93 protein-coding genes and 6 pseudogenes (2 of these 99 cut by a window edge) are annotated in these 115343 nt (G+C 39.3%); 26 read left to right on the forward strand and 73 right to left on the reverse strand.

What is annotated here, in order from left to right; genetic code table 11:
- From RZO55_RS25005 to RZO55_RS25030, 6 genes are all read right to left on the reverse strand, one after another.
- A protein-coding gene (locus tag RZO55_RS25005) for an ABC transporter ATP-binding protein (RefSeq protein WP_318066968.1) crosses the window boundary here: on the reverse strand, positions 1-1517 show its 5' portion. Its footprint begins 265 nt before the window's first position; the window shows 1517 of its 1782 coding nt (coding positions 1-1517); it begins with the start codon at positions 1515-1517; the stop codon falls past the left edge of the window.
- Positions 1518-1674: 157 nt separating this feature from the next.
- The gene (locus RZO55_RS25010; RefSeq protein ID WP_318066969.1) at positions 1675-2286 is read right to left on the reverse strand and encodes an HD domain-containing protein; all 612 of its coding nucleotides are present in this window, start codon (positions 2284-2286) and stop codon (positions 1675-1677) included.
- 16 nt (positions 2287-2302) lie between these two features.
- On the reverse strand, positions 2303-3073 hold the full coding sequence (locus RZO55_RS25015) for an EFR1 family ferrodoxin (protein WP_318066970.1): 771 nt from the start codon (positions 3071-3073) through the stop codon (positions 2303-2305).
- A gap of 2 nt (positions 3074-3075) precedes the next feature.
- Complete coding sequence (locus RZO55_RS25020; protein ID WP_318066971.1) at positions 3076-3462, reverse strand: DUF8051 family protein; 387 nt, start codon at positions 3460-3462, stop codon at positions 3076-3078.
- Positions 3463-3547: 85 nt separating this feature from the next.
- The gene (locus RZO55_RS25025; RefSeq protein WP_318066972.1) at positions 3548-4357 is read right to left on the reverse strand and encodes a DUF6597 domain-containing transcriptional factor; all 810 of its coding nucleotides are present in this window, start codon (positions 4355-4357) and stop codon (positions 3548-3550) included.
- A complete protein-coding gene (locus RZO55_RS25030) occupies positions 4348-5388 on the reverse strand; it encodes a LacI family DNA-binding transcriptional regulator (RefSeq protein ID WP_318066973.1) in 1041 nt (346 codons plus the stop codon). Before RZO55_RS25030 ends, RZO55_RS25025 begins: the two co-directional genes overlap by 10 nt.
- A 126-nt stretch (positions 5389-5514) precedes the next feature.
- Between RZO55_RS25030 and RZO55_RS25035 the strand changes: the two genes are divergently transcribed.
- Positions 5515-5754 carry a DUF2614 family zinc ribbon-containing protein gene (locus RZO55_RS25035; RefSeq protein WP_318066975.1) on the forward strand — a complete coding sequence of 80 codons (240 nt, stop codon included), beginning with the start codon at positions 5515-5517 and terminating at the stop codon, positions 5752-5754.
- A gap of 67 nt (positions 5755-5821) precedes the next feature.
- Here RZO55_RS25035 and RZO55_RS25040 read toward each other — a convergent pair whose 3' ends face one another.
- The 5 genes and pseudogenes from RZO55_RS25040 to RZO55_RS25060 form a co-directional block, all read right to left on the reverse strand.
- Positions 5822-8215: a glycoside hydrolase family 94 protein gene (locus RZO55_RS25040; RefSeq protein ID WP_318066976.1), complete on the reverse strand. Its 2394-nt coding sequence runs from the start codon at positions 8213-8215 to the stop codon at positions 5822-5824.
- Positions 8216-8220: 5 nt separating this feature from the next.
- Positions 8221-14337, reverse strand: a complete 6117-nt coding sequence (locus RZO55_RS25045) for a glucoamylase family protein (RefSeq protein ID WP_318066977.1) — start codon at positions 14335-14337, stop codon at positions 8221-8223.
- Between the two features lie 156 nt (positions 14338-14493).
- A pseudogene (locus RZO55_RS25050) lies at positions 14494-15462 on the reverse strand (penicillin-binding transpeptidase domain-containing protein).
- Positions 15463-15761: 299 nt separating this feature from the next.
- Complete coding sequence (locus RZO55_RS25055; protein WP_318066978.1) at positions 15762-16253, reverse strand: pyridoxamine 5'-phosphate oxidase family protein; 492 nt, start codon at positions 16251-16253, stop codon at positions 15762-15764.
- Positions 16254-16281: 28 nt separating this feature from the next.
- Positions 16282-17187 (reverse strand): AraC family transcriptional regulator, encoded by a 906-nt coding sequence (locus RZO55_RS25060; protein WP_318066979.1) that lies wholly within the window; start codon positions 17185-17187, stop codon positions 16282-16284.
- A 230-nt stretch (positions 17188-17417) separates the two neighbouring features.
- On the opposite strand from RZO55_RS25060, the gene RZO55_RS25065 reads away from it, so the two are divergent.
- Complete coding sequence (locus RZO55_RS25065) at positions 17418-18065, forward strand: Vat family streptogramin A O-acetyltransferase (RefSeq protein WP_318066980.1); 648 nt, start codon at positions 17418-17420, stop codon at positions 18063-18065.
- 180 nt (positions 18066-18245) lie between these two features.
- Here the strand turns inward: RZO55_RS25065 and RZO55_RS25070 are convergent, their stop codons facing one another.
- Together RZO55_RS25070 and RZO55_RS25075 are read right to left on the reverse strand one after the other, a co-directional pair.
- Complete coding sequence (locus tag RZO55_RS25070) at positions 18246-19070, reverse strand: acyltransferase domain-containing protein (RefSeq protein ID WP_318066981.1); 825 nt, start codon at positions 19068-19070, stop codon at positions 18246-18248.
- A gap of 45 nt (positions 19071-19115) precedes the next feature.
- Positions 19116-19694: a TetR/AcrR family transcriptional regulator gene (locus RZO55_RS25075; RefSeq protein WP_318066982.1), complete on the reverse strand. Its 579-nt coding sequence runs from the start codon at positions 19692-19694 to the stop codon at positions 19116-19118.
- A 150-nt stretch (positions 19695-19844) separates the two neighbouring features.
- On the opposite strand from RZO55_RS25075, the gene RZO55_RS25080 reads away from it, so the two are divergent.
- Positions 19845-21002, forward strand: coding sequence for an alpha/beta hydrolase family protein (locus RZO55_RS25080; protein ID WP_318066983.1), 1158 nt, complete (start codon positions 19845-19847; stop codon positions 21000-21002).
- A gap of 82 nt (positions 21003-21084) precedes the next feature.
- On the opposite strand, the gene RZO55_RS25085 is transcribed toward RZO55_RS25080, so the two are convergent.
- From RZO55_RS25085 to RZO55_RS25095, 3 genes are all read right to left on the reverse strand, one after another.
- Positions 21085-21432 carry a cupin domain-containing protein gene (locus RZO55_RS25085; protein WP_318066984.1) on the reverse strand — a complete coding sequence of 116 codons (348 nt, stop codon included), beginning with the start codon at positions 21430-21432 and terminating at the stop codon, positions 21085-21087.
- A 213-nt stretch (positions 21433-21645) separates the two neighbouring features.
- Positions 21646-23355 (reverse strand): ABC transporter ATP-binding protein, encoded by a 1710-nt coding sequence (locus RZO55_RS25090; protein WP_318066985.1) that lies wholly within the window; start codon positions 23353-23355, stop codon positions 21646-21648.
- Between the two features lie 23 nt (positions 23356-23378).
- The gene (locus RZO55_RS25095; protein ID WP_318066986.1) at positions 23379-25118 is read right to left on the reverse strand and encodes an ABC transporter ATP-binding protein; all 1740 of its coding nucleotides are present in this window, start codon (positions 25116-25118) and stop codon (positions 23379-23381) included.
- Between the two features lie 122 nt (positions 25119-25240).
- Here RZO55_RS25095 and RZO55_RS25100 point away from each other — a divergent pair, with 122 nt between their 5' ends.
- Positions 25241-25864 carry a polysaccharide deacetylase family protein gene (locus RZO55_RS25100; RefSeq protein WP_318066987.1) on the forward strand — a complete coding sequence of 208 codons (624 nt, stop codon included), beginning with the start codon at positions 25241-25243 and terminating at the stop codon, positions 25862-25864.
- Between the two features lie 254 nt (positions 25865-26118).
- On the opposite strand, the gene RZO55_RS25105 is transcribed toward RZO55_RS25100, so the two are convergent.
- Positions 26119-26343 (reverse strand): hypothetical protein, encoded by a 225-nt coding sequence (locus tag RZO55_RS25105; protein WP_318066988.1) that lies wholly within the window; start codon positions 26341-26343, stop codon positions 26119-26121.
- Positions 26344-26569: 226 nt separating this feature from the next.
- Here RZO55_RS25105 and RZO55_RS25110 point away from each other — a divergent pair, with 226 nt between their 5' ends.
- Positions 26570-27292: a DUF5131 family protein gene (locus tag RZO55_RS25110; RefSeq protein ID WP_318066989.1), complete on the forward strand. Its 723-nt coding sequence runs from the start codon at positions 26570-26572 to the stop codon at positions 27290-27292.
- 71 nt (positions 27293-27363) lie between these two features.
- Here the strand turns inward: RZO55_RS25110 and RZO55_RS25115 are convergent, their stop codons facing one another.
- The 7 genes from RZO55_RS25115 to RZO55_RS25145 form a co-directional block, all read right to left on the reverse strand.
- Positions 27364-28065: an ABC transporter permease gene (locus tag RZO55_RS25115; RefSeq protein ID WP_318066990.1), complete on the reverse strand. Its 702-nt coding sequence runs from the start codon at positions 28063-28065 to the stop codon at positions 27364-27366.
- Entirely contained in the window at positions 28053-28979 is a 927-nt protein-coding gene (locus RZO55_RS25120; RefSeq protein WP_318066991.1) for an ABC transporter ATP-binding protein, read from the reverse strand. The genes RZO55_RS25115 and RZO55_RS25120 overlap by 13 nt, the downstream gene beginning before the upstream one ends.
- A gap of 108 nt (positions 28980-29087) precedes the next feature.
- On the reverse strand, positions 29088-29957 hold the full coding sequence (locus tag RZO55_RS25125; protein ID WP_318066992.1) for a sensor histidine kinase: 870 nt from the start codon (positions 29955-29957) through the stop codon (positions 29088-29090).
- Positions 29958-29961: 4 nt separating this feature from the next.
- Complete coding sequence (locus tag RZO55_RS25130) at positions 29962-30657, reverse strand: response regulator transcription factor (protein ID WP_318066993.1); 696 nt, start codon at positions 30655-30657, stop codon at positions 29962-29964.
- 193 nt (positions 30658-30850) lie between these two features.
- A complete protein-coding gene (locus RZO55_RS25135) occupies positions 30851-32200 on the reverse strand; it encodes an MFS transporter (protein ID WP_318066994.1) in 1350 nt (449 codons plus the stop codon).
- A 17-nt stretch (positions 32201-32217) separates the two neighbouring features.
- Positions 32218-33744, reverse strand: a complete 1527-nt coding sequence (locus RZO55_RS25140) for an FGGY-family carbohydrate kinase (protein WP_318066995.1) — start codon at positions 33742-33744, stop codon at positions 32218-32220.
- 44 nt (positions 33745-33788) lie between these two features.
- The gene (locus RZO55_RS25145; protein WP_318066996.1) at positions 33789-34565 is read right to left on the reverse strand and encodes an SDR family oxidoreductase; all 777 of its coding nucleotides are present in this window, start codon (positions 34563-34565) and stop codon (positions 33789-33791) included.
- Positions 34566-34879: 314 nt separating this feature from the next.
- Here RZO55_RS25145 and RZO55_RS25150 point away from each other — a divergent pair, with 314 nt between their 5' ends.
- The 3 genes from RZO55_RS25150 to RZO55_RS25160 all read left to right on the forward strand — a co-directional run bounded on the left by RZO55_RS25150 (position 34880) and on the right by RZO55_RS25160 (position 38918).
- A complete protein-coding gene (locus tag RZO55_RS25150) occupies positions 34880-36019 on the forward strand; it encodes an ROK family transcriptional regulator (protein WP_318066997.1) in 1140 nt (379 codons plus the stop codon).
- Between the two features lie 202 nt (positions 36020-36221).
- On the forward strand, positions 36222-38483 hold the full coding sequence (locus RZO55_RS25155; protein WP_318066998.1) for an ATP-binding cassette domain-containing protein: 2262 nt from the start codon (positions 36222-36224) through the stop codon (positions 38481-38483).
- Positions 38484-38495: 12 nt separating this feature from the next.
- Complete coding sequence (locus RZO55_RS25160; RefSeq protein WP_318066999.1) at positions 38496-38918, forward strand: MarR family winged helix-turn-helix transcriptional regulator; 423 nt, start codon at positions 38496-38498, stop codon at positions 38916-38918.
- A gap of 75 nt (positions 38919-38993) precedes the next feature.
- On the opposite strand, the gene abc-f is transcribed toward RZO55_RS25160, so the two are convergent.
- Positions 38994-40955 carry a ribosomal protection-like ABC-F family protein gene (gene abc-f, locus RZO55_RS25165; protein WP_318067000.1) on the reverse strand — a complete coding sequence of 654 codons (1962 nt, stop codon included), beginning with the start codon at positions 40953-40955 and terminating at the stop codon, positions 38994-38996.
- Between the two features lie 506 nt (positions 40956-41461).
- Between abc-f and RZO55_RS25170 the strand changes: the two genes are divergently transcribed.
- Positions 41462-43213, forward strand: coding sequence for a rhamnogalacturonan lyase (locus RZO55_RS25170; protein ID WP_500683319.1), 1752 nt, complete (start codon positions 41462-41464; stop codon positions 43211-43213).
- Here RZO55_RS25170 and RZO55_RS25175 read toward each other — a convergent pair.
- The 4 genes from RZO55_RS25175 to RZO55_RS25190 are packed head-to-tail and all read right to left on the reverse strand — an operon-like array spanning position 43194 to position 48613.
- Entirely contained in the window at positions 43194-44357 is a 1164-nt protein-coding gene (locus RZO55_RS25175; RefSeq protein WP_318067002.1) for an MFS transporter, read from the reverse strand. The two genes, RZO55_RS25170 and RZO55_RS25175, sit on opposite strands and share 20 nt — an antisense overlap.
- Positions 44358-44369: 12 nt before the next feature.
- Positions 44370-45218, reverse strand: coding sequence for a PRD domain-containing protein (locus RZO55_RS25180; protein ID WP_318067003.1), 849 nt, complete (start codon positions 45216-45218; stop codon positions 44370-44372).
- Between the two features lie 22 nt (positions 45219-45240).
- Positions 45241-46659, reverse strand: coding sequence for a glycoside hydrolase family 1 protein (locus RZO55_RS25185; RefSeq protein WP_318067004.1), 1419 nt, complete (start codon positions 46657-46659; stop codon positions 45241-45243).
- Positions 46660-46672: 13 nt separating this feature from the next.
- On the reverse strand, positions 46673-48613 hold the full coding sequence (locus RZO55_RS25190) for a beta-glucoside-specific PTS transporter subunit IIABC (protein ID WP_318067005.1): 1941 nt from the start codon (positions 48611-48613) through the stop codon (positions 46673-46675).
- 411 nt (positions 48614-49024) lie between these two features.
- Between RZO55_RS25190 and RZO55_RS25195 the strand changes: the two genes are divergently transcribed.
- From RZO55_RS25195 to RZO55_RS25205, 3 genes are all read left to right on the forward strand, one after another.
- Positions 49025-49327 carry a DUF2089 family protein gene (locus tag RZO55_RS25195; protein WP_318067006.1) on the forward strand — a complete coding sequence of 101 codons (303 nt, stop codon included), beginning with the start codon at positions 49025-49027 and terminating at the stop codon, positions 49325-49327.
- Positions 49324-49617, forward strand: coding sequence for a hypothetical protein (locus tag RZO55_RS25200; protein ID WP_318067007.1), 294 nt, complete (start codon positions 49324-49326; stop codon positions 49615-49617). The genes RZO55_RS25195 and RZO55_RS25200 overlap by 4 nt, the downstream gene beginning before the upstream one ends.
- Positions 49618-49899: 282 nt before the next feature.
- Positions 49900-50199, forward strand: a complete 300-nt coding sequence (locus RZO55_RS25205) for a hypothetical protein (RefSeq protein ID WP_318067008.1) — start codon at positions 49900-49902, stop codon at positions 50197-50199.
- A 165-nt stretch (positions 50200-50364) separates the two neighbouring features.
- On the opposite strand, the gene RZO55_RS25210 is transcribed toward RZO55_RS25205, so the two are convergent.
- The 6 genes and pseudogenes from RZO55_RS25210 to RZO55_RS25235 form a co-directional block, all read right to left on the reverse strand.
- Positions 50365-51153: a class I SAM-dependent methyltransferase gene (locus tag RZO55_RS25210; protein ID WP_318067009.1), complete on the reverse strand. Its 789-nt coding sequence runs from the start codon at positions 51151-51153 to the stop codon at positions 50365-50367.
- Between the two features lie 306 nt (positions 51154-51459).
- Positions 51460-51873 (reverse strand): annotated as a pseudogene (locus RZO55_RS25215) (ATP-binding cassette domain-containing protein); the annotation flags it as partial.
- A 56-nt stretch (positions 51874-51929) separates the two neighbouring features.
- Positions 51930-54365: a PEP/pyruvate-binding domain-containing protein gene (locus RZO55_RS25220; RefSeq protein WP_318067010.1), complete on the reverse strand. Its 2436-nt coding sequence runs from the start codon at positions 54363-54365 to the stop codon at positions 51930-51932.
- Between the two features lie 30 nt (positions 54366-54395).
- Entirely contained in the window at positions 54396-56120 is a 1725-nt protein-coding gene (locus RZO55_RS25225) for an ABC transporter ATP-binding protein (RefSeq protein WP_318067011.1), read from the reverse strand.
- The gene (locus tag RZO55_RS25230) at positions 56108-57880 is read right to left on the reverse strand and encodes an ABC transporter ATP-binding protein (protein WP_318067012.1); all 1773 of its coding nucleotides are present in this window, start codon (positions 57878-57880) and stop codon (positions 56108-56110) included. Before RZO55_RS25230 ends, RZO55_RS25225 begins: the two co-directional genes overlap by 13 nt.
- Positions 57881-57955: 75 nt before the next feature.
- Complete coding sequence (locus RZO55_RS25235) at positions 57956-58570, reverse strand: TetR/AcrR family transcriptional regulator (protein WP_318067013.1); 615 nt, start codon at positions 58568-58570, stop codon at positions 57956-57958.
- Positions 58571-58759: 189 nt separating this feature from the next.
- Between RZO55_RS25235 and RZO55_RS25240 the strand changes: the two genes are divergently transcribed.
- From RZO55_RS25240 to RZO55_RS25260, 5 genes are all read left to right on the forward strand, one after another.
- Positions 58760-59341, forward strand: a complete 582-nt coding sequence (locus tag RZO55_RS25240) for an MptD family putative ECF transporter S component (protein WP_318067014.1) — start codon at positions 58760-58762, stop codon at positions 59339-59341.
- A gap of 13 nt (positions 59342-59354) precedes the next feature.
- Positions 59355-60080: an energy-coupling factor transporter transmembrane component T gene (locus tag RZO55_RS25245; protein WP_318067015.1), complete on the forward strand. Its 726-nt coding sequence runs from the start codon at positions 59355-59357 to the stop codon at positions 60078-60080.
- A gap of 16 nt (positions 60081-60096) precedes the next feature.
- Positions 60097-61587 (forward strand): ABC transporter ATP-binding protein, encoded by a 1491-nt coding sequence (locus tag RZO55_RS25250; RefSeq protein ID WP_318067016.1) that lies wholly within the window; start codon positions 60097-60099, stop codon positions 61585-61587.
- A gap of 123 nt (positions 61588-61710) precedes the next feature.
- A complete protein-coding gene (locus tag RZO55_RS25255) occupies positions 61711-62295 on the forward strand; it encodes a TetR/AcrR family transcriptional regulator (protein ID WP_318067017.1) in 585 nt (194 codons plus the stop codon).
- A 126-nt stretch (positions 62296-62421) separates the two neighbouring features.
- Positions 62422-64197 (forward strand): oleate hydratase, encoded by a 1776-nt coding sequence (locus RZO55_RS25260; protein ID WP_318067018.1) that lies wholly within the window; start codon positions 62422-62424, stop codon positions 64195-64197.
- 106 nt (positions 64198-64303) lie between these two features.
- On the opposite strand, the gene RZO55_RS25265 is transcribed toward RZO55_RS25260, so the two are convergent.
- From RZO55_RS25265 to RZO55_RS25285, 5 genes are all read right to left on the reverse strand, one after another.
- A complete protein-coding gene (locus RZO55_RS25265) occupies positions 64304-65080 on the reverse strand; it encodes an SDR family NAD(P)-dependent oxidoreductase (protein WP_318067019.1) in 777 nt (258 codons plus the stop codon).
- A 120-nt stretch (positions 65081-65200) separates the two neighbouring features.
- A complete protein-coding gene (locus RZO55_RS25270; protein ID WP_318067020.1) occupies positions 65201-67096 on the reverse strand; it encodes an oxidoreductase in 1896 nt (631 codons plus the stop codon).
- A 98-nt stretch (positions 67097-67194) separates the two neighbouring features.
- Positions 67195-68115 carry a LysR family transcriptional regulator gene (locus RZO55_RS25275; protein ID WP_318067021.1) on the reverse strand — a complete coding sequence of 307 codons (921 nt, stop codon included), beginning with the start codon at positions 68113-68115 and terminating at the stop codon, positions 67195-67197.
- On the reverse strand, positions 68105-68404 hold the full coding sequence (locus RZO55_RS25280; RefSeq protein ID WP_318067022.1) for an MGMT family protein: 300 nt from the start codon (positions 68402-68404) through the stop codon (positions 68105-68107). Before RZO55_RS25280 ends, RZO55_RS25275 begins: the two co-directional genes overlap by 11 nt.
- Positions 68405-68465: 61 nt before the next feature.
- Positions 68466-69020 carry a TetR/AcrR family transcriptional regulator gene (locus tag RZO55_RS25285; protein WP_318067023.1) on the reverse strand — a complete coding sequence of 185 codons (555 nt, stop codon included), beginning with the start codon at positions 69018-69020 and terminating at the stop codon, positions 68466-68468.
- Positions 69021-69178: 158 nt separating this feature from the next.
- On the opposite strand from RZO55_RS25285, the gene RZO55_RS25290 reads away from it, so the two are divergent.
- Entirely contained in the window at positions 69179-70111 is a 933-nt protein-coding gene (locus tag RZO55_RS25290) for a ketopantoate reductase family protein (protein ID WP_318067024.1), read from the forward strand.
- Between the two features lie 71 nt (positions 70112-70182).
- On the opposite strand, the gene RZO55_RS25295 is transcribed toward RZO55_RS25290, so the two are convergent.
- Complete coding sequence (locus RZO55_RS25295) at positions 70183-72156, reverse strand: oxidoreductase (protein ID WP_318067025.1); 1974 nt, start codon at positions 72154-72156, stop codon at positions 70183-70185.
- Positions 72157-72319: 163 nt separating this feature from the next.
- Here RZO55_RS25295 and RZO55_RS25300 point away from each other — a divergent pair, with 163 nt between their 5' ends.
- Positions 72320-72877, forward strand: a complete 558-nt coding sequence (locus tag RZO55_RS25300; RefSeq protein WP_318067026.1) for a TetR/AcrR family transcriptional regulator — start codon at positions 72320-72322, stop codon at positions 72875-72877.
- Between the two features lie 140 nt (positions 72878-73017).
- On the opposite strand, the gene RZO55_RS25305 is transcribed toward RZO55_RS25300, so the two are convergent.
- Complete coding sequence (locus RZO55_RS25305) at positions 73018-73611, reverse strand: TetR/AcrR family transcriptional regulator (protein ID WP_318067027.1); 594 nt, start codon at positions 73609-73611, stop codon at positions 73018-73020.
- Between the two features lie 160 nt (positions 73612-73771).
- Here RZO55_RS25305 and RZO55_RS25310 point away from each other — a divergent pair, with 160 nt between their 5' ends.
- Positions 73772-74758: a carotenoid biosynthesis protein gene (locus RZO55_RS25310; RefSeq protein WP_318067028.1), complete on the forward strand. Its 987-nt coding sequence runs from the start codon at positions 73772-73774 to the stop codon at positions 74756-74758.
- A 102-nt stretch (positions 74759-74860) separates the two neighbouring features.
- Here RZO55_RS25310 and RZO55_RS25315 read toward each other — a convergent pair whose 3' ends face one another.
- The 13 genes from RZO55_RS25315 to RZO55_RS25375 all read right to left on the reverse strand — a co-directional run bounded on the left by RZO55_RS25315 (position 74861) and on the right by RZO55_RS25375 (position 86788).
- Complete coding sequence (locus RZO55_RS25315) at positions 74861-75562, reverse strand: nuclear transport factor 2 family protein (RefSeq protein ID WP_318067029.1); 702 nt, start codon at positions 75560-75562, stop codon at positions 74861-74863.
- An 87-nt stretch (positions 75563-75649) separates the two neighbouring features.
- Complete coding sequence (locus RZO55_RS25320; RefSeq protein WP_318067030.1) at positions 75650-76552, reverse strand: helix-turn-helix transcriptional regulator; 903 nt, start codon at positions 76550-76552, stop codon at positions 75650-75652.
- A 275-nt stretch (positions 76553-76827) separates the two neighbouring features.
- Positions 76828-77433, reverse strand: a complete 606-nt coding sequence (locus RZO55_RS26065) for an SF0329 family protein (RefSeq protein ID WP_500683316.1) — start codon at positions 77431-77433, stop codon at positions 76828-76830.
- Positions 77434-77575: 142 nt separating this feature from the next.
- Positions 77576-77932: a hypothetical protein gene (locus RZO55_RS25330; RefSeq protein ID WP_318067031.1), complete on the reverse strand. Its 357-nt coding sequence runs from the start codon at positions 77930-77932 to the stop codon at positions 77576-77578.
- Between the two features lie 20 nt (positions 77933-77952).
- The gene (locus RZO55_RS25335; protein WP_318067032.1) at positions 77953-78717 is read right to left on the reverse strand and encodes an EFR1 family ferrodoxin; all 765 of its coding nucleotides are present in this window, start codon (positions 78715-78717) and stop codon (positions 77953-77955) included.
- Between the two features lie 454 nt (positions 78718-79171).
- Positions 79172-80020 carry a MurR/RpiR family transcriptional regulator gene (locus tag RZO55_RS25340; RefSeq protein WP_318067033.1) on the reverse strand — a complete coding sequence of 283 codons (849 nt, stop codon included), beginning with the start codon at positions 80018-80020 and terminating at the stop codon, positions 79172-79174.
- A 42-nt stretch (positions 80021-80062) separates the two neighbouring features.
- Positions 80063-80917, reverse strand: a complete 855-nt coding sequence (locus RZO55_RS25345) for a class II fructose-bisphosphate aldolase (protein ID WP_318067034.1) — start codon at positions 80915-80917, stop codon at positions 80063-80065.
- A gap of 30 nt (positions 80918-80947) precedes the next feature.
- Positions 80948-82144: an ADP-dependent glucokinase/phosphofructokinase gene (locus RZO55_RS25350; protein WP_318067035.1), complete on the reverse strand. Its 1197-nt coding sequence runs from the start codon at positions 82142-82144 to the stop codon at positions 80948-80950.
- An 18-nt stretch (positions 82145-82162) separates the two neighbouring features.
- Entirely contained in the window at positions 82163-83023 is an 861-nt protein-coding gene (locus tag RZO55_RS25355; protein ID WP_318067036.1) for a ketose-bisphosphate aldolase, read from the reverse strand.
- Between the two features lie 45 nt (positions 83024-83068).
- A complete protein-coding gene (locus RZO55_RS25360) occupies positions 83069-83905 on the reverse strand; it encodes a carbohydrate ABC transporter permease (protein ID WP_318067037.1) in 837 nt (278 codons plus the stop codon).
- Positions 83906-83908: 3 nt separating this feature from the next.
- On the reverse strand, positions 83909-84790 hold the full coding sequence (locus tag RZO55_RS25365; protein ID WP_318067038.1) for a carbohydrate ABC transporter permease: 882 nt from the start codon (positions 84788-84790) through the stop codon (positions 83909-83911).
- An 88-nt stretch (positions 84791-84878) separates the two neighbouring features.
- Positions 84879-86222: an ABC transporter substrate-binding protein gene (locus RZO55_RS25370; protein ID WP_318067039.1), complete on the reverse strand. Its 1344-nt coding sequence runs from the start codon at positions 86220-86222 to the stop codon at positions 84879-84881.
- Between the two features lie 317 nt (positions 86223-86539).
- Entirely contained in the window at positions 86540-86788 is a 249-nt protein-coding gene (locus RZO55_RS25375; protein ID WP_318067040.1) for a hypothetical protein, read from the reverse strand.
- A 188-nt stretch (positions 86789-86976) separates the two neighbouring features.
- Here RZO55_RS25375 and RZO55_RS25380 point away from each other — a divergent pair.
- The 3 genes and pseudogenes from RZO55_RS25380 (at position 86977) to RZO55_RS25390 (ending at position 88972) form a co-directional block, all read left to right on the forward strand.
- A pseudogene (locus RZO55_RS25380) lies at positions 86977-87229 on the forward strand (MerR family transcriptional regulator).
- Between the two features lie 166 nt (positions 87230-87395).
- Positions 87396-87875, forward strand: coding sequence for an SAM-dependent methyltransferase (locus RZO55_RS25385; RefSeq protein WP_318067041.1), 480 nt, complete (start codon positions 87396-87398; stop codon positions 87873-87875).
- A 257-nt stretch (positions 87876-88132) separates the two neighbouring features.
- Positions 88133-88972 carry an MBL fold metallo-hydrolase gene (locus RZO55_RS25390; protein WP_318067042.1) on the forward strand — a complete coding sequence of 280 codons (840 nt, stop codon included), beginning with the start codon at positions 88133-88135 and terminating at the stop codon, positions 88970-88972.
- A 234-nt stretch (positions 88973-89206) separates the two neighbouring features.
- Here RZO55_RS25390 and RZO55_RS25395 read toward each other — a convergent pair whose 3' ends face one another.
- The 12 genes and pseudogenes from RZO55_RS25395 to RZO55_RS25445 all read right to left on the reverse strand — a co-directional run bounded on the left by RZO55_RS25395 (position 89207) and on the right by RZO55_RS25445 (position 106651).
- Entirely contained in the window at positions 89207-90715 is a 1509-nt protein-coding gene (locus RZO55_RS25395) for a carbohydrate-binding protein (RefSeq protein WP_318067043.1), read from the reverse strand.
- A gap of 141 nt (positions 90716-90856) precedes the next feature.
- Positions 90857-92635 carry a glycoside hydrolase family 43 protein gene (locus tag RZO55_RS25400; RefSeq protein WP_318067044.1) on the reverse strand — a complete coding sequence of 593 codons (1779 nt, stop codon included), beginning with the start codon at positions 92633-92635 and terminating at the stop codon, positions 90857-90859.
- A 13-nt stretch (positions 92636-92648) separates the two neighbouring features.
- Positions 92649-93156: pseudogene (locus RZO55_RS26085) on the reverse strand (carbohydrate-binding protein); the annotation flags it as partial.
- A gap of 129 nt (positions 93157-93285) precedes the next feature.
- A pseudogene (locus RZO55_RS26090) lies at positions 93286-94035 on the reverse strand (alpha/beta hydrolase); the annotation flags it as partial.
- A gap of 70 nt (positions 94036-94105) precedes the next feature.
- Positions 94106-96667, reverse strand: coding sequence for a carbohydrate-binding protein (locus RZO55_RS25410; protein ID WP_318067045.1), 2562 nt, complete (start codon positions 96665-96667; stop codon positions 94106-94108).
- Positions 96668-96731: 64 nt separating this feature from the next.
- On the reverse strand, positions 96732-98828 hold the full coding sequence (locus RZO55_RS25415) for a sialate O-acetylesterase (protein ID WP_439100088.1): 2097 nt from the start codon (positions 98826-98828) through the stop codon (positions 96732-96734).
- Between the two features lie 1206 nt (positions 98829-100034).
- On the reverse strand, positions 100035-100379 hold the full coding sequence (locus RZO55_RS25420; protein WP_318067046.1) for a type IV toxin-antitoxin system AbiEi family antitoxin domain-containing protein: 345 nt from the start codon (positions 100377-100379) through the stop codon (positions 100035-100037).
- Between the two features lie 108 nt (positions 100380-100487).
- Entirely contained in the window at positions 100488-100949 is a 462-nt protein-coding gene (locus RZO55_RS25425) for a VanZ family protein (RefSeq protein WP_318067047.1), read from the reverse strand.
- A 998-nt stretch (positions 100950-101947) separates the two neighbouring features.
- Entirely contained in the window at positions 101948-103594 is a 1647-nt protein-coding gene (locus tag RZO55_RS25430; RefSeq protein ID WP_318067048.1) for an ATP-binding cassette domain-containing protein, read from the reverse strand.
- A gap of 29 nt (positions 103595-103623) precedes the next feature.
- A complete protein-coding gene (locus RZO55_RS25435; RefSeq protein ID WP_318067049.1) occupies positions 103624-104856 on the reverse strand; it encodes a hypothetical protein in 1233 nt (410 codons plus the stop codon).
- A complete protein-coding gene (locus tag RZO55_RS25440; RefSeq protein WP_318067051.1) occupies positions 104853-106307 on the reverse strand; it encodes a radical SAM protein in 1455 nt (484 codons plus the stop codon). Before RZO55_RS25440 ends, RZO55_RS25435 begins: the two co-directional genes overlap by 4 nt.
- A 122-nt stretch (positions 106308-106429) precedes the next feature.
- Entirely contained in the window at positions 106430-106651 is a 222-nt protein-coding gene (locus tag RZO55_RS25445) for a secretion system protein E (protein WP_318067052.1), read from the reverse strand.
- Positions 106652-106937: 286 nt separating this feature from the next.
- Between RZO55_RS25445 and RZO55_RS25450 the strand changes: the two genes are divergently transcribed.
- Positions 106938-107141: a helix-turn-helix transcriptional regulator gene (locus tag RZO55_RS25450; protein ID WP_318067053.1), complete on the forward strand. Its 204-nt coding sequence runs from the start codon at positions 106938-106940 to the stop codon at positions 107139-107141.
- A complete protein-coding gene (locus RZO55_RS25455) occupies positions 107138-107560 on the forward strand; it encodes a hypothetical protein (RefSeq protein ID WP_318067054.1) in 423 nt (140 codons plus the stop codon). Before RZO55_RS25450 ends, RZO55_RS25455 begins: the two co-directional genes overlap by 4 nt.
- A gap of 161 nt (positions 107561-107721) precedes the next feature.
- On the opposite strand, the pseudogene RZO55_RS25460 reads toward RZO55_RS25455, so the two are convergent.
- From RZO55_RS25460 to RZO55_RS25480, 5 genes and pseudogenes are all read right to left on the reverse strand, one after another.
- Positions 107722-108092, reverse strand: a pseudogene (locus tag RZO55_RS25460) (IS3 family transposase); the annotation flags it as partial.
- Between the two features lie 670 nt (positions 108093-108762).
- On the reverse strand, positions 108763-110178 hold the full coding sequence (locus tag RZO55_RS25465) for a glycosyl hydrolase family 18 protein (protein WP_318067055.1): 1416 nt from the start codon (positions 110176-110178) through the stop codon (positions 108763-108765).
- Between the two features lie 61 nt (positions 110179-110239).
- Complete coding sequence (locus RZO55_RS25470; protein ID WP_318067056.1) at positions 110240-111589, reverse strand: glycoside hydrolase family 64 protein; 1350 nt, start codon at positions 111587-111589, stop codon at positions 110240-110242.
- A 699-nt stretch (positions 111590-112288) separates the two neighbouring features.
- Positions 112289-113683 (reverse strand): serpin family protein, encoded by a 1395-nt coding sequence (locus RZO55_RS25475; protein WP_318067057.1) that lies wholly within the window; start codon positions 113681-113683, stop codon positions 112289-112291.
- A 143-nt stretch (positions 113684-113826) separates the two neighbouring features.
- Positions 113827-114759, reverse strand: a complete 933-nt coding sequence (locus RZO55_RS25480; protein ID WP_318067058.1) for an AraC family transcriptional regulator — start codon at positions 114757-114759, stop codon at positions 113827-113829.
- 166 nt (positions 114760-114925) lie between these two features.
- On the opposite strand from RZO55_RS25480, the gene RZO55_RS25485 reads away from it, so the two are divergent.
- Positions 114926-115120, forward strand: coding sequence for an NAD(P)H-binding protein (locus tag RZO55_RS25485; RefSeq protein ID WP_318067059.1), 195 nt, complete (start codon positions 114926-114928; stop codon positions 115118-115120).
- Between the two features lie 144 nt (positions 115121-115264).
- On the opposite strand, the gene RZO55_RS25490 is transcribed toward RZO55_RS25485, so the two are convergent.
- A protein-coding gene (locus tag RZO55_RS25490; protein WP_318067060.1) for an acyl-CoA-like ligand-binding transcription factor crosses the window boundary here: on the reverse strand, positions 115265-115343 show its end. It continues 554 nt past the right edge of the window; the window shows 79 of its 633 coding nt (coding positions 555-633); its start codon lies off the right edge, out of view; the stop codon is at positions 115265-115267.

A 115343-nucleotide genomic window follows, 5' to 3' on the forward strand; every position in this document is an offset into this window, starting at 1 on the left:
CTGTTCAACGACCGTGCGATGGCCACACGCTGCCACTGACCACCGGAAAGATCCTGCCCGCCTGTCATTATCTTACCCAGCGGCGTATCAAGCCCATGGTTCAGACTTCGGATTGTCTCATCTAAACCAGCAAGATGTGCTGCCTGCATCTCATTCCCTTTTTTATGTACATCGCCAAGAGTTATATTGTCTTTCAGCCGTATATAGTATCTGGCAAAATCCTGATATACCACAGAAAACAAAGCCTTGACCGTGCTGGCCGGATATTCCCGAAGTTCCTTTCCGTTTATCAGTATCTCACCCTGGTATTGTGTATACAGTCCTGTTAACAGCTTTGTAATGGTGGTTTTACCAGCACCATTTTTGCCAACAAAGGCATAATGGCGCCCTGCCTCCAGTTTAAAAGACAGTCCGTCCAATACCAGCCGTTCACTGCCTGGGTATCGAAAAATGACATTGCGAAACTCCAATGAATCAAATGCCATGGGGGTTGCATCCGGCTCAGTCAGTGCATCTTTTGTCTGATTCAATGCAGCAAATTCAGTTAAATCCTTCATATACTCTCCCACGCGGGATATGTTTTCAAGGGCTCGTGACATCTGAAAACCTAGTTTCTGGATCATGCCAAATACTGAACTTACGATACCCATAAACCACCCCGCTGTCATCTGACCGGACACCACAGGTCCGATGAGTGTCAATGCCACCAACAAAGAGATCAGAACCATAAGCAGACTGGAGCACTTAATAGTCAGGAACATCCTGGCCGTCACCTTTAACTGTAATTGCCGCCCTGCCTCATACTGATTCTGCCACTTATCATTAATCTCATCGTTATAGCCGAACAGAGTACGCTCGTCCACATTATCGCGTCCGGTCAGTACTTCTCCCAGATAATCTGTGCGCCGGTTGAATCTCTCAGCCTCACGCCCTGCCTGATAAGTCTTTCTGCCGGCACGCACCGACAGCCAGAACATGGGCGCTGAAAAGATTAAGATGATAAATGCAGCCCACCAGACCTGGGTTACAATCAGTATCAGAACAGAAAACAGGGAAATAATAATTTGTATAAACTGTACATATGCATCCATACCTTCCATAACGGAATTAACCGGATCCCGGGATACGCGTGAAATTAATTCCCAGCTGGTATTATTTTCAATATGCCTGTAATCCAATGCAGCATAAATTCTCACCACAGAAGGTATCAGTCTGCGCTGAAGGTTTAACCGGATACGGGAACCGGCCAGCTGGATCAGCGCACCAAGCGTAGTGGTCACTCCAAGCGTCACTAACAATAATACCAATGGCAGATAAATATCATCACGCGGGCGCGTTCCCCTTAATATGTCAGATGCAGTGTCCACAAAACCAGCTGTAGCCAGAGCAAGAGCCGCCGTCTGCATGATGGATAGGGTAACAGACAAAAGTATCTCTGATACCAAACAGACAGGGGACGCTTTAAATGCCAGCCTCACTGCGTCAAAAGAATGATAGTTTTTCTTAATTTCAATCATACCCACTCCCCCAGTTTTGATCAAAAATCATTATTGTTATTATAATTCATATGTTACGCAAAGTCACGAACATACTTAAAATGATTGTATCAAAAAATGCCCCCGGAGTTTCTTATCATATCCGGGGGCCAGCACTTCTTTTAGAGGTTGGGATTCATTACAGCATATTCTTAAACTTCCTGATTACCTTTTGCTCATATTCCGGATCGCTATTGCCCCTGCCAATCCGGTCACAAAGCCCTAACAGCGCAACTTCACTGCTATCGGTTTCCTGTTTCATCTTGCCCGCATTGCCAAAGGGCAGGCCTTCTGTTATATACATCACGTGCATATGATAACGGACCAGTTTTGCGACTGACTGAATCCATAATTCATCACCGGAAAAACAGGACAGAAAATCCACTGCCAGATGTTCTCCCTCAGAATCATGATTATAAGCGGTAATTTTTTCTTTTTTTATTTTGGTCACCACCGGTTTACCAATATCATGAAGCAGCGCTGCCCACATCAGAGTTTTTTCTGACTTACTTTCCTGTTTCCGTTTTGCCGCCTCGTCCACCACCATCATTGTATGCTTCCATACGCTTCCTTCCGGGTGGTAACGTTTTGACTGGGGTGTTTCCTTCATTCTTAACAGCATGGAAAAAGGATAATCAGAAAACCATGGTTCCATGCTGACCTGATTAAGATAATCCGATGGAGATTCATCATGAAGCAGATGATATTCTATTTGTCCAAACTGCTGTTCCATAGTATTTTTATCTGACATGAGCTTTGCCTTTCCTTTACAATTCGTTTACGTTGACGTTCTTTTTCTGAACCAGTTGTTTTCCCCCTACCCTGAATGCATTCTTTGGACAGTAATTGACACACCTCATACAGGAAATGCACTGGTCATGCTGAATTTTCATACCCTCATCAGTAAATTGAATGGCATGAACCGGACAGTGCTTTTCGCAAACACGGCATCTAATGCATAACGGATCGTCTATCCGAATAGTCTTACTGGTTATTCTCCAGATGAAATGTCCTCTGGAAACAAGTCTCATCAGATCGGATAATACTGGTATCCGATTCCACTTCGCGCTTCCGTCTATCAGTGACTGTACATATTTTTCTGCCTGAAGAAAGGCTGCTTCATTTTTCTGTTTTCCAATTTCAGCTTTTTTTTCTGTCATCTGCATGCTTGTGGCCATTTTAAACTCACAGGCACCTATGCATTGATATCCTTTCGCTGTCAGGACCTTTTTCATTGGTCCTATAATCCCACCTGAAAAGCTTTCCATGGTATCTGCAAGAAAAACACTTCTATTGTTTCCTTCCGGTAAATTCTTTACAAAATCCCATACAATTGGGAAGGTAGACTCGATTGCAACCGGAACCACAATTCCTAAATGACAATCATCTTCTAATTCGACTGTTTCAGATGTGGATATTTTTCTTAAAGTAACAGAATATTTCTGCTTTTCAAATACTTCTTTTATTTTTTTAACAAGAAGAAGCGTATTTCCTGTCCCCGAAAAATAATAAATTATAATTGGTTTTCTTATCAGCATAGTTAAACCCCCACTCCAATTGCAGTAACAAATATAAATAGAAGCACAGCAAATGATGTATTTACGATTTCAAGAAGCATTAATGTCTTTGACATCTTATCAGGGGATTTAGGGAAAATTCCTCCTAAATCAATCATATATACAATAAAATAAAGTACAGAAATTATTTTAGCCATAGGTAACGCATAGGCATTTTCCACCAGAATCAAATAACTTGTTAAATAAGAAGCAAGCCCTAATGTAATTAGAAATACGTTAAAGCCCCAAAATACAACACCTTTTAATCTACGAAAGTTTCTGTTTTCAATAGGCCCTCCCGGAACTAATATAGTCAGTAATGTTACATTAATAAACATCAGTATACTTGCCAGTATCTTAATACTCTGCATAACAACCATCCCTTTCTGTTTTAGATATAATAATCTTACCAATCAGGCAGTCCGGTTGTATTGTAAAAAATCGGCGTTACTTTTATTAACTGCAATCATTCACTCCATTGTTATTTAAAATATGCTGCAATGTTAATTCACGATTCACATGCTCTAATTCATTAGCCGTTTTGCCAGAAAACTTCTTTGCATTCTTGATGAGGTGCGATTGATCATAATAATAATTCTGCAAATTTTTTCTACGGTCTTCATTCTCAATATTTTTTCTGAATTTTAAAATGTTTCCGTATGTTTTCGGTGTCAAGCCCACACTCTTTTTAAAAAAACGTTCAAGTGCACTGATTGAGAGGCTAAAGTACTCAGCCATCTCGCCAATATTTAAATCCTCATAATTGGACTCAACATAATCGGTTATTTCACTAATACGCTGGGAATTCTTATTGATAATCATTTTAGCTTTCAGATATTCATAGATTTTATCTGTTTTTTCCTCACTCCCATTTAATTCCTCAATTTGATGATATAATTTATGAAGTGTCACATCAACTTCATTCGCATCTATTATCTTCTCCGCAATAGCAGCTCCCGGGATATGAAAAAATGACATCAATCCTGCTGGTTTTAAGGAAATACCAATTTGATTCACCTTACTCCCGTATCGAACATGCCTTGCACTTTTGATCTGACCTATCATTGCTGCATCTGGAATAAATGTTTCTCTTTCCCGCTCAATCAGCTTATATTCTGATCCATAATTAAATATAAGATTGATGTGACCCAGGGGCATAATAATATCTTCCCGCTCTTCCTCCTTAAGCAAATCCGATTCTACAACCCATATATAATCCACAAAATTCTGCAGTATCCCGGAAGGACCGAATTGTTTTATCTCCATATCCAGTTCTCCTTTATGGACTGGTGCGGACTGGTACAACTCTCACATATTCTAATATAGGGCAGATTTTCAAGAATCACCGCTTCACAAATGGGTTCCAGGTTCTTATGTTCAATCTCCGCTATCAGTTCATCTGCTATTCTTTTAATCCAGAACTCAAATGGCTGGTATACACTTGTTAAACTGGGTTTCATCTGCTGGCCCAGAGGAATTCCGTCATATCCAATGATCGATATCTCTCCGGGTACGGTAATCCCTTTCTGAAATAAAGCGGATATCATCCCAATTGCCAGTTCATCCGATACACAGAACAATGCACTTGGTCTGTCATCTGTGTTACTTATTTCATTAACAATATTCCAGCCATTGTGCATCTTTATATCACTTTTATAAAAATAATTTTTGTTAACCTTGATATTATGGTCTTTCAAAGCCTGTATAAAACCTTCATATCTGGCATCCAGATAACAATTCCTGCCATAATCCTCAAAGAAAACGCAGCCGATTTTTTTGTGTCCTAATGAGATTAAATACTCCCCTGCTTTGTAAGAAGCATCGAAATTAATCTGATTGTAGCTGACCCCTTTCACCAGAGGCTCTGAATGCAGGAAAGGAATTTTAGACAGACTCTGAAGACGCTTAGCGGATAATTCATTTAAAGGAAACAATGCAATGATACCATCAACGTGACGGGCAGTAAGCTCATGAATGGCAGTTTCTTTTTGCTTCATGCTTGTACCAACAATATTGATGAGTGCCTGATATCCTGCCTGAGCAATATGCTGAGTGAAGTTTCGTAAAATTTCAGATTGAAATTGGTTAATATGATCTTCAATCAAGATACTAATTATGAACGTACGCTTAGAAGCAGTAAACCGGTCTGATGACTTTGGATAGTAGTTGTATTTTATAACCGTTTCAAGCACTTTCTCCTCCAGTTTCTTACTTACGGGTTTGGAATGATTCAGTACTCTTGATACCGTGGCAATGGATACACCGGCTTTTTGAGCTATAAATTTAATGTCAACCATGAAACCTCCTTAGCACTTAATACCCATAATTATATCGATTAGTACTTGCAATGTAAACGTTTTCCCGTATTATATTTATAGTGTATCTAATTTTAACAAAATATTAACATATGAGGAGGATTATTCATGTCAGATACCAAAGAAGCTTTTAAGAAAAAGAAAAAACTTCAAATTCTCGTTCCCATTCTCGGCCTGATTGTTGCAATCGCTTTATTTTTGTTATCAATTCGCCCTGCAGCAGTTTTAGTCATTATAGGAATTGTGATTTTTTCAAAGATTAACTGGAGATGCCCGAAATGCAATCACTATCTGGGAAAAGGATCGAATCCGAATATCTGCAGTAATTGCGGCGAAGAATTGCAATAAAATCAATTTGATTGCCCGGTGCCAGGTAAGGAGGGAAAAATCTCCTGATCTGGCAGGGCCGCTTATTTTATACTACAATGTAATGCTTTTCTCCATCATCTGCCAGTAAAATTCTATTTCCATGAACCGTTTTATCATCCACTGTGATTGTTTCCGTTGTCAGCATTCCCTTACTTCTGCTCTCAACCCGAATTTCATAAAGGGAACTTCCATACTTATATTCAATGGAAAAATCACCGAAATCAGCAGGAGTTGCCGGATCAATCACCAGTTCATTTCCCTCTTTTCTAATTCCCAGGTACCAGCTTAATAAACCCTGATACATCCAGCCTGCGGACCCCGTATACCAGCTCCAGCCGCCTCTTCCTGTATAGGGCGGGCTTAAGGATATATCAGCCGTCATGACATAAGGTTCTTTCTCGTATCGGAGAACCTCCTTCTTTTTTTGCGTAATGTAGATGGGATTCAGTATGGTGAAAAGGGTCTGTGCCATGTCATAATCGTGCTGCATGGCTGTTGCAATTGCAAGCCAGACCGCCGCATGGGTATACTGGCCTCCGTTTTCCCGGATTCCGGGGATATAATTCTTAATATATCCCGGATTTTTATTTGTTTTATCAAAGGGCGGCGCCAATAGCAGGGATAGGGCATCCTCTTCCCTCACCAGATAACGCCACGCTGACTTCATTGCTGTTTTTGCACGTTCCTCCTGTGCTCCCTTTGAGATTACGCTCCAGGATTGGCTGATGGAATCAATCATGCATTCATCATTTTCCTTTGAGCCCAGCTTCGATCCATCGTCATAAAATGCCCGGAGGTACCACTCTCCATCCCAGGCGTTTTCTTCAATACTCTGCAGCAGTTTTTCCCGCTTCTGTTCCAGTTCCCGGCCATAAGCGTTGTCGCCTTCCTGATCGCTGAGAGGAATAAAGTCACTTAATACGGTATAAAAAAACCAGGCAAGCCATACACTTTCCCCTTTCCCCAGCATTCCAACTTCATTCATACCGTCATTCCAGTCACCTCCTCCCATAAGAGGAAGTCCATGTTCTCCAAAGGACGTCTTTTCAATGGCTTTTTTACAATGCTCGTAGACACTTTCAACCTTAACGGACACTTCCGGTGTAAACATGATATCATGCTGGTTTTCCTCCAGTACCGGTCCTTTGATATAAGGCACCACTTCCTTTAGAATCGACAGATCCCCTGTACTTCGGATATAAGCCGCCGTGCAATAAGGCAGCCAGAGAAGATCATCGGATATCCTGGTTCTTACACCAACTCCCATAGGCGGATGCCACCAATGCTGCACATCCCCTTCTTCAAACTGTCTGCTGCAGGCAATTAAAATCTGCCCCCGCAGAATACCCGGATCTGTAAAAAGCAGGGAAAGAGTATCCTGAAGCTGATCCCTGAATCCATAGGCACCCCCGCATTGATAAAATCCTGCTCTCGCCTGAATACGGCAGGAAACAGACTGATAGAGCAGCCAGCCATTAACAAGAATATCAATTGCCCGGTCCTTTGTTTTTACCTGTATCGTACCTAATAACCTGTCCCAGTATGCTCTGACTCTTTCAAGCTCTTTTTCTGCCGCAGCCACTTCCCTGTACTTATTTCTGATTTTGTTTATCTCATTCAGACTGCTGCTCTGACCCAGTCCAAATACCACAAGTTTACTTTCCTGAGGCTGAAGCGCAACAGAAACCTGTATTGCTCCGCAGGAATCATAGCACACTCCTGTATTGCAGGTAAGCTTAACCTCCGCTCCCCGCGGTTCCCGGATGCTGCCCTTATGCCCCAGAAATTCCTGCCTGTCTCCGGTATATCCTACAATTGTCTCATTGGAGAATAAGTAGGAAATGTTGTTTTGAAAATTCATGGTGTAAATGTTTTTTGCATAGAGATATTCATATTCATTATCATAGGAGGTAAGAATATAGGGATTCGACTGTTCTCTTTGCGTACCCAGGACCCATTCCACATAGTAGGTCAGGCTTAAATATTTTATTTTGTCCGACTGATTTGTCAGCTTTAAGTTCCATAGCTTTAACGATTCATCCAGGGGGCAGAAAACAGTCAGTTCCTGATCAACCTGTGATTCCTCGTGAAGGAATCTGCTGTATCCAAAGCCATGCCTCACCCGGTATATCCCCCTGTCCGATCTGCCCAGGGACATGGGGGTCATTACCTCTCCGGTTATTTCATCCAGAATATAGACTGCCTCTGAGGCATTGTCACTGACTGGATCATTGGACCAGGGTGTAAGCTTATTTTCCCTGCTGTTAGTGCTCCAGGTAAATCCCGCCCCCGACTCAGATATCTGGAAACCGAAGTTTTTGTTTGAGATAACATTAATCCAGGGTGCCGGCGGCCTGTTATTTCCGTCCAGGAGGATTTCATATTCTCTGCCCTCAGAGACAAATCCTCCGAAACCATTAAAAAACTCGTAATTTTCCATAAGACCTAATACTCCTCCAGCAGCTCCGATTTTTTTTCTTTCCTATTAAAATAAATTCCAGTCTTTTCTGTGAATACCACTCTAGCAACCGTGTATAGCAGATCTAACTCAGCCGGAAGCAGCTCATACGTATGCAGTGTGTAGAAGCTTGGCTTCCCGGTTCCGGAATCATAGATACGCAGTGAACTTGTCAGATCATTGATTAACTGATCCACCTCCTGAAGATACCCATACTTGGAATCGATGAGGATAATTAAATCTACCATAACCAGATTGACTCTCAGGTATTCGTATGCCTTTAATACATCCTTTAGAATTCGTTCCTCATCCATAGACCTTACCATGAAAAGCAGAATTGGGTTGTCTCCCGATATACCGAATTTCCATAAGAAACTCTGATTCTTAAAATTACGTCTGATATTTTCATGAGGTCCCCTGTAAATGCCTGCAGGATAAAAGATGGGGCTGATTATATCCTGAAACGAATTCAACTGTGTTCTGGTTATCTCCAGATACTTTAACTCAAGGTTGCTTTGAAGCCGGAATTTTTCCAGAATATCATCAATCCGGTAGCTTACATTCAGCTCCTCCGCAATTTTTATGGCCTCTTTTTTACTGCTGCATACACCCGTAATAAAAGATATGCAGGCAGATTCACCTGCTCCGATGCACAGTTGTCCCCGCAGACTCATTATCGGATCATTACAAAAACCGGAATCGTTAAAAAAGGCAATGCTGTTAACCACGGAATCGGGATTTTCCAGCGTATTATTCCTGCCTATAAATCGCTTTCTGTCATTTTCAAATTCGATTTTCTTGCATAGTCTGGCATCGGTTCTTGCCATATGCATCACATACGGGTTGCTTTGCTCTTTCCTTTGACGCCTTTTTGCCAGAAAGATATCCTGTTCCTTCAGATATTCCGTTTCGAGAAAAAGCTTGTTAAACGCCGGATGGCTGATTTCTGCCATATGGGTATCATTTACCACTTCCATATAACTGGTCACTTCCAGCTGCCTTTCCTCATTCCCGTTATTGGTTAAAGTGACCTTGCGTACCTCAAAATTGTGATCTGCATCCAGGCTCACAATCATATGCGTTGTGATATCTCCATCCTTTCGTGTAAATTCAGCCTGGTAAGGACTGAATACAACCTGGTAATCCTCCGGCTCTGTACTGGTTGGATGATAGGCTGTGCTCCAGAACTTCCCCTGTTTCATATCCTTAATATAGATATAATGGCCTGTATTTGCATAAATATCTGATCTCCAGCGGTAAAGCATGCGGTCCTCATATTTGCTGAAGCCATCCCCATCTGAAGTAATCATCAGGGAATATTTTCCATTTGATAAATAATTTACAACTGGTGGATTTACACCTGTATGACTGATATACCGGTTGCTGTAACGGTCCTCTGTAAAAAGGGTCTTACCAATTTTAATTGTATATCCCTGTTTCGCAATGGAAATCAGATAAGACTGGCGTTTTTCTTCCAGCAAAACTTCAGTGGCCTTTATCATCATCTCCGCATGAAACCGTTCCCTGAGAATTCCTTCATTCAGGTAATTGTTAATGGCAGCCAGATTCATCCCCTGATGATGTGCCATATAGGATTTTACAATACAATAAGGTGTCAGTTCCACGGAATTGGGCACATTGAAATCAACCGACTCATAAAAGCCGTAATCTCCAAAGGCTCCTAAATCTTTCAGCCTCCTTAAATTACTCATACACTCCTTTTCTGCCGTATCCAGTGCCAATATGGTAGCATAAGGAGTAACCACCAGTGAATTTTTGCGGACCGGCTGAAGTCTTATCTTTGGTACTCCAAATGCTTTATACTGGTAATTTCCATTTAAATCAAAACGGTAATATTGAGATTCTGATATTCCCCAGGGGATACCTGCCTCCTTTGCGTACTTTATCTGCTGGAGTACTGCTGCCCGAAAGGTCTCCTGGTAGACAGAGCCTTCATATTCTTTTAGTACAAGACCTGGCATCAGATATTCAAACATCGTGCCGCTCCAGGATACCAAACATGGAATCCCTTTTACGATGGTCAGCGGCCTTCCCAGTTTGTACCAGTGCTTTAATGGCACTTCTCCCTTTGCTACAGCAAGAAGGCTTGTCAGGGAAGACTCTGAAGCCATAAGGTCATAACATCCCCCGTCCAGTGTATGTGAGGATACGTGATATCCAATATGAAACAGCATTCTCTTCTCATTGAACAGGAACTTAAAATCAACATTTGTTATCATGCTGTCCATTTTACTGCACAGTGTTTTGATCCGGTCAATCATGTTGTTTGCATATTTATTATCCTCTGACGCTATACGGCGTAATGTAGGAAAAGAAGAAAAACTTTCATCCTTCAGCTTAAGAGCCACAGCTTCATTCACAACACTGTCAGCAAGGTTCATCAAATGCCTGGTCAGACGGTAATGAGACAGCGGTATTTGTTCTTTCTCGTTTAGATTTTCCCAAATATCTGCCAGATCTTCTGTCAGTTCCCCTATCTTCTGGTATTTAGTTCTCAGTCCATGCCCGCAGGAACTGCCAGTTTCCCGCTTTATCTCTTCATTGCTGTTTATAATTGCCGCCCTGAGTTCAGACACAAGGCAATCGGGATAGACCGGCTTATCAATCTGTTCCAGAAGGCCGTTCTTAAGGGCAATCATATGTCCCCAGAAATTACCGCTATCCACCGTTGATATATATGCGGGACTTAGCACCTCTAACGTTTGAATATGATACCAGTTATAGAGATGTCCCTTCCATTTATCCATTTTCTGAACTGTCTCCATCAGGTTTTCAGCAGACTCCACCGTAGAGCTTAAGGTCTCAAACCCCATATCCCTGGCTGAAAGAATCGACAGAAACTGAAGCCCGATGTTGGTAGGTGATGTTTTATCACTGACTTTTTCAATCCTTGATACCTTATAATTGTCAGGACAGAGCCAGTTGTTTTCCTTTGTGGAAAGTTCTTTAAAAAACTGCCAGGTTTTGCGTGCAGTATTTAAAAGCAGTTCCTTATCTTCTGCCTTATCACTCTGATGCAGTTTCTTTTCCGGCTGACTGATCTGATAAGCAATTTCAAATGCTAAGAACCAGTCGGCCATGAGGAGTACTGTTAAAATCATTCCTGCCAGAGGCAGACTGCCCATTAATAATGGGAATAAAAGGCAAAGCGCAGGGAGCAGCGAACTCCACATGGTGATGAAATAGCCTTTCTGGGTATTGATAACAGAAGCATCCACTGCTTCAGCCGTATTCCAGCGGAGCAGATTTTTTTTACTGATCAAAATCCGGTACAGGGTTCTGATCATTGCATCCAATGCTACATAAGCACGGTATGGGGTGATTGTAAACTCCAGAAATGCTCTTGTGACCATCACAGCCAGTTCTTTTAAAAATCCTTTATACACAATCGCAAGTTTTGGCCGAAAAAGTTTGCGGGTAATCACAGCACACAGCAGAATAACCAGTTGAAACAGATCATGAAAGAAAACCATTGGGAGCCATAGATAAAACGCTTCTGGCATCCATATAAGATTCAGCAATATGAACAATGTCTTGCTGAGTGGAACCAGGCTTCGTCTGAGGTTATCAAAAATCTTCCATCTTGATAACGGACTTAAGCTTCTTCCATCCGATGTCTTATTCATAAACAGCCATGGCAGAAGCTGCCAGTCTCCGCGCAGCCAGCGGTGCTCCCTTTTTGTAAAGGACAAAACACTGTTGGGGAAATTATCCATAATTTTGGCAGTACTTGAAAATGCCGTTCGTGCATAACAGCTCTCAAACAGATCATGGCTGAGAATCCGGTTTTCCGGTACCTTATTATGAAGCACTGTGCTGAAAGCTTTTCTATCGTAAATTCCTTTCCCAATATAGATTCCTTCGTTAAAAATATCCTGGTAAATATCTGATATTACGGTCCCGTAATGGGCAAGCCCCGATTCTCCTCCAAATATTTTCGTAAATCTGCTGCTATTCCTATCCGGGATATGATTTCGGACAGAAGGCTGAATAATGACGTATCCTTCTTCCACCCTTTGACCAGTGGAATTAAGAACTGGTCTATTAAGCGGGTGATCGATCAGCCCTACCAGTTTGGAAGCATTGTCACGAATCAGATTCGTATCTGCATCCAGTGTTATCACATAACGAAACGTGGTAAGAAGCGCTTCGTCACAATAAATGGCAGAAAAGGTGGTATTTTCTTTTCCGATCCCGTCTAAGAGATTATTAAACTCTTCCAGTTTTCCTCTCTTTCGCTCCCATCCCATATAACAGTTCTCTGCCTTATTCCACTTCCGGCAGCGGAAGAACAGGGAAAAGCGCTGGTGATTTGACGGATAGAGTTCATTTAGTTCTTTCATGCGGGCAGTAAGAGCATTCAGGATTGCTTCATCCTTTGGCATGAACTGCTCCTTTGAGTCTTCATAATCTAGAAGCAGTGCAAAGAAAAGGTTAGGCTGCGGGTTTGCAAGATAATGCTTTTGCAGACGCTCCATGTATTCCAAACCTTGTTCCTTTGAAGAAACAATAACTGGCATGACTACAAAAGTTCTGGCATCATCTGGTATTTCCAGCAGATAATTCAGTGCAGGAATTTTTCTGACTATTATTCTTCTGGTAAATATAAAATTGATAATCTCTATGGAAATACCAATCAACAGTGGTGAGACTGCCAGGATGATAATGACATACCTTCCGACAGCCTGTATACCGGCCAGGGCGCAAAAAGCATACAACAGGCAGGCCCCCAGTCCCAAAAGCATAAGAAACAGGGACAGGAAGTAAACAAATCCTTTTGCATTCCATTTCTTCTTAATCCTGTTGAGAATGGGTTTTCCCAATGCCTTTGCCTTCAGAAGCGGATAACCCTTTCCTAACAGATAGGTTCCCACATGATGAGAACAATGCAGATCATCTCTCCCCTGAACCGCCAGATCCAGACAGTCTTTTGCTATCTTTTCTTCCTTCAACCGGTAACGGAGTGATAATTTAACAATGATTCCACGGTACATTCCTCTGGATTCCAGATCCATTTTTGTGTAGACACCTGCCGGATCCTTAGACAGAATCTGCTCCAGACAGGAATATTTCTCAAAAAACGTTTCTTCATCGACTTCATTGATGTCTCTTAAGCTGACAATCAGTGTCCTGATACTTGTCTCAAGAAATGACTGGATCTTTCCTTCTTCCTGGAACACAGTGGAAGTTTTTACCTGTCTTTCCCTGGAAGCAAAATGATATTCCAGATATCTTTGTATGGAAGCCTCATCAAATGACATATTTCTCATCAGATAGATGACATGAGCATGGAAGGAATAGTGAGACTTAAGATTATCCTCAATTTTGCAAAGCAGTGCAGATAAATCGGCCGGTCCCTGTCTGCGGTCCAGCTTCTCACGGAGAAATATTTCTGCCCTGGACTTCACTTCAATCATATGAAGTATCTCTTTTGCAACTACAATAATTTCTTCAAGTACACAAAATCCCAGCATTTCCGGCAGAACCCAGATCTCCTTATCCGTAAGAGCTATCTTCTGCTGATAGGCTGACAGCATAACAGAAATGTTTTCTTCACTTAAATGACCGCCGGAAAGAGCCACCATCTTCTTAGCTACAACATAGATCCGGGGAAAGTTATGGTATTCCTTTCCCTTCAGGATCGGCAATACAGCGTAGCTTGTGCCGGAAGTACGGACTTTCTTAATTTCCCGGTACATAATCTGAAAGTTATCGTAAAGCCAGCGTGCAGCCGGAATCAGAGAAATAAGACCTGGAGACAAAGCTGAAATCGTGTCTCTGATCTTATTCAGTTCTTTATAAGCAGCCTGATTATAATCATTCAGAACGAAGCTGTTCCCAGTCAGTCTGACCTGACTGTGCCCCTCTGCCAGATCAAGCATCTGCTTCTCCCATTCACTGGGTCCCAGTTTATCTCCATTCCCCTGAAAACAAGCCGGAAAACGCACGTTTTTATTAAAATGGTATAACCGGTAATACAGGATAAACAGTACCAGACAGATTATTATACTTAATATCAATAAAATGACTGGAAGAAATGGTGAGTTTATATTAAAATTAATTCTATCCAGCAGGATCTGCAATGGAAGCCCCTCCTTATGCCTATTTTACCATAAAAAAATATCGCAATATTATATTGTGGCATTTTTCATGATTTTTATTAATATCCTGCCAGATTAATTAAATTCTTTTTGGAGCAGTCACAGGCAGCTGCCTGAAACTGTGGGGTGATTTTCTAATTATGACTCTGGACGAGCGTAATAGTTGTTAATTATATTCAGTGCAATTTCTTTTGCTTTTAGTCCATTTACATTTTTTATTTTATCGTCAGTCAGACGTACTGCAAAATAGTATTTATTATCATTTATTGTTAACATTCCTACAAACCAACCATTACTAACATTCCCTGTTTTATCATTATAACCTGTACCTGTTTTACCATAAACTGAAACATTTTCCTTCTTTCGAGTCAGCATTAGTTCTTTTAGTATTTTGATATTACTATCGGAAAAACCAGTCTCAGCCTCAAAAATCTTTTTTATAATATCTACCTGTTCCTTAGGTGAAATTTCTAATGATGAGTCCAGCCAGAATCCATTCAATGTTGGAAATTTACTCTCTCCATTACCGTTTCATTCACTTATATCATGGTTTCCATAATCTAAATTATCGATCCATTTTTGAACCTCACTTTGTCCAATACGGACTATAACCTTTTTATAGTACCATACACATGATTCTCTAAAGGCCTCCTTTAAGTTTAAGTCTCTGTTCCAGCTTTCATTTGAATAATTCGTTCCATCATATCCCATAGTTGAATCTAAAGAATTTATAACCCCATTTTCTAATCCTATTAATGTAGAAATGATTTTAAAAGTTGAATTCGGCGATGACCGTTTTTCACATAACTCTTCATTATACATATAATATACATTTGTATTGCTGTTTAAAAAAACAGCACACCCTTCAATATTATCGAAGCAATCATTATAGTCAACATTTACTATCTCCGTAGTATTATCCTGGGAAGCTGCTATTGTGGATGGTACTGTAACAATGTTTCCCCCATTGTCATTATTAACTGTCCCCTTACACCCTGAACAACTCAAGCATACTAAAATAACCAGAATATAATAAATATTCCTGGTTGAAATTATACCTTTATGCAAGTACCAATATTCACTTGTATTAATTTTTAATAACCTCATAGTTAAATCCCCCCAAATATAATATTTCAATCAATTATTACATTTGTAATATTTAACTATATGTTACCATATTATATTGTATTTTTCAATCCCTAGCTTCTTTGTTTATAGCTATACGGTTACATCCTGTTTCGTACTGGACACTCATTATAAAATCCAGATCAGTCTGTACATCTGAGATGACATGCCTCTTACTATCCACCACAGCAACCCCAAAGATAAGGGGCGAATCTTCGCCCCTCTTCGGTAAATATATTATTCGCAGGCATATTAAACCCCTTCTCTATACCCTCTGTTTCTTAGAAAATCCCCCCATTTTCCATATCAGTCTTATTTACAAAATCCATGTGGTATAATTTTTCCCAATGGTTAATATTTAATGTTCCCTTTGTGAGATGGATTGCTAAATAGCAGCAATTCTCGTCTTTTTCATTATTGGCCATATCATACCACTCTGCAAAAGCTGTGCGCAGTTTTGTTCTTATTTCAGCATTTTTCGGATCAAGTACCCATCCAAGGTTTTCGGCGACTCCGTTAGCGGTAAACATCTCTAAGCATCCTGCAACCGAAACCTCCTGATTCTCAGCAATTTGCTGCATTTTATTTGATTTAGCATTTGTAACAGCATAGAATGTACAATCTTCATAATAAGCGTCTACACTGCGTACAACAGGGCGGGGTTTCCCGTCATTCCCCGGTTCCCTTGCAATTGTGGCAAGTGATATCACATTGTCCTTTCCATTTCCAAATTGTTCTTCAAGTAATTTCAATCCTTCCTGGTACACACTCATTTTCTTTTCCTCCATTATTCATTATATATCAACCTCGTTTCTTAAACGGAATCCAAAGCTCCGCATAAACGACGTCAGATTTGCTTTTATAATACATTTCAGGAAAAAATCCGTCAGCTGTTAAACCATGCTTTTTCAGCCAAAACCGGGTGTATTTCATTGCTTTCCCCATACCAACTACCATCTGCTGGTTGTTTTCTGATTCAAATCCGCAGACCACATATTCCCGTGCAGGCAGCTGCCAATTAAATAAGTTATGATCTTTCTCATCTTTATCAATTTCAGCACCAACAAAATAACTGGAATAACCTTCTGGCGCATCCCCCTTATAAGACACACCAATCCGCCGCCCTTCCGGGATATACTTGACACATGAAATCTCACTGTAAAACCTGTCCCAAATATCACCAATCGTATCAACACCGGTTTTTTCACCAAGCATTTTGCCGGAACGGAACGGATAATAACCTAATACACCAAGAAAGTTAATTGGTTTTTCCAGATATTTACGGTTCATTTCAAGAACTAATCCATCACTAATCAGAGGTACCCCTTCATTAATCACTATATAACTAAGCAATAAATCAGGTTTTTCAAAATTTTGCAGACTGATATTCCTGTTCCGGTATTCAGATGGTGTAATCCCGTAGGTTTTTGTAAAAGCACGTGTATAAGTTACGTGACTCCCAAACCCGTAATTCAACGCAATGTCAATAATGCGGTTCTCTTTGTAACGCAGCATCTCTGCTGATTTTGCCAAACGGCGCAGCTTAATATAATCACGGACTGAAGTTTTAACCAACCGTGTGAATAATCTCTGATAATAAAACGGTGACAACCCAGCAATTTCTGCCAGTGTATCTATTTCATTTTCTTCACCGAGATTTTCTTCAATATGATTCAAAGTTTTTTGTATGGATTCCCATGCGTGCATATTGATTACCTCACTACAAACAATTTATCACAGACGGAGGAGAAATGCTTAACCGTGTCTGCTCTTTTTTATCCATTTAATGTTTACTTTAATTTATCAAATGGGAGTAAATTTTGCAATCATAATCATTATTATTGCTCCACAAGACTGGTAACTTACAGCAACGTATGATATGCTAAACTTTAAAAGATAGATAAAGTTAAGCTGAGTTAAATATAGGAGGATTTTTTATGCAATACGGACCATACCCCAAAGCCATATATCCAAATGAGGCAATTAAAAGTGTGTGTTATATTAAAAATATCGTGACACGCCCCAATATTATTATTGGAGATTACACATATTATGATGACATAAACGGTGCTGAGAAGTTTGAAGAGCATGTCACACACCACTATGAATTTATTGGAGACAAACTCATCATCGGGAAATTTTGTGCTATAGCAAAGGGCATTGAATTCATAATGAACGGTGCAAATCATAGAATGCACAGCGTTACCACCTATCCCTTTAATATAATGGGGAACGGCTGGGAAAAAGCAACGCCGACATTGGAAGACCTTCCCCTGAAAGGCGATACTGTAATTGGAAATGATGTATGGATCGGACAAAATGTTACCATAATGCCCGGTATTCATATTGGTGACGGAGCAATTATCGCCGCTAATTCTGTTGTAACAAAAGATATTCCTGCTTACCACATTGCAGGCGGTAACCCGTGTAAAACACTGAAAAAGAGGTTTGATGATGACCTTATTGAACATCTTCTCACGATTAAATGGTGGGATTGGCCTGCAAAAAAAATATTTGATAATCTTGATGTCCTGTGCAGCGGAGACCTGAAAAAGATCACGGAGATTAAACCAGTTCACGAATAAGAGTAACTCAGAAATTTAAAGAAGCAGCCCCGATTTCTTTATAAGCCGGGGCTGTTCGTTTATGAAAGCCATTAATTAGCGCTTGTAAGTATTAAGCGCTTCATCCCCAATATACAGAGTTTAATGATATTGTTATTGGGATCAAATTTTATATTCATCTAATTTTACCTCCAAATTGTTTTAACTTTCACAGAATGGATTAGAAACCAGCCTTCCGGTAGTCCATTCAATCTTTCCATTGTTTCGTAAGAAGGGCTTAAGTCTTCGTTGTAAGGAAGTATTTTCCGGCAATTCCTCTAAAGGAATATCTCTGCTCCCATATACCCAATCCATAAATCCCCGACTATCCTCATCCATGGCTTGTATGTCAAACGCTTTCTGAAATTCCAATATTCTGGATTTCTCGGGTAAAACGTTTTTCAATGATGGTGCAAGCAACCAGGAACTGCAGACCATATCAGCTCCGGAAAAATCCGGATAATATTTTTCAAAAAATCCCAAAGCATCCAGGTAGGATTTCCTTAGATTGCTTATTTCCATATCAGCATCTGCCGGAATATGTATATCAATCAAATGTTTATCATTTTCTACTCTCATCTCATATTCAAGCACGCCAATCCGATATTCCACCATTGATATCTGACGTACTGCCCACCATGACCAAACATAACGATAGTTTCCGTTTCTATCTTTATAATCCTGCAAAAATCTGGGAAAAAATTTCATAGTGTCGATAAAGATATTTTTTGATATTCCAAGCTTTAAATATTCATCATAAATATCACACACACAATGCAGCTGGCAGGTTAGAATTTTAAAGCCATCTTCATCAGGAGACAGCATTTTATTTAATTCTTCAAGCCCACTTTCCCAATATTCTTTGTGCTTCATCTGCTCTGTTACCTGTTTTATAGCATTAAAATCGATCTCTTTCTCAACGTCAATTAATTTCTCCTGTACCTCATTTTGTATCTCTATCATGCTGCATAGTTCGATTAATTTCATTTAATCTCCTTTCTTCAATTAAAAAAACGGCTGCCTGTATCCACTTTAAATTCCGATAGACTTAGTTGGTCCTGCCACCAATAATTTAACCAGCTGCTCTGCCATAAAATTTGGTGAGTATTTCATATCATTATTCAGCCACCATTTTATGGCTGACATATACAGCGAAGTGATCATCTCTAAAAATAAATCTTTTGAAATTAAAATATGATCCGGAAAACAAATGTCTAGCTTTTCAATCAATGCATTCTCAAATTTTTCGCTTATTCCTGACATTTCTTTATTATTTAAAATTATTTTATAAAGCGTAGCATCACGCTCAATTATCTTAAGAATGGAGCTTATATTTTGTACAAAGCTGTCATATTCTAGTTTCCCATCGATAATATGCAACTCAGGAGTCACCATCTGCAATATATTTTTCAAAGCTTCCTCCATAGTCTGCTGCAACAGATCATATTTATCGGTATAATGAAGGTAAAAGGTTGATCGGTTAATCATTGCCCTGTCTGCAATATTATTTATTGTTATTCCGTTAAAACCTTTTATTTCCAGCAATTCTACGAACGCTACCCTTATCAGCCTGCGAGTCTTTATAATCCGTAAATCATTTTCATTAGACATTTTTACCCCCACCTTTCTATTATTTCCTACATAATCAACAATTAAAGCAGCTTCGTTGCATAAACCCCGAAATCTATTTTATCCATCATTGAATATAAAATTCGGCTCTATTATACTACTAATTGTTAAAACAAGAAAGGAGTTTTCAATATGACAAAAAAATGGACAACAAGCGATTTTCCGGTAGGACTTTATCATTTGCATCCAGACCCAAGCGTCAATTTTCAAATGAACCGATTTTACAATTGGACTAATGATAAAACAATGCTGACTGAAATGCACAATGCCAGTAATACAATTCATTCATATAGTGACTTAATAAAATCGTTTATTGAGCTTGGTGATATTTCTCTCGAAAAAAATGAAAAATTAAAAGCGGCTTATTATTTCCGTGGTGCTGAGTTTTATATGCCTGATTCTAATCCGGACAAACAAAAGTTACGCAAACGGTTTATATCTCTTACCTGTGATTTTTATGGAATCCAGGAAAACCAGCACTCTATGATTCCTTATCAAAATGGTTATCTCTCAGCTTACCGTATATCACCTGAAAACCCGAAAAGCACCATTGTTTTTTTCGGCGGTTTCGACAGCTATATTGAAGAGTTTTTTCTGATGACTATGAATTTAAAAGATGCCGGATATGATGTTATCTGTTTTGACGGGCCAGGTCAGGGCAGTGCTTTGGAGGATTATAATTTACCAATGACTCATGAATGGGAAAAGCCTGTAAAATCAATTCTTGATTATTACCGGTTGAATGATGTAACATTGATCGGTATATCACTTGGCGGTTATTTATCTTTAAGGGCTGCTGCATATGAAAAAAGAGTGAAAAAAGTGATTGCATATGATATATTAACGGACTTTTTCGATGTATTGACTCATCAAATCGACCCAGTTTTCAGAGATACCTTTAAAGACATGATGGTTCATGAAAAAAAGGAAGAGGTTAACACTGAACTTAAAAAGCTGGCAGAACAGAATTTAATGATGCAATGGGGAATTATGCAGGGAATGCATATAACCGGAAGTAAATCTCCTTATGAGTTTTTCCATAAAACGCTTTCCTATAAAACTAAGACCTTTTCACCTTTCATAACACAGGATGTTCTTCTTCTTGCAGGGCAGAATGATCATTATGTTCCGATAAAGCAGTTTACAGATCAGATTTTAACATTGACAAAAGTACGCTCTCTTACCGCGCGTATGTTTACTCCGGAGGAATCAGCCGATACCCATTGCCAGATAGGGAATCTGGGGCTGGCGGCAGATGTAATGCTTAACTGGATTGATCAGATCAGATGACATTTTAATTTATATAAATCCAGAGGGATCGGGATTATTAATCTCAATGCCTCTGGACTTTTGTATGCCACTTTTAATGACATTAAACATCTGCATCTTTTGCAAAAGATTCGGAACCCATTGGTGAAATTGTGACATAAAGACGCAAGACATTTTCGCCTATGTTTATAACCTGCAGGCTTTCCTTCCCGTCAACCTGCATTAACTCCCCCACATGCAGCAGAGTTTCATTGCCATCCGTTACCACTCTGGCTTCCCCCTCCATGACCTGAAGAAGAAGGGTTGATTCCAGATGTGTGTGTCCTGGCAGTATTTTCCCTTTTGCAATGTTTAGTATAAAAGCAATTACATTATCACTTTTGAAGATCATACGTTTAGCAATCTTTCCCTGGGGCATATGAAAATAATCACTAAAAATAAACTTATTCATAGATAAATTCTCCTTTCATTTATGCTTAACTTTAATATACCCCGATTGTACAAAAATAAATAATACTATTCGATACTCGAACCCTGTCAGCCTCTTCACTAATAGTATAAGCAAATATTTCAGAGATGGTATCAGAGCACCCTCCTGCTATAATGATACTATCATTCTAGAAGGTCCAGCTACTGGAAGGTCAAGAAATAATTTTTGTTTATCTTACATTTCTGTCTGGGCGTGTACAAGGCTGGCATACACGGAACCATTCTGCATGAGCTCCTTATGAGATCCAGCTTCTGCCACCCTTCCATTGTCAAAAACATAGATTTTATCTGCATTCTGAACTGTGGACAGACGATGTGCAATAATAATTGTGGTTTTACCCTGGCGTAATTCATCCATGTTTTTTTGAATCTGACGTTCCGTCTCAAGATCCAGCGCAGACGTCGCCTCATCAAGAATCAGTATTTCAGAATCTGCTGCCAGCGCCCTTGCAAGGGAAAGACGCTGCTTCTGACCGCCTGACAAACTGATCCCCCGTTCTCCTATCACTGCGTCGTATCCAAGATCCAGCTTCATTATATCCTCATGAATCTGTGCCAACCGGCATATTTTTACCATCTTTTCATCAGAAATCCCCATTCTCCCAAACAATATATTATTTCGAATCGTATCGGGAAAGAAATAAGGCTCCTGAAACGCAATATTGTAACAGGAATCGTATTCATCTTCTCTCATTTCATATATGTCTGTTCCATTGAATCGAATCGTTCCATCGGTGGGCTGGAAAAACCGAATAAGCAATCTTGCAATGGTTGATTTTCCACTACCGCTGGCTCCGACAATTGCCACCTTTTTTCCGATTGGTATCGAAAGCGATAATTCATCTAATACCTTTGGAGAATTTCCTGAATATTGAAAGGAAACGTTATCAAAGACTATATTATCAATTTGATCAATCGATTTTTTTCCTGTATCCTTCTGCGCACTTTCTATAACCGATCTGACACGCTCAATGCTGACTTCAAAGGAAGTCCAGCGTACATGGAAATCGTAAACGGCCTGCAATGAAGCTGCCATATTGGAGGAATATTGATATAAAATCAGATAGGTACCAAGAGTCATCTGACTATGCAATACCAGGTAACCCCCATAGATCAATACGATTAGATTGGTTCCCCAGCGCAGAGGAGCCGTTAAAAACAACTGCTCGTTTATAATTCTTACTTCCTCCAATATTTTAATATAATACTTTTTAAATAGCCTGTGATATATCTTTTCTTCCCAGTCCATTCGATTATATGCAATTACTTCTCTTGTGGAAGAAATACCTTCTTCAATGTGAACCAAAAGATTAGTTCTGCTTTCTTTTACCTCTATGGACTTGACCTTCATTCGCTCTTTGTAGCCTTTTCCTATAATAAAATATAAAATTATCATAACTGTCACTATAAGAAGTATTGATGGGCTTAAATATGCCATGATACCAACCAGAACAATTAATTTGAGTAAATCCTGCAGAGTAAGAGGCATGCGGTAAACGTTCTCACCAATTAATTCCAAATCATTTGTAAAATAATCCACGTATCTTGTAATTCTCTCATTTTGAAATTGTGATAACGGCATTCGATACAATGCCTCCATTAATACTTCCCCGACATTCACCCGTACTGCATACCCAATCTTGTGCAGAACCCACTCTGACCAATATGGAGTAACCGCTCCCAGCAGATAGGCAATTGTTATAAGTAAAAGCAGCCTTGGAAGCAGCTGATAATTCCCCTGTGTAAAAACAGAGTCAATTAACCACTTTTGAAGTCCAATTTTAGACGTTGCTGCTATAATTTCCAATATCATAATGATACAGGCGCCCACGAATGCCCACTTGCTTTTCTTAATATATTTCCAGTACCACCGTATATGACTCATAAAACACCACATCCTTCCCCCAATTAACTGACACCTTCTACCAGCTCATAGAATAACCCTTTTCTTTGCATCAGTTCCTCATATGTTCCAATTTCAGCTGCTTTCCCATCGTGAATATAGACGATTTTATCATAGTCCATAATCGTGGTAATGCGATGGGCTATGGCTATTGTTGTTCTCCCTTTACTTAACTGGTCAAGAGCTTTCTTAATATAGGCCTCACTTACATTATCTAAGGCCGAAGTAGCTTCATCAAGCAAGAGAATGGCAGGATTTTTAATAAACATTCTGGCTATGGCAATTCTTTGTTTCTGGCCCCCGGATAATTTAATACCACGCTCTCCCACAAGTGTTTCATATTGCTGCCCGGTTTCCATAATAAACTCATGGGCATAGGCTGCTTTTGCCGCCTGAATCACCTCTTCGTCCGTGGCATCCGGATTTCCAAACCGTATATTTTCTTTAATCGAAGTACCAAACAGGTAAGTTTCCTGAAATACATATCCAATGCTGTTTCTAAGCTGGGATAAGGAAAGCTTCTTTAAAGAAATCCCCTCCAGAGTAACGTCCCCCTGCTGTGGATCATAGAATCGGTCAAGTAATTTCAATACGGTTGATTTCCCATTCCCACTTGCTCCAACAAAGGCTACGCGCTCGCCGGATTTTATATCCAGACTTAGCTCCTTTAATATGTCTTTTCGTTCCTGATAATGAAAAGAAACATTATGTAAGGAGATATTTCCTGATACTTGCGGGAGTATATAAGGCTCCTTAGATTCTAAAATATCCGGTTCCACTTTGATAAAATCATATAATTTCTCTGCCTGTCCCAACAAATGCATCTGCTCTGTGAAAACGTAGGATAGCCCATTGATTTGACGCATAACCATCATAAAATAAAAGATATATGCACTGAATTGACCTACCGTCATTTCACCATGCTTTACCAGATAAGAGCCAAATACAAAAAACCCGATATTTCCTATACTTGTTGTGGCTACGCATAGGGCAGGCCTCAAAAGCCGATAGAAAAGAGAACCGAGCCGGGCGTTTTTATAGTTTCGGAAAGACTCCACAAACCGCCCTACTTCCCATTCTCTTGCATGATATGCCCGAACCTCCTGAATGGCACTGATACTGTCATAAGTCTTTTTATCCAGTGCCGTTTTCGTATCCGTCTGCTTTTTCAGAAATTCCACTACTTTTTTATCCATATAGGGTCCATAAGAAAAAAACAGCAGGTAACTTCCAATGATAATCAGGGTAAAACGATAGTCCTTTATTGATATGACGGCTAATGGAAAAATAATGGACAAAATCATATAAACCGTACCAGGAAAAAAGTCCCTGTAAATTTTTTGTACTGCAAGAACTTCTGTATTCAGTAACGATAATGTCTCACCTACAGGTTTCCGTTCAAAATAAGAAAATCCCAGCCTGCGCAGATGTCGGTATACCGAATACTGCAAATCTCTTGCTGATTTTTCTGGCAGAACCCGCTGCAGTACATTATTCAAAGCGATAAACACTAACATGGTTATGATTGCAATAACTAAATAGATAATCTGCCCTGAAAATGCCTTCATATCTTGCTGCATAACAGCCTTGTCTATAAAAACCTGTATAAAATACGGAATTGACATTTCGCAGAGAATTGTACCTGCTCCTGAAAAGATGAACAAAAGTAAAAGCCCTGTATAAGGCTTAAAAAATGATAATACCCATAGATAAATTGACAATCTCTTTTTATTACGCTGCTTCATATTCCCCTCCCCATTTCTGTTCCGGATTTTTTCTAAACATTTCTTCTCTGCTTAATCTACCCGGTTTTTAATTTCTATATAGTATACCATTAGTTTGATGAGCATACAATTATTATAAATAAGTGGAAGGAAGAAATATGGGGTCCTCAAAAAAATATAGATGTTATCTTAAAAAATTACTTCTAGTCATAACTTACAGCTTGTTATCTATCTCTATCATCAAAAGTATTTATAAAATCAACGCGGTTTCTTCCGTACAAACCGTTGATGGAATTATAGTTCCGATCATTATGTATCATCAGGTAAAAGACAGTGGTTTGGGCAATGATGTCATTAGCCCCTCTGAATTTGAAAGTGATTTAAAGTATTTAAAAGATAATAATTACAATACTATCACGATGGCACAATTAATTGATTATGTTTATAATAAGAAAGATTTACCCCAAAATCCAGTCATTCTGGCCTTTGATGATGGGTATCTTAGTACCTATTTAAATGTTTATCAACTGTTAAAAGAATATAATATGAAAATAGTTCTATCTATCATTGGAAAAAGTGTGGATGAGTTTTCAAAGGTAAAAGATGAAAATATTGAATATTCTCATGTTACATGGGATGAAGTAAAAGAAATGCAGGAATCCGGATTGGTTGAAATGCAAAACCACTCCTATGGTTTGCATAAAATTTCAAAAATACGTTATGGATGCGGTCAAATGGCAAATATAACGATAATCTGGAAAATATAATTAAAAAACTTGGTTTTAAAGCAACTGTAACTTGTAAATTTGGAGTGAATATAATAAATAATAATCCCGATACATTGTTCAGTCTGAAAAGAATACGCAGGGCACATAATCAAAGTATTGGAAAAATGATAAAAGAGGGAATGGCTACCGTGAAAGTCCCTCATAACTAAAAATCCTCCCCCTGTAGCAGAAGGAGGATTTTTATTGTCACATGTTATCTTGTGGTGTTGGAGAACAGAATCCTTTGTCCATGATCAGGAGTCCTGCTCCTCTCTGGTCTGTTCCTCTGATGAAGTTAACACAGATTCCAGAGCTTGCTGGTATTCCTTCATTTTTGACAATTGTTCCTTCAATATCCCCAGTACAAGCTCCTCTGTCTGTTTCTGTTTTTCAGGATCAGCATACATAGCTTCTGCTTGGGCAATCAGGTCTCTTTTTGCCTCAATCTCTTTTCTGATCTTATCAGCTAAATTATCCATACTTGTGACCACCTTTCCTAATATTGTATCAATTGCGCCGGTTTTGATCTCATTCAGGCGTATAACCATTATATGCTGGGGCTTATCCAACGGTGAAATGCAAGCCGTCTCATTGTTTGTACTTGTCAATTATGCTATAATCAAAAACAGATTTATAACTATGTTGAATTAGGTATACTACCAAGAAAATATGAATTTCAAAGAGGGGTAAAAGAGGAGGAAGCTTATGAATTGGGAGCCGTGGACAGGCTGTTATAAAGCAAGTGAGGGTTGTACAAATTGTTATTTTTACGGACCATATGGGAAACGCTATGGTCAAAATACCATACAAAAAACAGATGAATTCGATTGGCCCATAAGAAGAAATGCGAAAGGAGAATATAACATCAAAGGGAATAAAATCCTTGCAACCTGTTTTGCAACTGATTTTTTTCTTCCAGAAGCAGATGAATGGCGTAAAGCTGTTTGGGCTGTCATCAAAGAAAGAACTGATATAGAATTTTTAATTTTGACAAAGCGGATTGACCGTTTCCCTGTATCTCTTCCATCTGATTGGGGCACAGGGTATGACAATGTGAATATCGGTTGTACTGTGGAAAATCAGGAATTAGCTGATTACCGACTACCGTTATTTTTGTCCTATCCGATAAAGCGGCGCTTTATCGCATGTGCTCCGCTTTTAGAACCGATAGATCTAATGCCATATCTTCACGGAGTGGAGCATGTGACCGTTGGTGGTGAATCCGGGCGGGAAGCTCGTGAATGTGACTTTGAGTGGGTTCTTAATATCCGTGAACAATGCGTGAAAGCGAATAAAACATTTTGGTTCAAAAATACTGGCTCACTTTTTAAGCGTGAGGGCATAGTAGAAAAAATAAATCCGTTTAAACAAACGGCGAAATCGAAAGAATTTGGTATTAATATTTTAAATGGTCAAAAATTATTTTAACCACCGCCTGTGTAATATAGCAGATGGCAGCCAGCCAAAAAAACTGGTTGGCTGCTGTGAAACTACTAAACTTAATTTACATCTTCTTTTTCAACGTTGTGCATAGTAAGAAATCCGCAAATCAGGGAAACACCAAATAATAATACTGGAAGAACTGTATTTGCCCTTAAAGTCAGGTCTCCTATGTTCCCATTCATAACTGAAAACAATAAAAATGAAGTGATAATAACTGCTCTCGATGACTTCATTAATTTTCCTATATATAAAGGGATAAATGCCAGAGTCACAGTAAGTACCGTCTTTAAAATGATCTGTAAATAAAAATTCGCGCTTAACAGATCATAGCCCAACGGTATGGAGGTCCCTACCCCCGAGGACAATACCAGAAGCAGACAAATAAACAGTTTTCCCAGGAAAAGAGCCGCCGCACAGAAGATCCATACTGCCATCATCTGAGACAGTATTATTTTTTTTCTTGAGATAGGATAGCAAAACATAAGGCTCTGAGTTTTATTTTTATACGCTTTGATAATAAAAGAAGACAGCATAGAGGAAGTAATAACCAAAAATACGATATTGGTAAGCAAATCAATTTGCACCTGCATATTTTCTACCTCAGGAACAGATTCTGAAATTCCCAGTTCATCATCAATCGGAATATAATAACACATTGCAAAAAAAAGGATTCCAAGAATTGCAATTACAACAGCCTGTTTGATTATATATTTTTTCATATTATTCTTTTTCCATTCCAGCCTGATTAATTTCCACATTCGCTATCACCTCCTGTAACTTTCAGAAAATACTCTTCCAAAGACTCTGTCTGAGAATGAAACCCCTGAATTTCGACCTGATTTTCCGTTAACGCCTTCATAATCTCCCGTGACGCAGCTTGTTTTGTATAGACCCGAATAAGATTGTTATTGAAAATTTTAAAGTTCGAAATATTAAGGCGCTCTGTAAAAACAAAGGATGCTTTCGTTATTTCCGATGTTTTGATTTCCAGATACTCAAGCCCCTTTTCCGTAATTTCTTTCATAGAAATTTCTTTTACCAGTCTCCCTTTATGAATGATTCCTATGGTATGTGCGAGGCTTTCTATTTCAGAGAGCAGATGGCTGGAAATAAGAATGGTCATTCCATACTCTTTGCACAGCATTCTAAACAGATCGCGAAACTGTTTCATACCTGCCGGATCCAGACCATTTGTTGGTTCATCTAACACCAGAAATTCCGGCTTTGTAAGAACAGCTCTTGCAATACCCAGCCGCTGCTTCATTCCCAGTGAAAATTCCTTTACCCTTTTTCCTCTGTTCTCTGACAAAGACAACAGGGACAAAGCTTTTTCTACACTGTCCGGACTATAATACCCCATGTATTCGCAGTGCAGCTTTAAATTCTCTTCTGCCGTCAGTTCTTCGTAAAACACTGGAAACTCAATCATGCTGCCCATACGTTTTAAAAATGAATATGAATCCGGGAGCAGCTTTTCTCCAAATAAAATAATATCTCCTGATGTTGGTTTCCATTGATTGGTGATCATCTTCATCACCGTAGTTTTTCCTGCACCGTTTGGTCCAAGAAAACCATAGATCTCTCCTTTGGCAATATGCATGTTAAAATCGGACACAATGGTCTCTGCACCAATTTGTTTGTTTAAATGATTTGTTGTTAAAATTGTCTGCATTTTGTCACTTCCTTTCATACCCATAATTCTAGCAAGTTATTTCTTCAAAACTCTTGAATAAATCTTACGAATTTCTTTCGCGCCAAAAAAATCAATATGAAAAGGATTTCAATAGTCTAGCTGCCTTAGTTTTAAAGTAAATACGGTTTCCTCATACTGGATACTTTTTAAAGTCAGTGTACCATTGTTTTTTTCTGCAAGATTTTTTGCAATGGTAAGTCCTAATCCATTGCCCTGGATCTCCCGGTTACGGGAATCTTCTAACGTATAGAGACGGTCAAATACACGGGGAATTTCCGAATTCCCAATCCCCTTTCCATGGTCAATAACATCCACAAAGACAAAGTTGTCCTCCCCGTGAATGGTCAGTCTCAAATAATGTCCTGCCTCCCCATAGCGGACTGCATTGCTGATCAGATTATTAAGAATACGACCTAATGCTTCCCTGTCTGCATAAACAAAAAACGGGGAATCAGGAATGTTTATGTTCACTTCGAATTCTTTCTCTGTTAAGATATTATAAAAATCAACAATGATCTCCCGACAGAATTCATTTAGGTCTATTTTTGACATAGTAAGAACTGTATCGCCAGCTTCCAGTTTTGCCAGTGTGAAAAACTGGTCAATCTGCTCCTTTAATTCATTGGCTTTTCGAGACACCTTTTTTATCATGCTCTTTTCAAGTGTATCCTGCATTAAAAGCATTTCCAGATAGCCAATGATAACAGTCAGGGGCGTTTTCAAATCATGTGAAATATTAGAAAGCATCCGTTTGATATTTAGTTCTGATCTGCGATAACCGGCATTTGCATTCTGTCTGTCTTCCAGGGTACGGTTAATCTGTTCCAAAAGATGCTTAATTTCCTTATCTTCTGTAAATAACATCACTTTTTCATCAGTGTCCTCATCTAAGATCCGTTCCAGATCATCACTGATCGTTTGAATTTGTTTTAAAGTCTTTCTATTTAACAGAGACATGGTTTCACTCCTTTGGACTTCCCAGCTTGTATCCAATTCCCCAGACGGTCAGAATATACTGCGGCTTCCGTGGATCATCCTCAATCTTTGTACGAAGGCGGCTGATATGAACATTAACTGCATTTTCATCACCTAAATAATCATCCTTCCATATGAAAGAATAAAGCTGAGCCTTGGTATAAACTTTTTTCGGATTGGAAAGAAGCAGACGAAGGATTTCATATTCCTTTGCCGTCAAGTCCACTGCCAGCCCCTTTTTATGCACCGTATGACTTTCCAGATTCATTTCCAGATCTCCCAAACCAAGACAAACCCCAGTTGATTCCCCTGCGGAAGAATACTGGGTGGTGCGCCGCAGATTTGCCTTCACTCTCGCAAGCACCTCTGTAAGTGAAAATGGTTTTGTGATATAGTCATCTGCTCCCAGGCCCAATCCAAAAATCTTGTCCGATTCGGTATCCTTAGCAGACAGAATTATAATAGGAACCACACTTTCCTTTCTAATCCGTTTCATGACCTCCAGTCCGCTGATTTTAGGCAGCATCAGATCCAATATTACCAGATCATAGGAACCACTGAAAAATGTCTTTACTGCCTGTTCTCCATCAAAAAAGCCATGGACTTCAAAACCTTCCATCTGAAGAAAATCAATTAACATCTCACTGATCTCCCTGTCATCTTCCACCAATAATATCTTCATTTTTCAATATTCCTCTCGTATATCAATTGTTCCACCCCTAGTATACCCTGCGACATCAATTGGTGCAATATATTACAATAGTAGCATCATGTATACATACAAACCCAGGGCGGTACCCCCCCCAATGGCATAAAACCTCATTATATGAAGGACTGATTCCACGCATTGAGTGGAGCAGAAATTGAACGATATACTAAAAGGAGTTCATATTTCTCCGTCTTTCTAATTCAACATCCATGTATTTACGTTCATCATCTAATTTATAAAAACTCATAATAATGACAATCAAAATGCAAAGTCCCATGGGGATCCAGATGAAGCTGGCTTCTATATAATTAAGAGCTTTTGTGGTCTGTGTTTCATTGGCAGCATAACCACCGAAATTTAACAGCCATCCAATCACTGCACTGGCAAGACCCATGCTGGCCTTTACAAAAAATCCCTGAAATGCAGCAATGAGTCCCGAAACACTCATGTTCTTTTTATATTCTGAATAGTCAATCACGTCCGGTTGAATAGAAAATGTGGTTCCGAAGATACCATAGATTCCCAAACCGGTAACAGCTAAACCTGCAACCAGTAAAACAGCTGAATTCTGCCCAAAGTAAATCAGCAAATCTCCTATAGCATAAATTGCAGCACTTAAAAACATAACATATTTCTTTTTAAGCTTTTTTTCTAATATTGGTAATACCAGGAGCATGGGAAGTCCTGACAAAATGCCGAATATTCCCACAAAAGTAAGCCATTCTGTTTTTTGCAGATTATAGGTGAAATAATAAATAACGGTAGTATTACGAACTACATATAATGCAAAATACAGAAAATTTACCAGAAAAAATAGGACACTTTGGCCAGTAAGACCTTTTAAATCCTGTTTCAGTGAAGATTTTTCTCTTTTAACAGATGGCGGAACAACTTCTTTTGTATTCAAAAAAGTAATGAAAAAAATAATCATGGCTGCAAAACCATAAATTGTCATGGTAATCAAATATCCTTTTCCAGCATCACCTCTTCCCCAAAAACTCACCATAGGCGCAGTGATTGTCATAATAATTGCTGTTCCGATCATGGCGCAGATCATACGGCTGGATACCAGGCAGTTTCTTTCATGAATGTCCGAAGTCAGTCTTGGTACAATCGTATTTAAGGGAATATTCACAACTGTATAAGCCGTACAAAGAAGACAGTACGTTACATACGCCCAGACTATTTTTCCGTTAATGGAAAAATCAGGGACAGTAAACGTTAATGTAGTAAATACAGCAAAAGGAATGGCACCAATAACAAAATACGGTCTTCCCTGCCCCCATCTGGTATGGGTCCGATCCACTAAGACCCCCATACCAGTATCCGTCAGCGCGTCAATAAATTTAGTAACAAGCATTAAAGTTCCTGCTACTGCTGCGGAAATCCCAAATACATCTGTATAAAAAATCATCAAATAAGAGGCCATCGTACTAAAAACCAGATTGCAGCCCAAATCTCCTATTCCATAACCTACTCTTTTTTTCCACTTTTCTTTTCCTGAAACCTTCTCCATAAAATTTGCCCTTCCCGCTAAGCTTCCAAATCCGACAACTGTTTCATGTTCTCTTTCAGATTCCGGTACATTGATTTATAAATGTTAAAATACTTATTATATGTTTCATGGCTTTTTGCATCCGGCATGATTTTTTCACCCAGGACGTGCCATTTTTTCACCTCTTCATATGTAAGTGTTCCGGTTCCGATTCCTGCCAGAATCACATCCCCCATATTTGCTTCTGCATCATGAATCGGACAAACCACCGGATAGCCGGTCACATCCGCGAAAATCTGCTTCCAGACAGCTGATTTAGTCACGCCTCCTGCAATCAGAATATACTCCCCTAACTCTTCACCAGCAGCTTCCATGGCATCTCTTAAGGAATAAGCTACGGCCTCTAAAAATGCCCGATACAAATGTCCTTTTGTGTGGGTAAGGGACAGTCCCATGATGGTACCTTTCGCATCAGAATCCCATACAGGACTGCGCTCGCCCATGAAATACGGCAAGACCACCAGCCCCTCACTTCCTGCCGGTATCTTTTCTGCCTGTTCATTTAGAATGTCATAAGCATTCTTTCCGCCAGCTGACTCTATTTCATATTCTCTGTCACCGATGGTATTACGGAACCATTTCACAATGGCACCGGCCGTATTTCCACCGGCAAAATTGTAGGAAAGCTTCTTCGCATGATAAAGATAGGGCCAGACAATCAATCCTTTTCCTTTTACTGGTCTATCTGAAATCAAAGCTGCACACATGGATGTTCCAATGGCTGCCGCAAAAACTCCGGAGTCCAGAATCCCCAACCCAATATTAGCCGCTCCACAGTCAATTCCGCCTGCAATTACCGGCATACCTGGCAGAAGCCCCAGTTTTTCTGCCATATCATCTGTCAATCCTCCCACTATGTCTGTGGACTCCACGATTTTCTCAGGCATCATTTCCATTGGAATACCCATTAGATCCATTAGTTCCCTGGACCATTTTCTCTCATTCATATCAAATATCCCGCCGATATTCCCTGCGGATGAGTAATCAATTACAACTTCCCCTGTAAGTTTATAGATGACATAATCATTTGGCGGCAGAAATAAAGCGGTTTTTTTCCAGTTCTCCGGCTCATGATTTTTTATCCACAGTATTTTGGTATAGCCATAATATGGATCTGCTCCATTCTGGGTAATCTCCAGAAGCTTCTCTTCCCCGACTGTTCTTTTTACCCATTCGCTTTCTTCCTGAGCTCTTCTGTCCATCCAGATGAGACATGGCCTCACTGGCTTCATATTCTTATCTAACGGTATCCCGGAGCCTCCGTAAAGACCGCTGATGGCAATTCCTTTGATATCTTCCTTCTTTACCCCTGATTTTTTTACGGTCTCCTGAATTGACAAAAATACAGCGTCACACCAAACCTGCGGCCATTGCTCTGCCCATAAAGCCTTTGGAGTCAGCACATCATATTCCACAAGATGCTTTGCGATAAGATTTCCCTTTGTATCCATTAATATGGTCTTTGTCCCGGATGTTCCGATATCTGTTCCAAGTAAATATTTCATATTCTCTCCTTTTCTGCCAGACAGATGCGTTGCTTTTTCATTACTTAGAAACACGTAAAAGCTCCATCTATAATAAAGTCAGATCCTGTGGTAAAGCTGCTGGTATCTCCTGCCAGATAAACGGCAATAGACTGCAGTTCCTCAGGTTTTCCCATACGTCCCATTGGAGCCATGGCATTCCATTGCTCAATCAATGGTTTTAAGCTTGGAGAATTCAACGTCAATTCTGTTCCGATATATCCAGGGCTGATGCAGTTTACCCTTACTCCCCGTTTTGCCAATTCAATCGCCATTGATTTGGTCAATTGAATTACTCCAGCTTTTGATGCGTTGTAAGAGCATTGTGGCTGGGGAACGTTGACAATATGTGCGGACATGGAAGCGGTATTGATAATGGAACCGTATCCCTGTTTTACCATCTGCTTTGCTGCTGCCTGTGCCGTAAGAAATACACCGCTTAAATTAATATCAATTACTTTTTTCCATTGCTCGTAAGTCATTTCTTCACAAGGGATATTCATACAAATTCCTGCATTGCAGAACGCTGCATCCAATTTTCCGAAGGTATCCCGGATTTCTTTCATCATTGCCGCCACCTCCTCGGGTTTTGTTACATCCGTTTTAATCGCGATTGTTTTTCTCCCATTCCTCTGTGCGATGTCTGATGCAGTCTTTTGGGCTTCCTCAATATCTACATCCACAATTGCCACATCACTGCCTGCCTCTGCCAAAGCAACAGCAATCTGTTTTCCTATTCCTCTTGCCCCTCCTGTTACAAATGCTGCTTTTCCATCCAGTCTCATTTTTTCAATTATTCCCATCTGATTGTTCTCCTTTCATTTTCATTTAATTAATATATTTTGTAAAATAATTTTGCAAATATATTTTATATAATAGATCATGATTTTATATTCGTCAATCTGTATAATACAACAAATTAATTTAACTTTTTTTGTGCATTTTTCCCAAATGCATTTTCTTTTATTTTATGTTATTCTATATTTATATAAACTTCATTTATAAATTGGATTTGTGTATTGTGTTTGCAGAAACCCTTGAATGGGATTGCAATGTTGAAGTACACAATAATAAAGCATAAAATCAAACAAGATTACAGACGAAATTTGGGGAAATTATGAATAATATTACTTTATCAGATATTAAGAAAAATAATACATCACTGATTTACCATCTCTTATATGAAAAAGAAAAATTATCTAAGCAGGAAATTGCCCATCAGCTTCATCTAAGCCTGCCTACGGTAACACAGAATCTTGTCTTTCTTGAAGAAGAGGGGTTAATCATGAAAGAAGGACTCTTTGAGTCACAAGTAGGCAGAAAAGCGGTTGCTTATACCATCTGCCCCACGGCAAGGATCGGCATCGGCGTGGAGATACAAAAGAAAAAAATCCAGATACTGAGTCTGGATTTGAAAGGGAATATTGGTGAATGGACTGAACATTCACTGAATTATGAGAATACTGATGGCTATTACAAAGAAACTGCATATCTGGTAAAGGATTTTATCCTGGAGCATGGCTTTAGCACCGAGAAGATATTAGGAATCGGTTTCGCCGTACAGGGGCTGACCAGTACCGATGGAACTGAGATCATTTACGGAAAAACTTTAGGCTATACCGGGCTGAACATTGACGTTTTTTCTCAGCATCTGAATTTCCCATGTTCATTTTTCCATGACGCCAAATGTGCTGCCCGGACTGAACTATGGTTTGGTAACACCTTAAACCATGCACTTTATCTTTCCATCGGAAAGCATCTTGGGGGTGCTCTGATTATGGACGGACAGATTGTTATGGGAAAAACCGGTCACTGCGGCGCAGCAGAACATATGCAGTTGATTCCAAAAGGCAGGAAATGCTACTGCGGAAAATCCGGCTGCATGGAGACCTACTGTTCAATGGATGCCCTTTTAAATGATGAGGAAACGCAGGAAATTTTCTTTAAAGCTCTGCGCAATCACTCCAAAGCTGAAGTTCTGCGGTGGCAGGAATATCTGGAAATGCTCTCATCAGCCATTAACAACCTGCATATGTTACTCGACTGTGATATTATTATCGGCGGACAGATTTCGTCGTATCTTACTGCGGAAGACATTCATACATTACAGGCACTATGCAATGAAAAAGCTGCCTTTCCTTACAGTGAACCTTTCCTCTTCCAAAGTAAGTATCCGGAACACACCGTTGCTGTTGGTGCTGTATTACCTTATATCCAGAAATTTTTGGAACAAATCAGGGAGTCTGAATTTTTTTAACAGCATCCTGGGCTTCTTCCCAGGCTGTTCCTCTGTCCGGCCAGCCTGGGCCCTTCTATCTCATCATAAATTTCTTTCACTGCATTATTATAGCAGAAAACTAATTTTATTCTAGTCATTGCAAAGATATATAAAAGATGATAAAATATACTTAACCCACTCATATATTAACCGTATCACATAATGACAGAGAGGTAAAAGTATGTCGGATAATTATATTCAGGTATTCGGTGCAAGGGAACGAAATCTAAAAAACATAAATGTCCTGATACCAAAAAAAGAAATTACGGTTTTCACAGGTGTTTCCGGTTCAGGAAAATCATCTTTAGTATTTGATACAATAGCAGCAGAATCGCAAAGGCAATTAAATGAAACCTACAGCAGTTTTATCCGTAACCGTATGCCGCATTATGGAAAGCCAGATGTAGACAGTATCGAAAATTTGTCCGTAGCCTTTATTATCACTCAAAAACGATTAGGGGGCAATGCCCGTTCAACAGTTGGAACAATTACAGATATTTATTCTGTATTACGTTTATTATTTTCCCGAATTGGAAAACCATTTGTAGGTTATTCAGATGTTTTTTCATTTAACAATCCAGCCGGAATGTGTGAACATTGTGAGGGCTTGGGAAAAATTGAAACTATTGATATTGAAAAGCTGTTAGATAAAAATAAATCCTTAAATGAGGGGGCTATTCGTTTTCCAACTTTTGAACCCGGCGGCTGGCGATTAACCCGCTATATTCATTCAGGCTTTTTTGATAACAATAAAAAATTGAAAGACTATTCTTCGGACGAATTAGAGCTGTTACTTTACCCTGACAGAATTAAGGTTAAAAACCCTGCTCCCGAATGGCATAAAACCTCCTTGTATGAGGGACTAATTCCACGCATTCAGAGGAGTTTTCTAAAAAAAGAAGATGGAGAAAGGGTCAAATATGGAAAGGAAATCGGACGGTTTGTTGTGAAGCAGGATTGCCCCCACTGTCACGGAACACGTTTGAATGATAAAATATTGTCTTGTAAAGTCAACGGTAAAAATATTTCGGAATGTGCAGATATGCAGATAAATGAGCTTTTGGATTTTGTGGGGTCCATTCATGCTCCCGTCGCCGCTACAATTGTTTCGGAACTTGCGAATCGGATTCAGCACATGATATCTATAGGACTGGGTTACTTAAGTTTAAGCAGAGAAACATCTACCCTTTCAGGCGGGGAATCCCAAAGAATTAAAATGGTTAGTCAACTTGGCAGCAGCTTGACCGATCTCACTTACATTTTTGACGAACCGAGTATAGGACTTCACCCCCATGATATAAGCAAAATTAATGATCTTATGAGATTGCTACGTAACAAAGGGAATACGGTTTTGATTGTAGAGCATGATCCAGATATAATAAAAATTGCAGACCATATTATTGATATGGGACCAGGTGCGGGAACCGATGGCGGAAAAGTTGTATACCAAGGAAATTTAGATGGACTAAAAACTACAGGTACTCTCACGGGAAAATACTTATTCTACTGCCCCGAGCTAAAACCTGTTACTCGTGCTTCGAAAGGCTGGCTTTCTATTCAGAATGCAACCATGCACAATTTGAAGAACCTTTCAGTTGATATACCAAAAGGAGTAATGACTGTTGTAACCGGAGTTGCAGGTTCAGGAAAAAGTACACTTGTAAATGGGATATTACCGCGGTTATATCCAGAAACTGTTTTTATTGACCAGAAAGGAATTCAGGCATCAAAACGTTCCAACATTGCAACCTTTACAGGTATCTTTGACACTATTAGAAAATTATTTGCAAAAAGAAACGGTATAAGCACCTCTCTATTCAGTTTCAATTCACAAGGTGCTTGTCCTGCCTGCAAAGGTCTGGGCGTTACTTATACAGATTTGGCGTTTATGGATACCATTGTTACAGTATGTGAAGAATGTCACGGAAAACGTTATACGGACGAAGTGCTTGCTTATCAGCTAAGAGGCAAAAGTATTGCAGATGTTCTTAAAATGACGGTCACAGAAGCCTTAGAATTTTTTCAGGAAAAAGAAATCGTAACGGTACTAAAACGGCTTTCAGACGTTGGTATCACTTATGTTACTTTAGGACAACCATTAAGCACACTTTCAGGTGGTGAATTACAGCGAATTAAACTTGCTTCCGAACTGGAAAACGGTGGTCAGCTTTATGTTTTGGACGAACCGTCAACAGGTTTGCATATGGCTGATATCAAACAGTTGATCCGTGTAATGAATCGTCTTGTAGAACAAAATTCCACTCTTATTGTTATAGAACACAATCTTGATATTATCTGTCAGGCAGATTGGATTATTGACATAGGCCCCTATGCCGGACAGAATGGTGGTAAGATTATGTTTACAGGATTACCCAAAGATTTAATCAACTGTCCAGATTCTTTAACTGGAAAGCACCTTAGAAAGTATATTAATGAAAAATAGGAGGTTGACTAAATGGCTATAAAACAATTAGAAGAAAGTTATATTCCCTTTCAATGCATGATTGTATCAGATTCAAACCGGTTCAATGTTGAGGGTGTTTCAACTGCACAATATTATATACTTGATACTTTGGATAAGCAGGGGGCGAAAACTACGAAAGAACTTGCTGAAATGAAAGGTATCTCACAATCTGGCATATCCAAATTAACAAAGCGTCTGCTGGAAAAAAAGTATATTATTCAGGAAAGGCAGACGAATGACCGCAGATCTTACAATATTGTTCTTACCAAAGAAGGGAAAGCCTTTTTAAATCGTGTTGAGGATTTTGGAAATGAAATTATGAACCTGATTGAAAAAGCCTTAACAAAGGAGGAAGTACATGCGTTTTCAATGATGTGCAAAAGAATAACAACCTTATACGCTAATAAACAATAGATAACAGACTGAAAAAACAAGGCATTCTACAGAATTCAGCATAGAATACCTTGTTTAACTGGTATAATAACTGTATTACTGACAATTCTCCCATTTATCATAAACGCAATTCAGTTCTTTTTCCATAGTTTCTTTTTTCAGGAATAGTTCCTGTAAATATGCAAAATTTGTACTATTACTATTTATCTCTTGTTCCAAATCTTTTAATGCAGTCTCTATGGCTTTAATTTCATTCTCAAGAATATCTGACTTTATCGTATTCAACTTCCTGGATTTGTTATCCGCTGCGCTGTATTGATTCACTTCTCGTTTAATATAAGGTTTCTTCTCGTTTAAATGGTCCTTAGAATTTTCCCTTTTCTTCAGTTCTTCCTGATAATACGCATAATCTCCCGGATAAGTAATAAGACCATTATCTTCAAATGACATGATTTTACCTGCAACTTTATTTATAAAATACCTGTCATGGGATACAAATAACAGGGTTCCCTCAAAAGCGGTTAAAGTTTCTTCCAGCACTTCCCTGGAATCAATATCCAGGTGATTGGTCGGCTCATCCAGAATCATAAAATTCACTTTTTCAAAGGTTAAAGAACATAACCTTAAACGGCTCTTCTCCCCACCGGATAAGAATTTTATTTTCTTATAGACATCGTCTTTAAAGAACAATACTCTTGCCAGCTGGTTTCTGGCAGCTTCATAAGTAATATTGTGAGTACCAGAAAAGTACTCAAGTATGGTCTGGTCTTCATCTTCAAAAACAACCTGTTGGGGCAGATAACCGATTTTAACCTGAGCACCTATTTTTACCGTACCAAAATCTGGTTTTAATTCTCCTAATATCAGCTTAAGCAGGGTAGATTTGCCGCAGCCATTTTTCCCGATAATGCAGGCACTATCCTGATAATAAATCTGCATATAAATATCTTTTAATAATGCCTTATCACCAAAACTTTTACTTAAGTGTTGGGTTTCTAATACCATTTTACCGGAACGGTTAACGCTATCCTGATTAAGACGCGCCTTCCTGCTTTCAAGGACAGGTTTATCCAATACTTCAATCTTTTCCAGACGTTTTTCCAATTCCTTTGCCCGTTTAAACATCGTTTCACTGTCTCTCATATTTCCCCAGATACGGTAACGTTCAATCTGCTTTTCCATCTGTTCGATCTTTTTTTGCTGGTTGATATAATTCCTGTAGTCAATTAAGAACCTTCTCTCTTTTTCCACTACATAATAACTATAATTTCCCATATATATATTAGCCCGGCTAAACTCTAACTCCACGATTTTCATAACAACATTATCCAGAAAATATCTGTCATGGGATATAATCAGAACAGAACCTTTATAATCCTTTAAAAAACCCTCCAGCCATTCAGTAGTTTCTAAGTCCAGATGGTTTGTAGGTTCGTCAAGAAGCAGAATATCTGGCTCCTCAAGAAGTATCTTCGCCAAAATAACTCTGGTTTTTTCTCCCCCGCTTAAACTATTAAATGGCATCTGCTTTAAATAATCATTAATTTTAAGTCCCTCTGTAATCTTGTTAATCCTGGTCTCCAGCTCATATCCTCCGGCTGTCTCATACTCCTGGGTGAGGCGCCCGAAGCTTAACAGTGCTTTATCAAGCTCCTGACCAGAAGAAGTCTGCAATACCCCTTCAAGTTCTGATAACCGTCTCTTCAAATCAAAGACTTTTTGAAAAGCCATACGGATTACATCAATCGTCTTGGTATCCTTACTGTAAACAGGTATCTGATTTAAATACCCTGCCTTAATTCCTTTACGAAGATATACCTCTCCTGCCTGATAATCTTCTGAAATATTTTCACCATACGAAGCTGCCTCGTCCTGTGCCTGCCCTGACTCCTCACAACTCCCTTTGCCCATAATAATCTTCATAACTGTAGTTTTTCCACACCCATTTTTACCAATCAGCCCAATCCTCTCCCCAGTTTTAACATCAAAGCTAATCGTTTCAAATATCTTATTGGCTCCATAAAATTTTGTTAAATTATTAATGCTTAATTCTATCATGGCTTTACCTGACCTTTCTCATTATTAAACTCTGACTTTACTCTTTCCTTAAAAAAGAACGCAAAAAAACCCAAAGCCAATAAGCTTTGGGTTGCAAAATTTAATATCACTGTAATAACAAATGATTTTAATCTGAATACTCCAAAAATCTTATATGGTTAACCTTGAATCTATTAAATTTGGACGCACTTCTAGCCTGAACTTGAAATATTGCGATCATAATAGATTCTAATTTTACCCATTTAAGTATTGAGTTCATATGTGTTATTACCTTTCCCAGTTTTAAAAAACTATATTTCTTTTATAATAAGCCAAATTACATAAACCGTCAAGGTGTTTTTAAAATATCGGTATTCTCGTTTTCTATTAACATTATATTGATTATGTGAATATAATAAACAGGAAAAAACGCTTTTTTTGTATTCCAGGAAAAGTTACTTTTCAATAAAAATAACGAGGTAACGTTTATGTTTAAGAAATTTCCGTATATACTTTTTATATTTACTATGATTTTATTGCTTTTCATTCCACATGAAAAGACTGGCGCAGCACCGGCAAGACAGATGGAGTATTTAGACCGGGGTGTAACAGCCGTTAAAGTAAATAATGGTGTCTTTATCAGCTGGAGGGTTCTGGGGACCGAACAATCAAACGTTTCTTATAACTTATATCGTGGATCAACGAAACTGGCAAACATTACCGGCGCCAGCAATTATTTAGATCCAGCAGGAACCACTGGTTCCGTTTATGAAGTAAGCGCTGTTGTAAATGGTAACGAACAAAACAAATCATCTGCTGTTGGTGTCTGGAATAAAAATTATCTGCAAATACCTCTGCAGATCCCATCAGGAGGTATAACACCGGATGGCGTTTCCTATACCTACAGTGCAAATGACTGCAGTGTGGGGGATTTAGATGGGGATGGACAGTATGAAATTATATTGAAGTGGGATCCCTCTAATTCAAAAGACAATTCTCAAAAAGGATATACAGGCAACGTTTATTTAGATGCCTATAAAATGAACGGAACCCGCCTATGGCGAATCGATTTAGGTAAAAATGTACGGGCAGGTGCCCACTATACTCAGTTTATGGTATATGATTTAGACGGCGACGGAAAAGCCGAGATTGCCTGTAAGACGGCTGATGGAAGCAGAGACGGTCTTGGTTCCGTTATGGGAAATCCCAATGCTGATTACAGAAATTCTACCGGATATATATTATCTGGACCTGAGTATTTAACTGTATTTCAAGGACTTACCGGAAAGGCCCTTTATACAACCAATTATGAACCAGCCAGAGGTAACGTATCCGATTGGGGAGATTCCTACGGAAACCGGGTAGATCGTTTTCTTGCATGCATTGCTTATCTGGACGGTCAGCATCCAAGTCTGGTCATGTGCCGCGGATATTACACAAGAACGGTTCTTACAGCCTATGACTGGGACGGTTCCAGGCTTATAAAACGCTGGACTTTTGACAGCAACAGCTGGGGAAACTCTGGTTATGCCGGACAGGGAAACCACAATCTCAGTGTTGCTGATGTAGATGGAGATGGAATGGATGAAATAGTCTATGGCGCCTGCACCATTGATCACAACGGAAAAGGATTATATACAACTGGCTTACAGCACGGTGACGCCATGCATTTAGGAGACTTAAATCCCAGTCATCCCGGTTTGGAAATCTGGAGCTCTTTTGAGTCCACAAAGACCAACGGCGGAGTTGGAGCAGCTATGCGTGATGCCAAAACAGGCCGTATACTGTTTCAATATAACTCCTCACGGGATGTGGGCAGGGCCTGCTCTGCAGATCTGACAGCCAGCTATCCCGGAGAGGAAGTATGGGCTTCCGGGTCCCCCTTATACAGCAGTACCGGTGAAATCATAGGCACTGCACCTTCTCAGGTTAATTTTGCCATCTGGTGGGATGGTGATGAACTCAGAGAATTGTTAGACGGCACAACCATTACTAAGTATGGCGGCACAACCTTGCTGCGTGCCGACGGCTGTGCCTCTAACAACGGGACCAAAGCAACTCCATGTTTACAGGCCGACCTCTTTGGCGACTGGAGAGAAGAAGTTGTATTCAGAACCTCCGACAGCCGTTACCTGCGTATCTATACAACAACTGATTTCACCACCCTGCGTATTCATACTCTCATGCATGACCCTTTATATCGTATGGGGATTGCCTGGCAAAATGCAGCCTACAATCAACCACCCCACACCAGTTTTTTCATTGGGCATGGAATGTGAATCTGGAACCGATCGCTGCAACCACACAGATTACAGCTAAAAACAAATACGCAGCAGTCATGGAGAATGCACCTGCTATTTTTCCACAGATTATTGGAAAAACTGTCATTCCAAGTGCATATATTGCCTGGAAACAACCCATAGCAGTCGATTTTTTTTCTGCCGGAATACTCTTCATAGCTTCGCAGGTCAAGAAAGAGAATAGAATTCCGGTTGCCATTCCAGGCAGGATCTGAAGAAGACAGATCACTGGAATGCTGGTACTCATCGGTATAAGGATACAGTAAACTGCAGTGGTGCAGAATACAAGAAATATCCAGTTTTTTGATGAGAGTACGCTGCAGAATTTTGTTGAGGCAAATTTTGCCCATACAACAGCGGATAACATGTAAATAATACAGGAAATTCCAAGTATCATCGTATCCGCACCGAGATCTTTAATAATCTGAGTGGTGAATGACATAGTTGTGGACATCTGTACGCCCTGCTGGACAAGAGCCAGAACAGCAAAAAAAAGAAGACGGCGGTTAAAGCATACGCAAAGCATATTCCCCGGTAAAGCAGCAGAGCCAACCGGGTTACTGCTTGTCTGGCATTCAGTCTCCTTTAGTCCACAGGCTGTAAACGCACAGCAAAGTCCTGCCATCACACTAAACATACAGATCACTGGCATCCCCAGTTTTTGGTAAAACAGTGTGCTGGTTACAAAACCTATGAGCATCCCCAGATTATTAGCCAGAACCAGCTGGCTGGTTGCTTTTTGCAGTTTAGAAGGGTAAAAACTCATGTACAAAACCATAAAGGAAATCCACATGGCACTGGCAAAACCAGAGAACAGGTTTGCAATAAAAAAACCGGTTCCGTTCTGCATGATAATACGAAAGATGGAGGCAATCCCTGAGGAAAGACCTCCAATTATAATAAACTTCTTATGTCGGTTCCTGCAGTCTGCGAGAACTCCAACTGGAAGGCGAAACAGCATCTGCGATATACCGTAAGCACCGATAATCATTCCCACCATACCGGCTGAGGTCCCTATCCCCATCAGGTATGGTGTCTGGAATGGTATATAAACATACTGGGCAAACCAGAAAAAGATAACAGCTGCAAATAAAATTTTACTATTTTTCTCATATATATTCATTTTAAATCCTTTTTATCTGTGCGGATTTTCCTCCAGCACTCTGTGAATATGAATAGACAGATACAATTTTTCCTGTTCTGTCAACTGGAATTCAAAGTTCTGCCTGATATAATCGGTTATTTTGCCAGCGCATTCCCATTCAAGCCGGCATTTTTCGATAATACCACTCCCCAGCAGATCATTGATATCTCCTGTAAGCTGTTTCGCCTGAACGACTCTCTGGGCCAGTGCCTGAAGATGAGTCATAAACCGGCTGTAAGCAACTGTATCGGTATCATAAGAAATCCCAAATGTATATTTTACAATTTCTTTTACATCTCTCACGATTTTCATCATAGAGCGATTTTCATTGTTAAAATGAAAGCCCTTCTGTGCATTGATAAAATGAAAGGCAATGTTGCCAATCTCGCTTTCTGGAAGAGAAATCGACAGTTCCCTTTTAATCTGTTTCAATGCAAAGCAGCCCACGTCATATTCATTGGGGTTAAAACGTTTTACTTCCTGAGAATAGAAGCCAGGAAAGATAAGGCTCTCCTGAAATCTTCGTACAGCAAATGCAAGGTGGTCCGTCAGAGCAAGCCAGATGTGATCCATAAGGTTCATCTGGTATGTGTTTTTTGCATAGTCAATGGTATCTTGGGCAACTCCAAATATGACAGCGTCAGTTTCTGCTGCCAGACGAATAATATCTCTGGAAATATTTCTGTTACGAAGAACAAAAATCTTATCCTTTTCATTCATTTGCAGAGTTTCACCAATCGATTTACGGAAACCAATTCCTTTTCCCATCAGGATGACTTCTGCCCCATTGTCATCCAGTGCCAGAACGACCGAAGTATTTAATACTTTCACCACCCGCATTTGTAGTATTCTCCTTTGTTCTCTATATTTCATCCCCGTTTGTTTTAATTACATTTTGATACCAGTAATAGCTGTCTTTCCTGATTCTCTTTAATTCCTTTATGTCATGATCCTGGCGGTCAATATAGATGAAGCCGTAGCGTTTCTTAAAGCCCTGGTGTGAGCTTAAAAGATCCATGACAGACCACGGGCTGTAGCCCATTAAGTCTACACCGTCGCCTATGGCATCGGAACAGGCCTGTAAATGACTGCGGATATAGTTAATACGGTAATCATCATGGATTTTTCCATCTTCTGCCACAACGTCTGCAGTTCCCAGACCATTTTCTGTAATTATAAGCGGTAAATGATAACGCTGGTAATATTCGTTTAATACTATTCTCAGACCCATTGGATCAATCTGTGCACCATAATCACTGGCTTCCAGATTTGTATTTTTTTCATCGCGGCAGTAGCCGTACTGGTCAAAATCGACTTCATTTCCTCGGTAAACACGCTCTCCTGCAGGGTGCTCCCTCGTAGCAGGAAGATAGCTGCTGCAAAGAGTACGATAGTAATTTAATGCAATATAATCATTCTTTGCACTCTTTAAAATTGCTGCATCTTCCGGCATCATAACCGGTACAATGCTGCGTTCTTCCAGATATCTCATATAATAACCCGGATACTCACCATACATATGCATGTCCAGACAGTAGTTTGTCTTCATCCAGTCATTCATCTTAGCAGACCATACATCAGCCGGCTTGTTGGTCAGCGGGTAAGTACAGGTAGAGGATACTGCAGGTCCGATTTTCCCATCTTTTACCAGTTCATGGCAGGCATTAACTGCCATAGCATGTCCGAGGAACATGTGATAGTCCATCTGCGCACGGATCTTATCTGCCTTCCAGAGATCTGTCTCATTGATATTCATACGTTCATTTACACGGATCATCAGATTCTGCTCGTTGATAGCCTGCCAATATTTTACCCGGTCACCAAAGGCTTCAAAACAGATTTTTGCATACCGTTCAAAGGCAAATGCGCAGTCTCTGCATTCCCAGCCATTGTATTTTTTAACTAAAGCATAAGGAAGATCAAAGTGATATAAGGTAACAAATGGCTGGATGCCATTTTCTAGCAGGCAGTTGAGTACATTGTTATAAAAATCAATACCCTTCTGATTTACTTCGCCTTCGCCGTCTGGAATAATTCTTGCCCAGGATAAAGAGAACCGGTAAATCTTCATACCCATTTCCTTCATCAGAGCGATATCTTCTTTCCAGTGATGGTAGAAATCGCTGGCAACCTTACTGTCGGCCTGTTTTTCGGAACGTTTAAAGGAGTTAAAGTCAGCAACAGTCATGCCTTTGCCATCTTCATCCCATCCACCTTCGATCTGAAATGCGGAAGAAGAAGCTCCCCACAAAAAGTTTTTTGGAAATTTTGCAGTTTTCATTTATTTTCTCCTGTTATTTTTCTACTGAGATTACATTACGGTTTACATCAGCATTTCCACTGGAAATGACGTTAACATTTTTATAGGAAGCGCCATTGGACACGATCACACATACAGTAGTGTCATAGCCATTTTCTTTCAGTTTATCAATATCAAAGCTTACCAGCTTCGTTCCCTTCGTAACTTTCTGACCACTTTCAACGAAGCTTTCGAAATACTTTCCATTTAATTCAACGGTATTGATACCAACGTGTATCAGAAGCTCTACATTATCAGCCAGTTGTAATCCAATGGCATGTTTTGTTTCATATACTAAAGCTACGGTACAGTCAGCCGGAGCAACAACTTCACCAGTTTTCGGGATGATACCGATACCTTTGCCCAAAACGCCGGAAGCAAATACTTCGTCATTGATTGTGTTCATTGGAATAACTCTGCCAGCAACTGGAGCACCAATCATAATGTCAGCTGATGGAACTTCCATAAATGTTTCTGTGGTTTCAGAAGAAGGAGCTGCATTACCATCAATCAGTTTAGAAGCTGATTTAGGAAGATCGTCTTCAAAGCCTACGATATAAGTAAGGATAGCAGCACCAAAAAATGCAACTGCGATACCAAGCAGATAAGCGATGAAACGACTGAGGCTTACACCTTCACCCCAGTAAGACATAATGGTAAGGACACCATTGTTCGCAAAACCAGTATTAACAGCACGGCCAATACCCATGACAGCACCACCTGCTGCACCTGCGATAACTGCACAGACCATAGGTTTTTTCAGGCGAAGATTACATCCGTAGATTGCAGGCTCGGTAACGCCTACCAGCCATGCAGAAAGCGAGCTGGAAGCAGCAACCTGTTTTAAATTAGGGCTCTTTGTTTTGAACATAACACCAAGTGCTGCACCTGCCTGGGCAAAGTTTGCAGAACCAGCGAAACACATCAAAGTATTAGTACCCGTCAGTGCAACATCATTTAAACCGATTGGAAGCAATGCTCTGTGAGCACCAAAGATAACACATACACCCCATAAACCGCCGACGATAATACCGCCAAGGATTGGACTGAAGCTGTATAATGCTGTATAAAGCCATTGTACTATATAACCAACATAGATGCCAACAGGTCCTACAACAACAAGCATAACAGGTACCATAACGATCAGTGAAATACCTGGAATCAAGATCAGCTGAAGAATATCAGGAACGATCTTTTTCAGCAGTTTTTCCAGACAGTACAGCACGAGAACACCAAGGAGAATCGGAATTACCGACTCAGTATAAGCAAATACTTTGGTAGATTCACCAACGGTAAATGCCATCTTAACAACAGGAAGACCAAAAATGGTAGATTTAGCAGCAACGTCCTGTACCAAGGCATCAATATTGGGGTGGCATAAAAGTCCTCCCAGCACCATTGCAATAACCTGGCTGCACTTTAATGCCTTTGCTGCAGTATATGCCAGGAAAATCGGCATAAAGAAAAAGATGATATTACTTGCAGTATTCATAATAATATATGTACTGTTAGTCGTATCAAAACCAGGCATCTTACCTGCTGCAGCAAGGAGACCTTTGATTAAACCTGCTGCAGCAATCGCTGGAACAAGTGGAGTGAATATTTCTGATATTTTCTGAAGAACGGTATTTAAAAGACTCTGCTTTTCTTCCGGGATATCAATATCAGAAGCTTCTTCGCCTACAATTTCACCGCCAAGTATCTCAACAGCAGCGTCAAAAATCTTTTTTACCTTGTTTCCGCATACAACCTGGAATTGCCCACCTGCTGCTACAACAGAGATAACACCTTCCAGACGCTCAACAACTGCCTTATCAGCAAGAGAACTGTTCTTTAATACGAAACGAAGTCTTGTAAAACAATGGGTCATACCTTTGATGTTGGATTTGCCGCCGACATTTTCAATAATGTCACTGGCAATTTTATTATAATCCATACACTACCTCCTGATTATTATTGTTAATTTATAACTGTTATGTGTTAATCATTGGCCAATGATTCTGTTCATAAACATAAAAAAAGATCTAACAAAATAAGCTACTATGCAATCTACTATCGCATAAAAGAAAATTTGTCAGATCTTGCCTGCATTACCAGTAACAGTCTTCCTATGTTTATTAACTTGTTTTACATTCTACAATAATTCATGTAAAAAATCAAGAAGGAATTTGCCTTATTAAGCGTACCCTTATGCCACAATTCCACTGGATCTGGCTTTATCCCGCAGGTAATTCCATAAGCATGGCTCTTAAAAATGTAATAAATTTCATCCCAACATATGTATTGACTTTAACATTATTTAGTTTATAATTAATATTATTAAAATTAATATGAAAGGATGTATAAATTGAATATCGATAAAATTCCACAATGGATACTTGCATTAGAGCAAGAAGATACTACCTTTCTTAAAAATTTTGTTTTAAAATCTGGTTCTCTAAAAGAGATTGCAAAATTTTATGGAGTTTCTTACCCAACCGTACGATTACGTTTGGATAAACTTATTCAAAAAATAAAAATGGGCGATCAGCAGGAAGATGAACCTTTTCAAAATTTTATCAAAGGCTTAGCGGTCGACTCGCGTATTGATTTAGAAACAGCGAAAATTATAATTGAAAAATACAAAAATGAAAGGGGAAATAGATCATGAAAACTTTTCTTATTTCTAGTGGCATTACTGTTATCTTATGGATTGCAGAGGATTTGCTTTGCACAAAGCTTAAAAACCCACTTTGGGGTGGACTTATCCCCCTGCTCGCATTAGCTTTTACTATCTATATTTTAGCAACTGGTATAATTCCTTTTAATAACACCTCCTTTATTGTGTTCCTAGTGCTTAACCTCTTTATAACAGAGGGGTGGATTTCTGGACGAGAAAAATACAAAAAGAGACAAAAAGCAGAATTAGACAAGATGAAAGCACAGGATATTGGTGATTAAATCTCACAATACAAGGTTACACCAACATGCTTAATTAACTAATAATATATTTATACTTACCTTTAGGAGGTGATTCCATTGATAAATTAATAATCAGCAGTTCGCCACATAAGCAATTCAATGTGGTTTACCTTCTCTGAGTTTCTTTGCTTACTTCAATAAAGCTGTGGTTACACAGTTCCTTTTCAAAATATATCAGAGAAGGATTAAAATACCCAGTAATTTGGGGAGAAAGGAAATAATCCAATTACCACCTGAGTTAATTGGATTATACGAGTTTTTATGCCTAATAAAATCAAAAAACCATTGTCGGCAATAAGTATGATGGTTGTAATAGGATTGTTAACATGTGGTTTCGCTTACGCAAAGGCTAATCCTGATTCTCTGCAATTTGTAGGTAAAAATAATACAGAGATCACTTTATATACTGATAAAAAAGACCTTATGCAAAACGGATTGGCGACAGACAATGAAGATCCAAATCTTGAGATCGGCCAGGTTATTGTATCCAACGGCGTGAAAGAAATTGTTTATGCCATTGGAGCGGATGGTTCATACATAACTATTCCAGCTTCAGAATAACTGATAGGCAGATGCGCATTTATATGCGTGTCTGCCTTGATCTGATGTCTTTTAATAAAAAAATTAAGTCAATACTTTATTACCAGCTTTCCGTTTACCACCGGTGCATACTCTGGATGGATTACAGAGGATAAGGCATTGTTTAGCTAATTTTAATCTAATGTTCTATTTTACTCCATATATTAATCCCATATTTTTCAGCATCCACGGTGCGCTCAGAAAACCCGGTATAAACGTCTCCTTTTCTGTATTCGCTATGTAATGTATTTCTGTAATCCCTTCCTTCCTGAGCTGTTCAATAAATGCATTCATATCACCATAGAGCTTCTTTTGTTCAAACATATCATGAAACACAAATACACCACCTTTTTTTACAACACGAAGAGCTTCTCTGACTACTAGTTGCTTGACTGGCTGTGATCTTACTTCATGAAAAACAAAGTTACTTACTGCTGCACCAAAGGTTTCATCTGCAAAATCTAATTCAGCAGCATCACCTTTTTGAAATATAATCCTTTTTTCAACTCCTTCTATCTTCGCATTGCTCTCGCACTGTTCCTTGGCGTAATTCCACTCACTTCCCCAATAATCTACCCCTGTAATCGCAGCTTGAGGATACTTCTTTGCACATTTAATGCTTAAAGCGCCGGCTCCGCATCCAATATCCAATAATTTTCCCTGCCCATCCCATTGCATATGATCTAATAAAAAATCATGTATTTGCCCCATTAGTCCACCTTTTTCGAAGGAAAACACATTACGGCAGATCTGCATATAAAAACTCATTCCGGCAAATGCCACAAACAAACATATAGAAATTATGCCTCCTATTATATTTTGAAACACAAATCCATTTGCTATAATAACAACTAACCATATTCCGCTTACTCCCCATAATGGACGAATCATGTTCAGCGGCACCCAATTCCCATAATTCAGTCTTTTTTCACTCATTTTCATTCTTCCTTTCTCTTCACTCTTTTATTCTTCGTTACATTTATTATGTTAAGCAAAAAAGCCTATCCTCTCGTACTATTCACGATTTAATAGACTTTTTTCATTCTCTTGTATCCATGATTCCTCCAACATAACTGTTGTTATGCTATACCCTTTTTTTTACGATGTCAATTCATTTCCGTTAAAAAGCCAGCTAACGAGATATCTTCTCATTGGCCGGCTCAATTCTTACCCTGCTACAAACTCCAGTTCCCCTTCTGATTCAGTTTTTTTATAAAACAGGCATAGGTATTTCCCTGTTCATCGTGCAATAGATATCCTTTGCTTTTCCCCTCCTGATAATGTTGCGCCACCTTCTCCCACAAGTGTTTTAAAGCCTTCCGGTAATTTCATGATAAAATCATAACAGCGAGCTTTTTTTGCTGCTTCAAATACTTCTGCTTCCGTTGCTCCGGTTCTCCCCATTAAAATATTGTTATAAATAGTATCCTCAAAAAGATATACCCTTTGAAATACCATGCTTATCTGGTTCATCAGCATTTCTATGGGAAGCTTCCTGATATCGGTTCCCTGCAGATAGATCGCTCCTTCTTTAATATCCCAAAATCTTGCCAGCAGGCTTGCTATAGTAGTTTTACCCGATCCGCTTGGTCCAACAATTGCTGTCATTGTGTTTTTCTGTAAAGCAAAACTAATATGATTTATTACTTTTTTCTCACCATCTTGATGGCGGTGATATTTTTTATCTCGTTCATTTTCGTTATTGTTTCTGATCAGGTAATTTTTTTTACCACGCCTTTATCACCATTCACAAATACAATATCACCGTCCCTTAAATCTATGGTGCCTGTTCCAACACCAAGAACTGCCGGGATCTTATATTCCCTTGCAACAATCGCTGCATGGGACAGTGCGCCTCCGGTATCCGCTACAACTCCTGATGCCAGAGCAAAAAGCGGCGTCCATTCCGGATCCGTAAAATGGCAGACCAGAATATCCCCCTTTTCCAATTTATGAAAATCCTGACTATCCTTCACAATACAGACTCTTCCTGTCACACTTCCTGCACTTCCCGATTCTCCCAAAAGGCCATCTCCCTTTGCTTTTAAAGTTTCAAATCCAAGTCTGTACCATGCTTCCTCCGCTTTTACACGAACCGTTTTTCTAGCATCCAGATTCTGTTTATCTGTATTATTCAAATATCCCCTTCTACAAGCTTCCCACAATTCATTTTGAAAAAGAAATTTCAAATCACCCGTTTGAACTGTCCAGAGGAGTTCTAAATGCCCCAGCAATTTTCTAAGCAGTGCAAATCCGGTCTCCCAAAGGTACTGGGTATCCTCACGCCCCACCATACAAGTACGGTAAAAGGCAATGTCTTCTTGTAGTTTCTGTTTTTTTCTCTCGGGTACCTGCTCCATCAGCCGCTGTTTTATCTGCTCATACTTTCCTGTCTGTATTGTTTGCGTTCCCTCCTCTTTACTTATTTCGGATTTTATGACCGAATTAAGTATCACCAGAAAATGCTCCTTGTTTTCATTCCACGAAACCGAAGAATAGGGATAGCAGCAAAGATCTGATTTCCAACCGTATTCTTCCAGAAACTCATCCACCATCTTCCACTGCATGGCAAAATTCTTCTTAAGCCAGGCATATTCTCTTCCATCTTGCAGTGCCTTACAAAGTTCTTTTTCCTTTATGATTTTTTCTGCCATCTGCTGCATTTGCCGATTCATAATAAGAGTTTTATAATCCAGCTCGCTCAGCAAATCATATTCACTGATATTTCCAGCTTTTTTTAAATATTTCTGCAATTTTCTCCCAAATAATACTCCTGGAAAAATATAATAACGAAATCTTGTATACGAAATCTGTCTATGTACTTCTATCAGCTGTTTCATGAACTCCATGGTTTCAGCCGCACTCATTTCAGCATCCATTTTCTCAGCCACAACTGATAGCTTTTCCAATGTATTACGTATCTCTCTGATTGCGCTTTTGCCTTTTACAAGATTCTGTTCTTTGTTCTGATATTCTTTTATTGTTCTCATAATATGAAATAAATTGGAATTGAATTTGATATGGAGCTTCGAAATATAAGAATAACCTTTTTGATCAATGGCAATTGTGGTTCCCATTGTAATACCCAGTTCCTGAATTAAAAACTCTTTTATATCTTGTAATATCATCCCTACTTCAAAATCCAGAGGATAAACTGCCCTCGGCCAATGTTCTATCACACTATTTACGAATTTTTTCTGCCAGCTATTTAATGACCGCGCTAAAGATGGTGTCTCAACAGGACATGCCTGATTTTTAAGGGTCGTAATGGCACGGGCCTGCAGAATATAGACATTACCTCCACAGATACCCCACTCAATATCCATTGGCATTTTATAATGCTCTTCGATTCGCTTTCCTTGTTCCGCTAATTTTTGAAGCTGATTTTCAGTAACAGCAAAGGATTCCTGCTGCTCTTTCTTCGTAGAAATAGTCCTGGTTCCTTTTTCACAATAGATTATCTGAGTTTCCTTACTTCCAAGAACTTTCTTTTTGATTTTACCATTGGAATCCAACAAAAAACTATCTGGTGTAACAGCTCCTGATACTACAGATTCCCCCAGACCAAATGATGCATTGACCAGCATTTCATCTTTGTTTGCAGTCATTGGATTTGCAGTAAACAAAACCCCTGCACTCTCACTTTCCACCATCTCCTGTACAACTACAGCAAGAGCTACGTCTTTATTAAGAAATCCATGATTCTTTCTATATGCCACTGCCCGCTGACCAAACAGGGATGCATAACAGTCTTTGATTTTATTAAGAAGTTCCTCTGCTCCCATTACATTCAAATAAGTCTCCTGCTGTCCTGCAAAGCTTGCCTCAGGTAAATCCTCTGCGGTTGCAGAGGAACGGACCGCCACTCTTCTATTGGTTCCCATTGAGTCATACATCGCAAGGATTTCTGACTGTATATCTTTTGAAAATCTGCCTGCACGGATTTTTTCCTGTATGGCCTCAGCTGTCAGTTCACAATTTATTTCATTCGCCTGTATAAATGTGCGGAAGCCTTCCGTTGTCACTGCAAAGCCATCTGGCACCCGGATGCCCGCCTGTAATAATTCTCCTAGATTTGCTCCTTTTCCACCGACAATTTCAATATCCTGTTTTCCGACGTTTATTAAAGCTGTTACATAATTACTCATCTTTTCTACCCTTCTTTACTACATCCTCCACTATAATTTCCATCCACTGGCACTTCTTCTTTGCTTCCAGAATCTGCTGTAGATCCCTTCTTCCTTTATAAGCTGTTCATGAGTTCCATGCTGCGCAACACTTCCCGAATCAATTACAAGTATCTGATCCGCATCCCGGACGGTAGTTAATCTATGTGCAATTGATATCAGAGTTTTTCCTTTTGTTAATTCTTTTATTGCCCCAAGCAGTTCATGTTCATTTTCAGGATCCACACTGGAAGTAGCCTCGTCCAGAATGATAATTGGAGCATCTTTTAAAATTGCTCTTGCAATGGATATTCTCTGTTTCTCTCCGCCTGATAACGTAGAACCTGATTCACCGACAACGGTCTGATACCCATCTGGTAATCCCATAATAAAATCATGACATCTTGCTCTTTTTGCAGCTTCCATTAACTGCTTTTTCGTAGCATCCGGATTTCCAAAGCGGATATTGTTTTCAATTGTATCATGAAACAGATAAACATTTTGAAATACCATACTGATATATTTCAGTAAGCTATCTGCCGTATAATCCCTGATTTGATATCCACCAATAAGGACCTCTCCCTCTTTGACATCCCAGAATCGTGCAATCAGATTACAAAGTGTTGTTTTTCCAGAACCGGAAGGTCCAACAATAGCACAGGTAGTCCCCTGTGGTACCTTCAGTGAAACATGGTCAATAATGGTACGGCTGTCATATCCAAAGGATACATCTTTAAGCTCAATATCAAAACGTTTTAAATTTAATACTTTGCCGCTGGTATCCATAACCGGCATATTTGTCACATTTTCCAGACGGTTAAGCTCGGTAGTTATTTTTTTTGCCAGAAACGCTCCATCTCCCATCTGTTCCATTTCTGCATATACTAAAAAGGCACAGATAATGAACATCAGACAATAAGGAAGTGTAATGGATCCTGCAAGATATAAAGCAGATGACGATAACATTAACAATGCACCGGTGATTTTATATACAGCAGCATACCATTTTAACAATCCAGCTACCGCATGTTCCTGATACAAATCAGCCTGCATTTTACGTTCAAAGGCTTCATATACTGCCTCTTCCTTATTTTCACTGACAGAAAACGCACGCATAACCGCAATTCCACGAATATATTCCAGTGACTGGGTAGTAAGGTTTTCCTGCGCTGCCTGAACTAACGGTGTATGCTCTACGCCCCTTCTTTGTATAATATGCAATACCCACATACCAATGCCTAAGCCAGCCAGAGTTAAAAGAGAAAATAAGGGACTGTAAAACAGAAACAAAATTGTTATGATAAGTGCCATAAAGATCCCACCGGTTATATCTGTGATAGCCAGCATGGAATACTGTTCCAATTCAACCACTGTAGAAGTTAAAACAGTCTGTATCGTACCAAGTCTTTGCTCTGAAAAATAACCCATAGGTGCTTTCTTTAATCTGTCTCCAATGTTCAGGCGATAATCACGGAACATATCGAATCCTTTTGCACTCATAGTAATATCCATCAGCCATTGAAACAAAAATCTGCCTGAAATGCTGCCTAAAGTAATCCACAGTGCATGCAGAATCACTTTACTATTCAGCGTATGAAGATTATTTAATATCAGTAATATTGCAAAAATCATCAGTGCCATTGAGAAAGTTTTCAGTATATTAAAGAAAATACCTAGTAATATTCTCGGTTTATTCTTCCCGGAAATTTTTAATATTCTTAGAATCATAGTAAGCATGCAGCGTCTCCTCCTTTATCTGTATAATCAACCGATCCTATATTCTGTTCCCACATAGTTTTATATAAGGTACAGGTATCAAGAAGCTCTTTCTGGGTTCCTCTTGCCATTATCTCTCCATGATCTATTACTAAAATCTGATCCGCATATTGAATTGTGGAAAGTCTGTGAGCCACAACAATCAATGTCTTTCCTGATACCAATCTTCCTACAGCCTCCTGAATCAAAGCCTCACTTTCTGGATCCGCATATGCTGTTGCTTCATCTAAAATAACAACATTACTCTTTTTCAACATGGCACGGGCAATAGTGATTCTCTGTCTTTCCCCACCGGAAAGCCGGTCGCCCGCATCTCCAGCCAGCGTATCATATCCATGTTCCAGCTTCAAAATAAACTCATGGCAGTTTGCCGCTTTGGCAGCTTGCTCAATTTCCTCATTATTGGCCATGGGATTGCCCATACGTATATTTTCTCTTATGGACATATCAAACAGAAAATTATCCTGCGCCACATAACTGATTTCTCCCATGAGCTGTTCAAAGGGTATATTTTTAATATCCTCACTACCATATTTCAAAACTCCTGAATCTGCATCCCAAAAGCCTGCCATAAGTTTTGCAATCGTAGACTTTCCGGAACCAGACGGCCCGACGATTGCTGTCATAGTGCCTGAAGCAGTTGAAAAGGAGATATTATGTAGTACTTTCTTTGAATCATTGTATGAAAAAGACACATTTTCAAAGGAATAAGAAGTATCCTTTAAAGCCGCCTTTTCACTTGGTCTGCTCTGCTCCTTGATTGCCAGGAACTCTCTGATTGGCTGCAAATTTGCCATGATCGTCGTAAGCTGTTCACTGCCAAAGGCAAGCTTCATAAGTGGTGCTATGAACCCTAACGGAATGATGATACAGGATATATAAACAGGTAAAGATATCTCTCCATTCATATACAGCCAAGCTCCTGCCGGCAGTGTGCCAAGCATGGTGGACGGTATGATTGCTTTCACTGCTGCCATCCAGAACCAGCATTGTTTCCACCATGCAATTGTGCTGTCGTGAAAAAAATGAACCGAATCAGAAAATTTCCCATAGGATTCTCCACTTCTTCCAAAGGCTTTTATAACCTGGATTCCTCCTACGTACTCTACAAGCGAAGCATTCATTTCTTTTCCTGAGCGTAAATACAACTCCATCTTCTCAGAATATCCCCGCATCATCCCCATAATAAATGGAATTCCCAATGGAATCGTAACTAAAGATACCAGTCCCATTCTCCAGTCAAGGATAAAGATTAATAAAATACAACAAAAGGGTGCCGCAATCTGGGAAGGCGCCTCAGGAATCATATGCGCAACGGAATCCTCCAATTTACCCACATTATCGACCATCAGGGTTTTAAAAGCCCCGGAGGGTGTTTCTAACATCACACCCATTGGAACCCGCTTCATTTTATCCGCAATTGTCCTTCGAATGTTTTTTAAGATTGTAAACGCAATCCTGTGGCTCCTTTTTGATGAAGCCGCGCATAATACCGTCCGGAAAACAACTCCAAGTATTGCTAATCCTGACCAGAATACAGCTTTGCTGAGAGATGCTGTTTTTGCATAAACCTCATTTGCCAGCATGGCTGCTGTGAGAAAAGGAAGCATTCCAAACAGCTCTCCTAAAATTGCAAATATGACTGATAATGTCATTTTCCCTTTTTCTTCACCTACAAACTGAAACAGGATTCTAATAGCATTCTCCTTTTTGGGTTTCATAATATTGATTCCTCCTTTTATTCATCTTGTTCGGTTAGTTTTTGCTAACCGCAGTTCGAAAAATCAGGGCCTATTTTATAGTCCCAAGACTGCTCTCCATCCTGGATAAAAGAATTTCTGTAATGTATCCAGATAATGATTTGATTCCTCTTTGCTAAAGTCGTGGACAACCACTTCAAATACAGCGGTGTAATATGCACTAAGCAAAAGATGTAATTCTTTCGGATCAATTTCATTCACATGAATACCCTGACTTCGGGCTGCTTCAAGAAATTCCATTGTCTCTTTCTGTTCCATGGTTACGAAATCATGAATAAAATCAGCATGTTTTGTTCCTTCCGAACAGCATATGAGGAGTTTGAATTCATCAAAATATCCATATACCAGCTCCATGAACAGCTCCAGATCTGTATTTTCCCCCCACATATCATCGAGACAGTTGTTATCCATGAATCTATAAGCACGGTCGCGCTGCTGTTTGAATCGTATTTCGAATTCTTTGTATAGGGGCTCCAGAAGCGCTTCAAACATAGCTTCCTTATCTGCGAAGTGCCGATAGATTCCTGCCGCACTCATACCTACATCTGAAGCGATTGCTCGCATGGAAGCCTTTTCAAAGCCCTTACTTAGAAATTCCTTCTTCGCTACCGGAATGATTCTATTGTAGGTATCGCTTTTATCTTTTGGCATAGTTTGCTCCTTATTAGTGATAGAATGTTAACGTAGTTAGCTAACGTCGTTAACATACTATCACATAGTTTTTTGCTTGTCAAGACTATCTATAACCATAATTTTTTATTGACATTTACTTTTCATGTGTTATAGTTAGTTCATGCTAACCATTGCTATTTATTATTATAATTACATACGGAGGTTATTATGAATCAAAGGTTACAAGCAAAAGATTTAATTAATGTTGGAATGTTTACCGCATTATATTTTGTATGCTTTTTTGCAACTGGAATGTTAGGATATATTCCTATATTTTTAGTCTTGCTCCCACTTTTTTGTCCACTTGTGGCAGGAATCCCCTTTGTTCTCTATTTAACCAAGGTGAAGAAGTTTGGTATGGTTACAATAACCGGAACTATACTAGGTATCCTTATGTTTATTACCGGACATCCTTGGCCTGTTTTGGTATCTGGATCTGCGTTCGGCTTTTTAGGAGATCTGGTTATGAAAGCCGGCAATTATCTCTCTTGGAAAAATCTGCTCATTGGCTACGTAGTTTTCAGTGAATGGATATTAGGTGCACTTGCTCCATTCTTTTTTATGAGAGAAACCTATTTTGCTGCCATACGTGCCGGTTATGGCGATACATACACAGATACTTTAATGAAGCTTACACCAATGTGGGTATTTTACTGTATGATATTGCTTGCCATTGCTGGCGGTACTGCAGGTGCTTATCTTGGGAAGGCAGTGTTAAAGAAACATTTCAAAAAAGCAGGTATTGCTTAGAAGGAGGTATCTCGTGCAAAGCAACATTATGCTTGGGGTTCCAAAATCAAGACTGAGGCTTGACCCAAGGACAAAAATACTAATGACTGCCTCTGTAAGCATTGTATTAATCAGCGGAGGGGTGATCGGCTATGATATGATTGCCCGTATTATGCTTGCTATATTACCTGCTGTACTGCTGATAAGTGAAGGAAGACTGAAAAGTGGTTTTTTATATTCAGTCGTTTTTCTTACTGCTTCTTTTGCTGAATCGGTGCTGCTTATGCATACAAAAGGCATAAGCAGCTTTGTGATATTGATTTGTTCGGGTCTTATAACAAGATTCGTCCCAGGTTTAATCGCCGGTTATTATTTACTATCCACTACTACCGTCAGTGAGTTCAATTGTGCTATGAAACGAATGTATCTGACTGATAAGATTATAATTCCGCTCTCTGTCATGTTTCGTTTTATCCCTACAATTATAGAAGAATCCCAGTCCATTAATACCGCTATGATGATGCGGGGAATCAAAAGAAGCAGGATATTCAGAAGTCCTGTTCTTTATCTGGAATATAAAATAGTCCCTCTTTTAATGTCAGTTGTAAAAATAGGGGAGGAGCTTACTGCAGCCTCTTTAACAAAGGGTCTTGGCAGCGAAATCAAACGTACAAACATCTGCAAGATAGGATTTCATCTGGCAGATATCATAATCGCTTCCATTTCTTTAACCGGTCTATTGTTATATATCATTAATTAAAGAAAGGGTTGACTTTATGATTGAATTTAAAAATGTTTGCTTTACATACAACGGTGGCAAAGAACTGGATGGAATCAAAGATATTAATCTTACGATACACAAAGGAGAGACATTACTGATTACCGGTGGTTCTGGCTGTGGAAAAACTACAGTGACCCGATTGATCAATGGACTGATTCCTCACTTTTTTGAAGGTGATCTTACCGGAGAGATTCTTATTCATGGTAAAAACATCAGTAAGGAACCTATTTATCAGACTTCAAACTATGTAGGCAGTGTATTTCAAAATCCCCGGTCTCAATTTTTTAATATAGATACCACTAGTGAACTTGCTTTCGCGCCTGAAAACCAAGGTATATCCATATCTGAAATTTCCGAAAGAATCGAAAAAACGGTATCTGATTTTAATCTTCAACCTTTAATGGATCGAAGTATTTTTCAGTTAAGCGGAGGAGAAAAGCAAAAAATTGCATGTGCCAGTGTTTCCGTTGCAGAATCTGAAATTATAGTTCTGGATGAGCCTTCCTCTAATCTGGATATTGCAGCAATTGGAGATCTTCGCAATATGATTGCATACTGGAAAAAGGAAGGTCGGACAATTATCATTGCAGAACATCGGCTATATTTTTTACGAGAATTGGCTGACCGCTTAATTCTTATGAGAGACGGTAGAATTGTGGAAGAACTACCTGCAGAAAAAATCAGAAATTTAAGTGTTACAGAATCCCAAAAGCGTGGAATAAGACCCTTAAGTATCGAAAAGCTTTCCTATTTAAATGATTATGTCCCCCATAGCACTTCCTTAATTAAATTATCCGATTTGAGTTACACTTATAAAGACAAGATTCATGGAGTAGGGATTCATGATATTAAAATAAAAAAAGGTGCTGTTGTAGCTGTTATCGGACATAATGGGGCAGGTAAATCCACATTTGCTAAATGTTTATGTGGTCTTGAAAAAAAGTGTAAAGGCATTCTTGAAGTGGAAGGTAAAAAATGCGCTGTTAAAAAAGGATTAAATTATAGTTATATGGTAATGCAGGATGTAAATCATCAACTCTTTACAGAAAGTGTCATGGAGGAAGTCCTGCTTAGTATGAGAGATAAAGTCAACGTTACAGACGAAGAAAAAGAGAAACAATCGGAAGAAATTTTAAAGAGTCTTGATTTACTGTCATTAAAAGAAAAACATCCGATGGCTTTATCCGGCGGGCAAAAACAACGTGTGGCCATTGCAAGTGCTATTGCAGCGGAAAAAAGCATTATTTTATTTGACGAACCTACCAGCGGCTTAGATTATAGGCATATGCACAAGGTCTCAGACTGTATTAAGGACTTGAGCAAAACCGGCAAAACTATATTTGTCATTACACATGATCTGGAACTAATTTTACATTGCTGCACAGATGTTATTCATCTGGAGCAGGGGAGGGTAAAAGATACTTACAGCCTTAACAAGGACTCAACCGAAAAATTGAAGTTTTTTTTCTTGAACACTTCTGGTTAGCATGAGTGGGAGTGAAATTTACTTTTTTAATTCTCGGGAATCATGTGATTGAAAGCACAACTTTAACGATCATGAAATATATGATATAATTAAATACCAAATCACACTAAGGAGGCCTTTTGAATGTCGCAGATTACAAAGCGGGCTCTGGAAACCTCGCTCAAAAATCTTTTATTACAGAAACCACTGAATAAAATCACCATCTCAGACATTGCAAAAGATTGCGGAATCAATCGAATGACCTTTTATTACCATTTTAAAGATATTTATGATTTAATTGAATGGACTTGTAATGAAGAAACTGCAAGAGCAATTAACGGAAAAAAAACATATGAGACTTGGCAGCAAGGTTTTTTACAAACATTTCAAATGGTTCTTGAAAACAAACCATTTATTACAAATGTATATCATTCAATCAGTAAAGAAAAAATCGAAGACTATTTTTATGCAATAACCTTTGACTTGCTGTTCGGAGTTGTCGAGGAAAAAGCAGTGGGCATGTCTGTTACGGAATCAGATAAAAAATTCATCGCAAACTTTTACAATTTTGCCTTTGTTGGCTTACTTTTGGATTGGATCAAAAAGGGCATGCGTGAAGACCCTCAATTAATTATTGATCAGGTCAGCATTTTGATTCATGGAGATGTATCAAGAGCCTTAAACCGGTATGAATTTAACAGATCTAATCAAATCACTCAAAATGATTAAAAACTATACAATATTGCCGGCATGATGTGATTCTTAACAAAACAGCTATATTGTTGATTGTAATAATTTCAATAGATAATATACTGATGATATTAAGACAAACTAATAATCATGGAGGTAATCACTATGTATTATTCTAAAGGAAATTATGAAGCACTTGCTAGACCAGAAAAACCAGAAGGTGTTGACGGCAAATCAGCCTATCTCATTGGATCAGGTCTTGCCTCACTAGCTGCCGCAGCTTTTCTTGTTCGAGACGGACAGATGGCTGGAAAAAGAATCCATATTTTAGAAAAGGATACTTTGGCAGGCGGCGCCTGCGATGGCTGCAAATATGATGATGTTGGATTTGTAATTCGCGGTGGACGCGAGGTGGATAATCGCTATGAGTGCTTATGGGACTTATTCCATTCTGTTCCGTCGCTGGAAAAGGAAGGTGCCAGTGTACTTGATGAGTTCTATTGGCTCAATAAGCATGACCCGAATAGTTCTCTCATGCGTGCTACAGTTAATCGCGGTGAAGATGCGCACACTGACGGCAAGTTTACGTTGTCAGACAAAGGCATGCAGGAGATTATGCGACTATTCTTCACACCGGACGAGGCTCTGTATAACCGGCGTATCTCTGAATTGTTCAGCGACGAAGTTCTGAATTCAAATTTCTGGCTGTACTGGCGTACCATGTTTGCTTTTGAAAATTGGCATAGTGCACTGGAAATGAAACTTTACATAAAACGATTCATTCATCATATTGGTGGTATGCCTGATTTCACGGCAGTCCGCTTCACAAAGCTCAACCAATATGAGTCCATGATTCTGCCCTTAGTCAAGTATTTGGAAGCTCATGATGTCCAGTTCCATTACGGAACCAAGGTGGAAAATATTTTATTTGATACTAAAGAAGATAAAAAAATTGCAACTTGCATTGAAATCAACCGTAACAATACGAAAGAGCAAATCGATCTGACTGAAAACGATTTAGTATTTATCACAAACGGTGGATGTGTTGAAAACTCCTCTATCGGCAGCCAAAACACTCCTGCATCTTTCAACTCTGAAATAAAGCAGGGCGGCGGCTGGGATATGTGGCGCAAAATAGCGGCTCAGGATCCAGCCTTCGGTCACCCGGATAAATTCTGCTATGATGCAGAGCAAAGTAACTGGATGTCTGCAACCGTGACTACGCTTGATAACCGAATCCCTCCATACATCCAGAATATTTGTAAACGTGATCCATTTAGCGGCAAGGTGGTTACCGGTGGCATTGTAACTGCTAAGGATTCCAACTGGCTGCTCAGCTGGACGTTTAACCGTCAGCCTCATTTCCGTAACCAGCCTAAGGATCAGTTGGTTGGCTGGATATACGGTTTATTTACTGACAAACCCGGTAATTATGTCAAAAAACCTATGCGTGAATGCACAGGCAAGGAAATCTGTATGGAGTGGCTGTATCACATCGGTGTACCGGAAAATGAAATTGAGGATATGGCCGAACGCAGCGCAAACACGGTACCTTGTATGATGCCTTATATAACTGCATTCTTTATGCCTCGAGAAGCAGGTGACCGTCCTGACGTTATTCCTGCAGGCAGCGTAAACTTTGCTTTCCTTGGTCAGTTTGCTGAGACAAAACGTGATACGATTTTTACAATTGAATACTCTGTCCGTACCGCTATGGAAAGTGTCTATACGCTTCTGGATATTGACCGAGGCGTACCCGAAGTATGGGGAAGTACGTATGATGTTCGTGATCTGCTTAATGCCACTTCAAAATTGGGTGATGGTAAAAGGATTATAGATTTAGAACTTGACCCCAATATTAAAGTTGTATTTAATGAAGCTATGAAGAAGATTGCGGGTACAGATATTGAAAAACTTCTCAAAGAATATCACTTGATTTAGCGAAATATATAATATGCAAAATTAAAAACACGTCCGGTTTTGTTTGTATTCAAAACTATGGACGTGTTTTTAAGATGAGGTGCTGGAAAAGTCTAAGTATTTAATCTTATACAAGAGCTCCGCCGCCATCTACGATTATGAACTGGCCCTGAACATAACTGGAACTATCACTGGAAAGATAGAGAACTGTACCATTTAATTCCCCTTTTCTTCCTGGACGTCCTGCCGGATTCAATGTATTATATTGGTTAAGAAAATTTTCTGACTTAAATAAAGTTTCACTCGTCATTTCACTTTCAAAAAGAGCCGGCCCGATGGCATTTACAGTGATACCATATTTTGCATAAGATGCTGCCATACCTCTTGTTAATCCAACCACTGCAGCTTTGGATGAATTATAGGAATGTCTGATAAATACATCAAACTTATCTGCAACAACTGCATTTACGGATGCAATATTAATAATTTTACCATAGCCTCTTTCCTTCATCTGTGGAAGTACATATTTGCTTGCTAAAAAGACTCCCTTCACATTCGTATCAAAGGATTTATCCCAATCTTCCACAGACATGCTGTCTACACCACCACCAACAGCAATTCCTGCATTATTTAACAAAATATCAATGTGCCCGAAGGTATCAAGTACGGTTTGCATTGCTGCTTTTACACTTTCCTCATTTGTAACATCACATCCAACTGCAACTGCCTTTCTGCCTGTTTTCTCAATTTCTTCTTTTACTTCGTCTAACTTTTCAATACGTCTTGCCAGTAATGCAACGTCTGCTCCTGCTTTTGCATAGGCTAGTGCGGCATCTGCACCAAGCCCTGAACTTGCTCCTGTTACTACAGCTACTTTTCCAGTTAAGTCAAAAAAATTTTCCATATTTATATACATCCTTTCTTTTTATCAATCGAGACTTCAAATTATATTCCAAAAATCGGATTAAATGTGCCTGTTCATCTACGGACTTTCCCATGTTGGCTGCCTGATCATCTATCTCACTTACAGGTCCATAGCCAGGGCATGTCCCATCTTCACGGCATTATACAGGGTTCCTCCCTTCGTAGCACAGTCTCCCAGGATATAGGTCTCCTCCACCAGATGGGAAAGAGCCTCCACTTCCGCTTCATCCGTGCGAACTCCCAGAGACAGAACCACTGTATCACAAGTAAGCAGCTCCCGGCTTATGTCTTTCCGGCTGATTATCGCCCCTTCCGCCGTTACATCTTCAAGTTTTACTTCACAGATAAATGTAACGCCTGCTTCCAGAAGCAGTTTCTTAAGTCCAATTATGCTGATATGAACGCCATCTGCGCCGATCCTGCTCTCCGGAATCATATCAATAATTCTTACTTTCTTTCCCTCTCTGGCCAGAGCAAGGGCAGCTTCCATTCCGGTAAAACCAGCTCCCACCACAATCACGTCGCTGCCGGTTTCAGCTTTTTTCAATTCCACATCTCCTACCCATACCACCTTGCCGCTTTTACTGGCTGTAAACGCCGGAAGAACCGGCTTTGAACCAATTCCAAGAAATATTGCATCGGGATTTTCCCCACGGATCACGTTTGCAGTGGCATTGGTGTTCAGGCAGACACGGATATTCTTATGATTCACAACCGTATAAATCGACCAATCCAGATATTTTTTTAAATCAGCTTTAAATTCAGCTGCACATGCCATACGCAAAGCTCCGCCTAATTCCTTCTCTTTTTCCAGTATCACTACCTGATGTCCGCGGTCAGCTGCCGTACGCGCTGCTTCCAGATTCCCGGGTCCTCCACCCACCATGACCACCTTTTTTTTGCCTGCTTTGGATTCTATACCTGAATACCAGGTTTCCCTGCCTATTTCCGGATTCACTGCACAGCAGATTCCAAGCATTTTTGAATGGGTCTGGTTAATACAAGTATTGCAACGGACGCAGGGTCTTATATCTGCAGATTTTCCAGCCTTGGCCTTCCTAATGCTAAGAGGGTCGGCCAGCATATTCCTCATCATGGCAACCATATCCACATCTCCCTGTTCAACGACTTCAGCAGCCAGATCCAGATTGAAACCACCCACTACACTTACTGGGATCGATAGTTCTTTTTTAAATACTTTGGCAGCCTCCAGGTTTAAGCCTCTGGGAAAGTATGCAGGCGAAAAAATATAAGGAAGCAGTGAATCTTCTTCCAACAATCCTCTGGAAATATGAAGAATATCAATTCTATCCTGAATTTTTTTTGCATAATTAAGAGTTTCTTCTATTCCCATGCCGTCAGCCGTCAATTCTTCCGCGCTGATACGGTATTCAATGGCAAGCTTGTCTCCCACTTCCCTGCGCACTGCATCAAGGAGTTCTTCTCCAAAACGGCACCGGTTTTCAAAAGAACCGCCGTATTCATCGTTTCGTTTGTTGTACTTTTCTGAAAAAAACATACCGGGCACATTTCCATGTCCTCCATGAATCATGATCATATCAAACCCTGCTTTTAGACAAAAATCAGCTGCCTTTGCGTATTCGTCAATCAACTCACGGATCTCTTCCCTGGACGACTGGGTAGCTACAGCAAATCCAGGGCTGAGCATCTGTCTTACGGGAACTAGTTCAATGCTGGCCAGGCAGCCGTATAAATGCATGATTTCCGTTGTTTCTGCATATTCGGATATCAGTCCTGGGTTCGCCAGCCAGGGGGCCTTCCCTCCCAAAGGCTGTTTGTTAATATCGGACACACCTACCGTGACTATTCCAGCACCGGAACGCGATATGTCCTTCATATATGCCCTGAATTTTTCATTTCCTGATCCGTCCGGATTGTTTAAAAAAGCTCCTGCTGGTGCAATCTCAATTCTGTTTTGCGCTTTATGCCTGCCAATCTGAATGGGTTGAAACAATTTTTTATGATAATCAATCATTATCTCTTACTCCTCCGTCTTTATGCTATAGTCCTGCTACAGATCCACTATATCATAAATCCGTCTTCTGGCGGATCGGAAAAACAGATAGTGCAATCCTATTTGCTTATGTTAATATAATCAAGAAAATTTTTCAGACATGGCTTCTGGTTCTCCTTTAAATAGATCAGTCCCGTTTCTATTTTATGGTCCGGTACCGGTGTTTCCTTTAAAACAAGTTCCCGGTTCAGTTGAAGACCCAGTCTGGGAACCACGGATATTCCCTGATTCATTTCCACCATCATCCGTATCACGGAAGCATTCTGTACTCGGATTATGTGCTCCGGATAGTCCGCCTGTCTGAAGAAATGTAAATAATGATCGTAGAGTCTGGTATTCTCAAGAGGCGATATTAGGATATGAGTCTGCATAGACAATTCCTCAATGGTTATGTTTTTCTTCTCTGCGAGATAATGTTCCCGGCTTAAGAGAATTCCTGTCTCTGACTCCAGCAGTTTACTATAGCCGATTTCTGCATGATTTACAAAATCATAAGGCCATGAAAACATCAGATCATAACGTCTGGAAGTAAGACCTTCCTCATAGCCCTCATAGTTTACTGGCAAAAACAGCAGTTGGATGTCTGGCTTTGCTTTATGAAAACGCCTGATCCTGTCAATGAAAATACGCTCTTCTTCGTATCCGCATATTCCAATGGTAAGCGTTCCCTTCTCTCCTCTTGCAATGCGCTTCATCTTTTCTACGGACAAAGCGTTTCTCTCCATAATAGCCTTTGCATCTTCATAATATACCTGTCCTGCAGCAGTCAGCTCCACCTTGTGACTATCCCGGTAAAACAGTTCATTACCCAGCTCCTTTTCCAGCAAGTTAATCTGCTGGCTAATTGCAGACTGGGCTATATGGCACTCTCTCGCTGCCTTCGTAAAGCTTTTTAGCTTTGCCACACTTACGAAATATTCCAACCGGTATAAGCTTATTCTTAGCTCCCCTCTGTCCAACTGTGTATACTCATATTCCATATATCGAAATATCTATATATCCATCCTCAGATACTTCTATGCCTTCCGATAAAAGAAGTTCTCTTTGAATAGCTGCATATCTGCCATCCGTGATTGATATACAGCCTTTGGAGCTAATTATCCTGTGCCATGGAAGATTATACTTCTGGCTCATAGAATGGAGTATCCTGGCTACCTGCCTCGCACCTCTATTATTTCCTGCAAACCGTGCAACCTGTCCATAACTCATAACTCTACCATATGGAATTCTTTTTATTATTATAAGGACTTCCTCAGTGAACTGTGTCATATCTGACCTCCAATCCTTGTAGGTTCTCAATAAATTTCCGATGTTGTCCAGGCACGTAGGGTTAGTGTGATATAAGGTGCCTGGTGTATGGTTCTAGTAAGGTCAGGAGCTGCGTAGTAACTTCCTGCACACTACAAGGTATGGAATTATTGATCCACCATTCCAATACTCCAATAAACCCGGATGTCAAAAAATGAGTGGTTATACCATTTGAAAATTTGTTGTTTTCTGACTTTCCCCCCATAGCCTCGGTTACTGTTTGCGCAATAATTACATATAAGCGGCTACGGAAAAACCCAACTCCCTCGTTGTTAAGAAGCAACTTGTAAATTGTAAAATTTTCCTCCAAATATTCGAAAACACTTTGAATTGCACTTGGATCTAAATTAGTATCGGTACTATTGGCACAGTGATTTAGCAGCAGCTCAATATATTTTTCAATACACTTGTCAAGTAGGTCGTATTTATCCATATAATGCAGATAAACAGTCCCACGGTTTATATCTGCGCGCTGGGCAATGTCATTAATAGTAATTTTCTCAAATTCTTTTTCGGATAGCAGGTCGATAAAGGTATCCATAATCAACTGCCTTGTTTTTTTTATTCTTCTATCCACAGCGTTCTCCTTCGGGTATTCAACAAATCAGTATACTATGTTGAGTTTTCAACAATTGGAATGAACATAACGATTGAAACTCCATCCACAAATCAGTACACTAAGAATATCAAACACATGTTGAAAAGTCAACACATGATTAATCAGGAGGTTGCTTTATGAAAATATTAATTTTGGGCCGCGGCGTTATAGGAACACAGTATGCCTGGGCTTTCGAAAATGCAGGCCACACAGTTGAGTTCTATGTCCGCGAAGGCAGGAAGGCACAATACGATTCCTATGTAAACCTGGAACTATGGGATACAAGAAAAAGCAAAAAAGACCGGATAGTTAAAGAAAAATGGAATATTGTTATGCACGAAGAGATAAAGGAAAATCACGACTATGACCTGATTTTTATAAGCGTCAACCCCGAACAGATATCAAGTGTGGTTAAATACCTGGCACCGAGAGTTGGAAATGCAACAGTCCTTTTTTTCAGCAATATATGGCAAGACCCGCAATTGGCTGTTCAGCCGATTCCGCGCAATCAAATTGTTTATGGCTTCCCCGGTGCCGGCGGCGGATTTGAAGGAAATACTTTGTACGGCGGGTGGTACAAAACAGTTCAGTTTGGAACATTTGAATCCCAGCCCAGTAAAAGGGATTTAGAGGTTCGTAATCTTTTTACTCAGTCAGGTTTCAAGATCATTGTTCAAAAGGATATAAAAAGCTGGCTCTGGAATCACTTCGCATTCAACGCTGCGATGGAAGCCGAAGTATTAAAAAGCGGAAGTTTTAAAAAAGTAATTTCTTCAAGGGAGGCGCTTGATGGAATAGGCCGGAACTTGAAAGAAATAATCCCTGTATTAAAAGCGAGGGGATCAAAACTTGATCTTTTGACAAAAGTTTTGAGCATCCTGCCGCCAAAAGTCGTAAGTTTTATCATGACTCATGTTGTTTTTTCTCCGAAAAGCATGGCTTATGCACTTATGGCGCATAACCACTTTAAAGTTGGCTATGCTGTAGAGGAAATTATTATAGCTGCCAGAAAGTACGGAATAAAGGTACCACGACTCTTCGAAGTAGAAAACCTAATTACGGAGCAATAAACGAGGACCTCCTGCCATAGAATAATAACTATGCCAGGAGGTCCTGTTCTTTTGTGATGTAATGTTATTTATTATATTTTAAGATTTTTAATTGCATCAGCTGCTTCACGAGTTGCTAAATGAATCTTTCTTGGAGCTACTGCATCACCTATTGTAATAACAGGAATATCCATATCTTTAAGTTCTTCCGTAAGACCGTTTACAGACTGAGTACCAACTGCTGAAATTATTGTATCAACATGTTTGATTATTTTTATTTCATCATCCTTAACATAAGTAATAGAATCGGCAGAAATTTCCTTTACTGCTGCGCCTTCCAGTATATCAACATTTTTATCCATCAATCTAGTCATCAACTGCTCACGCTGTGGAGAATAATCGTCTATCATTACGTAATCCTTCATTTCAATGACAGTAACTTTTCTTGCAAACTGTTTTCTGTAATAACGCGGAGCAGCAATCATATCTGCACATTCACAGCCAACAAGACCACCACCAATCACTACTATATTAATGCCGATATTTGCGTTGCCTCTGATTGCATCCCATGCACCAATAACATTAGGATGACCACTTTCTGATATCCATTTAGCTTCAATAGGCTTACCGCCTGTTGCAACAACAACAGCATCCGGTTTCATATCGACAACATACTCTTTTGTTGCTTCAGTGTTAAGTCTGATATCTACACCATGTTTTTTAACCTGATTAATAAGATATTTAATACCGCAAGTAAATTCCTGTTTTGTTGGTGGATATGCTGCTAATTCAAACTGTCCGCCTAAATAATTTGCCTTTTCAACAAGCGTTACATCGTAGCCTGCAATTGCAGCCTGACTTGCAGCTTCCAAACCACCAGGGCCACCGCCGATTACTAAAACTTTTTTACCTTTATTGTTTTCATCATAAACTACCCCACCCTCTAATTCGTGTCCGGCTAAAGTGTTCATTGCACAGTAGAAGCCATTACCATACATTGATGATGTTACGCATTCGTTGCAACCAAGACATGGTCGAATATCTTCTTCTCTGCCTTCTTTAATTTTATTTGGGAGTTCCGGGTCTGCAATAAGAGCACGACCCATAAAAATAATATCTGCCACACCAGCTTCAAGCAATTCTTCAGCAATTTCCGGGTCAGTAATTCTACCGATCGTACCTACAGGAATATTAACAGATTCCTTAATTGCTTTTGCTCTATTGGCAAAAAGTCCCTGTTGAGAGCCGTGTGGCGGCTGAATGTTTGCAAGTGAAATCAATGAACCATGAGATGCGTGAATATAGTTAATACCTGCTTTTTCAAACATTTTTGCCATTCTGCAGGAGTCTTCCAATGTAATACCATCAACTTCATCATGAGCATCGGATATACGAACGCCAAGAACCATATCAGGACCTACTGCTTGTCTTACCGCTTCAATGACTTCAAGAGGGTATTTCATTCTGCAAGAAAGATTTCCCCCATATTCGTCTGTTCTCTTGTTGTGAATTGAAGAAACAAATGTACCAAGCAATCCGTGGTTATGTGCACAATGAATTTCAATACCATCAACGCCTGCTTTTACTACGCGGAGAGCCGCCTCCACGTACATTTGTTTGATTTCCGCCATCTGTTCTATTGTAATGACCTGCGGAATTGCATTCAGGTTATAGATGTGAGGAACAGAAGATGCGCAAAGCGGGCCATATTGGGTTGGGTCATTCTTGATAAGTGGAATCGGACCTGCATGCAGCAACTGGCTGATTGCTTTCGAACCACCGTCATGAATAGCATCAACCATTTCTTTGTATTTAGGCATAAATTTGTCATCAAATAAACCAATTACAGTGCTATTGTAACGGCGATGCTCATCGACATCAGCTACTTCAATCACAACAGCTCCTGCACCACCTTTTGCCATATTACCAAAGTACGCCACCATTTCGTCAGTTGGTGTACCATCAGGTTCTACAGCACTTGTTCCCATAGGAGGAATCCACAAACGGTTCTTAAATTCTGTCTTGTTGATCATAATTGGACTTAACACTTTATTAAATTTCCCCATAAAATTCTCCTTTAAATATAATTTTATATTACCGTGGTAATACATTATGTTTTCATTATACTACCGTGGTAATATTTATCAAGTATTTGTCAATCAAAATATAAATTGAAGTTTGAAGGGTTTAAGTGTATAATTTAACTATTGTTTAAATATGGAGGTAACTATGGCTGATTCCATGAAACTGCAAATTTTAGAAAAAGCTACTCAACTTTTTAAAGATCAAGGCTATACTAATGTTTCTATCATGAATATATGTAATGCCTGCAATATATCAAAAACCACATTTTACTATCATTATAAATCTAAACATGACTTAATCATTCACTACTTTGATAAAACTCATCATGATACTGAAGAAATCTTTAAGTCAGTTATATCCAAAAGCTCGACTGCCGAACAAATATGGATTGTTTGTCGGTTATATTTTCAGACCTCAATGGATATAGGTGTTTCTATAACTCGTGAAATATACAGAGAATATCTTTACGATAAAAGTTCTCCTGTTATTCCTGATAATGTATATATAAAAGATATAATTATCTCTTTAATTAAAAAGGGAATTAATAATAAAGAATTTCCTGAATGTTGGTCTGTAGACAAATTGTATACCACATTAATCAGTATTTCAAATGGTCTTACATTACAATGGATAATGCAGGATGGTGACTTTGACTTGGTTGAAAAGGCTGAAGAAATATTCTTACATACGCTAAAATGCTAAGTTAACTGCAAAGTTATCACTAACTCATTACTTTCCTCAATTAAAACAAAAAAATTGCTCATCTTCAAAATGCTTGAAAATAAGCGGTCTGTACCTTGGGTCTAAACAAATGCTCTATTGATCTTTCTATATTGTAAAATTTACAGGTTATCACCATGAAATTGCTCATTAATAAAACTTTTCGGTACTGCTTCTGTTGCTTTATCAATAAAAGCTGCAATTTTGCTGGGACTTTCCTTCATACCACTATTGACCCATTTTTTTATTATGGCTATACTGCCATATGCGGTAAATGTATACCAATTATCGAATAACTTTTGATCTATATTTTTTACTTCCTTCTTCCATTTTTCAATATTAAAATCGTGGCTGATATAAAGAATACGTTCTAATAAATCTTTATCCCCATTCTCTGAAAATAAAACTTCGCATATATTGCTATTTGCTTTTATATACTTGCATATTTCATATGAAAGTTTTCCAGAAGCTTCAAGGTTTATGGTATCTCCCACAACCTGTCTGATTTCTTCATATAATTCATCTTCAATATTTGATAAAAGTTCAAACTGATTCGCATAATGTGAATAAAAAGTATTGCGGTTGATATTTGCTTTCTTGCATATATCTGTCACTGTAACTTTACTGATTGAACGATCTCTCATAAGTTCCAGTAAACTATTTTTTATAACCATCTTTGTATATCTCACTCGTTGATCTGCTTTTTCGTATGCCATAGTATCCTTCCTAAATAAATCAGTAAACGAACAACAATTATATGATTTGTAAGATATCGAACATAATGTTATCGAACTGCCTGTTGAATAAGTAACACTGTATCAAGTATAATATATTTGAACGTTCAACTCAATCATAATTTTAAATGGAGGGAAAACAATGGGAAATATAACCATAGTTCCTGTATGGATAATTCAAGATGTTTTAGTTTTAATAATTGCCACTTTAATGATTTTTTATATAATTAATAACGAAGAGCGTCCAAAGATTGTATTAATGCAATTCATATGTTTTGTCTTTTTCTACGCCTCAGCCTTTGAAAATGTTGCTGTATTTATGGGATCTTTGGGAAAAGAAGGTTTTTACTCATATGGGAGCAGTATCCTAATGATATTCAATGTACCATTAACTGTTCCAATTATCGAGTTTCTTATCGTTTATTCAACGTTACGTGTTTTGAAGACAATAAATATACCGTCATGGACGAAACCATTCATTACTGGACTTAGTGCTATGATTTTTGACTTTTCACTGGATCCAGTCGCAGTAAAACAGATTTTTCAAACTTCAGAAGGAATCATTGGCAGGTGGAGTTATTACCCTCTCCCTGGTGAACCTGTCATATATGGGGAACCTGTCATGAATTTTACAGGATGGATCTATATAGCCGGATACTGGACTGCCTTTATTTTAATCGGTGAATGGTGGCATAAAAAGAAAGGCTACAGCAATCTAATTGGTTATATATATCCGGTTTTGGCTTCCATTCTTTCTCTCGTTTGTTTGGTTTCACCTATATCCAATTTCTTTAATTTTATGGGACCATTTTTCACCAGAACTTCTAATATGCAATGGGTAATGTTGATTGCACTTTCTGTAATTTCTGTGGGTGTTTTATTGTTAGCTTTCATCAAGTTCTGGGATCGTAGAGTTGTTAGCTCCTTGAATTACAGGAAAGATTTTCCTATCATGTTTACTTTCCTGGGTTTTCCTCTGGTTAATACCTTATTTTGTGTTTTGGGTGGGTACATGGAGATACTATGGCTTGTTATCCTGGCAGAATTGTTATTATTGCTAGGCTGGAGTGGCATTTATATTTTGAGTAATAAGTTATTCTCCAAGGATAAAATACTCACAACAAGTTAGCTAAATAAAAAGAGTTAAAAATCGGGACGAAAAACTCACTTTTCTGGCCCGATTTTTTATCGATTTTCACTTAGAAACTGCTACATGTCCTTGGCGGAACTCTTATGATTCACCAGCCACCGTAATATTTAAGCTTTTAATTTTCCCATCATTAAGATTGAAATGGAAATCCAGTGGGATCGGACTGCCGTCGAAGTTACCGGAAATAGTGGCGGTGACAACCGTTTCGCCGTTTTTCTCTGCACAATCGGTGATTTCAGTAATAACCTTTGCGCTCCTGTTTGCTTCAAGAATATGCCCGCTGACGGCTTTGGGACCATGATACTCTTCTCCCTCGTCAACCAGCATGGCATCCTCCGCAAAGCAGGCGGCTAGCAGTTCGGCATCGTAGACATCCGAAGCATGATAAAAAGCTGCAATCGGCTGCGACAATGGAATTGCCCTACTGTTAGAGGAAAGAACATTGCGAAGTCGTGTAACTTTATCCTTATCCATAGTAAAATGAAAATCAAGATACAGCGGATCGGGCAGACCAGCTTTGTTGTAATCACCGTCACATTTTGCGGTAACCACAATCTCTTTAGCGTCTTGAACGGAATTTATGACTTCCAGCCTCAAATGTACGCTGAAATAATCGAGGTCACTCCACTCTTTAATAGCCGGTTTCCCATGATACTCTTTACCGGCATCAAAAACAACAGCATCTTCGGCAAAAATCGAAAGTAATAAATCAGAATCCTCCGTATTTGTCGCATGAAAGTGTGTTTCAATGGTTTTGGGCAATTGAAAGCTATTGTTCGTCATAATTATTCTTCTCCTTTACTATGATTGAAATTATTTTACATTCTCATTGTAACAAAGATAACCTGACAGCATCGTGTCAGGTTATCTTTAATATTTGCTGGAAATTTTATTTAATTCATTCCGGAGCCTATCGCGTATATGCGGAGGGCTTAGTATTTTAACATCGGCTCCAAAAGACAGGATATAACGGATCAGCCATTCATTTTCAGGTAAGAGAGTAGTAACAGTAAATGAGCCCTCTCCATTCTTCGTGACATCTTTTTCATCAAACTCATCATATACTCGATATGCACCCTCATCTGATATCCTTAAGCATACTTGAATCCACTTTTGAGTTTTTTCCGCCTGGACGCCGTTTTTCAATTCTCCCGGGACCCTCTCAGTGAAAACCTGTTCCGTCATGAGAAGATCCGCCATTCTTGCGATTTTAAAGGTTCGATAGGCGTTTCTGGTAAGGCAGAATCCTTGGAGATACCAGGCATGTACTTTAAAAATGAGCTTGACCGGTTCTACTCTCCGTGCACTTTTTTCACCGGAAGAACTAAAGTAATTGAACTCAATAATCCGGTGACTCAAAATGGCGTCCTTTATGATAGTAAACTGAAATGACCTTTTCTCATCGCTGCCCCATGGACTGAAATCCACTTCAATCCAGCTCGTTTTATTTTTATTGAACAGACGGCTTAGCCTATCAAGAACGTCCTCTGACTCTGGCGCCTTTGCAATAGAAAGGCTTTGAAGCGCGTATAATATCTCATTTTGTTCCTTTTCTGTAAGAAGGGATTTATCAAGGATATAATCGTCAAGCAAAGAGATACCGCCACCCTTTCCCTGGACAGCATAAATGGGTATCCCTGCAGAAGACAACGTGTCAATGTCACGGTAGATCGTTCTCACGGATACTTCAAAGTGTTCCGCTAATTCAGGGGCAGTTATTAATTCTTTATTAAGCAAAATGTATATGATTTCAAAAAGTCTGTTTATCTGCATATTATCACTCCTGTTTTTCTATATTATAACACAATAACCTGACAACATCATGTCAGGTTATTGTATCTATTTATGCAGAAAACAATACGCATCGGCTGGTTATACACATTTCAGCGCATCCCTTGATACTCCAAGAATTTCTAATACCTGACCAGTCGTATAAGTATTGTTTTCTCCCATTCCATGCTAACTTCCTGACTAATGCTCTTCTGCACATTATTTCGGCATAATTTGACAGCACATGAAAACTAATCGCCAGGCAGTTGGAGGCTACGCTAGCCGCTAAAATTCTCCGCATTTAATCTTAACCTATAGAACTGTTGAAGCCATTCATTTTGCTCTTCCATTGTTTCTTTCAGCTTTATAAGACTTCTTTTACCAACTCGCCTATCTAGAACAGCAAACATTCTTTCCAATGGATTTTCAGATTGTATGCTGTCCTGAATACTTTGATTTCTGTAATTCTCCAACGACTTACAGAATTCATTATCCGTATATTCCTGCCTTGCCTGCATTGGAACAGAATCCATAAGCGCCCAAAACTCATCCCAGTATTCGCCTATGCCAAAGTGATTTGAATTCTTTTTATATTCTTTTTCAATAAAATAAGTATTTACTGTTTCCCAAGAAAACTGCTTCACCAGTTTGTTGTCAATGTAAACTTCGAAAATATGACACCCATCCATGCCAACATAAGTATGACCTGGCTCAATAATATTTGCAAAGAAATACTCAGTATCTCCATACCTTTCGGATACCTCCCACATACCCAACTCACGCATACCGGGTGTGTCTATTATAATTGTGCCGTTTGGTAGCATGAGCAGCTGGCGGTGAGTTGTGGTATGTCGTCCGGGGCTTGCGATTTTAGCTTGTTGCAATCGCAACTCAAACTTCTTGGTTGCATACCAGTGATCTTTTGAATTTTCACCGGATGAGCAGGATTTCTGCTTTACAACCGTGTCTGCATACCTTCATATATCTGCCGCAATGACTACATTTGGCGTGAATAATTTGACATATTTAATAGCCCAATCCATTTAGGTCCCTAACTTTATTCCAAAGAAAGAATGCCCTTATCGATTGCCAGTATGCTCCGAAACCGTGATGATGTCCATGACCAGTAAATCTCTGCTCCGCCCCGGTAGAATCAACGGCATTCAGGTGGGCGCTGAGCTTCTCCGTGAGAGACAGCATCTGGCTGATTTCCTCTTCTGACAGACTGCCGAAGAATAAAATGCCGTGGGACAGATTCATTTCTCTGGCATTGGGTATTAAAGCCGCATTTCCGTCCTTGTCGGCGCGGTCACGTAGTACATATAGATAGCCCCTTGCCCGTTGCGACAGCTCTGAGGTATAAACGGATGTAAAGTAGCCCATGGCTTCAGCTCCTTTCAAGGCTACTTTTCGTTAATCATCTCTTTAATAGTTATGTCTGGGTGATGATAACGGCCACGGCCTTGTGTTTTATTTTTATAGTTAATGGCTTGTTTAGGACACCACTGAACACAGGCCATACACTGCTCGCAGTGATGCAAAAACATTGGCTTGTCATTTTGCATTTTAATATTTTCCACAGGACACACTTTGCTGCAAGTTGCGCAGCCGTTACAAGCTTCACTTATATTGAATCCTTTATCCTTTGTTGCCAGTGAATTTATTAAAAGCCCATGAATTAGCGCCAGCGGACTGTTTTTAAGAGGTGGTTTTACAACGAGGTTTTGAATGTCTTTAATAACCTTCTTTGTTGCCAGTGCTTGTGCCTTTGCTTTATTATCCGCATCGCTCCCCATGGCATACAAACCAACATAATTAGAAAAGCACTTAATGCTTTCGCCGTAGCTCAGCTTACCATCCTTGCCACCGATGATTTTGCTTATATTAGTCATACCGCCGGCACTCCCGCTTCCACTCGTACAAACAGCAAAAATATAGCTGTTATTATTAACTGAAAGGTCAAGTGCTTTTACAAACTTCTCAACCGCGCCTGGCATACCACCAATATAAATAGGATACACAAGGCCAATTCGCTCGTAGGTACTGCTTAACTTACGGGATTTCCTCATTGAAATCAGCTCACAGTCTTCAATAGCGTTGGCGATATCTTTTGCCACCTTTAGACTGTTACCTGTACCGGAAAAATAGAATATGATATTCTTTGACATTTAACATCCTCCTGAAGTAATTATAATTACATTATAGCCTGTTAATCTGGACAAAATCCGAAAGTACATCGCACTTTTATTCCAATCTCTACCTTCAATATGAAAACAGACTCCCAGAACGTTCTAAGTCGAATAGTATCGCGTCCATAAATTGGTCAAAAGCTTTCTTTTTCTGGAGTTTGCATCATCTTTATCATCAAAACTCCCAGCGATATGTATAACATATGAGCTCGCATTCGATAACTAATGAACTGCCTTATAGAAGAAAGATACCCGTTGGATCATTAAGCGATAACTTACTTCACTGACTATTATCTAAGAGTTTTTGAAAATTCAAATCGTTGTTTCTGTAGATACCACATTGGTTTCTGCAAAGGCAGAAAAGGATGCGAAAGTAGTCATAACAGTTGCTAAAATATATGAATAATCTATTGGAGCAATAGCTCCTCCTACTTTATACTTTGTATTCCGATAGGATGATTTCCGGTTTATCCGCTTGCTTTGATTTTATTAATTCAATATTGGTGACAAAATTCAAAAGAGCATCAATTACAGCCAGCATATTTGTCTGTGCATAATCTTTATAATAATTAAATGATAAATCATTTCCTTGAGACAGAAGAACATAATCTGCAAGCTCCGAAATTGGTGACTGTGCATAGGAGGTAATTGCAATGCACTTCAATCCTTTGTCTTTTGCTAACTCCATTCCCAATAATACGGGTTTTGACGACCCGGATTTTGAAATTGCTATCACAATGTCTTCTGGTTCCGCAAGATTGATATGATTCATATAGTATTCCACCGATGCTCCAAAGCTGCTTTTAATTCCAAGTCTGCCTAGTCGAAAATCCATGTACTGGGACAAAACATTTGTATTTCCGCTTGCAATAACATGTGCAACATTACAGTTTTTTAACAAATTTACACAATTCCACATGGTCTCTTCATCAATTCCTTTTCCAATTGCAATCAAATTTTCAGCATAGCTCAAAAATAAACGTTCAACCGCTCCGCTGCTTTCTGAAATATCAGATTCTGTATATTGCATTTTACCGATATCTCTTGCCAAAGTAATCCTGAACTGATAATAACCAGAATAACCAATATGACGGCACATTCGAACAATGGTAGCATCGCTTACTCCACTCAGCTTTGCTAGTTCTGACACATTCGATTCAACCGTTTTATGCGGATTTTCTAAAACAAAATCTGCTACTTTCTTTTCTGCTGAAAAGATTTCATCATATTTTTCCTGAATAATATCAATTACTTGTCTCTCTAATAATTTAGAATTCTTCAAAATTCTCCATTCCCCCTTATAATCACTAAGTACTATGTTTATTTAAAAATGACAAAGCGTCCTCATTCGTTCCTCTGCATAAGGCTGCAATCTTGATTCCACATATGTTGCTAAATTAATTATTTTAACAGGATCCGGATTATTTTTATTCTCTATTGAAAAGTCCGACACTGCATCAAAATATTTACCTATAAATTCTGTGCCAAGATTAAATTTATTAATACCTTTTGAAAAGGCAGCCAGTAGCTGATTATCCGGTATTCCACTACCTCCATGAAGAACCAGTGAAACATTCGTAGCAGCATGAATCTCTTCCAATCGCTTCATATCCAATAACGGCGTCTCAATATATTCACCATGAGCATTTCCTATAGAGACTGCCAAAGAATTTACACCGGTTTCTCTGCAGAATTTCTCTGCTGCATCTGCCTTTGTATATGAGTCTGCCTTATTATTATCAGCTGCTGATGCAGCTCCGACATGTCCAATTTCCCCTTCTACGCAAACACCAGATTCCCTTGCTTTCATAACAACCTTCCTGGTCAACGCGATATTGGCATCCAAATCATACATGGAGCCATCTATCATGACTGATTCAAAACCACAATTAATTGTATTTACAATTGATTCGTAGCTAAAGTCATGATCCGCATGCAATCCAATCGGTACTGTTACGTCCTTTGCCAGTTCTTTGACCATCGTTGCATAATTTTCAAATCCGGTTGTATGGTTAACTGCGACATGCTCCGGATACAGCATAACCATAGCTGGTGTATTGGTAGCTTGAGCCGCGCATACAACAGTTCTGGCCATTATGTAATCTATACAGACAAATGAAATAACTGCCGTATTACTTTCTTTTGCCATCTTTAATATATTTTCTGTTTTTTCATACATGATGCTCTTCCTTTCTTTATTATAACTGATTTATAGTAATAATCCAAATAAAATACCTCCCGCAAAGGAGTCTCCAAGACCAACAACCGTTGGATTTTTTACAAAACTTAAATCCTTGCATGGAATACAGTGTATTTTATCTCCAATTATATCCTTGATCTGCCTGCAAAATATCACACTGTCTTTTTTATCAGGCAGTTCTTTTGTCTGTTTATAGTCGTCCACAGTAAAGTAATCACCTTTTCTAAAACGCGCAGACGCCATGATTACTCCATTTTCCAGAGAACTCTTCCATGCATCAACCTGTTCTCCATAAACAAGTGCCCAAGCAGCAGAATGTATGATAATCGTTTTCACACCTACTTTTTTATAAACATATTCTATTGCTTCTTTTACCTCATGGGGGTTAAGGATTTCTATTGTTTTCTCAATATACTGCTGCAGTTCATCTTCATTCATACTGATTAAATCAAGCTGCGGTGCAAGTTGCTGATGTACGTAATGGCGGAATTCTGATTTAATATAACAGCCATCCTCTATTATAATGGTCGCGTCCTTGGGAAGATAGGATAACAGTTTTTTTGTCTTCTTGATTCTGTCTTTCAGTACATCAAAATCCACAATTTCCGTAAACGATCCCAACAAAAATGCCTCACATTCACGTATCATCTCTCCAAATGCGTCATCAAGTATTGGCATATTCAGGCTATATTCATCCCGTGAAATTAAAATTCTATTCTCTCTGGGCGTGATAAAATCTATATCATTGGCTTGAATTCGAACTCCTCCTGCACACTGTAAAATAATATGCGGATATATTTCTGCATGATCTGCATCCACTCCAGGTAAAACCCTGACTTTGGAAGGCATCAGCCTCTTAACATGCTCATTATAGCAACTTGTTTGTAACAAGCTTGGATATCCCATACGGTCAAGAATGATAGCTGCTCTGGTGGGTGTTCCTCCTAAGGTAATCTTATAATCAAAATGCCTGGAAAATTCCACACAGGTTTCAGACTTATCAGGAACAATTTCACAACCGATACCAGCTTTCAAATACGCAAGACTCATAATCCAAACAGCCCTCTCTGAATCTAGTTTTATATCCATTTTTAATTCATCTGCAGATAGATTAAATGCTCTGATCTGCCTTTCTATAATGCTTGTATCCCAAACCAGTTCATAATCTACACACGTATGGAAACCCAGCGCTATTCTCTCATTCATTCTGCGATCTCCTTAAATTTAGTAAAGTGATGCCTTGCCTTCCGATTTAAATAACGCAATCTTATCAAATGCAACTTGTTTCATTGCCTCTACGCAGATCGGCTGAATCACATTCGGTTCACGAAGTGCTGCATCTTTAAGAACTTCTCTCATTTTATCGTAATAAGCAACCTTAATATCACTGGAAATATTTATTTTACTCACACCATGCTCAACGGATTTTGCAATTTCTGAATCTTTGTTTGAAGATCCTCCATGGAGTACAAGAGGAGCATCCACAATTTTATTTATTTCATCTAAAATATCGATTCGAAGCTCTGGTTTCTTATTTTTTGGATAAATACCATGGCATGTTCCAATTGCAACTGCCAGACAATCGATACCTGTTTTTTCAATAAAATCCTTTGCCTGTGCCGGATCAGTAAATAATATATCATCTACGGCTGTTGTTTCCACAGAATCTGTATTTCCGATGGTCCCCAGCTCTCCCTCAACAGATACATGAACCGCATGTGCAATTTCACATACTTTTTGACAAATAGAAATATTGTCTTCATAAGACTGGCTTGATGCATCAATCATTACCGAAGTAAACCCTGCACGAATTGCCGTAATTACCTGCTCATAAGTCCCGCCATGATCTAAATGGATAACCGCTGGAACAGATGAATTATGAATTCGTTCGATAATCCCTCTTACCATTTCGGTTGAGATATGACTAAGCTCATCTGGATGGATTGCAATAATTACAGGTGCATTTTTCTCTTCCACTGCTTCCATGATTCCATTAAACATATTGTAATCACTAATATTAAAAGCTGGAATTGCAAATTTGTTTTTCTTAGCTACCGTAAGTAAATTTTTCATGTTCATCAACATAATAGAAACCTCTTTTCTTTCATCATAATTAATTTTTTATATCCATTAACCTTTAATCCCGCCAGCTGACATTCCCTCAATAAAATATCTCTGAAAAAATACAAACAATATTAATACAGGAATTGATCCCAGCACACTCATGGCCATCATCTGGCTCCAGTCATACGCATGTTGACCCATTAATAAGTTAATACCAATCGGCACGGTACGCATTTCTGTTGTCTGAGTTAATGCCAGTGCAAATAAATACTCATTCCATGCCTGCATAAAAGTATACATTCCTACAGAAACCATTCCCGGTAATGATATAGGTACTAATATGCACCAAAGAGCTTTCCATCTCGATCCCCCATCTATCATAACGGCTTCATCCAACTCTCTTGACAAACTGTTAAAATATCCCGTCATCATCAGGATACAATAGGGTAAGGTTGTTATCATATAAGTGAGCATTAGTGCGAAATATGTATTAAACAATCCCAATGCAACAATTAAACCCATGTAAGGGATTAACAATACGATCGGCGGAATTGCCTGCACGCTCACAATCAGCGAATTGAAGATTCCTTTTCCCGGAAAATCGAACCTGCTAAAAGCATATGCTGCAAGTATTCCAACAAACAGTGTCCCTATTACTACAACAACTGACACAATATAACTATTGATAAAAAATCTAACCTTCACCGAATCCGTAATTACAGCCACATAGGAGGCCAGACTAGCAGTACTATCTATAAATTTAGGAGGCCATGAAAAAATAGCAGAATTGGATTTAAATGAAGAACAAACCATCCAAAGTATTGGAAACCCCGAAAAAAAACCTCCAAAAATCAAAAGAACAGTAGCTATAAACTTTTTCAACTTCTTATAGCTTCCAACCATATTTTACTTCCTCACCTTCTTCTGCTGTTTAACATAGAAAATGGCAATGATCACACAAACCAAAAGTAAAACAGTAGCAGTTGTTGCTGCCATACTATAATTCACCTTCTGGAACGTTAATTTATAAATATAAACGCTCAATGTCTGTGTTGAATTCACTGGTCCTCCGCCGGTTAACATCCAAATCACATTAAATGACTGTAAAGTCCAGATGAAATCCAGCATTGCAATACTAATTAAAATTGGCATTAATTGTGGAATAGTGATATAAATGAAACGTTTTGAATCAGTTGCCCCATCAATTGCAGCACTTTCATACAAATCTCCAGAAATTCCCTGCAAACCTGCAAGAATGCTAATCATATAAAAAGGATACCCGCACCAGATATTGATAAAACATATAACTGCCAAAGCGATACTTCTGTTACTTAACCATTCTGTATTTCTAGACACCCCTGGAAAAATTGATAAAATATAATTAACAATACCAGATGGCTGAAGCATTAGCTTCCACAAAATTGCAACTACAGACGCTGTAAATACCCATGGCAGAATATAAATAACGCGGGCAATTGTTTTTGTTCTTATAGAAAAGTATTTTGAATTTAGCAGCATTGCAAAAAGCATTCCTAAAAGCAAATGTGCGACAACACTAACTACCACAAAAATAATTGTATTTGATACCGAACTCCAGTAATCGGAATTAGACAATAATTCTTTGTAATTATCAAGTCCTACAAAAGCAGGGTTTTTAGATACTACAGCTTTGTCCATGAAAGAATATCCAATTACCATGCAAATAGGAATCACCATGAAAATAGTCATCAAAATAAGCGTTGGCATCAAGTACCTATATGGAGCGGTTTTCTTTCCTAATACTTTCATAGTGCATTCCTCCTAAATTGCATCTGCTTATTTCTGGAAAAAGGGGTCTTTTCTGACCCCTTTTCCCGAATTCACCCCTGAAAGCACTTTACTTTCCTGCTTTATCAAGGTACCCCTGCCAATTATCAAGCATTTTATCCTTGGTCAAATCACCTTCAAGATACTTTACGAGATCATTGGTCATAGATGTCATTACATCGGATGCATTGGGAAGTCCTATGAATTCGTTAATTACATAATTCTTCTTATAAAGCTCATAATACGACTGGAACTGTTTTGGAGCTGCGCTATAATCCGGCTGAGCTACCGTGCTGTTCGGGAATGCAGACATGGTAGCTGCCAATCCAGCTGAAGCGGAACCATCTTTTCCATCCTTACCACCCAATAAGTAGTTAATAAAATCTGCTGCTTCTTTTTTATTCTTGCATGAATCAGAAATTCCTACTGCCCAGCTTGCATAACAAATTCCGCTCTTATTTGTATATCCGTCTTTAACAGGTATCGTAGTAGCTTCAAAATTTAATTTAAAAAATTGACTCATAGTAGCAGCTGATGCGATTGTAAATGCACAGTTACCTGCTGCAAAATTACTTGTCATTGCAGACTCTTCCAGTGTACTCATACCAGGATATAAGGATCCATCATCATAAAGTCTTTTAAACATATCTACCAGAGAAGCCACGTCCTGATTTCCCTTAACCTTATATTCTCCGCTGTCATCCTTCATGCTGATTCCCGAAGCCCATCCTGTGCCCATGAATACATTTTGAATACCGTTTGCATTTGTTGTACCAAGATTTAATGCAAAAGCCGAATGCCCTGCCACAGTAATTTTTTTACATGCCGCTTCCAGTTCACTCCATGTTGTCGGAACAGATTCAACACCTGAATTCTTAAGAATATCCATGTTTACATACATCGGATAAGAGAAATTCAATACTGGAACAACATAACCAATACCTTTTACTTTCCAGATATCGCTGGCAAGACTACCATTTACACCAGCTGCATCTACATCAGTCAGAATTCCCATATCTACAAATTCTGATAACCAAGCTCCGTCAACACTTATGATATCTGCAATGGTTCCATTTGTTGAACCTGCTGTAATTGCGGTCTTTGTATCAGACCAGGGTGCAGTGAGTAGTTCAACTTTTACTCCTGTCTCCTTTTCATACTTTGAACAAATTTCATCCAGATACCCCTCTGGAAGTTCAGCTCCCCACCACTGCTGAAACTTCAAGGTAATATTCTTACCAGCTTCTTCCTTTGTTGCAGCTTCTTTCTTTGTTGCAGCTGTTCCTGTACTTTCGCCAGGTTCTTTAGTTCCACTACTTGTTTTGCTGGCGGATCCGCAAGCTGCCAGACTTGCTGTCATAATAGTGACTAAGCATACAGCAATTGCCTTTTTCATAAACATACCACTTTTCATTCCTTATCCTCCTTATTCTTTTTTCGTGAAATATTATTTCACAATGTTTCTCCATAAGCTCAATTCGTTATTTTTGTCCGTTCAGGCGAATTGTTTTGTGTAATTTTATTTTATCATACTTCTCGTATGTGTCAATATATATATTGTTTATATTATATTTTTTGTATATTTGTAACAATTATTTTATTCTTTTTTATCTACCTTATACTTTTTTTGTTTATTTTTCACAACGCATTATCTGTGTAATAATATTTTATTTCATTCTTTTATCATTTATGGACTTCGTTTGATATTTGGCTGCTATATATTCTTAGGATTCATTGCGTGAATAAAAAACTGATCTGCCGAAATACTGAGTAAGGTATTCCTGTATCCTCTCTTTTACTAATGATAGATGTACATGCGGATTCCTCCTGTTTCCTTTCAAATTTTCGTAAAAAACAGGCGATTCCCCAGAGCACATGCTCCACACAGGGAATCGCCATACAGTTATCCAGTGCCATATATCTTGCACCATCCAATGAATTTTTAGCCAAGACGTTTTGCTTGCCTTGCCCATTGCCCATAGCATCTTCTTTCCTCCTCATAAATGTGACATCTTCTGATATCTCTCCTCCTTTCGTATTATAATCAAAGCATACAATCTGGAGTATACTCCAATGTCAAGAAATATCCATATGGATTCGTAAAATAGAGAAGGAGGGAATCAAACATGACGTATTATTCCATCGGCCAATTTTCAGCTATCAAACATATGAGTATTGATACCCTGCGTTATTATGAAAAACGAAAAATTAATTTGTGTCCAGCGTAATGTCGCCGGACAGCATATTTATACGGAAAACGATGTAGCGTGGGTTGCATTTATCCGCCGCCTGAAAGAAACGGGCATGCTGATAAAGGATATCCGCCGTTATGCGGAACTGCGCTATCTTGGTGAAGCAACCATGGAAGAGCGTCTTGGGATGCTGGAACTTCACCGGAACTATGCCCATGTCTCATTCTAGTCCATATCACATTGTTTTCTACCATATTCCAAGCATCTGACATTCAATACCGGCATAAAGATGATCGCCCCTCAAATTTTTTTAAAAAAGGCTTGTAGTATAAAAATACATTGCTATACTGGAATTAACGGTACCGTAAAAAATCTAATTTTAAAGGAGATTCTTTATGGATAATAATTTTATGATAAAGCAAATCGGCGTAATTTGCGCCGATGAAAATGGATTTCGCATACAGCTTGCACCTGAATACAAAGATTCACTTATCGGCTTAGATGGCTTTTCTTATATCAATATTCTTTGGTGGTTTTCCGGCTGTGATAATGAGAAGGAGCGAAGTGTTTTGTCGGAAGCAAAGCCATATACAAAAGGGCCGGACACGCTGGGGATATTTGCTACTCGCTCACCCCAGCGCCCTAACCCCATTGCCCTATCATGTGCCTATGTCACCTACATTGATGCGAATAATGGGATTGTCGGGCTTGCCTACATTGATGCGGATGACCAAAGTCCTGTTCTCGACATTAAGCCCTATACACCAAGCCTTGACCGTGTGGAAGAACCGGAGGTTCCTGCGTGGTGCAAACACTGGCCTTACAATGTAGAAACCAGTGGAGAATTTGATTGGGAATCTGAATTTAACTTTTAATCATGGGAGGCACAGGGTAGCTTGTTTGCTGCCCTGTGCCTCCTTTCGCTATATCAAAAATAGTCCAGCTGATCCTTGCATAAAGGCTGTGGAAATTTACTGTAACATATGGTTTGATGACTTCAAGCAAGAATTTAATTGCTTAATACTTTTAATAAACAGAATCTCTTATAAGGAGTGGTGGTATGCCCCCAAAGAATCGTTTTTCCTCTGTGCCAAAAAACAAATATAAAATTGTACAGAGGAGTAAATAACAAATGAATAGATTAGATAAACCAGTCATTACAAATGAAACCATTAAGGCAATGGAGGATATGTCTTTTTTTACTTATTCACAAATTTTTGATGACTTACTGATTGTTGCCCAAAAAGAAACGAATTGTTTTGTATTAAAGACAAGCGATGGATTGATAATTATTGATGCCATATGGCCTGCAAAAGAAGCTTTTGATGCCATCATCGGCGCAATTAAAGAAATAGGATGGAACCCTGATTCCATAAAAAAATTGGTCCTAACGCATGGTCATGTCGATCACACAGGATGTGGTAAATGGTTTGTTAAGCAATATCATGCTCACACATATCTTTCTAAAGAAGATGATATTTTCTGGCAAGAACATCCGGCAAAGCCAGACAGACCGAAAACGTGGAAAGACTACAACATTGACTATTATCTGCAAAATGGAGATACCCTAATATTAGGCAACAAGACCATATATGTTTATAGCACGCCCGGTCATACTCCGGGATGCTTGAGTTATATCTTCCCCGTAGAAGATAACGGAGAAAAGCACATGACCGCCCTTTGGGGAGGTACTACCCCGCCTCGAAAAAAGGCCGAGATAGAACTTTACTTGAAATCATTGGAGTACTTTATTAAAATGTCAATCTACAAAAATGTGGATGTAGCTTTAAGCAATCATACGGCAATCGACAATGGTCTTGAACGTATTGCCTACTCTAAGAAGAGATTATCTTATATGCCCAACATCTATGTTATTGGATCTGACGGATTTCAAAAATACTGTCAGGTTTTTCGGATAATGGGCAATGACATGTTAAAAAATCATGAGCATAGCGGGCATTTATTAAGCTGAGCGAATTGCTCGTTATGAACAAAAACAGAATCTGCAATCAGTTTGAGAAACAGGCTGGCTTCACGATAATGAAGCCAACCTGTTTCTTTTCCTACATACCCAATATTTGCCCAGAATGAGTTCCTTCTTTTCCTGTTATCCCACAATTCTCTTAATTATTATTATTAATATACCCAGTATCAGTCGTAGGCATTAAACCATGTTTTGATATTCCTTGATGATAATCAATGAAGTCTATTTGCCCATGGAATCTAAATCACCCAAGCTTCCTGAATTACTACCTGTACTAAATTTGAACCAGTTCAGGTTGAATAAGTATCCGCTTCCTCCCGTAAATTTCAGATATAAGTCATGCTTTCCGCTCACCCCACTAACATTGCACGTTGCTGCCGCCCAAGTCTGCCAATTCCCGGTCCCGGCAACCGGACAAGTCCCTATCAAAGTCCCGGTAAGACTATCCAGCCTGATCTCAATATTCCCTCCGCTGGTGGCACTGGCGACTCTGGCCTGAAAGCTTGCAGCACCACTGCCGAAATCAATATTGCTGTAAACTGCATAATCACCGTTTTCGATATATCCGACATTCTCCCCACCTTCAGTACAGCTTTCGGTTTGAACACCCGATTGGTTATTGTAACTCTCCGCTTCGATCTGTGTAAAGGCCGATCTTGGGTCAGGAGTTGGCGGAACACCCCCAGAATCTAATGCGGCACCATCAAACGGAATGACGATAACCTTACTGCCATGACTGTCGTTGCCCAAGTCTTTGTCTTTTTCAACGTCTATCGCTGAGAGTGTCATCGCAACCACATGGCCATTCTCCATATACACATTGGGACGTTCTAATTTATTCCAATGATTGACCGTACCATTTGAATAGCGGATAAAATTCGCTGTCGGGTCATAGGCGTATCCCGGTTCTAGTTTCCAGTTGCTGATACCATCTTGGGAAGTGATGTGATACGCCTTACGTGTGTCCCACTTATTGACAATAATATGATAAAGGCCACCACTATACCACATAACCGGATCTTCCATGTTGCCTGTCGGACAACCGGGAATTTTCGCATAAATATTGGTTCCCTGAATGGTGTAAGGTCCAAGGACATTATCAGCAATACCAATTACCCCATCTCTTTCAATCAACCCATAACGTCCATCCGGACGAAGCATAATGTAAACATTCGACGCTGTATATTTGGATGAGTAAGCATTTGAAGTAATCGATACACTACCCAGCTTTGACCATGGCCCATCCAGGGAATTGGAGACAAAAATGTCCGCCGGCCGCCTGGTTTCACTCACAAGGATCGCATACCGCCCGTCTTTTAGTTGTAGCGGAACCACGTTGTGACCTTTACCGCCCTGATCGTTGGGCCAGCACATACCCTTGTCCGTATAAGGTCCATACAGATTGGAGCTCGTCGCATGAACAGCCACAGAGCCAAACCACCCGTTGTGGCCGGCAGATTGATTCCACCGGCTGGCAAACATATGATACGTGCCATCCGGTCCCTTGATGATTCCTCCATCCCAATAAGCATACTTCGACATGGTCCTGTCTTCCAAACCGTTGGATTGATCGCGAGGGCCCACTGCCGTAGCGCCCCAGCAGGACGATGATAGGGAATCGATTATCGGCGTCGCTTTAAAATAATCAATATACGATGAAGCAGCATGTACTACAGTGAAAGATGCCAGTGATAAAACTAATCCAATAATAAATATTGATTTTTTTTTCATAATCCACAATTACCTCCTTATTTGAATTTAACGGTATTGTTGTAAACAACTTTAGAGCGCACGTTTTAAGGCAAACAAGGTAATTTCGTAATAGAAGGTACATTTTCATCAATGCATAGTCTGTTCATCAACACTCTCTTATTACTTGAGATCTCCGGCGTTTACACTTCCATCGGTAAACTTGAACCAGTTAAGGTTGAATAAGTATCCGCTTCCTCCCGTAAATTTCAGGTATAAGTCATGTTTTCCGCTTACTCCGTTAACACTGCACGTTGCATCAGCCCAAGTCTGCCAGCCTCCGGTTCCGGCAACCGGACAAGTCCCTACTAAAGAACCGGTAAGACTATCAAGCCTGATCTCAATATTACCTCCGCTGGTGGAACTGGCGACTCTGGCCTTAAAGCTTTCTGCACCATTGCCGAAATCGATATTGTTGTAAACTGCATAATCCCCGTTTTCGATATACCCGACATTCTCCCCTCCTTCGCTGCAGCTTTCGGTTTGGATTCCAGACTGGGTGTTGTAACTTTCCGCTTCTATCTGTGAAAAAGCCGATGTCTCGCCAGGAGTTGGTGTAGGAGTTACACCTGTGCCGGTGAACTTCCACCAGTTGAAGTTAAATAGAGAACCGCTTCCACCGGTAAATTTAAAGTATAGGTCATGTACTCCTGTTGCACCGCTTACATTACAGGTCTTAGTTATCCAGGTCTGCCAACCTCCGGTACTTGAAACAGCACAAGTTCCCACCAGTTTCCCTGTCTCGCTGTCAAGGCGGAGTTCAATATTCCCGCCGTTAGTTGCCGAAGCCACTCTTGCATCAAAAGATGCCGCACCGGAACCAAAATCTACACCTTTTACTTTTATCCAGTCCCCGTTTTCGATATAACATACATCCATTCCGCCTTCACTGCATTTTTCTGTCTCAACACCGGATTCCCAGCAAATTGTTTCAGCTTCAGTTTTGACATATGGGTCCAGATTACTAAGCTGGTCCGGACCATTTTGGGTAATTGGAATACTGGGAATTGTGCCATCTGCATTGTATTTGAATTGTTCCAAGCCAACAGAACGATGGTAGCTTCCGCCTCCCGGTAAAGTACCGGTATGGTAAAAGAGGTAGGAATTTCCCTTATAATCGATTACTCCCGGATGGTTTGTATAGCTGTTTTGCGAACCCATAATAGTTCCCTTGGAGGTCCATGGACCGGTAGGACTGTTGCTGGTAGCATAGGAGATATTTTCGGATCCTCCGGTCATACCTGCGTATACCATGTAAAATAAATTATTACGCTTGTAGAACCACGGGCCTTCGATAAAACTCGCTGGTTTCGGAGATACTTGGACAATACCGCCTGAGTATGAAATCATATCTTGATTCAACTTCACATAATAGAGGTTACTGTTCCCCCAGTAGAGATACGCCTGTCCATTGTCGTCAATGAATACGGTAGGGTCGATATCCTGCGCCCCGTTATTGGTGATTAAAGGTTTCCCGATAGGATCGGTGAACGGCCCGGTCGGGCTGTCTGATACCGCTACACCGATTACCCTTGCGCCCCCGGCATTTTTCCGTGTCATCGGAACGTAGAAATAAAACTTCCCGTTCCTGTAAATAACCTGGCCAGCCCATGCATCGCCTTGCGCCCAACTGAATGTTTTGTAAGACAACGGTGATCCATGATCCGTCCAGTTTTGCATGTCGGTGGATGAATAGCATCTCCAGTCATTCATGGTATAAAAATTATTGACGATGGTGTCCTCGTCATGAGTGGTATACAAATAGCAAGTCCCGTTATAGACCGTCGGGGCAGGATCCGCAGTATAATTCGTTTGTACGATTGGATTGTCTGCATAACACTCTGTTGAATGAAATAGGGAAATAGCCAACAGGAAAACTACAACTCTACATACTTTTTTCATATATTACCTCCAATCAATATGATAATTTCGTAAAAGTGCCCAAAAGGTACTTTTTAAAAACGGCAAAATCAAGTGCATCAATTATCTGTTGCATCAATACTCCCATCTCCATTGAGATCTCCGGCGGTTAAACTTGTGCCGGTAAACTTGAACCAGTTCAGGTTGAATAAGTATTCTCCTCCTCCCGTAAATTTCAGGTATATGTCATGTTTTCCGCTTACTCCGCTAACACTGCACGTTGCGTTAGCCCAAGTCTGCCAATCACCAGTTCCAGCGACTGCACAAGTCCCTACTAAAGGACCGGTAAGACTATCCAGCCTGATCTCAATATTACCTCCGCTGGTGGCGCTGGCTACTCTAGCCTGGAAGCCTGCCGCACCGCTGCCGAAATCTATATTGTTGTAGATTGCATAATCCCCATTCTCAACATACCCGATATTCTGTCCGCCCTCGTTACAAGTTTCGGTTTGGATTCCCGACTGGTTGTCGTAACTCTCTGCTTCGATCTGTGTGAATGCCGATTTCGGGCCAGGGGTTGGGGTGCCATAATCCGTAAATCCTTTCGCGCACGCCATTTGTGAAAAATTCCACAGACTTGGTTTCCAAACAGTCCAATCGTGACCTCTTCCTGGAATTTGATAATAGGTGCAAGGGATATCATTGCTCTTACAAAAATTAGCTATGCCGTTACTGTAAGATAAATTATCATTGGTTCCAATGCAAAGAAACAATAGCTTCATCTGCTGACGGGTAGCTGCAGGATCTGGAAACAATTTGCTGGTCGGATAGGCAACAGGTCCGCCGCCTGAAAAACCTCCGACATAGGCGAATTTGTTCATATTTGTACACCCAATATTATATGATTGTGGACCACCATACGAGAGACCGGCAATTGCTCTGTGAAGGCGGTCAGTATAAACGGAATAGTGTGAATCGATGTATGGTATAAGGCTGTTGAGTATATCATCCGGAAGCTTACCATCAGATATTGACGATGTATTAGCATTTGGTGTTACAATGATAAATGGCTGAATATTGCCATCGGCAATAAGGTTGTCCATAATGACATTGGCTGCACCTCCGCCTGTAAACCAATCACCTTCACTCCCGCCGTAACCGTGCAATAAATACAGGACGCTGTATTTGTTGCTTGTTGAATATCCTGGCGGCAGGTAAATTTTCGCCTTCCTCAGGCTGTTTGTTGCTGATGATTGATAAGTAATACTGTTGATCTGCCCGTGCGAAATGTTGTATCTGGCTTGGTCATATCCTGTCGGCGGCATGGTGGGGAGCGCTTCCGCCGCCATTGAGTTTACAGGCATTGCTAAAAGTACTGCAAGAGTGAAAAAAGCCGGTACTATTTTCCTGCCAATTTCATTTATTAAGGGTTTTAGTCTCATTTTTTATTTCCCCTTTCTTTTATATTGCCGGTATCCCAAACGGGATACACGGCAACATGATTAGAGTACACTATCTTTCCCCGGTAAATTGGAACCAGTTTATATTGAATAAGTAACCGCTCCCACCGGTAAATTTCAAGTATACGTTATGCATCCCGCTTGCTCCGCTGACACTGCAGGTTCTGCTAGTCCACGTCTGCCAACCGCCAGTCCCGGTGATAGAACAAGTTCCTACTAAAGGACCAGTAAGACTGTCCAGCCTGATCTCAATATTACCTCCACTGGCGCCGCTGGCTACTCTGGCCTGGAAGCTTGCCGCTCCGGCGCCGAAATTGATATTGTTGTATACAGCAAAATCCCCATTCTCAATATACCCAATGTTCTGTCCTCCTTCGCTGCAGTTTTCCGATTGAATACCCGATTGGCTGCTGAAACTCTCCGCTTCAATCTGTGAAGGCGATCCGCTTACTCGGAGCAGTGCCGCCGATTCACCCATCTTCATACCTTGTGAATTTAATACACATAACCTGTACGTACCGGCAGCGGCTGGGGCAGTAATCGTTGTCGCAGTTCCTTCAGTTTTCGTCATCGTAGGTCCCTCGACAAAACTGGTTGTTCCGGCCGGGGCAAACCATACCGTATTTGAAGAATTACCGCTGCTCCTTATACTTATGCCAGTTCCGGCTGCAGCAGCACAGCTTGCGGGGAACACATAATTCAGTGTCGAAAGCAAGCTCGCCGGGATAATATCCCTGTATGCTTCCTGGATTCCCGAATTCAAACAGGTGGTGTACTGTGTCAAAGGCCATACGTTATCCGGTACGACAACCGGGGGATCAATTTTACTGTTTGGAGGATTAACGCCCATTTTACTTACGGTGGCGTAGGTCCGCAGTATGGTTAAATCGTGTTTTTGTCCAAAATCCTCACAGTTGATGGTATACTTTACCCCCGGATCAATATCCAGTACGTTGTCATTTTCATTGATATAGGCAGTTCCTTCATCGTTATGCAAACCATAGGTCGGACCTGAGGTTGCAGGAGGAATTCCCCTGACATAGTTCTGGTTAATGTTCGTGCCCGGCATCTGCCCGATGGTATAGATGGCTCCGCTGTCATGAAGCCTGGTTAAGGTATTAATAATCCGGTTATTACTTACTGTGTTGTTTTTACAGGTAGTGGAGTCAGTGAAATTACGCCATCCCCATCCTAAATGGATCCCATTGTATGCTGTTGATTGAACATGGTTATTCGTTATTTTGATGGTATCGACAAAGTAAGCCGTGATGGCGGCACATCCCCCAAATCCGTGAGACGTGCTTGTGCTGTACAACAAATTATTGTTGATGGTGTTATTCTTACAAACCCCTTCTACGCCGGGAGCATATTTTGCATGGTTTCCACCATCTCCAATATAAACATGCTGCGGATGCCCTACCGTGATGCCGCTGGATGTGATGTCCGTGATGTAGTTGCCGATAAGACTGGAATTTATAACATCGTTTACCATGGAAATTCCATCATTGCCGCTGTGCTTCACTATATTTCTTATAAAGTTGATGGAATCGCTGCTGCTTACGTTGACCATTCCCGGCAATGTATCAACAAGATCATACTTGGTGTTGTGCCAATTGTCGTTATAAAATGCGATAAATGCCTGTGCAGCCTGACATGTAGATTTACCGTGTGAGCCTGCAACATTCACAAGGCTGTAATCCGTATTTTCAAAAGTAATGCCCTGGAAGGTGATATTCCTGACCCTGTTTGCAGTTGATGTTCCTGCGATGTCGATCAGCTTCTCTACAACAGGAGCCTCTACATCGGCAGTGGTCATATTCTCACCTGGACGGATATAGTAATAAAGCGTTTTGGCCGTCTTGTCAAAATAAAATTGTCCAGGAGAATTTAAGAATTCGAAGGCATTATAAATCGTATGGGTACCAGAAGCACTAAAGGCTGCACCCCACCCCGGAGTCTGTGCTATCGCCCCATAAGGCTGCTGCAAAAGAAGCACTCTATAACTGCCGGATGTAATGACATCCCTGGCACAAACTATATTCTCATTCCAGGTAGTACCGTTTACGATCTCAAGGTCATCTTTGTTGCTGGCAATTGCCGGTACATCCGATGTATTATACTGAACCCCGTCACTCTTACTGCCGCTTGTCCATGCCCAGCCAGCCTGTCCTGCAGTTACGGAATAAGTCCCATACCCTCCGCGGGCTGTGACGGTTTTGCTGGTCATCGAAGCCCTCTGGTCATTCACATAAAGGTTCCTCAATTTGGCCGAACGATTGAGCGCAGCCTTATAAATATTGCCGCTATGCTGAGTCCAACCTGTAACTTTTGCTGCACCGTTCAAGACAGGCGTTTCACCCGGGTATGCCTGGTAATAGATCCTGTATCCGTTTGTCCCTGAATCCTGTGGTCCGAAAGTAACGGTACTGGTGATACTGTAGTTTCCGCCCCGCAAATAAATATAGATATCTCCGGTCATATTGCTGTTGATCATGCGTATAACGTCGCGCGCCTTTGCGATTGTTTGGAAGGGTGCTGCAAGCGTTCCCGGGTTGCTGTCGCTTCCTGTCGGCGAAACATAATAGGTTGCCTGAAAAGCCTTCTTTTTTAACATACCCATTCCCCCTAATTTTTAAAACATACCTTTATAGCGTATAAGGTAACTTCGAAATTGTACCTCACCAGCCGAGGGCTTGAATCATTTTTTCAGCATATCGCTTGCCCAGGGTAACTGATGAATCATGACTAAAATGAAGACGATATTGTGTATCGCCAGGGTCTACTGCCAGACCACTTGCAGAGACTACCGAGCAGTTCGTAATCAGGGACGGCAGTTGGTTTACCAACCTGTTGTGACCTGCACAAGGACCGCTGTAAAGCAGTTCGCCGGGGAGGAAAGGAACATTCCCCAGGTTTAAATCTTTTCTAAGGTCATCCACCAGTGTTTTTACCTTGCCGGGCCAACTTGGGTCTCCGCTGTTGGATTCGCCCTGGTGGAAAATGATGCCTTCAATGACGCCACCATTTTGCTGTGCAATTTTTGCACGGTTGATGATCCAGTTATATTTGGTGCCTCCCGACTTCATAAATGTCTCGATCCTTTCACCGCTGATCGCGCAGGGTATCAGTCCGATCGTATCACCAGCCGGGACTTTCTGTATCATGGTCTTGCCAAACCAGTCTCCAGGGCCGATAGCATTAAGCCAGGAAGCATGAAGAGGTGGACATGCCACATCCCACTTATTGGTTACCCGTCCGAGTGCAGCATTATTATCATACCCCAATACAAGCACGCGGGGATCTTCCACTTTATCAGAAGCTTGTGCCAAAGCATAACCTGCCATATTGGATTGACCTAATAACAGAAAACAGTGGAATTTAGCAGCATTTGGTGTTGGAGTTGTTGTCTGTACGGGTGTCTGTGCAGGCGTAAGGGTGAGACCTTGTCCGTTTTCAACCCCCAGGCTTTCCATACTGTATAGCGCCGTAAATTTAAACCAGTTGAGGTTAAACAGGTATCCGCTTCCGCCTGTAAATTTCAGATAAACGTCATGTTTTCCGCTTGCCCCGCTGACATCGCACTTTACATCGGTCCAGGTCTGCCAAGCGCCGGTTCCTGCAACCGGACAAGTCCCGATTAAAGTGCCGTTAATACTATCCAGCCTGATCTCAATATTACCACCACTGGCGGCGCTGGCTACTCTGGCCTGGAAGCCTGCCGCACCGGTGCCAAAATCGATATTGCTGTAACTAACATAATCGCCATTCTCGATATACCCGACATTCTCCCCACCTTCGGTACAGGTTTCGGTTTGGACTCCCTGCTGGTTCTCGAAACTTTCCGCTTCGATCTGTGTAAAGGCCGAAATGGGGTCAGGGTTTGATGGTGGCGTGTTCTGCTCCGTAAATCCTGCTGCGCACGCCATCTGGGCGAAATTCCACAGACTTGGCTTCCATACGCTCCAATCATGACCGTTACCCCAGAGAAGCCATTCCGTGTAACGAATATTATTGGACTTGCAATAATCTCTTACCCTATTGTTATTGGATATAAGTCCATCTGCGGTTCCGCATGAGAGAAACAGCAGTTTTGAATTCGCCTTAACCTTAGTCCCGCCGTCAGGAAACAGCTGGTTAACCTGTTTGGTGATGGGGGAGGAGGAAAATCCGCCGATATAGGGGAACTTATCCACGTTCGGCAACCCGATATTCAGCGATTGGGCGCCACCCTGTGAAAGACCGGCAATCGCACGGTGTTGGGCATCACTATAAACGGAATAGTGTGATTCAATATAGGGTACAAGAGAATTCATCAAATCTTTCGTAAAATTCTCCCAGCCATCCCTTACTCCCGTTCCCGTTGCATTTCCGTTTGGTAATACAAGGATAAAGGGTTGAATTTTACCAGCAGCAATGAGATTGTCAAGGATGACATTCGGTGCGCCGCTGTTGTACCACTCGTCTTCATTCCCGCCAATGCCATGCAATAAATACATGACGCTGTATTTGTTGTTCGTTGAATACCCTGGCGGCAGGTAAATTCTCGCCCTCCGCTGGCTGTTTGTCGCCGTGGACTGATAAGTAATATAGCTGACCTGACCGTGTGGAATGTTGGTCTTGACCTGGTCATAGCCTGACGGCGGAAAGGTTGGGAGCGTTTCCGCCGCCACTGAACATACAGGTATTGCGAAAAGTACAGCGAGAAGTACAGCGATTATGGAAAATGTTAGTTTCAATTTCCTGCTTATTTCTTTCATTAAGGTTTTTGATTCCATTTTTATTTCTCCTTTCTTTTTTGGTTGTTTAACAGAAACCTACCTTTAGATTAAATTCATCATTACGTCACCATTTTAACCTCCTTCATTTTTAGTAAGTACACTGCACTCGTTTTGCTTATCTTTAAGTTTTCACACACCCCCTTTCACTACCTTATTGCGTATAATAAAATAAACTTATCTTTAAACCGCCGATATCCCGAAGGGAGAGATGCACGGCAGTCTTGTACGGGAAAATCGTTAACTGATCCAAGAAGGTACATTTTCATCAAGGCATAGTCTGCGGCATCAAAACCCTACTATGTCTACATGACCGCTGGTGCTAATAAGTTCCTGCGTATGTACACAAAAATCAAACCAAAAAATTTCAATTTCCTATTGCCTTTTTATTTGCAGGCTAAATAATTGAATTGTAATTTTTTGCTCTACATCATGATGTTAACTCATTATATGATATTCACCCAGTATTTTACATTACATGTAAGAAATGCGACACAGCACGCCATTTTTCATTACTATTCACCCCATGGTTTATATACTATGTCATAAAAACATTATTTTTAAGAACACTAATATCTACCAAAAAGCGGAACGTATACTTGCAGTCATACTTAATGGGAAAGTAAACGTGCATACAAAGGAAATACTTAGAAACTACTGATTTGGAGTCAGATTATGCGTCTGCTACGATATAAATGGCTTTGAGTCCTTAAAAAAGGGCATAAAAAAAGCGGGTATCTTCGTTAAGAAAATTCCCTGCTCATTTTTGATCCTTAATCTTTATCAAGTGTCGGATCTCGCTGGGTGCAAGATGACGACACACTTCGTAAAATCGCTCAGGCATATTTGGATGAAAGAAAAGAAATTAACACCTCCCAACCTAAACCAAATCAGAGCTAGGAGGCATTTGCTCAGATCAGGCTTTAGGCAGTTTTGATGCTCGGTTCAGCACATGACGGTGATCTGCTCTTTAGTCGGCATATCGTGCCAGTCGTAGACGCCTGCGAAGAGACCGTTTATCGTTCAAATATGCTTACGATGATTACCAACGCACAGCTTTTCCGAACTGATCTAGGTACTGAAGGCCAACTTATGTCTAGCTGCAAAACTGTGCATCAACATATTCAACGCGGCTTTGCTTGCGCGGTATACTTCAACATCGCCTTTTTCATTGTTAGCAATACTACCCTGTCAGGCTTTTTCGCCTTAACAGCGTCTATACCCGTTTAGAAAAAATGCTCCGCTTTCATATCCAATTCTTTTGTCATCCTGTATCTTCAGAGTTTTTATCACTATCTCATCTATGCTTGGCGTCACCTTTCCGAAAATGGTTTGCTTTATATGGCAGTATAATCCTCTTTGGACTCTCTCAATTTCCCCTTTGTCAGCCATTCGATCTAACTTTACATTAGTAAGGACTTTCGCTTTATCATATGGAAGTTCAAATTCTGCCGCCAGCTTTTTAGCAATATCCTCTTTTTGAATTACACACTCATAGGGAATATTTTCTACAGCGTTGCTAATGTGTTCTCCATACCCAATTCGTTCCACGTATTCACCAATGAACAGTTTCCTGTTAATAGGAGGTGATTCTGGACATATAGGAAATCTCCTATCCTGTAACCATTATTGGATAGGTATCGAAAGGTCGGGCGTCTCTTAATATACCATTCTTTTTAAAATATAAAACAGAAGGTAACCTATTATACCGCCAGTACAATTTAGAATAATATCGTCTATATCAAATACGCCTAGCACAGTAAATAGTTGAAAAGTTTCAATTAAAAGTACGCTTAGGAATATTATTAAAAATGTTTTATAAAATCTTTGAGCATTGATATAAATTAATGGAACTAAAAAACCCAGAGGAATAAATAAAATGATATTTCCTATGATGTTTTTCAATGACCACCATTCTGTAATATACTTTAATTGTGGAGCAATAGATCTAAAAGGTACTAAGTTGATATTCCAAATACCATCGCATCGATTTTCCATTATAGAATTTACTCTGCTTGTAATATCATTAAAAGAACCATTAAATTTGACTGCAACAAATAGGAAAAGGAAAGCAGCATACACCCACAGAATATTATGAAGAATAGTTTTTTTTAGTAACATATAATTTCTACCTTTCAACCAGCTTTAACTAGATACCAGAACCGGATGCTTCTGGTATCTAGTTATGTATTTTATGAAATATTTCCATCAAATGAATAAATGAATATCTGTTGGAATTCCTTGAAACTTCAAAGCAAACGTAATATTATTCTGTTAGAATGAGAAGAGCAATAGGTATATCGTCTTCCTTTCTTGGTCTCCTCGTCCGTTATTTAGACTGATAGCCAGCTCCTCATTCGCAACGTTCGTTTTATACATGAACTGCTGTCCTACAGTACGTTCGTGTCACACCACAGTAATACCGTATCTGATTTTACCTTTTCAAAAAAATGACACCTGTCTGCAAGTTTAAAATCAACTTTTACTTATTTCAGTAGTTGCGGTTTTAGGATTATTTTATCCGGGCATTGTTCCACTATAAAGTTTATATATTTCAGTTATCTTATCTCGATCTTCTTCATTTTCAATAGTCATTATGAATGCAATCAAAGCTTTTTTCCCACTTGTCATTTATGGTCATCTTATTTACCTTCCTTGCATTTATCCCATTACGGCAGCATAAATGTAAGCAAGATGAAAAATTGCTGTCCCTTGGCGTAGACATTAAGTTGACTAATACTTATAGAAAAAAGATGTCCATTGGAGCCTTGAGCTTGCCAACTTGCATTTACTTATGCAGTTTGAAGCTGGTTGGACTTTAGCTAAGCCCCATATTCCAGTAACAGTTAATTTAATAGTATATAAAACCAATCGCTAGGAAGTTGGATGCTATGCTAGGCCCTAAAATCACACTGGCCTTATTTATTATTCCTACAGCTCCATCATTATAACTTCTTCTTCGAACTGTGCTTTTTGCTGCGCGTTACATTCCGCCTATCCAGATATACCACATTTTGAATTCATTGAATTGGTATCTCTTGTTAGAAGGATCTCTCGGAATCTTTGGGCATAATCTTTTCAAACTTTTTATCTCATGAATTATTATTAACAATTTTTTTTTACGAATTATCCGCTACATAATTTTCTAAATTTATGCATACATCACAATAATTTTGAAGAGTGTGATCATGGGTTATGATTAAAATGATTTTATTTTGGAGTTTCATTTCTTGTAATTTGTTAATAAAGAAATCATTAGACGATTTATCTAAATAGGAAGTTGGTTCATCATAAATAATAAAGTCATTATTTCCAACAAAACTCCTTAACAAAGAAATTTTTTGACGTTCACCACCAGACAAATTTTCTTTATTGTTATCTATCAAATAATCAAGAGATAAATTCGAATTATTTTCATGAAATAATCCAATTTGCACAGCTAATTTATCAATTATCGATATATCTGTATTCTCCTTGCATAGTAAAATATTGTTTAATATTGTATCTTCATAAAGTAATGCATCTTGTGATATACAACAACATAATTTTTCACGAATTTTATACATATCCAAATCTCGTAAATCTTTAGAATTATTAAAAACAATTTTTCCCTCATATATTTGATTTAAGCCTAATAAAATATCAGAAAAAGTGCTTTTTCCAGTTCCATTAGATCCACAAATACAATAAATTTTTCCTTTTTCAAAAATATAGCTAAAGTTATAAACCAATAAATTGTTATCATATCCATATGACAGATTTTGTATCGAAATACTATTAACATGAGCTATCATTTCTGAACCATTACAATCCTCTTGCAGATATATAAGTTCTACCATTCTATTATAACTTACCATAGCACTAATATATGACTGACCAAGATTAGCAAAATATACAACACTATTCATTATTAATCCTAAATAGGTTAGCAATACTGAAAACATGCCTATAGTCATTTTTCCATTAATAAATTGTATTCCTCCAAATATAAGAAGTAGTACTTTAAAAATAGATGACACCGTTATTTGATTCGACTGAAAAAAGCACATAATTTTCTGAAGATTCAATGTTGCTTTATACAAAGAGTCGTATGACGCTCGTAATCTTAAATCAAAAATCTTTCCTATATTAAACATCTTAATTAATCTTAGATGCTTCAATTGCGAAAGCAATACAGAAAAGAAATGTGATTCCATCTCCCTTAATGTTTTAGAATTTGAATATATCATTTTTTTCGTAAGTATATATTGTACCAAATACACAAACAATGCTATTATATAAACAATACACATATACTTACTTACTTTTATTACAATATATATAGTACCAGCAATTGACAGAATATTGCTTACCAAATCTAACGCATTTGTTAACACAAAAGTTATCAGTGCATTAGAGTCTCCCTGAATCCTATGTGTAAAATATGTAATATCTTTATTTGTGTAAAAACACAACGGTAACTTTCGCATATGTTCCACTACATCAAATGTTAGGCTAATACTAGCATTTGCATATATATATGTATGAAGAATTGTGCTAATATATAAGGTTATTATTTGCGTCAAAGCTAAAAGAGCATATATAATGGCAAATCCATAAATTGTTTTCATCGATGGTTGTACTATCAGTTGATCGATAAAAATGCCTGATAGATATGGTGCTACTACTGCCAAAATTGATTTTACAATGACAAAGAACATTAAAATAACAAAAGATAAATAATGTCTCAAAATATATTTTATAGAAAACTTTATCATATTCATCATTGTACCTTTCCAATAAAACACAGAAATAATTATTTAGATAAATTACAAGCAGCGCACAACCGACTTTCATTTATACTACCAGACAGTTTTTTCTCTATATATCTGCAATCTTTACATATATATCTTATATTACATCCTTTACATTTTTCAATTTTATCTTTAGTTAATTTCCAGAATTGATTTAATTTTTTAGATGATGTTAAATTTGTAAAATCATCAATTTTACCTAAAGGTTCATTTATTTTAGGGCAAATTGTTACCGTTTTATGACTTGTAATAGTTAAAAGACCATGCATACAAGTATTATATACATGTCTAATATTATAATCTTGTATGGATGTTCTTTTTAATTCATATAAATTATTATTTAATATAGAATCATTCCTGCTGGTATTGATAACTAAATCTGTATAGATCTCTTTTGGTATAAAAGTTGATGAACAATCCTCTATTACCTCTTTCTTAAATTCAGTATCATGCATTATATCAAAAAGGAGAATAACCGAAAAAGGTAATATGCCTTTAATACTATTGATTAATAAATTATTATGTATACTTTTTTCGTCTAAAATCGGTATCTGTATATAAATATTTATATCTAGCTGTTTTAAAATCCCCCAATATTCTTGGTTAATATTTTGATTATTCCCTAGATATAGTAAGATATTTTTAATTGAAATTTCTTTTGCATACTTAATTACTTTGATATTCCGATAAAAATCTTGAAAAAAATTTCCACCCGAAAAAAAGATTGTATTTGTTCCTAACAATTTTAAATAATCTAAAGCTATAGCATAGTCGTCATATGTTGTTGTGGTTCCATTAATAATATCAGTATCTTTAAAGCAGCCCACACAACTATTCATTCGTATAGAATTTTCATTACAATAATAACAATCACAATCACATTTGCTATTCAATAGTATAAATGCCCGTTCTACAACCGGCCGTTCATTCAAATAGCTAAGCTCCATCCAATTATAATCAATAATCATCTTTTCAACGTAAACTGGTTCATCACTATAAAATCCCAAATTAGCTTCTACTAATTTATCAAAAAATGAGATTAAATATTCATGTAAAATATTTAATGACTTAGATATATTATCTATAGAATTTTTCTTCTCACATAAAGCCAAAATATTTGTTTCAGAAATTTTGTAGGTAAATACATCTCCACTAATTAAATTATATACAGCCCCTCCATCGTTAGAATTATTTACTAACAAGCATTCTTCAAAAAGTTGAAAGTATCTTTTCATCCTAATGTCACCACCAATTCTTTAGCTTTTTTATAATATTGTGACCTATAATTATCCAACCATTGATTATCGAGTTCATTAATGTAGCAATAATGCGCCAAATTGTCAATAAAAGCTTTTTTATTCATAGTGCACATTTCATCTTTCTTTTCAAATACTCCACCTGTCAAAAAATTATTAAAACAAGTAGGGCATACTTTTTTTATTTCACATGATACGCAAGTACTTGATATATTTTCATAGTACTCATTCATTATATTTGCTATTTCCTCATAATCTAAACCAGTATTATTACAACCAATTTTCCTAGTTCTACTAATTTTCTCGCAAATATGATAATCACCATTAACATCAACAAATATTCTTTCTCCTGGAACACATGCTGCAGTAAAACCTAATTGTTTATTATTGCTTAATATTTGTCTCAACACCAAATTCATGCACTGTCTACTAAACAGCATATCCATAACTAGTATTCTTCTATCGTCCTTAGACATTTTTTTTGATACTTTTTCATTTCTACCACACTTAACAATAGAATAATATTCATTTTGCAATTCTTTCCAAGTTCTAATAAAATTATTCTTTTTTTCATACGTAAAATCATCAAAATATGAAGTATTTATTGGGCTTACCATATTAATACTCAAAAGGAAAAATTCTTCATGTTCTACAAAAAAATCTATAACCTTTCTTAAATCTGTATCATAGGAATATACTGCATTTATAAACAAAGGAAACTGTAATACCTCATACGCTCTATATAATTTTTCTATTACTTTGTCATAACTACCAACATTTTTTCTAATTACTCTATGCAAGTCATGCTCATGCCTTCCACCATCTAAGCTAAATATTGGGTGTATTAAATTTTCTTTGAAGAAATACAGCATTTCATCTGTTATTAATGTAGCATTAGACGTTAATGTAATGAAAACCTCACCGCTATATACTTTTTTAATATATACAACACATTTCTTTATTAGTGTAAAATTTAGCAAAGGCTCTCCACCATAAAATGAGAATATAGGTTTTCCATCTGGATTATGTATATGATTTTCGTTCACTAATGTTAGAAAAGTATCAATTGCCACTTTTGCTGTTTCAAATGTCATGTTTTTTTGTCCATGCTCTCTTAGTTCCCCATACTTTTCTCCAAAAATACAATATGTACATCTCATATTACATGTATTTGTAACTTCAATAATCAATTCTGTTAAACCATTTTTCATTACGCAGTCTTTTGCTTCTCTTGCAGTTAAATTTTTACGTTGTAATGCCCTTATGTTTATATCATTCTTACATGCATTTTCTATTTGTTTCAATTTTTCTATTCGCTGTTGTGATGATGCCTTTAATCCTTTTTCAGATAATATTATTCCTGAATTTGTTAAAAATTCATATTCCTCACCACTTTTAGTTTCTATTATAACCTGATTATTATCTAACATAAAACTCCCTTCCCCATATTATATGCTTTGACTAAAAATTGGAATGTGTATAAATGAATACACACATTCCATTTTTTTGAATTCACTAGCCGCACTTAAAAGGCAATATCATTAAAAACCGCCTAAATATTATAAGCAATTCCTGTTGATGCGGCAGCTCCTCCTCCTGCAGCTGTTGAAATGGCTCCATATGCAGCTGCATCAGCAAATGGTGCTGGACCATCGGCAAGACATAATCCCGCACAGCCTCCTCCTGCAATACCACAGCCAAGTGCACAAAGCACAGCACATGTCCAGCCACCGCCTTGTGCCGCAACGGCTGAATAAGAGTTTATAGCGCCCATAATAGTACCTCCTTTCTAAATAATTGAATTGTACTTTTTTTTGCTCTACATCATGATGTTAACCCATTATACAATAATCAGCCAAAATTTCACATTGCATGTAAGAAATGCGACACAACGCGTCATTTTCCACTATTATTCACCCCATGGTTTATATGCTATGTCATAAAAGCATTATTTTTAGATACTAATATCTACCAAAAACGGAAAGTATACTTGACATTTTAATTTTAAAGAGTATAATGAAATTAAGGAAAGCAACCTTTACATCAGAAAGGAGGATCTAATGAGAAATCAGTTAGAAGAATTAAGAAAACAAAAAGGCATTAGGCAGGAAGAATTAGCTGCCGTTTTGGAAGTATCCCGACAGACAATAGGTTCTTTAGAAAACGGTCGTTACAATCCATCAATACTATTAGCTTTCAAAATCGCTCGATACTTTGAAATGAGTATTGAAGAAGTATTTATTTATGAGGAGGAAACAAAATGAAAGAAAAGAAACCATTTATTTTTGGACTTATCGTTGGTATTACCCTAATTGCAATAGGTCTCATGGTAAATACTAATTACTATTCTATTTTAATTTTGGCGATGGGATTTGGCTTTGGATTTAGTTCAATTGTACAACTAATCCGTATTTCTTATTATCAAATCCCTACCCATCAGTCCAAATATGAAAACCAAAAAAAAGAAGCCTACATTAACAGCGTTGATGAACGCAAACAATTTTTAAGAGCAAAATCAGGCATAATTACCTACCAGTTTATGGCTTTCAGCTTATTAATTTTGGATTTTGTGCTGGCTCTACTTCGAGTGGAAGCATGGGTAATAGGAATGATATTTATACTTTTCATTTTGCAGTGGGTAATAAACTCTATTGTTTATCACTACCTGGAAAGGCGTCAGTAATAATATATTTATGAGTGTTTATTATTATCCCCCGAGCACTGTGCAGGGGTAAATTCCAGTATGGATTAAGAGGGGGGGCGGACGCTTACTTGGACTAAGTTGCTATTCCTAGACTACGTCTATATTGAAGTGGGCTCATCCCACCCAAATCAATTATAGGTGATGTTATCAATTTCCGGACTGATTTCACCTTTATACGAATTGTATTTGGGTTTCTTTGTGCATTTAACTAGGAGTTGATCTTCTTTCATAATACGACGTACCTTTTTTTAGAAACTATAATAACTTTGTTTCGCAACAAACAATGAATACGGCGATATCCGTATCTGCATTTATTAGTAACGAACAAGTACTTTATAATCTCTCTGGGTTCTTGGTACTTGTCGAAAGCGCGAATACTATTAACATGATAACAGTAAGTACTTTTTGAGATTTTCATAATCGGCAAGAGTTCGTTAAGTTTGCATTTACAACGTAGGGCATCAATCAAGAATACCTTTTCCCGATTGTTGAGTTCATCAAGATTGATGCCCTATGTCTCAAAAGAAAGAACCAAGACCACGTCGTACATTTACACCTGAATTAAAACAACAAATCGAAATCAAAATTTTATCTGCCAATCGTTTTTTTGATTCTTTTATTCTTTAATGTCCAACTTTTATTTAATCTTCGCTTTTGAAAAATATCTTTTCTATAGTTTAAAACTTTAGTATCAAATTGTTAATCACAGCAACTATTTACTCGCTTAAAAAATAACATAACTATCCCCCCTTTTAACTCTACATCTAATAGTTTCCTTAACATTTTAATATATGCTTATTATTTTATAAAAAAACAGATGTTCTCAATATTTATTCTAAGAACATCTGCTTATTATAAAGTTATAATCATAAATGTGTTCTGTGGTACTAAATACAAGTACATTTTATCATAACTTTACAAGGAAAATATATTATTTTCACTTTTTGTGCGACAAATTTCGACAATTAATTCAGTAGTATTGAATAACTTGTTTTACGTCTTCTTTTTGTATTCACTTGCTTCTGTGGGCATAGCTCTATACATTTACCACAACTAACACTTTTTATTTTTTTAATATGAAATCCTTTGGCATTTACCAAAAAATCATAAAATATGCCTTGCGACTCCCCGCTTCTTGCGAGCGGAAACGAACGCCCCCGTTTGGTTATTCAACGTATTTATTATTCATGAGCTCTTACTGTGTTGCCGATGGCTTGCAGCAAGCTTTTGCTGGAATCCGTCGTGTCTTGGGTCAGCTCCCAAATCATGATTCCTCCAAGTTCCTCCAACGCGTATTGCGTTTTTCTCTGGATCGTTGGAATACCGTTGTAATGAGCCTCCATGCCATTGATCATCGAAATGTCGGTGTTGTAGGCGTTAGGGTTGGCTTGCAAAATGGCGGCATACGAAGCCCAGGAAGGCCTGCCGTAGAACGGAACACCCAAAACGACTTTATGCGCGGGCATGCCCCGGGTCTCTTTCCAATACTTCCCGCAGAGAGCGGCAAAGTTGTAGCTGGAATGGCGGTCGCCGTCGCCTCCGTCATAAGCCATCACGTTAATCCAGTCGACTGCGTTGATGACCGCATCGGTGTGGGCCGCAGAGTCCCAATAGACCACGCCTTCCGGTGTCACGCCGCTAAGTACGGCCGAGGTCAGCAACATATTTTGCTTCTTCAGCTCCGCGCTCAAATAGAGCATAAAACTTTCGTATTGCTGTTTGCTTGTCCCGTCGTTTCTCGGGTGTTCCCAGTCCATATCCACGCCGTCAAATCCGTATTCCCTGGCCATTGCGATAATGGCGTTGCCAAATTTTTCGATTTTTTGCGGCGTATTGGTCGCAGCCATGAACGTATTTTCCAGAGGCGTTCCATTATACTCCCAGCCGCCAACCGCAAGCAGTACTTTTACGCCGTTTTTATGGGCTGTTTGAATGATTTGTCTGGCGGTGTCCGGGTTTTCCAGCGGCAGCAGCGAGCCATCGCTGGTCGGAATGGCAAACGCGTAATTGATATGAGTCAGATTATTATATTGAATCGTCCCCACCTTGCCGGGTTCCCAGCTTGGATAATAGCCTACCACCTTGAAGTCTCCAGAAACTGGCGGATCGTTCGGGTCCGGGTCTGGGTCTGGGTCCGGATTCGGGTCCGGATTGCCGGCCAACAAATCCCAAACGGCGGCGACGCCGGGAATTTCGCCCAGAGTCCACCACTTGGCTTTGTACAGTTGGCCGTTGTAAGTGACGATGTCTCCGCCGACATAAGCGTTACTGCTGCTCCATGCCGGATAACTGCCGTCCGATGGCGAAATCAATTCCCAGACTTCAGATTCTCCGGGAACATCCCCCTGGGTCCACCATTTGGCTTTGTACTCAGAACCGTTGTAGGAGACGATGTCTCCACCGAGATAATTTTTACCGCTGTCCCATGCCGGATAGGCACTGGCCTGTACAGTCTGTCCGACAACCTGCGCGGCGTCGGAAAGATCGTTGGCTTGAGCGGCTTGAGCGGTTGGGGTTCCTGACAGCATTGGAGCGAAAAGGGCAATCAAAAATACTAAAACAGCTAGGAATGAAACTTTCTTTCTATGACTTTGCATTATAATCCTGTCCTCTCTTTGTAAAAATATTTTATAAAGCCGATAAAGCGTTACCCCCTGTTTACCAGCCTACTCTGACGATTAGGCCTTTGGGGTCCCCAACTTCGAGGTAAGCGGCTTGTCCGTTGACGTCATCGTAGCAGAACCCGTAGGCCCGCCCGTCGATGCTGTGGTCGTGCCAGAACTTGGCGTAAAAATTGGCCGGTGCGGCCTGATAGTATTTGCTGACATTGTTCCAATCAGCACGCTCTGTATAAACGTGCCGGTTGAGCGCAGCACAAACGTTGGGATCGCTGGCTGTGCCGATCCCCAGCAGGATATCGCGCGTGGAGATGCTGCTATAGCCGGCAAAATAATTTTCATAGGCGCCCCCGGGCTTAAACGGCCCGACTATCGGACTGACGATCCGGTAGGGAGCCTGTAAAGTGCCTAGCGACTTAAACTCTTGAGGCACTTCATTCTGATATTTGGCAAACAGGCCGGAACGGGTTTCTATTTCCAATTCGCCAACGGTTCGATCATAGTCGCCCGCTTTGTTAACCAACCGGTGCTGAACCGGGAACCCGAATTGGTCCACCCGGGTCGTATTCCCATGATAGCCGGCATCGTCCACCGTAAATTCCACAAAATCGAAATAAACGTCTTTGTTAGGATCGGTTGGATTATTGATGTCGGGGCCAGCGAATCCGGTTTCAAAAGTTTTAATAAAACAAGGAGAACCTACGCTGAGAAACAGTCTGCCGGATGTGATTTTGGGAAGATCGACCCAAGCGGCATCACTTACCTTGTGATAAATATTAGCGTAGTTGACTCCGTTTTTGGTCAAATGTCCGGAGGCATCGTTAAGCGCCGTTGAGATGGGAATAAGCTCTCCGGGCAAAGTCAGGTAGCTCCATTTCTTGTTGTCCGGGTTAATGCCGATGACTCCCCAATAAATATCATGGTCGGCATAGGCTCCTCCGGTACCGTTCATGATCTTCATGCTGACTCCGTTCCCGATCGGATTGGGAATCGAAGAGACGGGGATGGAGTAAATCGAATCTCCTGTGTCCGGCTGTCCCGCTGCGCCCCGATAAGTGAAGATACCCGTATCGTACGCTGCAGACCCGTTATTATAGGTAAAGAAATATTTGATCACGGCTCCGGCGGCCGAATCAATGGGATGTTCATATCTGTTTGCACCGGAATTGTAAGTCATTCTTACGTTTTGCTGAATGCCCGAATTCACTGTATAATGAGCGTCCACCCATGAGGTATTGACCGTCGATTTGAACCATAAGGTTGCGTTATTCCCGGATACGTCCACGCCCTGGGTATAGTCGGCAGCCAAAGTATTCGTGACATTCATAGAGAAAGATAGAATCAAAATGAGCAACATGACGACAATGCGTTGAATTTGTGATTTTTCCATAAAACTCCTCCTTTTCTTATTAAGCGGTTTGCACCATAAGGTTACGTTATTCCCGGATACGTCCACGCCCTGGGTTTAGTCGGCGGCTGAAGTATTCGTGATATTCATAAGGCTCACGTTATAAAATTTCACCTCTTCAACTACAATCTAAGACTACATAACATAACATTGAACTTCATTCTTTTGTTTTCACAATCATAGAATTCCTCCTTTCGTATTTTTAGAGTTATAACTCCCACTCTATAAATATAAACGTACTACTTCAGTGTTTAGTAACACTTTTTACATTTTTTAATATATTTTCAAAATTTAGTAACCGTTTCAAAACAAGGCGTCATTCCATCTGCTCTTTAAAAGTGATATTCTTCCATAAATAAGATTAGGAGAGGAAAATCATAATGAAAACTAACAATGTCATCCTGTGGAAGGAGCGCTTTGCTGACAGAGCAGCCAGTGGCTTAAAGGTGTTCTTGACAAAATAAAAAAGCCATGCTTTTCATTTTTGAAAAACATAGCCCCTATAATTAATGCCTTCTCCACCAATCACATTTTCACACACTCCTCCTTAGTTTTAAAAGCTTATCATTATTATAATAGAAATACTCGATTTTAACTTTATTCATCTTGTTTTCAACAAACGGAATCGTTAACAATCCAGCCTACCCTGTGGTGTTTTTTCATTTGACTCAATAATCTACATCATAATGGAAGTTCTTCAGGGTTTTCACATACTCCCACAAACAGCAAGCTACCATTCTGTGCAGTGATGCCATAAATAAACGAACGGTTAAGGATCATATCCACACGTCCTTGCGGCATTGCACAGCCTGCATAATTAATCTGAGTAAATGCTGAAGCTTCGACTCCATCTTCATCAATGGATATCCTTGTTTCCTGCAGTATACCAGTGATATAAGCCATGTGGTCTGTAATACCAGTAAAGTCTGCATCAGGCGTAAAGGCAGACTTTACACCAAGTTCTTTAAGAAGATCGGTCATAGAAAGCTTTGAACTAAAGCTAAACTTCGGTATTTTCCATACCACTTCACCGTTAAAGCTCTCTCCTCCTTCAAAAACCTCCTTCATTTGCTCGGCAGATGTAATTAAGTCATAAGGTGAGACACCTTCATCAGGTAGAATAAATATCATTTGTCCTGCATTTTTTAAAGACAAACCTGCGCGAGTGTAACCCTTTCCCTTCGTGAATCCGGCTGAACCGAAAGTCTGATTCATGAAATCAGATTTTACTTCACTGCCATTTGAAAGATAAAACACATCCTCGGCGGTTTTATTCTTATTAAAACGGTTAATCCATTGATCATAAAAATAAACCGTATTTAGTATTGTAAGTATTTGATCGGGATCTGTTTCAATTTTTGGTGATAATGTTCCATTAGTATTGGAAGATATCCAATCAGCCATAGCTTTTCCTGTTTCTTCACTTGCAAAATCCACTCTTTGGGAACTTGCATAAAAATTCTCTGCTGAACCTTTAACAAAATCATCTTTGAATAAAATTGCTTCATCGTTCACATCATCATCCAGCCAAATAGAATTTGCAATTTTCAGCTTTCCGATTTCATTGTCTCTATAAAGTAACCTATACAAATTCCCACTCTGGGCAGAAAGTTCTTGAATATTGCCAATACCCAATAAATCAAGTAATTGAGTCTCAGTTTCACTTTTAGCACCTGAAGCTGCTATGGATAGAGCATAATATAAGGAAAGGGGAGAATAATTGATATTTTTCCCTTCATCCGTAAGTACAAGAGCACCTGTCTTGTAGGAAAAATCATTAATAGCTGCAATAAAGTTGTCAACAACAGGGTTTTCTTCCCTAACCTTCCTCCGTGTATCATCGTCTTCAAAAGCAAAAGCATTTGGGTAAACAACATCTAATATTGATTCCGAATGCGGATTTCTGCTTTCTCCTCTAAAATATACAGTACCTATAATAACCAGTATGGCACAAGCTGCAACAGCCATCCATCTCCTCAATGTAGTGCTTTTCTTTCTAAGATTTGTATCTTTTGCTTCTCCTATCAGCTCGTCACGAACATCTGTAATAGCATTAAATATCTTCTTTTCTTTCATAGCAAAATGCCCTCCCTTCCTAGAGTCTTCTTAAGGCTTTGTATCAATTGAGTCCATCATAAGACTGATATATAAGAATTGCCGTTTGAAGTTGGTGGGACCTAGTTCGATATATTATAATCGGTTGGTAGAATATTAATCAATTATTTTTTAATCAGGCAAAGTAAATCATGCATATGCTTTGCGTCAATTTTTGGTGGCAATCCAAACATCCGTGCATATTCACGGCTAAATTGTGAAGGGCTCTCATACCCAACTTGAAAGCCGGCATCAGCGGCATTTACGTGCGACGACATCAGAAGGCGACGTGCTTCCCGCAAACGTAATTGCTTCTGATATTGCAAGGGACTCATGGCAGTAACCTGCTTAAAATGCCGATACAGAGAGGCAACGCTCATATTAGCTGCCTGAGCTAAGCGCTCTATACGCAGCGGTTTATCAAACTCTTCCTTGATCATGCCGGTGATTTCAGCGATTTTACGAGAGTAACTGCCTATGATTCCGATTTGTTTCAAAAAATCTCCTTGTTCCGCCTGAAGAATGCGATAAAATATCTCCCTTATAATCAGGGCAGAAAGTGCAGGAATATCCTGTGGCGTATCCAAAAGTCTGACCAACCTGCAGCACGCATCTATTAATGGCAAAGTAATTTCACCTATAAATATTCCTCGGTGTGAATCAATTTCACTTATGGTTGAACTGGTATCTTGCATAATGTCAAAAATTAACTCTGGTTCAATTTGCAAGCTCATACATAATAACGGAGATTTAGGATCAGCTTGTATGATCTGCCCAATATACGGCAAATCAAGCGATACTACCAGGTAATGGAAGGGATCATAATAATAGCTGTTTTCGGCCACTGTAAACTTTTTTGCTCCCTGAACAATGATACACAAAGCCGGCCCCTGAACTGCATAGACAGGACCTTCCAGATAGGAGGTACGAGTAAAATGCAGGTGGGTAATCGCCGACAAATGACTTCCATCGGTTTGAGCATAGTGTCTAATTAGCTGAACCAATTCTGTTTGTTTTTCTAATGTCTTGTCTATAGGCTTTTCTATACCTGTTTCCATACTAAAATCCACCTCGATTAATGATAACCATGGGCAGCGGGATATTTGAAATCATACATATGAATTTTAGCATGCGTGATAGAAATAGGCAAGATTTTGAGAAGAATCTTCTACCGCATGCTGCTTTATATGGAATATGATCAAGAAATCATAGGAGGAAAACACAATGTATGTAATAACAGGTGCAACTAGTAGAACGGGAAATGTAGTGGCAAATCACTTGATAGAGAAAGGGCAATCGGTAAGAGTACTTGGAAGGAATGCTGAACGGCTGTCTGCATTTGCCGAAAAAGGTGCTGATATCTTTGTTGCTGAGCCAAGTGATAGGACAACACTGACGAAAGCCTTATGTACAACCTAAAACGCATGTGTCTTTGTATCCCCGCTTTCAGCCCATATTTTTCTATTATACGATATCAAAAACGCAAAAAAAGGAACCTCAATTGGTGTTGTGAACCAATGGCGTTCCTTTTTGTTTCGTTTCTGAAATTAATATAAAAGTATTTTATAGAGGTAGCCCATCTTCAAGATGCTTCAAACCAGCATCTAGTAGTTTGTAGAATCTGCCAATACATCCTTCTGCA

Origin of the sequence: Clostridium boliviensis (assembly GCF_033342255.1) — a bacterium.
Classification (GTDB): Bacteria; Bacillota; Clostridia; order Lachnospirales; family Lachnospiraceae; genus Lacrimispora; species Lacrimispora boliviensis.

Excerpts from the sequence above, each read along its gene's own strand:
- RZO55_RS25330 (WP_318067031.1), bottom strand. The coding sequence starts at position 77,932 with ATGGGCTACTTTACATCCGTTTATACCTCAGAGCTGTCGCAACGGGCA.
- RZO55_RS25145 (WP_318066996.1), bottom strand. The coding sequence starts at position 34,565 with ATGGGAATAATTGAAAAAATGAGACTGGATGGAAAAGCAGCATTTGTA.
- RZO55_RS25255 (WP_318067017.1), top strand. The coding sequence starts at position 61,711 with ATGTCGCAGATTACAAAGCGGGCTCTGGAAACCTCGCTCAAAAATCTT.
- RZO55_RS25060 (WP_318066979.1), bottom strand. The coding sequence starts at position 17,187 with ATGCACGCATGGGAATCCATACAAAAAACTTTGAATCATATTGAAGAA.
- RZO55_RS25250 (WP_318067016.1), top strand. The coding sequence starts at position 60,097 with ATGATTGAATTTAAAAATGTTTGCTTTACATACAACGGTGGCAAAGAA.
- RZO55_RS25435 (WP_318067049.1), bottom strand. The coding sequence starts at position 104,856 with ATGAAAAGATACTTTCAACTTTTTGAAGAATGCTTGTTAGTAAATAAT.
- RZO55_RS25105 (WP_318066988.1), bottom strand. The coding sequence starts at position 26,343 with ATGGATAATTTAGCTGATAAGATCAGAAAAGAGATTGAGGCAAAAAGA.
- RZO55_RS25035 (WP_318066975.1), top strand. The coding sequence starts at position 5,515 with ATGTCAGATACCAAAGAAGCTTTTAAGAAAAAGAAAAAACTTCAAATT.
- RZO55_RS25480 (WP_318067058.1), bottom strand. The coding sequence starts at position 114,759 with ATGGAAACAGGTATAGAAAAGCCTATAGACAAGACATTAGAAAAACAA.
- RZO55_RS25425 (WP_318067047.1), bottom strand. The coding sequence starts at position 100,949 with ATGTTACTAAAAAAAACTATTCTTCATAATATTCTGTGGGTGTATGCT.
- RZO55_RS25305 (WP_318067027.1), bottom strand. The coding sequence starts at position 73,611 with ATGGCATACGAAAAAGCAGATCAACGAGTGAGATATACAAAGATGGTT.
- RZO55_RS25320 (WP_318067030.1), bottom strand. The coding sequence starts at position 76,552 with ATGCAGATAAACAGACTTTTTGAAATCATATACATTTTGCTTAATAAA.
- RZO55_RS25260 (WP_318067018.1), top strand. The coding sequence starts at position 62,422 with ATGTATTATTCTAAAGGAAATTATGAAGCACTTGCTAGACCAGAAAAA.
- RZO55_RS25450 (WP_318067053.1), top strand. The coding sequence starts at position 106,938 with ATGAGAAATCAGTTAGAAGAATTAAGAAAACAAAAAGGCATTAGGCAG.
- RZO55_RS25025 (WP_318066972.1), bottom strand. The coding sequence starts at position 4,357 with ATGGAGATAAAACAATTCGGTCCTTCCGGGATACTGCAGAATTTTGTG.
- RZO55_RS25225 (WP_318067011.1), bottom strand. The coding sequence starts at position 56,120 with ATGCTTACTATGATTCTAAGAATATTAAAAATTTCCGGGAAGAATAAA.
- RZO55_RS25185 (WP_318067004.1), bottom strand. The coding sequence starts at position 46,659 with ATGAAAACTGCAAAATTTCCAAAAAACTTTTTGTGGGGAGCTTCTTCT.
- RZO55_RS25120 (WP_318066991.1), bottom strand. The coding sequence starts at position 28,979 with ATGCAGACAATTTTAACAACAAATCATTTAAACAAACAAATTGGTGCA.
- RZO55_RS25400 (WP_318067044.1), bottom strand. The coding sequence starts at position 92,635 with ATGAAAAAAGTATGTAGAGTTGTAGTTTTCCTGTTGGCTATTTCCCTA.
- RZO55_RS25170 (WP_500683319.1), top strand. The coding sequence starts at position 41,462 with ATGATTTTATTGCTTTTCATTCCACATGAAAAGACTGGCGCAGCACCG.
- RZO55_RS25015 (WP_318066970.1), bottom strand. The coding sequence starts at position 3,073 with ATGCTGATAAGAAAACCAATTATAATTTATTATTTTTCGGGGACAGGA.
- RZO55_RS25415 (WP_439100088.1), bottom strand. The coding sequence starts at position 98,828 with ATGGAATCAAAAACCTTAATGAAAGAAATAAGCAGGAAATTGAAACTA.
- RZO55_RS25140 (WP_318066995.1), bottom strand. The coding sequence starts at position 33,744 with ATGAAATATTTACTTGGAACAGATATCGGAACATCCGGGACAAAGACC.
- RZO55_RS25470 (WP_318067056.1), bottom strand. The coding sequence starts at position 111,589 with ATGGAAAAATCACAAATTCAACGCATTGTCGTCATGTTGCTCATTTTG.
- RZO55_RS25310 (WP_318067028.1), top strand. The coding sequence starts at position 73,772 with ATGGGAAATATAACCATAGTTCCTGTATGGATAATTCAAGATGTTTTA.
- RZO55_RS25410 (WP_318067045.1), bottom strand. The coding sequence starts at position 96,667 with ATGTTAAAAAAGAAGGCTTTTCAGGCAACCTATTATGTTTCGCCGACA.
- RZO55_RS25210 (WP_318067009.1), bottom strand. The coding sequence starts at position 51,153 with ATGAGTGAAAAAAGACTGAATTATGGGAATTGGGTGCCGCTGAACATG.
- RZO55_RS25180 (WP_318067003.1), bottom strand. The coding sequence starts at position 45,218 with ATGCGGGTGGTGAAAGTATTAAATACTTCGGTCGTTCTGGCACTGGAT.
- RZO55_RS25220 (WP_318067010.1), bottom strand. The coding sequence starts at position 54,365 with ATGAGTAATTATGTAACAGCTTTAATAAACGTCGGAAAACAGGATATT.
- RZO55_RS25455 (WP_318067054.1), top strand. The coding sequence starts at position 107,138 with ATGAAAGAAAAGAAACCATTTATTTTTGGACTTATCGTTGGTATTACC.
- RZO55_RS25335 (WP_318067032.1), bottom strand. The coding sequence starts at position 78,717 with ATGTCAAAGAATATCATATTCTATTTTTCCGGTACAGGTAACAGTCTA.
- RZO55_RS25030 (WP_318066973.1), bottom strand. The coding sequence starts at position 5,388 with ATGGTTGACATTAAATTTATAGCTCAAAAAGCCGGTGTATCCATTGCC.
- RZO55_RS25110 (WP_318066989.1), top strand. The coding sequence starts at position 26,570 with ATGAATTGGGAGCCGTGGACAGGCTGTTATAAAGCAAGTGAGGGTTGT.
- RZO55_RS25235 (WP_318067013.1), bottom strand. The coding sequence starts at position 58,570 with ATGCCAAAAGATAAAAGCGATACCTACAATAGAATCATTCCGGTAGCG.
- RZO55_RS25240 (WP_318067014.1), top strand. The coding sequence starts at position 58,760 with ATGAATCAAAGGTTACAAGCAAAAGATTTAATTAATGTTGGAATGTTT.
- RZO55_RS25155 (WP_318066998.1), top strand. The coding sequence starts at position 36,222 with ATGTCGGATAATTATATTCAGGTATTCGGTGCAAGGGAACGAAATCTA.
- RZO55_RS25090 (WP_318066985.1), bottom strand. The coding sequence starts at position 23,355 with ATGAGTCATATACGGTGGTACTGGAAATATATTAAGAAAAGCAAGTGG.
- RZO55_RS25205 (WP_318067008.1), top strand. The coding sequence starts at position 49,900 with ATGCCTAATAAAATCAAAAAACCATTGTCGGCAATAAGTATGATGGTT.
- RZO55_RS25345 (WP_318067034.1), bottom strand. The coding sequence starts at position 80,917 with ATGTATGAAAAAACAGAAAATATATTAAAGATGGCAAAAGAAAGTAAT.
- RZO55_RS25440 (WP_318067051.1), bottom strand. The coding sequence starts at position 106,307 with ATGTTAGATAATAATCAGGTTATAATAGAAACTAAAAGTGGTGAGGAA.
- RZO55_RS25115 (WP_318066990.1), bottom strand. The coding sequence starts at position 28,065 with ATGTGGAAATTAATCAGGCTGGAATGGAAAAAGAATAATATGAAAAAA.
- RZO55_RS25150 (WP_318066997.1), top strand. The coding sequence starts at position 34,880 with ATGAATAATATTACTTTATCAGATATTAAGAAAAATAATACATCACTG.
- RZO55_RS25175 (WP_318067002.1), bottom strand. The coding sequence starts at position 44,357 with ATGAATATATATGAGAAAAATAGTAAAATTTTATTTGCAGCTGTTATC.
- RZO55_RS25190 (WP_318067005.1), bottom strand. The coding sequence starts at position 48,613 with ATGGATTATAATAAAATTGCCAGTGACATTATTGAAAATGTCGGCGGC.
- RZO55_RS25130 (WP_318066993.1), bottom strand. The coding sequence starts at position 30,657 with ATGAAGATATTATTGGTGGAAGATGACAGGGAGATCAGTGAGATGTTA.
- RZO55_RS25350 (WP_318067035.1), bottom strand. The coding sequence starts at position 82,144 with ATGAATGAGAGAATAGCGCTGGGTTTCCATACGTGTGTAGATTATGAA.
- RZO55_RS25265 (WP_318067019.1), bottom strand. The coding sequence starts at position 65,080 with ATGGAAAATTTTTTTGACTTAACTGGAAAAGTAGCTGTAGTAACAGGA.
- RZO55_RS25040 (WP_318066976.1), bottom strand. The coding sequence starts at position 8,215 with ATGGAAAATTACGAGTTTTTTAATGGTTTCGGAGGATTTGTCTCTGAG.
- RZO55_RS25370 (WP_318067039.1), bottom strand. The coding sequence starts at position 86,222 with ATGAAAAGTGGTATGTTTATGAAAAAGGCAATTGCTGTATGCTTAGTC.
- RZO55_RS25485 (WP_318067059.1), top strand. The coding sequence starts at position 114,926 with ATGTATGTAATAACAGGTGCAACTAGTAGAACGGGAAATGTAGTGGCA.
- RZO55_RS25290 (WP_318067024.1), top strand. The coding sequence starts at position 69,179 with ATGAAAATATTAATTTTGGGCCGCGGCGTTATAGGAACACAGTATGCC.
- RZO55_RS25095 (WP_318066986.1), bottom strand. The coding sequence starts at position 25,118 with ATGAAGCAGCGTAATAAAAAGAGATTGTCAATTTATCTATGGGTATTA.
- RZO55_RS25080 (WP_318066983.1), top strand. The coding sequence starts at position 19,845 with ATGACAAAAAAATGGACAACAAGCGATTTTCCGGTAGGACTTTATCAT.
- RZO55_RS25010 (WP_318066969.1), bottom strand. The coding sequence starts at position 2,286 with ATGTCAGATAAAAATACTATGGAACAGCAGTTTGGACAAATAGAATAT.
- RZO55_RS25295 (WP_318067025.1), bottom strand. The coding sequence starts at position 72,156 with ATGGGGAAATTTAATAAAGTGTTAAGTCCAATTATGATCAACAAGACA.
- RZO55_RS25390 (WP_318067042.1), top strand. The coding sequence starts at position 88,133 with ATGAATAGATTAGATAAACCAGTCATTACAAATGAAACCATTAAGGCA.
- RZO55_RS25385 (WP_318067041.1), top strand. The coding sequence starts at position 87,396 with ATGGATAATAATTTTATGATAAAGCAAATCGGCGTAATTTGCGCCGAT.
- RZO55_RS25085 (WP_318066984.1), bottom strand. The coding sequence starts at position 21,432 with ATGAATAAGTTTATTTTTAGTGATTATTTTCATATGCCCCAGGGAAAG.
- RZO55_RS25375 (WP_318067040.1), bottom strand. The coding sequence starts at position 86,788 with ATGGGCAATGGGCAAGGCAAGCAAAACGTCTTGGCTAAAAATTCATTG.
- RZO55_RS25465 (WP_318067055.1), bottom strand. The coding sequence starts at position 110,178 with ATGCAAAGTCATAGAAAGAAAGTTTCATTCCTAGCTGTTTTAGTATTT.
- RZO55_RS25125 (WP_318066992.1), bottom strand. The coding sequence starts at position 29,957 with ATGTCTCTGTTAAATAGAAAGACTTTAAAACAAATTCAAACGATCAGT.
- RZO55_RS25355 (WP_318067036.1), bottom strand. The coding sequence starts at position 83,023 with ATGTTGATGAACATGAAAAATTTACTTACGGTAGCTAAGAAAAACAAA.
- RZO55_RS25135 (WP_318066994.1), bottom strand. The coding sequence starts at position 32,200 with ATGGAGAAGGTTTCAGGAAAAGAAAAGTGGAAAAAAAGAGTAGGTTAT.
- RZO55_RS25270 (WP_318067020.1), bottom strand. The coding sequence starts at position 67,096 with ATGATTGATTATCATAAAAAATTGTTTCAACCCATTCAGATTGGCAGG.
- RZO55_RS25070 (WP_318066981.1), bottom strand. The coding sequence starts at position 19,070 with ATGAAATTAATCGAACTATGCAGCATGATAGAGATACAAAATGAGGTA.
- RZO55_RS25280 (WP_318067022.1), bottom strand. The coding sequence starts at position 68,404 with ATGACACAGTTCACTGAGGAAGTCCTTATAATAATAAAAAGAATTCCA.
- RZO55_RS25200 (WP_318067007.1), top strand. The coding sequence starts at position 49,324 with ATGAAAACTTTTCTTATTTCTAGTGGCATTACTGTTATCTTATGGATT.
- RZO55_RS25275 (WP_318067021.1), bottom strand. The coding sequence starts at position 68,115 with ATGGAATATGAGTATACACAGTTGGACAGAGGGGAGCTAAGAATAAGC.
- RZO55_RS25055 (WP_318066978.1), bottom strand. The coding sequence starts at position 16,253 with ATGAGTGTGTACCAGGAAGGATTGAAATTACTTGAAGAACAATTTGGA.
- RZO55_RS25160 (WP_318066999.1), top strand. The coding sequence starts at position 38,496 with ATGGCTATAAAACAATTAGAAGAAAGTTATATTCCCTTTCAATGCATG.
- abc-f (WP_318067000.1), bottom strand. The coding sequence starts at position 40,955 with ATGATAGAATTAAGCATTAATAATTTAACAAAATTTTATGGAGCCAAT.
- RZO55_RS25230 (WP_318067012.1), bottom strand. The coding sequence starts at position 57,880 with ATGAAACCCAAAAAGGAGAATGCTATTAGAATCCTGTTTCAGTTTGTA.
- RZO55_RS25075 (WP_318066982.1), bottom strand. The coding sequence starts at position 19,694 with ATGTCTAATGAAAATGATTTACGGATTATAAAGACTCGCAGGCTGATA.
- RZO55_RS25300 (WP_318067026.1), top strand. The coding sequence starts at position 72,320 with ATGGCTGATTCCATGAAACTGCAAATTTTAGAAAAAGCTACTCAACTT.
- RZO55_RS25065 (WP_318066980.1), top strand. The coding sequence starts at position 17,418 with ATGCAATACGGACCATACCCCAAAGCCATATATCCAAATGAGGCAATT.
- RZO55_RS25430 (WP_318067048.1), bottom strand. The coding sequence starts at position 103,594 with ATGATGAATATGATAAAGTTTTCTATAAAATATATTTTGAGACATTAT.
- RZO55_RS25395 (WP_318067043.1), bottom strand. The coding sequence starts at position 90,715 with ATGAAAAAAAAATCAATATTTATTATTGGATTAGTTTTATCACTGGCA.
- RZO55_RS25360 (WP_318067037.1), bottom strand. The coding sequence starts at position 83,905 with ATGGTTGGAAGCTATAAGAAGTTGAAAAAGTTTATAGCTACTGTTCTT.
- RZO55_RS25445 (WP_318067052.1), bottom strand. The coding sequence starts at position 106,651 with ATGGGCGCTATAAACTCTTATTCAGCCGTTGCGGCACAAGGCGGTGGC.
- RZO55_RS25475 (WP_318067057.1), bottom strand. The coding sequence starts at position 113,683 with ATGAAAGAAAAGAAGATATTTAATGCTATTACAGATGTTCGTGACGAG.
- RZO55_RS25020 (WP_318066971.1), bottom strand. The coding sequence starts at position 3,462 with ATGCAGAGTATTAAGATACTGGCAAGTATACTGATGTTTATTAATGTA.
- RZO55_RS25315 (WP_318067029.1), bottom strand. The coding sequence starts at position 75,562 with ATGACGAACAATAGCTTTCAATTGCCCAAAACCATTGAAACACACTTT.
- RZO55_RS25365 (WP_318067038.1), bottom strand. The coding sequence starts at position 84,790 with ATGAAAGTATTAGGAAAGAAAACCGCTCCATATAGGTACTTGATGCCA.